The organism is Stenotrophomonas sp. Ste86 (assembly GCF_024519465.1).
Taxonomy (GTDB): domain Bacteria; phylum Pseudomonadota; class Gammaproteobacteria; order Xanthomonadales; family Xanthomonadaceae; genus Stenotrophomonas.
This window is the reverse complement of record NZ_JALJRW010000003.1, coordinates 111,425-226,767: the sequence shown is the minus strand read 5'-3', so window position 1 is coordinate 226,767 and position 115,343 is coordinate 111,425. Positions and strand designations below refer to the sequence as shown.

Annotated in this window: 94 protein-coding genes and 1 tRNA gene (2 of these 95 running past the window's edge); 62 read left to right on the top strand and 33 right to left on the bottom strand. The window is 67.1% G+C overall.

The genetic code is table 11. The features are described 5' to 3' along the window. On the bottom strand, nt 1-47 hold the start of the coding sequence (locus NR101_RS04865; RefSeq protein WP_256776066.1) for a flavin reductase family protein. The gene continues 511 nt to the left of window position 1, outside the view; the window shows 47 of its 558 coding nt (coding positions 1-47); the start codon lies at nt 45-47; its stop codon lies beyond the left edge, outside the window. A 118-nt stretch (nt 48-165) separates the two neighbouring features. Here NR101_RS04865 and NR101_RS04860 point away from each other — a divergent pair, with 118 nt between their 5' ends. Genes NR101_RS04860 through NR101_RS04850 form a run of 3 tightly spaced genes read left to right on the top strand, consistent with a single transcriptional unit; the run spans nt 166 to nt 2,322 of the window. Further along, entirely contained in the window at nt 166-531 is a 366-nt protein-coding gene (locus tag NR101_RS04860) for a BlaI/MecI/CopY family transcriptional regulator (RefSeq protein ID WP_256776067.1), read from the top strand. After that, nucleotides 524-1,759: a TonB family protein gene (locus tag NR101_RS04855; RefSeq protein ID WP_256776068.1), complete on the top strand. Its 1,236-nt coding sequence runs from the start codon at nt 524-526 to the stop codon at nt 1,757-1,759. The genes NR101_RS04860 and NR101_RS04855 overlap by 8 nt, the downstream gene beginning before the upstream one ends. A gap of 17 nt (nt 1,760-1,776) precedes the next feature. Continuing rightward, on the top strand, nt 1,777-2,322 hold the full coding sequence (locus NR101_RS04850) for a hypothetical protein (protein WP_256776069.1): 546 nt from the start codon (nt 1,777-1,779) through the stop codon (nt 2,320-2,322). Between the two features lie 73 nt (nt 2,323-2,395). On the opposite strand, the gene NR101_RS04845 is transcribed toward NR101_RS04850, so the two are convergent. After that, complete coding sequence (locus tag NR101_RS04845) at nt 2,396-3,205, bottom strand: MBL fold metallo-hydrolase (RefSeq protein ID WP_256776070.1); 810 nt, start codon at nt 3,203-3,205, stop codon at nt 2,396-2,398. Between the two features lie 10 nt (nt 3,206-3,215). Beyond that, nucleotides 3,216-4,031, bottom strand: coding sequence for a S1/P1 nuclease (locus NR101_RS04840; RefSeq protein WP_256776071.1), 816 nt, complete (start codon nt 4,029-4,031; stop codon nt 3,216-3,218). Between the two features lie 105 nt (nt 4,032-4,136). Between NR101_RS04840 and NR101_RS04835 the strand changes: the two genes are divergently transcribed. Next, nucleotides 4,137-4,838: an aspartate/glutamate racemase family protein gene (locus NR101_RS04835; RefSeq protein ID WP_256776072.1), complete on the top strand. Its 702-nt coding sequence runs from the start codon at nt 4,137-4,139 to the stop codon at nt 4,836-4,838. 400 nt (nt 4,839-5,238) lie between these two features. Here NR101_RS04835 and NR101_RS04830 read toward each other — a convergent pair whose 3' ends face one another. Then, on the bottom strand, nt 5,239-5,868 hold the full coding sequence (locus NR101_RS04830) for an OmpW family outer membrane protein (RefSeq protein WP_256777451.1): 630 nt from the start codon (nt 5,866-5,868) through the stop codon (nt 5,239-5,241). Between the two features lie 201 nt (nt 5,869-6,069). Here NR101_RS04830 and gap point away from each other — a divergent pair, with 201 nt between their 5' ends. From gap to NR101_RS04790, 8 genes are all read left to right on the top strand, one after another. Then, nucleotides 6,070-7,074, top strand: a complete 1,005-nt coding sequence (gene gap / locus NR101_RS04825) for a type I glyceraldehyde-3-phosphate dehydrogenase (RefSeq protein WP_256777450.1) — start codon at nt 6,070-6,072, stop codon at nt 7,072-7,074. Between the two features lie 196 nt (nt 7,075-7,270). Beyond that, nucleotides 7,271-9,937, top strand: a complete 2,667-nt coding sequence (locus tag NR101_RS04820; RefSeq protein WP_256777449.1) for a DUF2339 domain-containing protein — start codon at nt 7,271-7,273, stop codon at nt 9,935-9,937. A gap of 5 nt (nt 9,938-9,942) precedes the next feature. Beyond that, nucleotides 9,943-11,301 (top strand): DUF3999 domain-containing protein, encoded by a 1,359-nt coding sequence (locus NR101_RS04815; RefSeq protein ID WP_256777453.1) that lies wholly within the window; start codon nt 9,943-9,945, stop codon nt 11,299-11,301. A 454-nt stretch (nt 11,302-11,755) separates the two neighbouring features. Next, entirely contained in the window at nt 11,756-12,931 is a 1,176-nt protein-coding gene (locus NR101_RS04810) for a phosphoglycerate kinase (RefSeq protein WP_256777448.1), read from the top strand. Next, nucleotides 12,931-13,599: an HAD hydrolase-like protein gene (locus NR101_RS04805; RefSeq protein WP_256777447.1), complete on the top strand. Its 669-nt coding sequence runs from the start codon at nt 12,931-12,933 to the stop codon at nt 13,597-13,599. Before NR101_RS04810 ends, NR101_RS04805 begins: the two co-directional genes overlap by 1 nt. A gap of 213 nt (nt 13,600-13,812) precedes the next feature. After that, nucleotides 13,813-15,279: a pyruvate kinase gene (gene pyk / locus NR101_RS04800; RefSeq protein WP_256777446.1), complete on the top strand. Its 1,467-nt coding sequence runs from the start codon at nt 13,813-13,815 to the stop codon at nt 15,277-15,279. Between the two features lie 165 nt (nt 15,280-15,444). Continuing rightward, nucleotides 15,445-16,449 carry a class I fructose-bisphosphate aldolase gene (locus NR101_RS04795; protein WP_256777445.1) on the top strand — a complete coding sequence of 335 codons (1,005 nt, stop codon included), beginning with the start codon at nt 15,445-15,447 and terminating at the stop codon, nt 16,447-16,449. 316 nt (nt 16,450-16,765) lie between these two features. Further along, nucleotides 16,766-18,025, top strand: coding sequence for a M1 family metallopeptidase (locus NR101_RS04790; protein ID WP_256777444.1), 1,260 nt, complete (start codon nt 16,766-16,768; stop codon nt 18,023-18,025). Between the two features lie 303 nt (nt 18,026-18,328). On the opposite strand, the gene NR101_RS04785 is transcribed toward NR101_RS04790, so the two are convergent. Then, on the bottom strand, nt 18,329-18,928 hold the full coding sequence (locus NR101_RS04785) for an O-acetyl-ADP-ribose deacetylase (RefSeq protein ID WP_256777443.1): 600 nt from the start codon (nt 18,926-18,928) through the stop codon (nt 18,329-18,331). 246 nt (nt 18,929-19,174) lie between these two features. Further along, complete coding sequence (cysK, locus tag NR101_RS04780; protein ID WP_256777442.1) at nt 19,175-20,134, bottom strand: cysteine synthase A; 960 nt, start codon at nt 20,132-20,134, stop codon at nt 19,175-19,177. A 191-nt stretch (nt 20,135-20,325) separates the two neighbouring features. Between cysK and NR101_RS04775 the strand changes: the two genes are divergently transcribed. From NR101_RS04775 to NR101_RS04740, 8 genes are all read left to right on the top strand, one after another. Continuing rightward, nucleotides 20,326-21,309, top strand: coding sequence for a LysR family transcriptional regulator (locus tag NR101_RS04775; protein ID WP_256777441.1), 984 nt, complete (start codon nt 20,326-20,328; stop codon nt 21,307-21,309). Nucleotides 21,310-21,557: 248 nt separating this feature from the next. After that, nucleotides 21,558-21,992, top strand: a complete 435-nt coding sequence (locus tag NR101_RS04770; protein ID WP_256777452.1) for a DUF2946 family protein — start codon at nt 21,558-21,560, stop codon at nt 21,990-21,992. A gap of 71 nt (nt 21,993-22,063) precedes the next feature. Next, a complete protein-coding gene (locus tag NR101_RS04765; RefSeq protein ID WP_256777440.1) occupies nt 22,064-24,121 on the top strand; it encodes a TonB-dependent copper receptor in 2,058 nt (685 codons plus the stop codon). A gap of 429 nt (nt 24,122-24,550) precedes the next feature. Continuing rightward, nucleotides 24,551-25,624, top strand: coding sequence for an efflux RND transporter periplasmic adaptor subunit (locus tag NR101_RS04760; protein ID WP_256777439.1), 1,074 nt, complete (start codon nt 24,551-24,553; stop codon nt 25,622-25,624). Next, nucleotides 25,621-28,746, top strand: coding sequence for an efflux RND transporter permease subunit (locus NR101_RS04755; RefSeq protein ID WP_256777438.1), 3,126 nt, complete (start codon nt 25,621-25,623; stop codon nt 28,744-28,746). The genes NR101_RS04760 and NR101_RS04755 overlap by 4 nt, the downstream gene beginning before the upstream one ends. Next, nucleotides 28,739-28,867 carry a hypothetical protein gene (locus NR101_RS04750; protein ID WP_256777437.1) on the top strand — a complete coding sequence of 43 codons (129 nt, stop codon included), beginning with the start codon at nt 28,739-28,741 and terminating at the stop codon, nt 28,865-28,867. Before NR101_RS04755 ends, NR101_RS04750 begins: the two co-directional genes overlap by 8 nt. Nucleotides 28,868-29,316: 449 nt before the next feature. Then, complete coding sequence (locus NR101_RS04745) at nt 29,317-30,834, top strand: alanine/glycine:cation symporter family protein (protein ID WP_256775531.1); 1,518 nt, start codon at nt 29,317-29,319, stop codon at nt 30,832-30,834. Nucleotides 30,835-30,886: 52 nt separating this feature from the next. After that, the gene (locus NR101_RS04740; RefSeq protein ID WP_256775535.1) at nt 30,887-31,666 is read left to right on the top strand and encodes a TrmH family RNA methyltransferase; all 780 of its coding nucleotides are present in this window, start codon (nt 30,887-30,889) and stop codon (nt 31,664-31,666) included. A gap of 712 nt (nt 31,667-32,378) precedes the next feature. On the opposite strand, the gene NR101_RS04735 is transcribed toward NR101_RS04740, so the two are convergent. From NR101_RS04735 to NR101_RS04720, 4 genes are all read right to left on the bottom strand, one after another. Beyond that, the gene (locus tag NR101_RS04735; RefSeq protein ID WP_256775530.1) at nt 32,379-33,800 is read right to left on the bottom strand and encodes a M28 family peptidase; all 1,422 of its coding nucleotides are present in this window, start codon (nt 33,798-33,800) and stop codon (nt 32,379-32,381) included. A gap of 249 nt (nt 33,801-34,049) precedes the next feature. Further along, nucleotides 34,050-34,463 carry a large-conductance mechanosensitive channel protein MscL gene (mscL, locus tag NR101_RS04730; protein ID WP_121039325.1) on the bottom strand — a complete coding sequence of 138 codons (414 nt, stop codon included), beginning with the start codon at nt 34,461-34,463 and terminating at the stop codon, nt 34,050-34,052. A 58-nt stretch (nt 34,464-34,521) separates the two neighbouring features. Continuing rightward, a complete protein-coding gene (locus NR101_RS04725; RefSeq protein WP_256775529.1) occupies nt 34,522-35,229 on the bottom strand; it encodes a fumarylacetoacetate hydrolase family protein in 708 nt (235 codons plus the stop codon). Between the two features lie 132 nt (nt 35,230-35,361). Continuing rightward, complete coding sequence (locus NR101_RS04720; protein ID WP_256775528.1) at nt 35,362-35,640, bottom strand: hypothetical protein; 279 nt, start codon at nt 35,638-35,640, stop codon at nt 35,362-35,364. A gap of 177 nt (nt 35,641-35,817) precedes the next feature. Here NR101_RS04720 and NR101_RS04715 point away from each other — a divergent pair, with 177 nt between their 5' ends. Next, a complete protein-coding gene (locus NR101_RS04715) occupies nt 35,818-36,165 on the top strand; it encodes a Rieske 2Fe-2S domain-containing protein (RefSeq protein ID WP_256775527.1) in 348 nt (115 codons plus the stop codon). 111 nt (nt 36,166-36,276) lie between these two features. Here the strand turns inward: NR101_RS04715 and NR101_RS04710 are convergent, their stop codons facing one another. The 4 genes from NR101_RS04710 to thiS form a co-directional block, all read right to left on the bottom strand. After that, nucleotides 36,277-38,124, bottom strand: a complete 1,848-nt coding sequence (locus NR101_RS04710; RefSeq protein ID WP_256775526.1) for an SLC13 family permease — start codon at nt 38,122-38,124, stop codon at nt 36,277-36,279. Between the two features lie 27 nt (nt 38,125-38,151). Then, nucleotides 38,152-38,886, bottom strand: a complete 735-nt coding sequence (trmB, locus tag NR101_RS04705; protein ID WP_256775525.1) for a tRNA (guanosine(46)-N7)-methyltransferase TrmB — start codon at nt 38,884-38,886, stop codon at nt 38,152-38,154. Continuing rightward, complete coding sequence (locus tag NR101_RS04700) at nt 38,886-39,680, bottom strand: thiazole synthase (protein ID WP_256775524.1); 795 nt, start codon at nt 39,678-39,680, stop codon at nt 38,886-38,888. The genes trmB and NR101_RS04700 overlap by 1 nt, the downstream gene beginning before the upstream one ends. Before the next feature lie 83 nt (nt 39,681-39,763). Further along, nucleotides 39,764-39,964 (bottom strand): sulfur carrier protein ThiS, encoded by a 201-nt coding sequence (gene thiS / locus NR101_RS04695; RefSeq protein ID WP_256775523.1) that lies wholly within the window; start codon nt 39,962-39,964, stop codon nt 39,764-39,766. A 233-nt stretch (nt 39,965-40,197) separates the two neighbouring features. On the opposite strand from thiS, the gene NR101_RS04690 reads away from it, so the two are divergent. Continuing rightward, complete coding sequence (locus NR101_RS04690) at nt 40,198-41,997, top strand: autotransporter domain-containing protein (protein ID WP_256775534.1); 1,800 nt, start codon at nt 40,198-40,200, stop codon at nt 41,995-41,997. Between the two features lie 124 nt (nt 41,998-42,121). Beyond that, nucleotides 42,122-42,195, top strand: a tRNA-Gly gene (locus NR101_RS04685). 199 nt (nt 42,196-42,394) lie between these two features. Here NR101_RS04685 and NR101_RS04680 read toward each other — a convergent pair. Next, nucleotides 42,395-43,132 (bottom strand): hypothetical protein, encoded by a 738-nt coding sequence (locus NR101_RS04680; RefSeq protein WP_256775522.1) that lies wholly within the window; start codon nt 43,130-43,132, stop codon nt 42,395-42,397. A 285-nt stretch (nt 43,133-43,417) separates the two neighbouring features. On the opposite strand from NR101_RS04680, the gene rimK reads away from it, so the two are divergent. From rimK to NR101_RS04660, 4 genes are all read left to right on the top strand, one after another. Beyond that, entirely contained in the window at nt 43,418-44,311 is an 894-nt protein-coding gene (gene rimK, locus NR101_RS04675; protein WP_256775521.1) for a 30S ribosomal protein S6--L-glutamate ligase, read from the top strand. 244 nt (nt 44,312-44,555) lie between these two features. Further along, nucleotides 44,556-45,029, top strand: a complete 474-nt coding sequence (locus NR101_RS04670) for a hypothetical protein (RefSeq protein ID WP_256775520.1) — start codon at nt 44,556-44,558, stop codon at nt 45,027-45,029. A 229-nt stretch (nt 45,030-45,258) separates the two neighbouring features. Then, nucleotides 45,259-45,936 (top strand): response regulator transcription factor, encoded by a 678-nt coding sequence (locus NR101_RS04665; RefSeq protein WP_017356179.1) that lies wholly within the window; start codon nt 45,259-45,261, stop codon nt 45,934-45,936. Further along, nucleotides 45,899-47,266, top strand: coding sequence for a HAMP domain-containing sensor histidine kinase (locus NR101_RS04660; RefSeq protein WP_256775519.1), 1,368 nt, complete (start codon nt 45,899-45,901; stop codon nt 47,264-47,266). The genes NR101_RS04665 and NR101_RS04660 overlap by 38 nt, the downstream gene beginning before the upstream one ends. Before the next feature lie 109 nt (nt 47,267-47,375). Here NR101_RS04660 and coaE read toward each other — a convergent pair whose 3' ends face one another. From coaE to NR101_RS04645, 3 genes are read right to left on the bottom strand one after another with little or no spacing between them, the layout of a single operon-like run. After that, nucleotides 47,376-48,005, bottom strand: a complete 630-nt coding sequence (coaE, locus tag NR101_RS04655; RefSeq protein WP_256775518.1) for a dephospho-CoA kinase — start codon at nt 48,003-48,005, stop codon at nt 47,376-47,378. Between the two features lie 10 nt (nt 48,006-48,015). Beyond that, entirely contained in the window at nt 48,016-48,879 is an 864-nt protein-coding gene (locus NR101_RS04650; protein WP_256775517.1) for an A24 family peptidase, read from the bottom strand. Nucleotides 48,880-48,886: 7 nt separating this feature from the next. Next, nucleotides 48,887-50,146, bottom strand: a complete 1,260-nt coding sequence (locus tag NR101_RS04645; RefSeq protein ID WP_256775516.1) for a type II secretion system F family protein — start codon at nt 50,144-50,146, stop codon at nt 48,887-48,889. Between the two features lie 358 nt (nt 50,147-50,504). Here NR101_RS04645 and NR101_RS04640 point away from each other — a divergent pair, with 358 nt between their 5' ends. The 3 genes from NR101_RS04640 (at nt 50,505) to pilB (ending at nt 53,414) form a co-directional block, all read left to right on the top strand. Further along, the gene (locus tag NR101_RS04640; protein WP_256775515.1) at nt 50,505-50,939 is read left to right on the top strand and encodes a pilin; all 435 of its coding nucleotides are present in this window, start codon (nt 50,505-50,507) and stop codon (nt 50,937-50,939) included. A 122-nt stretch (nt 50,940-51,061) separates the two neighbouring features. Beyond that, a complete protein-coding gene (locus tag NR101_RS04630) occupies nt 51,062-51,472 on the top strand; it encodes a pilin (RefSeq protein ID WP_306175388.1) in 411 nt (136 codons plus the stop codon). Nucleotides 51,473-51,686: 214 nt separating this feature from the next. Next, a complete protein-coding gene (pilB, locus tag NR101_RS04625) occupies nt 51,687-53,414 on the top strand; it encodes a type IV-A pilus assembly ATPase PilB (RefSeq protein WP_256775514.1) in 1,728 nt (575 codons plus the stop codon). A gap of 289 nt (nt 53,415-53,703) precedes the next feature. On the opposite strand, the gene NR101_RS04620 is transcribed toward pilB, so the two are convergent. After that, a complete protein-coding gene (locus NR101_RS04620; protein WP_256775513.1) occupies nt 53,704-55,083 on the bottom strand; it encodes a sigma-54 dependent transcriptional regulator in 1,380 nt (459 codons plus the stop codon). Between the two features lie 88 nt (nt 55,084-55,171). Then, on the bottom strand, nt 55,172-56,785 hold the full coding sequence (locus NR101_RS04615) for an ATP-binding protein (protein WP_256775512.1): 1,614 nt from the start codon (nt 56,783-56,785) through the stop codon (nt 55,172-55,174). Nucleotides 56,786-57,121: 336 nt separating this feature from the next. Here NR101_RS04615 and sucC point away from each other — a divergent pair, with 336 nt between their 5' ends. The 3 genes from sucC to NR101_RS04600 all read left to right on the top strand — a co-directional run bounded on the left by sucC (nt 57,122) and on the right by NR101_RS04600 (nt 61,240). After that, nucleotides 57,122-58,291 carry an ADP-forming succinate--CoA ligase subunit beta gene (sucC, locus tag NR101_RS04610; RefSeq protein ID WP_256775511.1) on the top strand — a complete coding sequence of 390 codons (1,170 nt, stop codon included), beginning with the start codon at nt 57,122-57,124 and terminating at the stop codon, nt 58,289-58,291. A gap of 175 nt (nt 58,292-58,466) precedes the next feature. Further along, nucleotides 58,467-59,342, top strand: a complete 876-nt coding sequence (sucD, locus tag NR101_RS04605) for a succinate--CoA ligase subunit alpha (RefSeq protein ID WP_256775510.1) — start codon at nt 58,467-58,469, stop codon at nt 59,340-59,342. A 263-nt stretch (nt 59,343-59,605) separates the two neighbouring features. Then, nucleotides 59,606-61,240: an NAD+ synthase gene (locus NR101_RS04600; protein WP_256775533.1), complete on the top strand. Its 1,635-nt coding sequence runs from the start codon at nt 59,606-59,608 to the stop codon at nt 61,238-61,240. Between the two features lie 668 nt (nt 61,241-61,908). Here the strand turns inward: NR101_RS04600 and NR101_RS04595 are convergent. Further along, on the bottom strand, nt 61,909-62,793 hold the full coding sequence (locus tag NR101_RS04595) for an outer membrane protein assembly factor BamD (protein WP_256775509.1): 885 nt from the start codon (nt 62,791-62,793) through the stop codon (nt 61,909-61,911). Nucleotides 62,794-62,909: 116 nt separating this feature from the next. On the opposite strand from NR101_RS04595, the gene rluD reads away from it, so the two are divergent. From rluD to NR101_RS04580, 3 genes are read left to right on the top strand one after another with little or no spacing between them, the layout of a single operon-like run. After that, nucleotides 62,910-63,905: a 23S rRNA pseudouridine(1911/1915/1917) synthase RluD gene (gene rluD, locus NR101_RS04590; protein ID WP_256775508.1), complete on the top strand. Its 996-nt coding sequence runs from the start codon at nt 62,910-62,912 to the stop codon at nt 63,903-63,905. Next, nucleotides 63,905-64,684: a peptidoglycan editing factor PgeF gene (gene pgeF, locus NR101_RS04585; RefSeq protein ID WP_256775507.1), complete on the top strand. Its 780-nt coding sequence runs from the start codon at nt 63,905-63,907 to the stop codon at nt 64,682-64,684. The genes rluD and pgeF overlap by 1 nt, the downstream gene beginning before the upstream one ends. A gap of 4 nt (nt 64,685-64,688) precedes the next feature. Beyond that, entirely contained in the window at nt 64,689-65,108 is a 420-nt protein-coding gene (locus NR101_RS04580; protein WP_256775506.1) for a thiol-disulfide oxidoreductase DCC family protein, read from the top strand. Between the two features lie 8 nt (nt 65,109-65,116). On the opposite strand, the gene NR101_RS04575 is transcribed toward NR101_RS04580, so the two are convergent. The 5 genes from NR101_RS04575 to NR101_RS04555 form a co-directional block, all read right to left on the bottom strand. After that, a complete protein-coding gene (locus tag NR101_RS04575) occupies nt 65,117-66,460 on the bottom strand; it encodes an OmpA family protein (RefSeq protein WP_256775505.1) in 1,344 nt (447 codons plus the stop codon). A gap of 371 nt (nt 66,461-66,831) precedes the next feature. Then, nucleotides 66,832-68,196, bottom strand: a complete 1,365-nt coding sequence (otsA, locus tag NR101_RS04570; RefSeq protein WP_256775504.1) for an alpha,alpha-trehalose-phosphate synthase (UDP-forming) — start codon at nt 68,194-68,196, stop codon at nt 66,832-66,834. Then, complete coding sequence (locus NR101_RS04565; protein WP_256775503.1) at nt 68,193-69,974, bottom strand: glycoside hydrolase family 15 protein; 1,782 nt, start codon at nt 69,972-69,974, stop codon at nt 68,193-68,195. Before NR101_RS04565 ends, otsA begins: the two co-directional genes overlap by 4 nt. 76 nt (nt 69,975-70,050) lie before the next feature. Further along, nucleotides 70,051-70,809, bottom strand: coding sequence for a trehalose-phosphatase (gene otsB / locus NR101_RS04560; RefSeq protein ID WP_256775502.1), 759 nt, complete (start codon nt 70,807-70,809; stop codon nt 70,051-70,053). Nucleotides 70,810-71,060: 251 nt separating this feature from the next. Beyond that, nucleotides 71,061-73,511, bottom strand: coding sequence for a TonB-dependent receptor (locus NR101_RS04555; protein ID WP_256775501.1), 2,451 nt, complete (start codon nt 73,509-73,511; stop codon nt 71,061-71,063). 233 nt (nt 73,512-73,744) lie between these two features. Between NR101_RS04555 and NR101_RS04550 the strand changes: the two genes are divergently transcribed. The 4 genes from NR101_RS04550 to NR101_RS04535 all read left to right on the top strand — a co-directional run bounded on the left by NR101_RS04550 (nt 73,745) and on the right by NR101_RS04535 (nt 78,881). After that, a complete protein-coding gene (locus tag NR101_RS04550; RefSeq protein WP_256775500.1) occupies nt 73,745-74,227 on the top strand; it encodes a DUF3574 domain-containing protein in 483 nt (160 codons plus the stop codon). 35 nt (nt 74,228-74,262) lie between these two features. After that, nucleotides 74,263-75,129, top strand: coding sequence for an SH3 domain-containing protein (locus NR101_RS04545; protein ID WP_256775499.1), 867 nt, complete (start codon nt 74,263-74,265; stop codon nt 75,127-75,129). An 80-nt stretch (nt 75,130-75,209) separates the two neighbouring features. Further along, entirely contained in the window at nt 75,210-76,931 is a 1,722-nt protein-coding gene (locus NR101_RS04540; RefSeq protein ID WP_256775498.1) for a thiamine pyrophosphate-dependent enzyme, read from the top strand. 360 nt (nt 76,932-77,291) lie between these two features. Beyond that, a complete protein-coding gene (locus tag NR101_RS04535; protein ID WP_256775497.1) occupies nt 77,292-78,881 on the top strand; it encodes a hypothetical protein in 1,590 nt (529 codons plus the stop codon). A 104-nt stretch (nt 78,882-78,985) separates the two neighbouring features. Here the strand turns inward: NR101_RS04535 and NR101_RS04530 are convergent, their stop codons facing one another. Then, entirely contained in the window at nt 78,986-79,696 is a 711-nt protein-coding gene (locus NR101_RS04530; RefSeq protein ID WP_256775496.1) for a glutathione S-transferase, read from the bottom strand. Nucleotides 79,697-79,908: 212 nt separating this feature from the next. Between NR101_RS04530 and NR101_RS04525 the strand changes: the two genes are divergently transcribed. From NR101_RS04525 to NR101_RS04510, 4 genes are all read left to right on the top strand, one after another. Continuing rightward, complete coding sequence (locus NR101_RS04525; RefSeq protein WP_256775495.1) at nt 79,909-80,742, top strand: DUF3014 domain-containing protein; 834 nt, start codon at nt 79,909-79,911, stop codon at nt 80,740-80,742. 625 nt (nt 80,743-81,367) lie between these two features. After that, entirely contained in the window at nt 81,368-83,953 is a 2,586-nt protein-coding gene (gene clpB / locus NR101_RS04520) for an ATP-dependent chaperone ClpB (protein ID WP_256775494.1), read from the top strand. Nucleotides 83,954-84,075: 122 nt separating this feature from the next. Next, on the top strand, nt 84,076-85,377 hold the full coding sequence (locus NR101_RS04515) for an aminotransferase class I/II-fold pyridoxal phosphate-dependent enzyme (protein ID WP_256775493.1): 1,302 nt from the start codon (nt 84,076-84,078) through the stop codon (nt 85,375-85,377). A 239-nt stretch (nt 85,378-85,616) separates the two neighbouring features. Then, nucleotides 85,617-86,498 carry an AraC family transcriptional regulator gene (locus NR101_RS04510; protein WP_256775492.1) on the top strand — a complete coding sequence of 294 codons (882 nt, stop codon included), beginning with the start codon at nt 85,617-85,619 and terminating at the stop codon, nt 86,496-86,498. Between the two features lie 244 nt (nt 86,499-86,742). Here NR101_RS04510 and ybaL read toward each other — a convergent pair whose 3' ends face one another. After that, nucleotides 86,743-88,443 (bottom strand): YbaL family putative K(+) efflux transporter, encoded by a 1,701-nt coding sequence (ybaL, locus tag NR101_RS04505; RefSeq protein WP_256775491.1) that lies wholly within the window; start codon nt 88,441-88,443, stop codon nt 86,743-86,745. A gap of 284 nt (nt 88,444-88,727) precedes the next feature. Further along, nucleotides 88,728-91,121: a TonB-dependent receptor gene (locus NR101_RS04500; protein WP_256775490.1), complete on the bottom strand. Its 2,394-nt coding sequence runs from the start codon at nt 91,119-91,121 to the stop codon at nt 88,728-88,730. A 345-nt stretch (nt 91,122-91,466) separates the two neighbouring features. Between NR101_RS04500 and NR101_RS04495 the strand changes: the two genes are divergently transcribed. Next, nucleotides 91,467-93,323, top strand: coding sequence for an ABC-F family ATP-binding cassette domain-containing protein (locus tag NR101_RS04495; protein ID WP_256775489.1), 1,857 nt, complete (start codon nt 91,467-91,469; stop codon nt 93,321-93,323). A gap of 158 nt (nt 93,324-93,481) precedes the next feature. On the opposite strand, the gene NR101_RS04490 is transcribed toward NR101_RS04495, so the two are convergent. Then, entirely contained in the window at nt 93,482-94,354 is an 873-nt protein-coding gene (locus NR101_RS04490; RefSeq protein ID WP_256775488.1) for a LysR family transcriptional regulator, read from the bottom strand. A gap of 207 nt (nt 94,355-94,561) precedes the next feature. On the opposite strand from NR101_RS04490, the gene blaL2 reads away from it, so the two are divergent. Further along, a complete protein-coding gene (gene blaL2 / locus NR101_RS04485; protein ID WP_256775487.1) occupies nt 94,562-95,467 on the top strand; it encodes a L2 family extended-spectrum class A beta-lactamase in 906 nt (301 codons plus the stop codon). 111 nt (nt 95,468-95,578) lie between these two features. Here blaL2 and ggpS read toward each other — a convergent pair whose 3' ends face one another. Together ggpS and NR101_RS04475 are read right to left on the bottom strand one after the other, a co-directional pair. Next, a complete protein-coding gene (gene ggpS, locus NR101_RS04480) occupies nt 95,579-97,825 on the bottom strand; it encodes a glucosylglycerol-phosphate synthase (RefSeq protein WP_306175401.1) in 2,247 nt (748 codons plus the stop codon). A gap of 62 nt (nt 97,826-97,887) precedes the next feature. Further along, the gene (locus NR101_RS04475) at nt 97,888-99,153 is read right to left on the bottom strand and encodes an MFS transporter (protein ID WP_256775485.1); all 1,266 of its coding nucleotides are present in this window, start codon (nt 99,151-99,153) and stop codon (nt 97,888-97,890) included. Nucleotides 99,154-99,403: 250 nt separating this feature from the next. Here NR101_RS04475 and NR101_RS04470 point away from each other — a divergent pair, with 250 nt between their 5' ends. Both NR101_RS04470 and NR101_RS04465 read left to right on the top strand, forming a co-directional pair. Beyond that, on the top strand, nt 99,404-100,975 hold the full coding sequence (locus NR101_RS04470; protein ID WP_256775484.1) for a hypothetical protein: 1,572 nt from the start codon (nt 99,404-99,406) through the stop codon (nt 100,973-100,975). A gap of 85 nt (nt 100,976-101,060) precedes the next feature. Further along, nucleotides 101,061-101,696 carry a hypothetical protein gene (locus NR101_RS04465; protein WP_256775483.1) on the top strand — a complete coding sequence of 212 codons (636 nt, stop codon included), beginning with the start codon at nt 101,061-101,063 and terminating at the stop codon, nt 101,694-101,696. A 63-nt stretch (nt 101,697-101,759) separates the two neighbouring features. Here the strand turns inward: NR101_RS04465 and NR101_RS04460 are convergent, their stop codons facing one another. After that, complete coding sequence (locus NR101_RS04460) at nt 101,760-102,515, bottom strand: DUF3011 domain-containing protein (protein WP_256775482.1); 756 nt, start codon at nt 102,513-102,515, stop codon at nt 101,760-101,762. A gap of 203 nt (nt 102,516-102,718) precedes the next feature. Here NR101_RS04460 and aspS point away from each other — a divergent pair, with 203 nt between their 5' ends. The 14 genes from aspS to tolB all read left to right on the top strand — a co-directional run. Next, complete coding sequence (aspS, locus tag NR101_RS04455; RefSeq protein ID WP_256775481.1) at nt 102,719-104,470, top strand: aspartate--tRNA ligase; 1,752 nt, start codon at nt 102,719-102,721, stop codon at nt 104,468-104,470. A gap of 29 nt (nt 104,471-104,499) precedes the next feature. Beyond that, nucleotides 104,500-104,847, top strand: coding sequence for a DNA primase (locus NR101_RS04450; protein ID WP_256775480.1), 348 nt, complete (start codon nt 104,500-104,502; stop codon nt 104,845-104,847). Nucleotides 104,848-104,867: 20 nt separating this feature from the next. Further along, nucleotides 104,868-105,392 (top strand): GNAT family N-acetyltransferase, encoded by a 525-nt coding sequence (locus tag NR101_RS04445; RefSeq protein WP_256775479.1) that lies wholly within the window; start codon nt 104,868-104,870, stop codon nt 105,390-105,392. A 125-nt stretch (nt 105,393-105,517) separates the two neighbouring features. Further along, nucleotides 105,518-106,150, top strand: a complete 633-nt coding sequence (locus NR101_RS04440; RefSeq protein WP_256775478.1) for an alpha/beta fold hydrolase — start codon at nt 105,518-105,520, stop codon at nt 106,148-106,150. A gap of 94 nt (nt 106,151-106,244) precedes the next feature. Next, on the top strand, nt 106,245-106,976 hold the full coding sequence (locus NR101_RS04435; RefSeq protein ID WP_256775477.1) for a YebC/PmpR family DNA-binding transcriptional regulator: 732 nt from the start codon (nt 106,245-106,247) through the stop codon (nt 106,974-106,976). 129 nt (nt 106,977-107,105) lie between these two features. Further along, the gene (gene ruvC, locus NR101_RS04430; protein ID WP_256775476.1) at nt 107,106-107,627 is read left to right on the top strand and encodes a crossover junction endodeoxyribonuclease RuvC; all 522 of its coding nucleotides are present in this window, start codon (nt 107,106-107,108) and stop codon (nt 107,625-107,627) included. Between the two features lie 10 nt (nt 107,628-107,637). Beyond that, the gene (gene ruvA, locus NR101_RS04425) at nt 107,638-108,228 is read left to right on the top strand and encodes a Holliday junction branch migration protein RuvA (protein WP_256775475.1); all 591 of its coding nucleotides are present in this window, start codon (nt 107,638-107,640) and stop codon (nt 108,226-108,228) included. Between the two features lie 118 nt (nt 108,229-108,346). After that, nucleotides 108,347-110,197: a potassium transporter Kup gene (locus NR101_RS04420; RefSeq protein ID WP_256775532.1), complete on the top strand. Its 1,851-nt coding sequence runs from the start codon at nt 108,347-108,349 to the stop codon at nt 110,195-110,197. A 415-nt stretch (nt 110,198-110,612) separates the two neighbouring features. Beyond that, nucleotides 110,613-111,653 (top strand): Holliday junction branch migration DNA helicase RuvB, encoded by a 1,041-nt coding sequence (gene ruvB, locus NR101_RS04415; protein ID WP_256775474.1) that lies wholly within the window; start codon nt 110,613-110,615, stop codon nt 111,651-111,653. Beyond that, on the top strand, nt 111,643-112,074 hold the full coding sequence (gene ybgC / locus NR101_RS04410; protein ID WP_256775473.1) for a tol-pal system-associated acyl-CoA thioesterase: 432 nt from the start codon (nt 111,643-111,645) through the stop codon (nt 112,072-112,074). Before ruvB ends, ybgC begins: the two co-directional genes overlap by 11 nt. A 10-nt stretch (nt 112,075-112,084) precedes the next feature. After that, entirely contained in the window at nt 112,085-112,864 is a 780-nt protein-coding gene (gene tolQ, locus NR101_RS04405; protein ID WP_137190120.1) for a protein TolQ, read from the top strand. Nucleotides 112,865-112,888: 24 nt separating this feature from the next. Further along, nucleotides 112,889-113,317: a protein TolR gene (gene tolR, locus NR101_RS04400; protein ID WP_256775472.1), complete on the top strand. Its 429-nt coding sequence runs from the start codon at nt 112,889-112,891 to the stop codon at nt 113,315-113,317. Next, nucleotides 113,307-114,368, top strand: a complete 1,062-nt coding sequence (tolA, locus tag NR101_RS04395) for a cell envelope integrity protein TolA (RefSeq protein ID WP_256775471.1) — start codon at nt 113,307-113,309, stop codon at nt 114,366-114,368. Before tolR ends, tolA begins: the two co-directional genes overlap by 11 nt. 163 nt (nt 114,369-114,531) lie before the next feature. Further along, nucleotides 114,532-115,343, top strand: the 5' portion of a protein-coding gene (tolB, locus tag NR101_RS04390) for a Tol-Pal system beta propeller repeat protein TolB (RefSeq protein WP_256775470.1). 508 nt of this gene lie beyond the right edge of the window; only the first 812 of its 1,320 coding nucleotides appear in the window; the start codon lies at nt 114,532-114,534; its stop codon lies beyond the right edge, outside the window.

The following is a 115,343-nucleotide window of genomic DNA, read 5'->3' as shown; positions in this document are numbered from 1 at the left end:
CGACGCACGTCCTCCACCGGGTAGTCGAATTTTCGGTAGCGTCGCATCGAAGCCTCCGTGGGGCGTTTCCCGATGCTGGCAGCGGAGGGATGAACCGGTTGTCGAAGGGGTTGACAGTCTTTTCGATTACGTGCGTAATCGGCTCGTCGATTACGGATGTAAATGATGAGCCAGATCAGCGAAGCAGAAGCCGTGGTGATGGATGTGCTGTGGGGCGAGCACCCGTTGGGTGCCGATGAGGTGGTGGCCGCGCTGGCCGGCCGCGGCTGGGCCGAGCCCACCATCAAGACCCTGCTCAACCGGCTGCTCACCAAGGGCGCGATCAGCGCCAGCCGCGATGGGCGCCGCTACCTCTATTCGCCGGTGCTGCAGCGCCAGGCGTGGGTGGCCGAACAAAGCAGCGGTCTGCTCGACAAGCTGTTCGACGGCCGCGTGGCGCCGCTGGTGGCGCACTTCAGCCAGCGTGGGCAACTGAGCCCGCAGGACATTGCCGACCTGAAGGCGCTCATCGAGGGACTGGACCATGACTGAGCTGCTCAACGCGCTGCTGCAGGCCAGCGTATGGCTGGCGATCGCGGTGCTGCTGTTGGCGGGGGTGCGGCCGCTGCTGCTGCAGCTGGGCGGTGCGGCGCTGGTCTATCGCAGTTGGTGGTGCGTGCCGGTACTGCTGTTGACGCTGCACCTGCCGTTGCCGGTGGCGCCGCTGGCCGATGCGCTGCCGGTGCTTGTCGCCGCCGCTGCGTGGACTGCTCCCATTGTCGCCCCGGCAACGCCCACCTGGCCGTGGCTGCTGCTGGTGGCGTGGGCCGTGGGCGCGCTGGGCATGGGGATGGCCAGTTGGCGCGCGCAACGCCGCTTCGAGCGCGCGCTGGGCACGCTGCAGCCGCGCGCGGACGGCAGTTGGCAGGCCAGCGCCGATCCGGGCCTGCCGGCGCTGGTGGGGCTCTGGGCACCGCGCGTCGTGGTCGGCCCGACGTTCGAACAGGACTTCAGCACGGCCGAACAGGCGCTGATCCTGAAGCACGAGCGCAGCCATCGCCGCCACGGCGATCCATGGGCCAATGCCGTGCTGGTGCTGCTGCGCTGCATGTTCTGGTTCCATCCACTGCTGCCGTGGGCAGCGCGCCGCTTCCTGCGCGACCAGGAACTGGCCTGCGATGCACGCACCCTCGATCCACAACCGGCCCAGCGCCGGATCTACGCCAACGCGCTGCTGAAGGCGCAGTTGGTCCACCCGGTTGCGCCGATGGCCTGCCACTGGCGCAGCCAACCGATGTTGAAGGAGCGTATTGCCATGTTGAAGGAACACAAGCGGAAGCCGTTGCCGTGGTTGAGCGGCCAGGTATTGGTGGCGGGCATGAGCCTGGGTCTGGCGGCGGTGGCGTGGGCCAGCCAGGGCGGGACGACTTCCCCCTCGGCCGGTGCCGAGCCGGCTGACGCCGCAGCGCACGATGGCAAGGTTGCCGGTGTCGATGTGCAGGCCAAGGCCCGCAACATGACGCCACCGACGTATCCGCAGAGCGCGTTCGAACAGAACATTTCGGGGAAGGTGATGCTGCGTGTCGAGGTCGATGCCACCGGCAGGACCGGCGAGGTGCGCGTGCTCAGTTCCACGCCGGCCGGCGTGTTCGACGAGGCATCGATCGCCGCGGCCAGGCAATGGACCTTCGAGCCCGCGCTCAAGGACGGCAAGGCGGTGGCAACGGCGTTGAAGATCCCGATGACGTTCGAACTGAACGAGGCGGGCCCAGCGCAGTGAGGCAGGCGCTCACTGCGATGCTGCCGGTGTTGCTGATGGCCGGTTGCGCCGGCCATCAGCAGCTCAGCACGGTGGACACCCGTGCTGAGAATGTGGATCACCAGCGCCTGCGTACCGAGGGCAATGGTGGCTCCGGCCAGGTGCAGCCGTATCGGCTGCAGCCAAGTGAGGGCTACCGCATGCCGCAGTTGTACGCGGCGCAGGACCCGGTGGTCGGGACACGCGATCCACGCCGCGAGCTGGCGCCCACCGTGGTTTGCCTGCAGGTGGTGGTGGATGCCGAAGGCAGGGTAGAGCGCAGCGTGGCCCTGACCGATCGGCCCGAATGCGTGGCGGGCGCTGCGGCAGAGAATGCGCCGCTGCTGCAGGCGGCGCAGGAGGCGGTGGCGCACTGGCTGTTTTCACCGGCGGCGGTGTGTCACTACGCTGCCGGCGTGGTCCCGGGCAAACGCGGCGATTGCGAAGGCGCAGAGCGGATCGAGCCGGTGCCCGTGAGCCTGCTGTATGCCTTCACCTTTGAAATCGTGCACGGGCAGCACACGGTGCGTCGCCAGGGACGCTGACCACCGTGGTGGCGGCCGGTGACCGGCAACCGCATCAACCGATCATCGCCGGGTTGCCGGCCAGCGGCCGGCGCTACGATCGGTGGGGGCCACCCTGCAGGTTCGCCTTCACCGACGGATGCATCAGCGCCGGCTCGGCCAACGTGGCATCGCGCGCCTGCCGGGTGGCGACGAACTCGGCTTCGCTGACGCCGTCATGCAGGTGGATGTTGCGCGCGCGCTGTTCGCCGACCGTGGTTTCGTTGGCGACATCGCGACCGCCCGGGCCGTAGTCGTGACAGATGAACACGCGGGTGCCGTCGGGCAGGGCGAGCAGGCGCTGGATCGAACGGTACAACTGCGCCGCGTCGCCACCGGGGAAGTCGCAGCGGGCGGTGCCGCCATCGGGCATGAACAGCGAGTCGCCGGTGAACAGCGCATCGCCGATGCGGTAGGCGACGCTGTCACTGGTGTGGCCGGGGACGGCGATCACCTCGGCATCGATGTCGCCAAGCGCAAAACGCTCGCCATCGGCGAACAGATGGTCGAACTGTGAGCCATCGGTGGGCACGTCCAGCGCATAGCGTGGCGCGAACGTCTTTTGCACCTGCACGATACCGTCACCCATGGCCAGCGTTGCCTGCGGCCACTGCTGCCTGAGCCAGCGACCGGCACTGACGTGGTCGGCATGGGCGTGGGTTTCCAGCAGCCAGCGCACCTGCAGGCCGCGTTCGCGCACGTGCGCAAGCAGCGGTTGCAAAGGCCCGGCACCGAGCGCGTCGGTATCCGGGTCGTAGTCCAGCACCGGGTCGATCACCGCCGCCTGCAGGGTCGCCGGATCGTGCACCACGTAGCTGAAGGTATGGCTGTCGGGGTGGAAGAAACCGGCGACGTGCAGTGACATGGTGATGGCCTCAGCGTTTGCCCAGGGTGGCGTTGAGCAGCACCGCCAGGCGTTCACCGGCCAGGCGCAGCTCCTGCTCCGCGATCGGGCGATAGGTCGCGGTGTATTCCGCACCCAGCGTACGCTTGGTCGGGTAAACGCCAGGTGCAATGGCGATACGGCAGCTCGCTTCGGCCCACTGCACGGCATCGGTGGCAATGTGGGAGCGCTTGCCCAGCGTTGGCGCGGGCAGGGCCATCAATCGCTGCAGATACTGGTCATCGTCCAGCTTCTGCTCGCTGAGCATGCCGCTGTCCCACAGCGAGTGCAGGTTGGTGCCGCGGTTGTTGAACTGCACCTGGAAGTCGTTGCCGCCCTTGTCGTGGCCGTAACCGGCGTGCATCGGCTGGTGGATGTCGCCGGCGAAATGGACGACGAACTTCAGCGCCTGGGCGCGTTCAGCATCGGACTGGCTGCGATCACCGAGGATGGCGGTCTGTGCCTTTAGCGCTTCGACCACGCAGTTGCCATTCTTACAGTGCTTCTGCATCTGGTAATGGCAGTCATCCTCGCCGATGTTGACGTAATGCCAGCCAGCCGAGCGCTTGCCCAGGCCCGGGTCCTTGGCGCGCAGCTGGTCGGCCCATGGGGCGATGGCGTGCAGCGTGGGGTCCGGCTCGCTGGCGAGCAGGCGGTCGACCTCGGCCTGGGCCTGCGGGGTGAGGCGGGTTTCGGCGATGCGCGCGACCAGCCGATGGCCTTGGGCGCCCCAGGCCAGGGCATCGGTGGAGACGAAGGTGAGGGCCAGCGCGAGGGCGGTGGCAGGGATCAGGGAGGCGATTTTCATCGGCAGCATTCTAGCGGGCCGTCCGCCGGGCGGCTTGCCCGGATCTGGCTGGCGGCGGTGCGGCGGGAGTACGCTGGCGCCGGAGCGACAACGGGAGTGGCGACGGTGCAGAAGGTGCTGGGTCTGATCGGCGGGATGAGCTGGGAGAGTTCGGCGCACTACTACCGGATGATCAACGAACAGGTGCGCGATGCACTGGGCGGGATGCACTCGGCGCGGCTGCTGCTGTGGTCGTTCGACTTCGCCGACATCGAAGCGATGCAGCGCGCCGGGGATTGGGTGGCGGCGACGCGGGCGATGGTGGCGGTGGCACGGCAACTGGAAGGCGCAGGCGCGACGGCGGTGGTGATCTGCACCAATACGATGCATCTGATGGCCGAGGAGGTGCAGGCGGCAATCGGGGTACCGCTGCTGCACATCGCCGATCCGGTGGGCGAGGCGATCCAGTCCTTGGGGCTGGCGCGGGTGGGCCTGCTCGGGACGGCCTTCACGATGGAGCAGGATTTCTACCGGGTACGATTGGCGCAGCGGTATGGGCTGGAGGTGCTGGTGCCGGAGGCGGACGACCGCACACATGTGCATCGAATCATCTACGAGGAGCTGGTGCAGGGCCGCGTGCTGGACGCATCGCGCGTGGTGTACCAGGGCGTGATGCAGCGGCTGGTGGATCGCGGCGCCCAGGCGATCATCCTGGGCTGCACGGAGATCATGCTGCTGGTGGGCGATGACGATGCAGCCGTGCCGTTGTTCGACACCGCCGCGCTGCACGCGCAGGCCGCCGCACAGCACCTGCTCTCCCCCCGGTAGAGCCACCCCATGGGTGGCTGCTCGCAATGCCGGATCGAACAAGCGCCCGACCCACCGACCAAAGACCAAAAATGCCTGGCCTCCACCTGCATACCGCAAGCCGAGCCCCGTCGCGGCCGGTAGGCCCCTGGGCAAAATAAAGGAGGAGGCCGCCCCGCGGCCGGGGGACATTTGCGCCAGGGGCCTACCGGCCGCGACGGGGCCCTCACGCGCGCGAAGACCCGGTCGTAGACGCCATTCTGCAATCCCTGCCACGCGCATAGCGCAGCACACCATCTGCTACAGCCGGTGAAACAGAACGCTGTTTCCATGGGGAGAAGCGCAAAAAAAATCCCCGGCCGAAGCCGGGGAAAAACGCTTGCTGCGAGGGGTGTTGCGCTTGTCAGTTCTGATCCGCCGATCAGAACTTGAACACGTAGGACACGCCGTAGGCCAGCGGGTCGATGTTGACCGTGCCGATCTTTTCGCCGTTGAGCTTCACCTTGCTGTCGATGTCCATCCAGCGCACATCGACGCGCAGCGAGCCCTTGTCGTTGATCGCGAAGTCCAGGCCCGCATGCGCGGCCAGGCCCCAGGAGTCTTCCAGCGTCAGCTTGCTGCCGGCCAGCGCGCCGCCGGTCTTCTCGCTGAAGAACGTGGTGTAGTTGATGCCCGCGCCGACGAACGGAGACACCTTGCCCTTGCTGTTGAAGTGGTACTGCAGCGAGATCACCGGCGGCAGGTGCTTGGTGCTGCCCACGTTGCCCAGACCGGCAATGTTGATGTCGTGCTTGAACGGCAGCGCCGCCAGCAGCTCGATGCCCAGGTTGTCGGCAATGAAGTATTCACCGGTGATGGTCGGCTTGATGTCGTTGTCGACATCGACCTTCAGCGTGCCGCCGGCCAGCGAACCATTATTGGACTTCGGGGCCACCTGGTGCACGCCGGCACCGATCGTCCAGTCGCCCTTGGACTGGGCCATGGCGGGCGCGGCGGCCAGGGCAAGCGCGGCGGCCAGGCTGGACAGCAGGAGGGGGGAGGTCTTGCGCATGACGGTGTCTCGTTGCGGGGTGGAATGGGGCCAGTTTTCCCGTCCCGGCCCCGCTGCGCCTTGATCCGGATCAATCCGCGGATTTTGACCCTGTAACCGGTTCCCATTCGCCATCGGGGCCTTGGCCCCGGTTCGGCCCTGCTAGAATGAACGCCCCTTTCCATCGGCGCCGCACCGTCGCGGCTGCAGGAGCTTGTGAACATGGCAATCAAGGTTGGCATCAACGGTTTCGGTCGCATCGGTCGCAATGTGCTGCGCTCGGCCGTGCTGAATTTCGGCAATGACATCGAAATCGTCGCCATCAACGATCTGCTGGAACCGGACTATCTGGCGTACATGCTGAAGTACGACTCCGTGCATGGCCGCTTCAAGGCCGACGTGGAAGTGTCCGGCAGCGACCTGCTGGTCAACGGCAAGAAAATCCGCCTGACCCAGGAACGCGACCCGGCCAACCTGAAGTGGGACGAAGTCGGCGTGGACGTCGTCATCGAATCCACCGGCCTGTTCCTGACCAAGGACACCGCCCAGAAGCACATCGATGCCGGCGCCAAGAAGGTGATCCTGTCGGCGCCGTCGAAGGACGACACCCCGATGTTCGTGTTCGGTGTGAACGACAAGACCTACGCCGGCCAGGCGATCATCTCCAACGCCTCGTGCACCACCAACTGCCTGGCCCCGCTGGCCAAGGTCATCAACGACAAGTGGGGCATCAAACGCGGCCTGATGACCACCGTGCATGCGGCCACCGCCACCCAGAAGACCGTCGATGGCCCGTCCAACAAGGACTGGCGCGGCGGCCGCGGTATCCTGGAAAACATCATTCCGTCCTCCACCGGTGCAGCCAAGGCCGTCGGCGTGGTGATCCCGGAGCTGAACAAGAAGCTCACCGGCATGAGCTTCCGCGTGCCGACCTCGGACGTGTCGGTGGTCGACCTGACCGTCGAACTGGAAAAGGAAGCCACCTACGCCGAGATCTGCGCCGAAGTGAAGGCACAGAGCGAAGGCGCGCTGAAGGGCATCCTGGGCTACACCGAAGACAAGGTCGTGGCCACCGACTTCCGCGGCGAGACCCACACCTCGGTGTTCGATGCCGACGCCGGCATCGCCCTGGACAGCACCTTCGTCAAGCTGGTGTCCTGGTACGACAACGAGTGGGGCTACTCCAACAAGTGCCTGGAAATGGCCAAGGTCGTCGCCGCCAAGTAAGCGCGGCGCAGCCTCGGTGATTCCTGCGAACCCCGGCCCTGTGCCGGGGTTCGTCGTTTGTGGCTCGGCACAGGGGCGGGCAGGGGGGCGGGCAAGGGGGGGCCCGCAGTTGCCGCCGATCCATTAGCATGGCCGCGTGCCACCGGCATGGCGTCGGCAGGATGCCGCCGGGGCTCCCCTTTGAGGATGGCGTGGAATGGAAGCTCTGATTGTCCTGCTGGCGGTAGTGGTACTGCTGATCCCGGTGTTGCTGGTGGTGGCGTTGGTGATGATCGCCGGCCTGCGTCGGCGCGTGTCCGCGCTGGAGAGCCAGCAGTTCCCTGCCAGCGCGCGACCGTCGGCCGAGGTGCCGATCAGCACGCCGCTGAGCTGGGCTGAGACCGCCTACCGTGCGCCGACGCCGGCCGCTGCCGAACCGCCTCCCGAACCGGCGGTGGTTGCCGCGCCGTTGGCCGCCACCCCGGAGCCGCCGCGCCGTCCACCGCCACTGCCGTCGTCGGCTCCTGCACCGGTGGCGGCCAACGCGCCATTCCCGCCCGCACCGCCGCAGGGCCCGGGCATCGGCGAGCGGATCATCGGCACGATCAAGCAGTGGTTCACCGAGGGCAACGTACCGGTCAAGATCGGCATGCTGGTGCTGCTGGCCGGTGTCGCTGCGCTGCTCAAGTACGCCAGCGACCAGGGCTGGTTGAACGCACCGATCGAACTGCGCCTGGCCGCGATTGCCGCGGCGGCGCTGGGCGGGCTGGTGTTCGGCTGGATCCAGCGCGATCGCCGGCGCCTGTTTGCGCTGGCCCTGCAGGGCGGCACCATCGGCGTGCTGCTGCTGACCTTGTTCGCCGCGTTCAAGCGCTATGACCTGATCGATGCATTGCCGGCATTTGCGATGAGCGTGCTGCTGATCGCCGGCATGGGCGTGCTGGCGGTCGTGCAGAATTCGCGCACGCTGGCCGTGCTGGGCATCCTGGCCGGGTTCATGGCGCCGATCTGGCTGTCCACCGGCAGCGGCAACCACGTGGCGCTGTTCGCCTACTACGCCGTGCTGAACGCAGCCATCCTGGCCATTGCCTGGTGGCGTCCGTGGCGGGTGCTCAACCTGCTCGGGTTCGCCTTTACCTTCGGCATCGGTACGGCCTGGGGCGTGTTGCAGTACAACGCCGACAAGTTCAGCAGCACCGAGCCGTTCCTGCTGCTGTTCTTCGTCTTCTACCTGCTCATCCCGATCCTCTATGCGCGCCGCCAGCCGGCGGAGAAGCGCGATCTGGTCGACGGCAGCCTGGTGTTCGGCACGCCGCTGGTCGCCTTCTCGCTGCAGGCCGGCATGCTGCACGACGACCGCCTGCTGCTGGCGTTGTGTGCGCTGGCGCTGGCCGCGTTGTATGCAGTGCTGGGCTGGGCGCTGATCCGGCGCGCGCGCTATGCCGTGCTGGGCCAGTCGCACGCGGTGCTGGCGGTGGGGTTTGCCACCCTGGCGGTGCCGCTGGCACTGTCCGCCCGCGCCACCGCCAGTGTGTTCGCGCTGGAAGGCGCCGGGCTGGTCTGGCTGGGCCTGCGCCAGAAGCGCTGGCTGCCGCAGATCGCCGGTGCGCTGTTGCAGCTGGGCGCGGCGTTCGGCTTTGTGGTCGGGGCCGATTACTGGCACCAGGACGCCACCGCGATCGCCAATGCGACCTTCATGAGCGGCGTGCTGCTGGCCCTGGCCGGCTTCGCGTCCGCCCATAGCTATCGACGCGCGCAGCAGGATGCGCCGGCGATCGTCTATTACCTGTGGGGCCTGCTGTGGTGGCTGGGCGGGGTGGCACATGAGATCGGCCGCTTCGTCGCGCGCGACAGCCGCCCCGATGCGCTGCTGATCGCGGTGGCGTTCACTGCCTGGGCCGCCGCCGAAGTGCACCGCCGTGCACCGGCCCGCGCGCTGGCGCTGACCACGCTGGCGATGCTGCTGAGCGCGTTCCCGTTGGCGTTGTGGCAGGCCGATGTGCATCAGCAGCCGTTCGCCGGCTATGGCGCAGTGGCCTGGGCGGTATTTGCAGTGTTGGGCGTGCGCAGCCTGTGGTGCCTGCGCGGCGGACAGGACCGCGCGGCACTGGCGGCGCAGTTCAGCTGGTGGCTGCTGTGGCCCACGGTGGTCACCCTGGCCTGCACGTGGCTGGCCGACCACTTCGTGCTGGCGCAGGGCTGGTCGATCGCGCTGGGGGTGCTGCCGTGGCTGCTGGTCACCGCTACCGCGCTGCTGCGCTGGTCGTGGCTGGCCGTGCCGCTGGGCGCGCGCTTCAATGTGCTGCACACGGCGCTGACCTCCACGTTGTTCGTGGTACTTGGGGTCACCTGGCTGGGCCTGCTGATGCTGCCGGCCGGATCGGCACCGCTGCCGTGGCTGCCGCTGCTCAATCCAATGGAACTGGTGCAGTTGGCCGTGCTGGCGCTGGCGGCGCGCTGGTTGTGGTCGGCGCAGGCGCCGGACGGGCCGCGTGGCATGCGCGTGCCGTTGCTGGCCATCGCCGGCTTCATCCTGCTTACCAGTACCACGCTGCATACCGTGCACCACTGGGGCGGCGTGGCCTGGAACGACGCGCTGTGGTCCTCGACCCTGGCCCAGACCAGCCTGACCGTGGTCTGGAGCGTGCTCGGCGTGATCAGCTGGGTGTGGGGCTCGCGTCGCGGCCAGCGCACGTTGTGGCTGGTCGGCGCGGTGCTGATGGGCGTGGTGCTGGCCAAGCTGGTGCTGATCGACCGCCAGCACCTGGGTAACCTGCTGGGTATTTCCTCCTTCATCGCCTACGGCCTGCTGTGCACGGTCGTGGGTTACCTCGCGCCGGCGCCGCCGCGCGCCCCGGAACCCGCCGTGGAGCCACACCCGTGAACCGAATGCGCACCCTGATCGCGGCACTGTCGCTCGCCGCCCTGCCGTCCCTGGCACTGGCCGCCGATGCGCGCCAGGACTATCGCCAGCAATGGCCGTTGCAGCTGTCGCAGCCGCAGGCCGGTGCCTACCGGGTGCTGCTGGACGAAGCGGTCTACCGCAGCGCGGTGTCGGCCCAGTTGGCCGACGTGCAGGTGTTCAATGCGCAGGGCCAGGCGCTGCCGACGACCCTGCTGGCGGCCGACCAGCCGCTGGCACGCGAGGCGCAATGGCAGGCGTTGACGTGGTTCCCGTTGCCGGCGCTGGCCGGCGCGGCCGCCGATGACCTGCAGCTGCTGACAGAGCGCAACACCGACGGCAGCGTGCGCCGGGTGGAAGCGCGACTGGGGCGCAGCGGCGCGGCCAGCACGCAGGCCGCCGGTTGGCTGGTCGATGCCAGTGCGCTGCACGTGGGCGTGCAGGCGCTGCGGCTGGATTGGCAGACGCAGACAGCGTTGCAGGCGCGGGTGTGGGTGGAAGCCAGCGACGACCTGCGGCAGTGGCAGCGCATCACCGACGATGTGCCGCTGGTGGACCTGCAGCACGATGGGCAGCGCCTGCAGCAGCGGCGCATTGAAATCGGGCACCAGGCGAAGTACTTCCGGATTCTGCCGATGGACGCCGACGCGCTGCCGGCGTTGTCGGCGGTGCAGGCCGAGCTGGTGCCGGCGGCGCAGTCGATCGACTGGCGCTGGCAGTCGCTGACGGGCACAGCGGGCAAACCGGGTGAGTTCGAGTACCGCCTGGAGGGGCGCTTTCCGATTGCGCAGGTGGACATCGCCACGGCCGACAACAGCGTGGTGCAGTGGACGTTGCTGAGTCGCGATGATGCGAACCAGCCGTGGCAGGTGCGCGCCGGTCCGTGGGTGGCCTATCAGGTGCAGGATGCGGCGCAGCGGCGTCGGTCGCAGACGCAGTCGTTGCCGGTGCCCAGTCGTGATCGTTACTGGAAGCTGGTGGCGGGGCAGGCGCAGCCGAGCGCGGCGCCGACGTTGAAGCTGGGCTATCAGCCCGAAGCGCTGGTGTTCCTGAGCCAGGGCGAGGGGCCCTACAGCGTGGCGGCGGGCAGTGTGCGTATGGCGCGCAGCGATGCGCCGGTGGGGACGGTGATCGCGCAGTTGCGGGAGCAGCAGGGGGCGCAGTGGCAACCGGCGCTGGCCACGTTGCAGGGCCCGGCGCAGGTGCTGGCCGGCGATGCGGCGGTGGCGCCGCAGCGCGACTGGAAGCGTTGGCTGCTGTGGGGGTTGCTGGTGCTGGGCGTGCTGGTGGTGGGTGGGTTTGCGGTGAGCGTGCTGCGGCAGAAGCCAGGCGGTGCTGCGGAGTGATGGATTGGCTGGTTTCTGCGGGAAGAACTGCCTTGCGAGAAACTGCTTTCGGAGCAGCGGGTTGCAGCGGCGCCTTTGGTAGCAGCGCCTTGATGTTCTTGGCCTGAGGTGGGTCGCGTTGGCGGTGGGGGGAAGAGCTGCCGGGCAGCGCCCGGCACGACCGGTGGGTTTTTCCATGCGCACCGACCCACTGTCGAGTGTGGGGGCCTGTAGGTTCACGGGACCCTGAGCCGCATGGATGCGGCGACGGAGCTTACATGGACGTACTTGCAGCGTGTCCCGTGAACCTACAGGCCCCCGCACAGCGCAGGAGCATCGGCCGCAGGGCTTTGGCTTTGGCTCCTGCTCCTGCCTTCGCTTCTGCCCGAAAATTTGCGATGCGCCCGCGCAGCCGGGACAATGGGCGTCTGCGCCGTGCGCGGCGCCCTTTCCTTTTTCAGCCAAAGAGTTGCCCATGTCCATCGTTCGCATGACCGACCTCGATCTCTCCGGCAAGCGCGTGCTGATCCGCCAGGACCTCAACGTGCCGATCGAGAATGGCAACATCACCTCCGAGCAGCGCATCACCGCATCGTTGCCGACGTTGAAGATGGCGCTGGAGAAGGGCGCGGCGGTCATGGTCATGTCGCACCTGGGACGGCCGAAGGAAGGCGTGTGGAGCGACGCGGATTCGCTGGCGCCGGTGGCGCTGCGGCTCTCGCATCTGCTCGGTGTGAACGTACCGCTGGTGCGCGACTGGGTCGACGGTGTCGAGGTCGCGCCCGGCGAGATCGTGCTGCTGGAAAATTGCCGCATGAACGTCGGCGAAGCCAAGGACGATGAAGCGCTGGCGAAGAAGTATGCGGCGCTGTGCGACGTGTTCGTCATGGATGCCTTCGGCACCGCGCACCGTGCGCAGGCCTCCACCCACGGCGTGATCCGCTTCGCCCCCGTCGCCGCTGGCGGTCCGCTGCTGATGGCCGAGCTGGACGCGCTGGCCAAGGCCCTGCACGCCCCGGCAACGCCGCTGCTGGCGATCGTGGCCGGCAGCAAGGTCAGCACCAAGCTTGAGCTGCTCTCCAGCCTGGTCGGCAAGGTCGACCAGCTGATCGTCGGCGGCGGCATCGCCAACACCTTCATCGCCGCGGCCGGTTACCCGGTCGGCAAGTCGCTGTACGAGCCGGACCTGCTGGACACGGCGAAGCAGATCGTCGCCGACGCCAAGGCGCGCGGCGCCGAGATCCCGCTGCCGACCGACGTGGTGGTGGCCAAGCAGTTCCTTCCCGATGCCGAAGCCACGGTGAAGGCGCTGGCCGATGTGGCCGAGGACGACCTGATCCTGGACATCGGCCCGGACACCGCCCGGCACTACGCCGGGTTGATCGCCAAGGCCGGCACCGTGGTCTGGAACGGCCCGGTCGGCGTGTTCGAGTTCGAGGCCTTCAGCCACGGCACCCAGGCGCTGGCGCAGGCGATTGCCGCCTCGTCGGCGTTCTCCATCGCCGGCGGCGGGGACACCCTGGCGGCGGTGGACAAGTACGACATCGCCGATCAGATCAGCTACATCTCCACCGGCGGCGGCGCGTTCCTGGAGTTCCTGGAAGGCAAGACCCTGCCGGCCGTGGCCGCGCTCGACGCACGGGGCGCGTGATGGCGACCGTGGGGCGTCACGCCGATGCCGGGCGGGATGTCCTGTTCTTCGATCTGGATGGCACGCTGATCGACTCGGCGGTCGGCATCACCCAGTGCGTGGCGCATGCGCTCACGCAGATGGGCAAGCCGGTGCCGCCGCAGGAAGAACTGCGGCGCTGGATCGGCCCGTCGCTGCGCACCAGTTTCGCGCCGCTGTTCGCCGATCCGGCCGATGTCGAGCAGGCGGTGACGTATTACCGCGAGCGTTTCGACGTGGTCGGCTGGCGCGAACACGAGGTCTACCCGCGCATCGGCCAGGTGGTGCAGGCATTGCATGACCGCGGCCATCGGCTGGCGATCGTCACCGCCAAGAACGAGCCGCATGCGCGGCGCATCGTCGAGCACCTGCCGTTTGGCAGCTGCTTCGAGGATGTGATCGGGGCGACCATCGACGGCAGCCGCAGCGAGAAGCCGCAGCTGGTGGCCGAGGCGCTCCAGCGGCTGTCGCTGGTCCCGCAGCAGTGCTGGATGATCGGCGACCGGCGCATGGATATCGCCGGTGCGCGCCATCACAACATGCGCAATATCGGCGTGTTGTGGGGTTTTGGCGGGGCCCAAGAGCTGCAGGAAGCCGGCGCGCAGCATCTGGCCAACGCGCCGGATGACCTGCTGACCGTGCTCGCCTGACCGCTGCGGCGGCGTCCCGTACGCCGCCGCATGTCCTGCGCAAAGCCAATCGTGTCGGGGCTTGTCGCCATTCGCGCGTCAGCCGATGTCCGTGCGGCGGTCCGACGCTGTCTGCGGGACATCGGACAAACCCAGACACCGCAAGGCTGTAAACGTATTCATGGGACGTGAAGGGTGTGCTAATTTCGATCCTTTCCCGGGAGCCCATTTACCATGATTGAGCGTCAGCGCCGTACCAAGATCCTTGCCACCCTCGGACCGGCAACCGACCCGCCGGGCGTGCTGGAGGATCTCTTCCGCGCCGGCGTGAACGTGGTTCGCCTCAACTTCAGCCACGGCGATCCGTCCGGTCAGGCCAAGCGTGCCGCCGACGTGCGCGCCGCCGCGCAGCGGGTGGGCGTGGAAGTGGGCATCCTGGCCGATCTGCCGGGCCCGAAGATCCGTATCGAGCGCTTCGCCGAAGGCAAGATCCACCTCAAGGCGGGCGACCGCTTCGACCTGGTGGCCTCGGCCACGCCGCCCCCGGGTGACACCACCCAGGTGGGCGTGAGCTACCTCGGCCTGCCGCAGGACGTGGCCGCCGGTGACGTGCTGCTGCTCGACGATGGCCTGATGCAGCTGCAGGTGCTCGAAGTGCAGGGTGAGCGCATCATCAACACCGTGCTCAACGACGGCGTGCTGTCCGACCGCAAGGGCCTGAACAAGCAGGGCGGTGGGCTGTCGCTGGGCGCGCTGACCGAGCGCGACAAGGAACTGATTGGCATCGTGGCCAAGATCGGCGTGGACTTCATCGCCGTCTCGTTCTGCCGCAATGCGCAGGATATGAACGATGCGCGCGAGATCGCCGAATCGCACGGCTGCTATGCCGCGCTGGTCTCCAAGATCGAGCGCACCGAGGCGATCGAGAACCTGGAAGAGATCATCGACGCCAGCGACGTGGTCATGGTCGCGCGTGGTGACCTGGGCGTGGAAATCGGCGATGCCGAGCTGCCGGGCCTGCAGAAGAAGATCATCAAGGCCTCGCTGGCGCAGAACAAGGTGGTGATCACCGCTACTCAGATGCTGCAGTCGATGGTCGAAAGCCCGATCCCGACCCGCGCCGAAGTGCTGGACGTGGCCAACTCGGTCATCGACGGCACCGATGCGGTGATGCTGTCGGCTGAAACCGCCGCCGGTGCCTACCCGGTCAAGGCCGTCGAAGCGATGGCACGTATCTGCCTCGGTGCCGAGCGTCAGTTCCAGACCGAGACCGACTTCGGTGCCTCGCCGCGTGGGCTGGAGCGTGCCGACCAGGCCATCGCCATGGCCACCATGTTCCTGTCCCAGCACGTGGGCGTGCGCGCGATCGTGGCAATGACCGAATCCGGTGGCACCGCGCGCTACCTGTCGCGTTTCCGTGCCTCGGCACCGGTGTTCGCGGTGACCCGCCATGACGGCGCGCGCCGCCAGATGGCGCTGATGCGCGATGTGTTCCCGATCAACTTCGACAGCCGCGGCTTCACCCCGCGCGAAGCGGCCCGCGGCAGCATCCGCCTGCTGGTGGAAGCCAACCAGCTGCAGGCCGGCGACCGCGTGGTGTTCACCAGCGGTGAGCACATGGAAACCCACGGCGCCACCAACACCCTGCGCCTGCTGGAAGTGGGCGAAGACGGTCGCGCCAGCGGTCTGGGCGACCTGTAAGGGGAGGCCGGGCGACGCCCGGCAGTGCAGCACACGGCGGCGCGGCGGAAACGTCGCGCCGTCACACGTTGGCCATCTGAAAGCGTTTCCAGATTCCGTGGACGGTCAGTTCACGGAAGGCGGGAGCTATAATTGCGGTTTTCCCGCACCCGCCACAGGAAATACATGAGCATCGAACAGCTGGCTGAAACCGCCCAGGCCATGGTCGCCCCGGGCAAGGGCATCATCGCGATCGACGAATCCACCGGCACCATCGGCAAGCGCTTCGCCAGCGTCGGCCTGGAGAACACCGAAGAGAACCGTCGCGCCTACCGCGAAATGCTGCTGACCACGCCGAAGCTGAACGAGCATATCTCCGGCGCGATCCTGTACGACGAGACCATCCGTCAGTCCACCAAGGACGGCGTGCCGTTCGCCAAGTACATGGCCGACCACGGCATCATCCCGGGCATCAAGGTCGACAAGGGTGCCCACCCGCTCGCCGGCTGCCCCGGTGAGATGGTGACCGAAGGCCTGGACGGCCTGCGCGAGCGCCTGCAGGAGTACTACAAGCTGGGTGCGCGCTTTGCCAAGTGGCGTGCGGTGATCAACATCGGCGAAAGCATCCCGTCGGGTACCTGCATCGAGTCCAACGCCCACGCGCTGGCCCGTTATGCGGCGCTGTGCCAGGAATGCGGCCTGGTGCCGATGGTCGAGCCGGAAGTGATCATGGACGGCGACCACGACATCGAGACCTGCTACGAAGTCACCGAAGCCACCCTGCGTTCGCTGTTCGACGCGCTTTACCAGCAGAACGTGCTGCTGGAAGGCACCATCCTGAAGGCCTCGATGGTCATCTCCGGCAAGGGCTGCGAAGAGCAGGCCGACGTCGAGGAAGTGGCCGAGTCGACCGTGATGTGCCTCAAGAGCACCGTGCCGGCGATCCTGCCGGGCGTGGTGTTCCTGTCCGGCGGCCAGAGCGATGAGCAGTCCACCGCACACCTGGATGCCATGAACCAGATGGGCAACCTGCCGTGGCCGCTGAGCTTCTCCTACGGCCGCGCCATGCAGCAGGCCGCGCTGAAGCTGTGGGCCAAGGACACCAAGGCCAACATCGCCAAGGCACAGCAGACCGTGTACGACCGCGCCAAGGAAAACGGCCAGGCGGCACTGGGCAAGTGGAACGGCTGATACCGGCCTGACCGCACATGAAGAAACGCCGGCCTCGCGCCGGCGTTTTTTTCGGTGGGGTAGAGCCACCCCATGGGTGGCTGCGCGCGGTGCTTGGGTGGCTGTGCGCGGTGCCTGCGGGGGGCTGTGCGCGATGCCCGGATGGCTGCGCGCGGTGCCTGATCGCAAGCAGGCAGCAGCCACGCATGGCGTGGCTCTACCCGTCGCGGTCTGGCACGATGCGATCCACATTGCCCGGATGGATGCCATGATCGTGCGACGCTGCGTTGGGGTGTTGGTGTTACCGCTGCTGTTTGGTTGCTGCGTGGTACACGCTATGCCGCCACGCGGTTTCGACGTGCTGCACTACAGCGTGGCGCTGGTGCCCGATATCGCCGCCAAGCGCGTGCAGGGGCAGCAGACCGTTCGTTTCAGGGCGGCGCAGACGCTGTCCACGCTCACGCTCGATGCGGGCACACTCGAGGTGACGTCGGTGAAGCAGGGCGGTCGCGCGCTGGCCTTCGCGCAGGCCGACCAGCAGTTGCACATCACACTGGCCACGCCGCTGAAGCCCGGTGCGTCGGCCGAGCTGCAGATTCTCTACCACGGTGCGCCGGCGTTCGGCCTGGTGTTCGCCCCCGAGCGCGAGGAGGTCTACACGATCTTCTCCACCAGCCAGTGGATGCCATCGGTGGATGCGCCCGATGAGCGCGCCACGCTGGATCTGTCGGTAACGTTGCCGTCGGCGCTGCTGGCCATCGGTACCGGCCGCGCGCTGCCCACGCGCACGTTGGCCGATGGACGCCGGGAACATCGTTGGCGGCTGGACACGCCGATGCCCGGTTACGTGTATGGCTTCGCGGCCGGCCGCTACCAGCAGGCCACGCAGCAGCAGGGTCCGGTGCAGCTGCGTTTCCTGTCGGTGGACCGCACGCCGGCGCAGCTGCGGACGGTGTTCGTGCGTACCGGCGACATGCTCGGCTTCTTCGCGGCACGCGCCGGGCTGCCATATCGCGGTGACTATCAGCAGGCGCTGGTGGCAAGCACCATCGGGCAGGAAATGGCGGGTGTGTCGTTGATGTCCGAGGCGTACGGCCAGGAGGTACTCGACGATGCCGACCAGACCGCGTTGATGGCACATGAGGCCGCGCACCAATGGTGGGGCAACCGGGTCACCTGCGCCGGCTGGGAGCATTTCTGGCTCAACGAGGGCATGGCCAACTTCATGACCGCCGCTTACCTGCAGCAGGCGCAGGGCGAGGTCGCCTACCAGGCGCAGGTGGAAGGCTGGCGCAAGCGCTTGGATGCGCTACGGGCCAAGGGCGCGGACCACGCGCTGGTGTATGCCGATTGGAACGCCCCTACCGCCGATGACCGCGCGGTGGTCTACCGCAAGGGCGCCTACGTGCTGCACCTGCTGCGCGGCGAACTCGGCGAAGCGGTGTTCTGGCGCGGCCTGCGCGATTACACCGTCACCAACGACGGACGCTCGGTGGTCACCGCCGATTTCCAGCGGGCCATGGAGAAGGCCGCTGGGCATTCGCTGCAACCGTTCTTCGACGAATGGGTCTATACCGCTGGATCAGCGGCGCGTTGACCGGTCTGCGACGCTGGCAAGTCCCTCAGGCGGCAGAGTGCGGCCAGGCGAAGATTCACAAAGCGGGCGGGCGCAGCGTCCACGCTAGGGTCGCCGCGCGGTCGACTGTACGTGCGCTGCGTTATCGCGATCGTGGGCTGTATGCCGGCCGGACACAGCGGGTCGCGAAAAGCCCGCTACGTTCCATCGCCATGCCGACATTGAACAGTGTCCGGGGGTCGGCAGTCGGCAGGGGGTAACCCTACCTTGGCAACGGCAACGTCGATCGCTCCAGCTCTGGCAAGATGACCGGCGTTCGCTCCCTCAGTGCGCCGCAGCCGGCGGCAGCCCAAGCTCCAGCGACGGCAGCAGCGTTGACGGTGGCGCCTCGAACGGTTGGCCCAGCGTGGCCAACGCGGACTGGTACGCCTTGAACGTCGCTGCGTTGTAGGCCACCAGGATGATGCGCTGCGGTTCGCGGTGCGAGCGCTGCCAGGCCACCGTTTCAGTGGCGGCGATCAGCGCGGCCTGGTGCAGCGGGTACCCGAACACCCCGCAACTGATGGCCGGGAAGGCGATCGAATGCAGGTCCATCTTTTCAGCCAGCTGCAGCGACTTCCAGTAACAGTTGGCCAGCAGCGCCGGTTCGTCGCGCTGGCCGTCCTGCCAGACCGGGCCGACGGTGTGGAAGATATGCCTCGCCGGCAGGTCATGACCGGCGGTGGCACGCACCTCGCCCGTCGGGCAGCGCACGCCCGGCCGGATCTGCGCCATGGCTTCGCATTCGGCCAGCAAGCCTGGGCCGGCCGCACGATGGATCGCGCCGTCCACGCCGCCCCCGCCGAGCAGGGATTCGTTGGCCGCATTGACGATCGCATCCACCGCCAGGGTCGTGATGTCGCCCTGCCACACTTCGATCTTCATGCGTACCACTCCTGACTGAAACCGGGTCCATGCAACGGGATGTCGCCTTGTTACTGCACCGTACCGGGCAGCAGGTCGAGGTTGCGTCATCATCGTCTCAGACAGTGCGACCCGGTGTGCACTGCCTTGCAAATACACGATGCGGGGTGTCGGCTTCACCCCAGATGAAGCAAACCCCGACACCTGAATGCGACAACGCCCACCGAAGGGTGGGCGTCGCGGGGTGCCATCATGACAACGCGGCGATCAGGGCAGACCGGCCAGCCAATCGTCGTCGGAGCCTTCGATGATGTCGGCAAACAGCGGGGTGGAGAAGTAGCGCTCGCCGGTGTCCGGCAGCATCGCCAGGATCACGCTGCCCTTCTCGGCACGCGCGGCGATGTCCAGCGCGCTGGCCATGGTGGCACCGGCGGAGATGCCGACGAAGATGCCTTCCTCGACGGCGAGCCGGCGCGCGGTTTCGATCGCGCGGGTGTCCTCGATGGTCAGCAGCTCGTCATACACGCTGCGGTTGAGCACCTCGGGCACGAAGTCCGGGGTCCAGCCCTGGATCTTGTGCGGCTTCCATTCGTCGCCCTTGAGCAGGGCGGCGCCGGCCGGTTCGGTCGCCACGATGCGGGTTTCCGGACGGGCCACCTTGAGCACTTCGCCCACGCCGGTCAGGGTGCCGCCGGTGCCCCAGCCGGTGACGAAGTAGTCCAGGCGCTTGCCGGCAAAATCGCGCAGGATTTCCGGCGCGGTGGTATTGCGGTGATACGCCGGGTTGGCCGGGTTGGCGAACTGGCTGGCCAGGAACCAGCCGTGTTCGTCGGCCAGTTCCTTCGCGCGGCGGACCATGCCCGAGCCGCGTTCGGCGGCCGGGGTCAGGATCACCTTGGCCCCGTACGCGCGCATCAGCTTGCGACGCTCGATCGAGAAGGTTTCCACCATGGTGGCCACGAACTTGTAACCGCGTGCGGCCGCCACCATCGCCAGCGCCACGCCGGTGTTGCCCGACGTCGCTTCGACAATCGTGTCGCCGGGCTTGAGCACGCCACGTGCCTCGGCATCGAGAATGATCGCCAGCGCCAGGCGGTCCTTGACCGAGCCACCGGGATTGAACGATTCCACTTTGGCGTAGACGGTGACGTGGTCGGGGGCGATGCGGTTCAGACGTACCACCGGGGTATTGCCGATGGTGTCCAGGATGGAGTTGTACAGGGCCATGGGATGCTCCGAAGAAGTCCGTTCACCGCGCCCGGCGCGGCAGGGGGAGAGGGCAGGGCAGACCGTAGACCCGGCATATGCCCCCGGGAAATGACCTGATACCCTTCTTAAACAACATTTGGTTATAAGCTGGTGACGGCAATTGCCCTACAGTCGGATTGCCCTCCCTTTGCCAGCCGTGCCGCACGCCCATGACGCTGACCCAACTCCGTTATCTGGTGGCCATCGCCGACGCCGAGCTCAACATCACGCTGGCGGCCTCGCGCGTGCATGCCACCCAACCCGGCCTGTCCAAGCAGCTCAAGCAGCTGGAGGATGAACTGGGCTTCCTGTTGTTCGTGCGCAAGGGTCGCAGCCTCGAAGCGGTGACCCCGGCCGGGGTGGAAGTGATCGGCCGCGCCCGCGCCGTGCTGTCTGAAGCCAACAACATCCGCACCTACGCGGCCAACCAGCGCCGCGAAAGCCAGGGCCAGCTGATCCTCACCACCACCCATACCCAGGCGCGCTTCGTGCTGCCGCCGGCGGTGGCGAAGATCAAGCAGGCCTATCCGCAGGTGAGCGTGCACCTGCAGCAGGCCGCTGAAAGCGATGCGCTGGACCTGCTCAGCCAGGGTGATGCGGACATCGCGATCATCAGCACCGCGGGCGGTGAGCCTAACGCCGGCCTGGCCATTCCGCTGTACCGCTGGCGCCGACTGGTGCTGGTGCCGCGCGGGCATGCGCTGGACCGCCCGGGCGCGGCACCGGACCTGCAGGCGCTGGCCAACCACCCGCTGATCAGCTACGAATCCTCTACCCGCGGCAGCTCCTCGCTGCAGCGGGCCTTCGCCAGTGCCGGGCTGACGCCGGACATCGCGCTGACCGCGTTGGACGCGGACCTGATCAAGACCTACGTGCGCACCGGCCTGGGCGTGGGGCTGCTGGCGGAAATGGCGGTCAATGCCAGCGACGACGACCTGCGTGCGTGGCCGGCCCCGGCCCCGATCGACGAGTGCATCGCCTGGGCGGTGCTGCCGCGTGATCGCGTCCTGCGCGACTACGCGCTGGAGCTGGTGCACGTGCTTGCCCCACAGATCGATACCCGCGACCTGCGCCGGGTAATCGACGGCAACCAGGAGGCCAACTGGCCGCTGCCGCCCACCTGGGAATCGCTGACGCAGACCATCACCGTCTGAGAAGCGACGGTGACGGCCGCGCATGCTTCCTCTACCCCCGCGCCGTTGGCGCGCCCGCTTCAACAGAAGGGGGCTTTTCTCCAGAGGGGTTGAGGCGTTCGGTGGGCGCTTCGAACGGGCCGCTGCGACGGTTGGTCGCAGGGCTCCGGGCTGCCCTGCCCAAGGTCGGGCGCTACCATGAGGGGGTGAACGTCCGCCGTCGCCCGTATGCCGTCTTTCTTCAGCTTGCCTTCGTGGCGACGCTGCTGATGGCGCTGGCGCCGCTGGTCAGCCGCTGGCAGCAGGCGCACGCCGAGGCACCGGTGATGCTCATGCCGACCGGGATGGCCCACGCGATGTCGGGGCCGTTGGATGCCCACGCCGGACACGTCATGGCGCATCAGGACATGCAGCACGACGGCACGCAGCACCATCACATGCCGACGCAGCCGATGCCGGTGCACACCATGCAGGGCGCTCACGAGCAAGCGGCACCGTCGCCGCCGATGAGCGAGCACGCCGGGCATGGCGACGCCTGCGAGTACTGCATGATGGCCTCGCGGCTGATGCCGTGGCTGGCGGTGCTGATCCTGCTGTTGCCGGCGATGCCGGTCATCGCGCCGCGCGTGCGTCGCGCGGTGCCCACGCCACGCAGCCTGCGCTGGCCTGCCCACGCCGCGCGCGGCCCGCCCGCGCGCTCCTGAAAACCACCGCTCTTCCTGCCCGTGTCGCCGTGATGGCGGCGCATGCCTGCGTGCTTTTCTGGAGTTTCACCATGACTGTTGCTTCCCGCAGCGCGGGCGCACTGACGCGCCTGTCTGTTTCCCTGTCGCTGGCCCTGGCGGCGCTGCCGCTGCATGCCGCCAATGACGACGCCCGCACCCTCGACACCCTGGTGGTGACCGCCAGCGCGCCATCCTCGCCGCTGCACTGGGTCACCGACCCGCGCCTGCCGCGCCAGCCGGTCCCAGCCAGCGACGGCGCCGATTACCTCAAGACGGTTCCTGGCTTTGCCGCCATCCGCAACGGCGGTACCAACGGTGATCCGGTCCTGCGCGGCATGTTCGGCTCACGCCTGAACATCGTCAGCAACGAAGGCAACCTGATCGGCGCGTGTCCGTCGCGTATGGACAACCCGCTGTCCTACATCGCCCCGGAAACCTTCGACCGGTTGACCATCATCAAGGGGCCGCAGAGCGTGCGCTGGGGTGCCGGTGCGTCGGCTGGCACGGTGCGCTTCGAGCGCGATACCCCGCGCTTCGATGCCCCGGGCATCGACCTCAACGCCAGTGCGCTGGTTGGCTCGCGCAACCGCAACGACCAGGTGCTCGACCTCACCGCCGGTGCCTCGCAGGGCTACGTGCGGGTCAACGGCAACCGCTCCGAAGCGGACGATTACAAGGACGGTAACGGCGACGTCGTGCCATCCAAGTGGCGCAAGTGGAACAGCGACGTCGCCGTCGGCTGGACGCCCGATGCGGACACCGTGCTGGAGCTGTCGGCCGGCACCGGCGACGCCATCGCCCGCTATGCCGGCCGTGGCATGGATGGCGCCGCGTTCAAGCGCACCAGCTATGCGGGCCGCTTGGAGAAGGACAACCTGCCCGGCGCCTGGGACAAGCTGCTGGCCAATGTCTATTACAACGACGCCGACCACGTGATGGACAACTACACCCTGCGCACGCCCAACCCGGACAGCAGCATGCCGATGCCGATGGCGGCCAATGTCGATCGCCGCACGACGGGCGCCCGCATCGCCTCCGAATGGCGCTGGCAGGACATCGCCCTGGTGGCCGGCGTCGATGCGCAGGACAGCCGCCACCGCAGCCGCAGCGGCATGGGTCGCAACACCTATCGCCAGCAGTCCTGGAACACCGACGCGCGCTTCGAAAACCTGGGTGCCTTCACCGAAATCACCCTTGGCGAAGGCACGGCGCAGCGCTGGGTCGGCGGCCTGCGCATTGACCGCGCCGAGGTCACCGACGAACGCCGTCGCGCCGGGATGATGGCCATGCCCAATCCAACCGCCGGCCAGCAGCGCCGCGAAGACCTGGGCAGCGGCTTCCTGCGCATCGAACGCGATCTCGCCCCATCGCTGACCTGGTATGCGGGCATCGGCCACAGCGAGCGCATGCCCGACTACTGGGAGCTGTTCTCGCCCGACATGGGCCCGATGGGCGCGGCGAACGCGTTCGCCGGTATCCAGCCGGAAAAAACCACCCAGCTCGACCTTGGCCTGCAATACCGCAGTGACCGCCTCAATGCCTGGGTATCGGCCTACGCCGGCCGGCTGCAGGACTACATCCTGTTCGCCTACCGGGAGGGCGGCATGATGGGCAGCATGACTCAGGCCGACAACGTGGACGCGCGCATCGCCGGCGCCGAAGCCGGCGCGGAATTGGTCCTCACCGAACAGTGGAAACTCGGCGGTACGCTCGCCTACGCATGGGGCGAAAACCGCAGCGACGGCACGCCGCTGCCGCAGATGCCGCCGCTGGAGGCGCGCGTGAGCGCCAACTGGCAGGGCCAGCGCTGGAGCATGGGCGCACTCGCCCGCGCCGTCGCCCACCAGCACCGCGTCGCCGCCAACCAGGGCAATGTCGTGGCACGCGACCTCGGCCCCAGCGCCGGCTTCGCCACTCTCGCACTCAACGCCGGCTACCGCCTCAGCGATGCGCTGCAGCTCAGCGCGGGTATCGACAACCTGTTCGACCGCGCCTACCGCGAACACCTCAACCTGGCCGGCAGCGCCGATTTCGGCTTCCCCGCTGATCCGATCCGGATCAACGAGCCGGGCAGGACGGTGTGGATGAAGGTGAATTACCGCTATTGAGCACGCGGCAGAATCCGCCGTTCGCCAGCAAGGCGCGGGTATCGACCGTTGGAATTCAAGGGCAGCCGGCCAACGGTCGGTTCAAGGGCAGCCGACCAACGGTCGGTTCAAGGTCAGCCGACCGACGGTCGGTTCAAGGGAAGCCGACCAACGGTCGGCTCAAGGGCAGCCGACCAACGGTCGGTTCAAGGGCAGCCGACCAACGGTCGGCTCTACGGGGCTTCGGCGCACGACATTGGCCTCCCGCGGGGCGTTGACGTCATCCGACACGCTCTGACACACACCGATACACCCCTCGACCACCCCAGCACGAAAGGCGTTACCCCCGTCACCGGTCGCCCTGCCGGCCCCGGTAAACGCTTGGCACATATGCCCGGTCAGCCCCGACCCGTACACTCGGCGGTCGTGGAATTAACGGGATTTTTTCAAATGTCGGGACGCATCACCGCGCGCATCGCCGCTGGCCTCACCCTGGCCTTCCTGGTCGGGTGCAGCAGCAAGGACGACGCCGCGCGCCGGCCGGCAGACGCCGTACCGGTCACTACCCAGGTGGTGCAGCCCTCGGCGTGGAATGACACCCTCCAGGCGCTGGGCACGGCCAAGGCCCGTGAATCGGTGACCATCACCGCCAAGGTCAGCGAAATCATCGAAACCGTGCACTTCGACAGCGGCCAGCAGGTCAGAGCCGGTACGCCGCTGGTGACCTTGCGGGGGCAGGCACAGGAAGCGGCCCTGCTGCAGGCCCAGGCCACCTTCGCCGAAGCGGACCAGCTGTACAAGCGCCAGCGGGAACTGGCCGCCCAGCAACTCGTCGCCAGCGCCACCCTGGACACCCAGCGCGCCATCCGCGATGCGGCCGAAGCCCGGGTGCGCGAAATGCAGTCGGACATCGGCGACCGCCGGGTCCGCGCGCCCTTCGCCGGCGTGCTCGGCATCCGTCAGGTGAGCGCCGGCTCGCTGGTCACCCCCAGCACCACCATCGCCACGCTGGATGACATCGAGCGCATGCACGTCGACTTCCAGGTGCCCGAAGCCGAACTGGCCAGCCTCACCACCGGTGACAAGGTCACTGCCAGCAGCGTCGCCTATCCGGGCCGCAGCTTTGAAGGCACGGTGGCCACCATCGATACCCGCGTCGATCCCGGCACCCGCGCGGTCACCGTCCGCGCCGACTTCATCAATGCCGACCATGCCCTGCGTCCCGGCATGTTGCTGGACATCCGCATGTTCCGCCCGGAACGCCAGGCGCTGGTCATCCCCGAAATCGCCGTGGTCCAGGTCGGTCGCGATTCCTTCGTCTACCGGGTCAAGGCCGACCACAGCGTCGAGCGCAGCGACGTCAGCAGCGGCGCCCGCCGCGCCGGCGTGGTGGAAATTCTCAGCGGGCTCAAGCCCGGCGACCGCATCGTGGTGGACGGCACCGGCAAACTGCGGCCGGGCCTTAAGGTCGACGACCGCCCCGACACCGCGCCCGCCGCCAAGCCCGCGGACCCGGCAGGATGAAGCTGTCCGACGTCTCCATCCAGCGCCCGGTCTTTGCCGTGGTGATGAGCCTGCTGCTGGTCGTGCTGGGCATCATGTCCTTCACCCGGCTGACCCTGCGCGAGCTGCCGGCCATCGATCCGCCGATCGTGTCGGTGTCGGTCGATTACACCGGCGCCTCGGCGGCGGTCATCGAAAGCCGGGTCACCCAGGTGCTGGAAGACGCGCTGGCCGGCATCGAAGGCATCGATACCATCAACGCGCGCAGCTCCAACGGCCGCGCCCAGGTGAGCATCGAGTTCAACGCCAGCCGCGATATCGAAGCGGCTGCCAACGATGTGCGCGATGCGGTCAGCCGCGTCGCCGACCGCATGCCCGAAGAGGCGCGTCCGCCGGAAATCGCCAAGGTCGAATCCGATGCCGACCCGATCATCTGGTTCAACATGGCGTCCTCGAGCATGGACACCCTGGAGCTGAGCGACTACGCCGACCGCTACGTGGTGGATCGCTTCTCCAGCCTGGACGGCGTAGCCCAGGTCCGCATCGGCGGCCGCCAGCGCTACGCCATGCGCATCTGGCTGGACCGCGACCAGATCGCTGCGCGCGGCCTCACCGTGGGGGATGTGGAAACCGCGCTGCGCAATGAAAACGTGGAACTGCCCGCCGGCCGCATCGAATCGACCGACCGTGATTTCACCCTGCGCGTGGAGCGCAACTACAGCAAGCCCGAGGACTTTGCGACCATCCCGCTGGGCAAGGGCAATGACGGCTACGTGGTACGCCTGGGCGACGTGGCGAAGATTGAACTGGCGTCCTCCGAACGCCGCGCCTACTACCGCAGCAACGGCGAGCCGGGCATCGGCCTGGGCATCGTCAAAACCTCCACCGCCAACGCACTGGACGTGGCCCGTACCGCGCGCGCCGAGGCCGAGCGCGTCGCACTGACCCTGCCCGAAGGCACCCGCATCTTCGTCGCCTTCGACAACACCACCTTCATCGAAGCAGCCGTGGATCGCGTCTACGCCACCCTGGTGGAGGCGATGCTGTTGGTGCTGGCGGTGATCTGGCTGTTCCTGGGCAGCTTCCGCGCCGCGCTGATTCCTGCGGTGACTGTACCGGTGTGCCTGGTCGCCGCGTTCATCGCGCTGTACGCCTTCGGCTTCTCGATCAACCTGCTGACCCTGCTTGCCTTGGTGCTGTGCATCGGGTTGGTCGTCGATGATGCGATCGTGGTGGTGGAGAACGTGCAGCGGCGTATCGACCTGGGCGAGCCGCCGCTGGTGGCCTCCAAGCGCGGTACCGCGCAGGTCGCCTTCGCGGTGATCGCCACGACCGCCGTGCTGGTAGCGGTGTTCCTGCCGGTGGGCTTCCTGGAAGGCAATACCGGCCGCCTGTTCCGCGAACTGGCCGTCGCCCTGGCCGCCGCGGTGGCGCTGTCGGCGTTCGTCTCGCTCACGCTTACCCCGATGATGGCGTCCAAGCTGCTCAAGCCGCATACCGGGCGCGCCCCGCGCGGCCTGCACGGCGTCATCGATCGCAGCCTGGCACGTGTGTCCGGCGCCTATGGCCGCGTGCTGGAAAAGCACGTCGGTCGCACCTGGATCTACGTAGTGGTGATGTTGCTGTCGCTGCTGGCCAGCGCGCTGCTGCTCAAGCTGCTGCCCTCCGAGCTGGCCCCGGCCGAAGACCGCGGCTCGTTCCAGATCATGATCGACGGCCCCGAAGGCGCCGGCTACGACTACACCGTCGGCCAGGTGCAGCAGGTGGAGAAGATCGTGTCCGGCTTCGTCGGCGACGACAAGCCGATCGTGCGCGCCAACCCGCGCGTGCCCGGCGGTTTCGGGGCCAGCGAGGAAATGCACACCGGCCGCATCAGCGTGTTCCTGCAACCGTGGAAACAGCGCGAGGTGGCCACCCCGGACGTCGCCGCCGACCTGCAGAAGCACCTGGATGGCCTGCGCGGCGTGCGCGTGCGCACCCAGGTGGGCGGCGGGCTGGTCCGCAGCCAGGGCCAGCCGTTCCAGATCGTGCTCGGCGGGCCCGAGTACGCCGAGATCGCGCAGTGGCGCGACCGCATGCTGCTGCGCATGGCCGACAACCCCGGCCTGGTCGGCGTGGACTCGGACTACAAGGAAACCCGGCCGCAGATGCGGGTCAACATCGATCGCCAGCGCGCCGCCGACATGGGCGTATCGGTCACCGCGATCGGCAGCGCGCTGGAAACCATGATGGGCTCGCGCCGCGTCACCACCTTCGTCGACAACGGCGAGGAGTACGACGTGCTGGTCCAGGCCGGTCGCGATGGCCGTGCCTCGCCGGCCGACCTGGCCGCCATCCGTGTCCGTGCCAGTAACGGCGAACTGGTGCCGCTGTCCAATCTGGTCACCCTCAGCGAAGTGGCCGAAGCGGGCAACCTCAACCGCTTCAACCGGCTGCGCTCGATCACCATCAGCGCCGGCCTGGCCCCGGGCTATCCGCTCGGCGAGGCGATTGCCTGGGCGCACCAGACGGCCAGCGAAGAACTGCCGCAGCACGCGCAGCTGGATTGGAAGGGCGAATCGCGCGAATACCAGAACGCCGGCAGCGCGGTGCTGCTCACCTTCGCCATGGCGCTGCTGGTGGTCTACCTGGTGCTGGCCGCGCAGTTCGAGAGCTTCATCCATCCGCTGGTGATCATGCTGACCGTGCCGTTGGGCGTGCTCGGCGCACTGCTCGGCCTGTATGTCAGTGGCGGCAGCATCAACCTCTTCAGCCAGATCGGCATCGTGATGCTGGTCGGGTTGGCGGCCAAGAACGGCATCCTGATCGTGGAATTCGCCAACCAGCTGCGCGACGAAGGCCGCAACGTCCACGCGGCCATCGTCGAATCGGCGGTGGTGCGCCTGCGTCCGATCCTGATGACCTCCATCGCCACGGTGGTCGGCGCGATCCCGCTGGTGGTGGCCGGGGGGCCGGGGTCGGCCAGCCGAGGCACCATCGGCATCGTGGTGATCTTCGGCGTCACCGTGTCCACCTTCCTGTCGCTGTTCGTGGTGCCGGCGTTCTACTCGCTGCTGGCCCCGTATACGCGTTCGCCCGAAGCCGTGGCGCGTGAGCTGGAGCGGCAGGAGGCGGAGACGCCTTCGGTGGGCGGTCATGCCTGATCCGGCGATCCCCCGCTTCGTCGGTGAGGGTTTCGTGCTGCGCCAAGCCTACGGCGAGCCGGTCGGGCGCGGGCTGCGCGACTGCTTCTCCTATCTGTTTTTGCGGCTGCGCAGCCTGTAGCCCAGCGTTGCCGTAGAGGCAGCCGGGCATGGCCCGGCTCTACCGGGGCTCGGGTCGCTCCGGGGTAGAGGCAGCCGGGCATGGCCCGGCTCTACCGGGCTGGGGTCGCTCCGGGGCAGAGGCAGCCGGGCATGGCCCGGCTCTACCGGGCTGGGGTCGCTCCGGGGCAGAGGCAGCCGGGCATGGCCCGGCTCTACCGGGCTGGGGTCGCTCCGGGGCAGAGGCAGCCGGGCATGGCCCGGCTCTACCGGGCTGGGGTCGCTCCGGGACGGAGGCAGCCGGGCATGGCCCGGCTCTACCGGGGCGCGGGTTTCTCCGGGGAGAACCGGGCATCCTGCCGGGCCGATGAAGCGCTGCCGCTACCGTAGCGGCCCCCGATCGTGGAGAATCGAGCCGGTCCCCTCCAGCCGACGGGACGTCCTTTATTTTCCGCCGACTGGAGAGAGCGCGTGGAAGCAGCCGTACATTTCGTCAACAGCATCATCTGGAGCAAGGCACTGATCGCGGTGTGCCTGGGCGCCGGCCTGTTCTTCAGCATCCGTACCCGCTTCATGCAGATCCGCGGCTTCTTCGAGATGTGCCGCCTGACCGTGCAGGGCGAGAAGTCCGACGCGGGCGTGTCCTCGTTCCAAGCACTGGCCATGTCGATGGCCGGGCGCATGGGCATCGGCAACATCGCCGGCGTGGCCACCGCCATCGCCTTTGGTGGCCCCGGCGCGATCTTCTGGATGTGGGTGATGGGCTTCCTCGGCGCCTCAACCTCCTATGTCGAGTGCACGCTGGCGCAGATCTACAAGACCAAGGATGCCGAAGGCCGTTACCGCGGCGGCCCGGCGTACTACATCGAAAAGGCCATGGGCCTGAAGTGGTACGCGCTGGCCTTCGCCGTGGCCACGATTATCGCGGCCGGCTTCCTGATGCCGGGCGTACAGGCCAACGCGATTGCCGACAGCATCATCAACGCCTGCCGGGGCGGCGCGCTGTGCGGCCCGCTGGATGGCCAGTTCATGGGCATGGAATCGGTGCAGGCGCTGAAGCTGGGCATCGGCATCGTGGTGGCGCTGCTGCTGGGCGTGGTCATCTTCGGCGGGGTCAAGCGCATCGCCAACTTCGCCGAGGTGGTGGTGCCGTTCATGGCGGCCGCCTTCATCCTGATGGCCATCGTCATCATGATCATCAACTACGACCGCGTGCCGGAAATGTTCGGCATCATCTTCGACAGCGCCTTCGGCACCCACGCCGCATTTGGCGCGATGATGGGCCTGGCGGTGGAGTGGGGCATCAAGCGCGGCATCTATGCCAACGAGGCCGGCCAAGGCTCGGGCCCGCATGCTGCGGCCGCTTCGGAGGTCTCGCATCCGGCCAAGCAGGGCTACGTGCAGGCCTTTGCGATCTACTTCGACACCATGATGGTGTGCACCGCCACCGCCTTCCTGATCCTGGCCAGCGGCACGTACAACGTGTACTCGCCGGTGGCCGGTGCCGAACCAATCTTCCAGGGCCTGGCGGGCATCCCCGAAGGTGCCGGCTATGCGCAGGCCGGCGTGGAAGCGGTACTGCCCGGCTGGGGTGCCTCGTTCGTGTCGGTGGCGATCTTCTTCTTCGCCTTCACCACGATCATGGCCTATTACTACATGGCCGAGACCAACCTCAGTTACATCAACCAGAACCGCAAGCGGCCGCTGACCGTGCTGGTGCTGCGCCTGGGCATCATCGGCATGGTGGTGTTCGGCGCGTTCCACAACGCCACCCTGGCCTGGGCGCTGGGCGACATCGGCGTGGGCCTGATGGCCTGGTTGAACATCATCGCCATCCTGATCGTGCAGCGGCCGGCGATGCTGGCCCTGCGCGATTACGAACGACAGAAGAAGCTGGGCCTCGACCCGACCTTCGACCCCGATGCCCTGGGCATCAAGAACGCCGATTTCTGGCGTCAACGCAAGCTGGAGTTGTCCCGTAGTGAATGATCCCTGGAAGAATGCCCGCCGCCCGTCCTCGCGACCGCCGCGGGCAACCCCGTTGCCCCCGCGCGAGGGCGGCACGCCGCCACCGCCGGGGCGTGGCAACGACGAACTGCGCCTGTACGGGTGGAACGCGGTGCAGGCGCTGTTCGAGAAGCGCCCGCAGGCGCTGCGCAAGCTGTACCTGGCCGAATCGCTGATCCCGCGCATGCAGCCGGTACTGAAATGGTGCGTGGCCAACCGCGTCGGCTATCGCGTGGTGGAGGAGGGCGACCTCAACAAGCTCGCCGCCACCACCCACCACGAGGGCGTGGTCGCCGACGTGCTGCGCGCGCCGATGCTCGACCTGGATGCGTGGCTGGACACACTGCCTGCCGGCAAGCCTGCGCTGGCGCTGTGGCTGGATGGCGTAGGCAACCCGCACAACTTCGGCGCGATCCTGCGCTCGGCGGCGCATTTCGGCGTGACCGGGCTGCTGCTGCCTCCCGGTTCCACCCTGGCGCTGTCCGGCGCTGCCGCGCGCGTGGCCGAGGGGGGCGCCGAATCGGTGCCGCTGGTGCGTTTGCCGGAACTGCCGGAGGCGATGGCGCAGCTGCGCCAGGCCGGTTTCGGGCTGGCCGCGACGCTGGTTGACGGCGGCAACGACCTGTTCGCCAGCGATGTGCCGGCGCGCCTGGTCTATGTGATGGGCGCCGAAGGTGAGGGCATGGATCGTGAGCTGGCGCAGGACTGCGATCAGCAGCTGTCCATTCCCGGCACCGGTGCGGTGGAGAGTCTCAACGTGGCATCGGCGACAGCGGTGTTGCTGTCGCACTGGTACGCACGCCAGGCACGCTGAGCAGGACGCGGTTTTCGGGTAGCGCACGTGCGCGCTTCTCCAACCCGGTGTGATCGGTGTCACCGATAGCGTCGTGACTACACGGGATTCGGATTATTCGCATAGTGAGCGGCCCATGCGCTGCGTCACAGTGCAAGGCGGTGCTGTGTTGGGTGGGTGAGGAGAGACACCCGCCCAGCGCGGCGCCGTTGTCCGGACCGCAGTACGTCTGTGGCGCTCACCGCGTGGGGTGTGACGAGTCCCGGAAGCCCGGTCGTTTTTCGACCGGGCTTTTTTTTGTTCTTCTGCCTTCCGTGGGCAAGCAGAAGCGCGCCCTGAGGCTCTTTCCGCGCCTTGGTCGGTGGGTTGGGCGCTGGGCCCCCATGCCCTTTCCGGCGAATGTCCTCCGGCGTCGGCCTACGGCCGCCACCTCCCCCTTTATTTCGCCTCCAAGGGCATGGGGGCCCAGCGCCCAACCCACCGACCAAGGCCAGAAAAGCCTGGCGTGCCCCTGCTACCGGCTGCTACGGGGCCCTCCCGCTCGCGACAGGCCCGAGCGGAGACACCACCGATCCAGAGACGGCGCCTGGATCCCGTCCGCATGCATATCGCCCTGCGCCATTTCCATGTCCCTTGGAACAAGACGCTCCCTGCCACTGCAGGAAGCACCTTTTTCTAGAGCACCGCGATCAACAAGCGCAAGGCGACGACGCCACGCCGTCGCGCGCTGCGATCATTCGTTCGGCGGCGTGGTCGGCTTGGCCTCGCTGCCGAAGCTGCCCTCGGCCTCGGCCGCCAGGTAGGCAAACACCGTGTACGCCGCCACGTTCTGTGCCAACGCGGCCGGGTCGATCTTGTCCAGGGTGTCGTCGGCGGTGTGGTGCAGGTTGAAGTAATCGCTGCCGTCCTGCGCAAGCCAGGCCCACGCACCGCCCTTGGCCGCCAGCGGACCCACGTCCGGGCCCGGGCCACCCTTGTCAGCGGCGTACTCGATGCCCAGCGGCTTGAGTACTTCGGCGATCTGGCGGGTTGCCTCGCGCGAGCCCTCCGGGTTCGGCGAGCCAGTGTTGAACGCATAGATGCGGCCCGCACCGAAGTCGCTCTCGGCGGCCAGCTGGTGCAGCACCACGTCCTTGGCATGCGCTTCGGCATAGGCCTTGCCGCCGTACAGACCCTGTTCCTCGTTGGCGAACGCAACCACGCGGATGGTGCGCTTGGGCGCCTGCTTCAGCTGGCCGATCAGATGGCCGGCGGCCATGGTGATGCCCACGCCGGCGCCATCATCGATCGCCCCGGTGCCCAGGTCCCACGAATCCAGATGGCCGCCGATCACCACCACTTCCTTGGGCAGGCTGCGCCCTGTGATCTCGCCGATCACATTGTAGGAGGTGGCCTTGCCGTCCCAGCCGCAGTCCAGGGTGAGCTTGAGCGTGGTGCTGCCCAGCGCCACCAGGCGCGCCAGCTGGTTGGCATCGGGCACCGACAACGCCGCCGACGGCACCGGGGTGAGGCCGTCGTCGAAGCGGGTGATACCGGTGTGCGGCACGCGGTGCGAATCGGTACCGGCCGAGCGCATCACAAAGCCCACCGCGCCTTTGCGGATCGCCTCGGACGGCCCCTTGCTGCGCACCGCGCCGCCATTGCCGTAGTCGCGGCCATCGCGGTAGGCGGTCATCTGGTAATCGACGAAGGCGATCTTGCCCGCCAGCGAGCCGGCCGGCGCGGCCTGCAGCGCGGCCAGGTCGGCAAAGCGCACCACCTCGGCTTCGACCGTGCCACCCGGGCTGCCGCCCAGCGCGGTGATGGTCAGCGGCTGGGCATGCTTGCCGGTGACCTGCGCATGCTCACTGCGGCGCTCCCACTTGGGGAAGGTGACCGGCTCGGTCCACACTTTGTCAAAGCCCAGCGATTTGAACTTGGCCACCGCCCAGGCCACGGCGCGCGGATCGGCTTCACCGCCGGCGATGCGCGGGCCGATCTCGGTGGTGAGCGATTCGACCACCTTCCAGCCGGTGTCGTCCTTGAGGGCCTGCTCACGCAGCTCGGCGGCGGTGGCCAGCGACTTCGGCGGCAGCGTGGTGGTGCCCGTCGCCGCGAAGGCCGGCGCGGCCAGCAGGGCGAGGGAGGATGCGATGGCAAGGACGCGGCGACGCATGGACAGCTCCGGGAAACGGGACGGAAGCCCCCGAGCTTAGCAGCCTGCCAGCGCCGCACATGGGCGGTAGGTCATGCTCCGGCGAATGCTGTTTTCCAAAAGCGAAAACCCCGCCGGAGCGGGGCTTTCGATGGGTAGTGCCGGCCGCTGGCCGGTTCCGCGCGATGCACGATATCCGTGGAGCCGGCCAGCGGCCGGCACTACCGTTTCCGTGCTGCCGGCCAGCGGCGGGCCGCCGACAGTGCTGCCTCAGTGCTTCAGGTTGTCGCGGATTTCGCGCAGCAGCAGCACTTCTTCGCTCGGCGCCGCCGGGGCGGCCGGCTCGGCCTGCTTCTTGCGGGCCAGGCGGTTGATGAACTTCACGACCATGAAGATCGCAAAGGCCACGATCACGAACTGCACCACGGTGTTGAGGAAGTCGCCGTAGCCGATCACCACCGCCGGAATCTCCTTGCCATCTGCGGCAATCCGCGCCGGGGCCAGCGTCCAGGCCAGTTCGGAGAAATCCACCCGCCCGATCATCCAGCCGAGCGGCGGCATGATGATTTTGTCCACCAGCGCGGTGACGATCTTGCCGAACGCCGCACCGATGACCACACCGACCGCCAGGTCGATGACGTTGCCACGCATGGCGAACTCTTTGAACTCAGTCAGTACACCCATCGGGCTCTCCTGTCGTATCGGGGGAATCAAAGGACGCCGCAGCGTAGCGCAGCGCGTGTCATCCGGCGATGATGCCGTGGCGCTCGGCCACGTTCTCCAGCCGCGCGCTGAAACGGTCGCCCGGCTTCAACGCGGCCACGCCCGATGGGGTGCCCATGAAGACCAGGTCGCCGGCCTTCAGCGCCCACAGCTTGGACAACTCGTGCAGGATCTCCGGCACGTTCCAGATCATCTGGTCCAGCAGCGACTGCTGGCGTACTTCACCGTTGATCTCCAGCGACAGGTTGAGCGCGGCCAGATCGCCCACTTCCGCCGCCGGCACCAGCTCGCTGACCGGGGCGGACTGGTCGAAGCCCTTGGCCGGATCCCACGGATGGCCCTTGGCCTTGGCCTGGGCCTGCAGGTCGCGCCGCGTCAGGTCCAGGCCGACGCCGTAGCCGAACACCAGTGCTTCGGCCTGGTCGACCGGCAGCTCACCGGCGGGCGCATCGCGGCCGATCGCCACCACCAGCTCCACTTCGTGGTGCAGGTCCGAGGTCGCCGACGGGTAGGGGATCACATCGTCATGCCCGACCACGATCGCATCGGCGGGCTTGCTGAAGAACATCGGGCGGCCCCGATCCTCGGCGGCCGGCACGGCCGCGCCCATCTCGCGCGCATGGTCGGCGAAGTTGCGCCCGACACAGTAGATGCGGCGCACCGGGAAGGTGCCGCCACCGGCAACCGGAATGCGCGGTGGCTCGGGCGTGGGGATTACATCGGTCATGCTCGCGTCCTGTCACGTAAGGTCACGGGCAGTCTAGAACGCGCGCGCGCGACATGCCACGCCGAGGCGTGGCCGTTGGCGTTCAATGCAGCGGAGTTCAGAACACGCCGCGCGGGCGCGCGCGGCGGAACCTCAGCGCGACAGCGGCAAGGCTTGCTTGCGGACCACGTGGTACTCGGCGTCGACCACGTGCGGGTCGCTCGGGCGCGCGTTCTGCTTGCGCTGGGCGAGCAGCTTCCATGCCAGACCGGCGATGATCATCGCCGCACCCACGAAAACCCCGACAAACACCAGCGCGGCCAGGATCGCCAGGCCCAGCAGACCCACCGCAACGCGCACCAGCGGATGGCGCGGCTTCCGCGGCGCGAACAGGGTGCGGAACGAGTTGAACTGGAAGAAGCGGTTGTACATGGCGTTTCTTTGGCTGAAGTCAGCGAACTCCGAGTATCCGGGCTGGCCACTGTCATTGAGTGAAAAACTCGTTAAATGGCGACGCTGTTCATTTCAAATCAATGACTTGTGTTCATCGCGCAGCCAGCCAGATGAGGGCGTGAGAGAATGTGATCCCGTTGTCCGACTGCCTCCGCCATGTCTGCACCTGATACCGCCGTAGCCCCGCTGATCGCGCTGGATGCCGTTGCCGAGGCCGGATTTGCCGAGGTGGACGTGACGCTCGAGGGGGACAGCGAGTCTGTCGTGCTGTATCGGGAAGGCGATGACGTGCGTGGCTGGCTGAACATCTGTCCCCATGCCGGGCGCCGCCTGGACTGGGCGCCCGGCCAGTTCCTCAAAAGCCGCGAAGGCCATCTGGTGTGCGCTGCCCACGGGGCATCGTTCTCGCTGGACGATGGCACCTGCGTGGCCGGCCCCTGCAAGGGCGACCGCCTGCGTTCGGTAGCGCTGCAGGTGCGCGATGGTCAGGTGTGGCTGCGATGAAGCGCAGTGCCGGCCGCTGGCCGGCTGTGTCTGGTGTCGGTTGCACGACGAGCCGGCCAGCGGCCGGCACTCCCGGTCATTGCACGTACGTTGCCAACGGTCCGATGGCCGTCAGAACATCAGGTTGATCATCAACACCACTACGGCGGTGTAGATCAGCGACAGCGGCGCGCCCACCCGCCACAGTTCGCGCGGTGTGTAATTGGCCGGGCCGGTGATCATCGAAATCACCGGGTTGGAGGCGGTCATCAGGTTGTTGGACGCCGACAACGCCACGATCAACGCGAATGCGGTCGGATTGCCACCGGCCGCCAACGCCAGGTTGACCGCGATCGGCACCATGACGATGGTCGCCCCCACATGGCTGATCACCAGCGAGAACATCGTGGTCAGCAGCGCCAGTGCGATTTCCAGCACCCACACCGGGATGCCGGTGGGCAGGCGGTCGATGGTGTGGCCGGCGATCCAGGCCGCCGCGCCGCTGCTGTCCATCGCCCAGCCCAGCGGGATCAGCCCGGCCATCATGAAGATGGTCTTCCAGTTGATCGAGGCGTAGGCCTCGTCCATGCGCAGCACGCCGGTGAGCAGCATGCCGGCCACGCCGGTCATCAGGGTCAGCGCCACCGGCAGCTTGGAGGTCAGCGCGATCAGGATGGTGATGGCGAAGATGCTCATCGCGATCTTGAACTTGTGCGGGCGCTGCTCACCCTTGGGGTAGTCGGTGACCACCACGAAGTCGCGGCTCTTGGCGGCCTGCGCCAGATCGGTCCAGATGCTGTGGAACACCAGCATGTCGCCGGCGCGCAGCGCCACGTTGCGCACGTCCTCGCGGATCACCTGCTTGTCGCGGTTGATCGCCAGCAGGCTGATGCCGCGCTGCTTGCGCAGGCGCAGCTCCGAAGCGGTCTTGCCGATCACGTCCGAGGTCGGCGGGATCACCGCTTCGGAAATACCCGCGCGGCTGGGATTGAACAGGTCGCCCAGGTGCTTCAGGCGCGAGGACATGCGCAGGAACTGGTTCTGCGCGAAATCGCCTACCTGCTGGCGCGCCCCCATCACCCCGAGCACGCTGCCGACCCAGATGCGCATTTCCGCCGGCGGTGCCAGGCGGGTGTCGTTGCCGGTCTTGAGCGCCAGCAGCAGCGGTGCGTCGTGCACGTTCTCGGCCTCGCCCAGGGTCATGCCGACCAACGGGCTTTCGGCGGTGACCACCAGCTCGAACACGTCGCCTTCGATGCCGTAGGTCTTGGCAAAATAGCTTTCGGTACGGGCCGGAGTGACGCCATCGTTGGCGAGGGTTTCTTCCTCGACCAGCTTGCGGTCGCCGAAGTAGCGGAAGTACAGCAGCGAGGCGATCAACAGCGCCACGCCGATCGGCAGCGGCGCGAACATGCGCAGCGGCTCGATGGTGGCCAGGCCCGAGGGCAGGTTGTTGTTGGCCGAAGCCAGCAGATCGTTCAACAGGATCAGCGGCGAGTTGCCGACCATGGTCAGCGCACCGCCCATCACGATCGCCGCGGCGATCGGCAGCAGCAGCCGCTGCAGGGTCAGCCCGGTGCGGGCGGCCAGCCGCGAGGCGACCGGCAGGTACAGCGCCATCACCGAGGGGTTCTGCATGAAGGACGAGTTCAAGCCGGCGATCGCGGTGGTCATCATCAGCAGGCGGGTTTCAACGCCATGCCCGCGCCGCAGCAGCCAGGCCGCCAGCCGGTTCAACGCCCCGGTGCGGTCCAGGCCCGCACCGAGGATGGTGGTGGCGATGATGCTCATCACCGCGTTGCCGGAGAAGCCGCCGAAGATTTCCTCCGGCGCGATCAGCCCGGTGACGCCCAGCACCACCAGCACCACCAGCGCCACCACGTCGGCGCGGATGCGCTCGAACAGGAACATCGCCATCGTGAAGCCAACCAGCCCGAGGACGAGCTTCATATCGGTGGTCAGCGTCAGCGCGGTGTCCATGGGGTGGCGCGGTTCCTTGGGGTGGGATCAGGTACGGTCGTACAACAGGTCCCACACGCCATGGCCGAGCTTCTGGCCACGGGTCTCGAAGTGGGTCTGCGGGCGCCACGCGGGACGTTCCACCTGGCCACGCGGCCCGGCGCGGTTGCTCAGCCCGGCGGTGGCGTCGAGCACGTCCCACATCTGCTCGGCATAGTCTTGCCAGTCGGTGGCGCAATGCAGGCGGCCGCCGACGCGCAGCTTGCGCACCAGCAGGTCGGCAAAGCCGGGCTGGATCAGGCGGCGCTTGTTGTGACGCTTCTTGTGCCACGGATCGGGGAAATAGATGCGCACTTCATCCAGCGCGCCATCGGCGATCTCCTTCTCCAGTACTTCCACCGCATCGTGGTGGTACAGACGCACGTGATCGGCGTTGTCGTCGGCCAGTGCGTTGAGCAGGCGGCCCACGCCGGGGGCGTGCACTTCCAGGCCGATGTAGTCGCGGCTGGGGTCCTGCTGGGCGGCAAAGCGCAGCGCGGCCCCGTTGCCAAAGCCGATCTCCAGCACCTTGGGCGCATCGCGCCCGAAGGTTGCCTCCAGGTCGCGCGGCTCGCCGGTGAAGTCCAGGCCGAAGCGCGGCCAGCGGTCGTCGAACGCGCGCTGCTGGGCCGGGGTGAAGCGGCCCTGGCGCAGCACGAAACTGCGCACCTCGCGGCGGCCTTCGGTGATGGTGAAGGGCTTGGGCGGTGCCTTGGCACCGGCGCTGTCGAAGGGATTGGTCATCAGCCGATCAACCCGTCGATCGGCGAGGAGGCACTGGCGTAGCGCTTGCGCGGAATGCGCCCGGCCAGGAAGGCCTCACGCCCCGCTTCGACCGCCTTGCGCATCGCGCTGGCCATCAGCACCGGGTTGCGTGCACCGGCGATGGCGGTGTTCATCAGCACGCCATCGCAGCCCAGCTCCATCGCGATCGCCGCGTCCGATGCCGTGCCCACGCCGGCGTCGACGATGATCGGCACGTTGGCGTCTTCGATGATCTGCAGCAGGTTGTACTTGTTCTGGATGCCCAGCCCCGAGCCGATCGGCGCGGCCAGCGGCATCACCGCAACGCAGCCGATCTCCTCCAGGCGCTTGGCCAGGATCGGATCATCGGAGGTGTAGACCATCACCTCGAAGCCATCCTTGACCAGCACCTCGGCGGCCTTGAGGGTCTGCACCACGTCCGGGTACAGGGTCTTCTGGTCGCCCAGCACTTCCAGCTTGGTCAGGTTGTGCCCGTCCAGCAGCTCGCGCGCCAGGCGGCAGGTGCGCACCGCGTCGTCGGCGGTGTAGCAGCCGGCGGTGTTGGGCAGGATCGTGTAACGGTCCGGCGGCAGCACGTCCAGCAGGTTGGGCTCGCCCGGGTTCTGCCCGATGTTGGTGCGGCGGATCGCCACGGTGACGATCTGGGCCCCGGCGGCATCGGTGGCGATGCGGGTTTCTTTCAGATCCTTGAACTTGCCGGTGCCGGTCAGCAGCCGGGAACTGTAGGTCTTGCCGGCGATCACCAGCGAATCAGTGGGGGCATGTGCATTCATGGGTCGAATTATCGCCTATCGCGCGTCACGATGCTGCGGCTGCAGCGACCGTCGAGTGCCGGTGGTGGCGGCGCTGACGCTGTTCAACCGCCGCCCAGCGCATGCACGATTTCCACCTCGTCGCCGTCCTGCAGCAGGTGGTCGGCGTGGCGGCTGCGGGTGATGATTTCGCCATTGACCTCCACCGCGACACGGCGTTCGAGCAGGTTTTCGATCTGCAGCAGGTCCAGGACGGTGGCGCTTTGCGGAAGCTGGCGGGTGTCGCCGTTGAGCACGATGTTCATGACGCCATTGTCCCTAATTGTGGCCGGTGTGCGTACCCTTGCCGGCCCGCTGCCGGGGCGGCGGAGGCCGCCGTGCGGGGTTTCCAGAGGCCCGGGGCGATTTCATGCGGCGACGCAGCGTGAATTGCCCGGGGCGCAGTGAAACCATTGCCACCGTGCGCCGGCGTACGTCGGCTGTTCCCCACCCCAAGGAGCTTTACATGCTGCTCAGCAAGCGCCCCCTGCGTTCCCTGATGGCCGTGGCCATCGCCATGGCCGCCCTGCCGGCCATGGCCCAGCAGTCCCCCTATACCAAAACCGTGTTCATCGGCGACAGCCTCACCGATGCCGGTTACTTCCGCCCGCTGCTGCCGGCCGCAGTGCGACCTGTCACCGGCCAGTCCACCACCAACCCGGGCTGGACGTATGCGCAGTTCGTCGCCGACTACTACGGCACCAATGCCTCGGCGCACGGCAACGGCCAGAACGGCGACAACTACGCCATCGGTGGCGCCCGCGTGGGCGTGGATAGCAGTCTGACCCTGGCCCCGGGCACCCCGGCGGTGCCGGTGTACTCGCTCAAGACCCAGACTGCGCAGTACCTGGCTGCCAACGGCGGCAAGGCTGACGCGAACGCGCTGTACACCGTGTTCGGCGGCGCCAACGATCTGTTTGCCATCCAGGCCGGCGCGCCGCTGGTGTCCACGCTGACCAACGCGGTGACCGACCAGGTCGGCATCGTCGCTACCTTGAAGGGTGCCGGCGCCCAGTACGTCGTGGTCCCGACCATTCCCGACGTCGGCCTGACCCCGGGCGCACGCGCGGGCGGCGCGGCCGGCATGGCCGCCGGCACCGCGCTGGCCAAGGCCTACAACGATGCCCTGTTCGCCGGCCTGAAGGCTGCTGGCCTGCAGGTGATTCCGGTCGACACCTTCCACGTCCTGCAGGAAATCGTGGCCAACCCGGGCCAGTACGGCTTCGTCAACGTCACCAGCCCGGCCTGCACCACGGCCTCGTCGCTGACCTGCAGTCCGCTGGCCTACGTCACCCCGAGTGCCGCGACCACCTACGTGTTCGCCGATGGCGTGCATCCGACCGCTGCCACCCATGAAATGCTGGGCCAGTACACCCTGTCGATCCTGGAAGCGCCGCGCAACCAGCAGATCCTGACCCACTCGGCGCAGACCGTGGGTCGTTCGCGCGCCGACCAGGTCAGCTGGCACCTGGGCGGCCGTCCGGCCGATGGCCTGAGCTGGTGGGGCAACCTGCGTGGCGACATGCAGCGCTACGCCCACGCCGACCTGTACGACGGCATGGCTCCGGCTGGCCTGTTCGGCGTGGACTGGGCGCGTGACGGCATGGTGCTCGGCGGCTTCGCCGGCTACGGCCGCATGGACGCGGACTTCGGCAAGAACAAGGGCGATTTCACCCAGTCCGACACCTCGCTGGGCCTGTTCGCCGGCTGGTACGGCGAGCGCGCCTGGGTCAACGCCCAGCTCAGCTACAGCTGGCTGGACTATGACGTGACCCGCAAGCTCCAGCTGGGGCCGGCCACCCGCATCCACGAAGGCTCCCCGGAAGGCAGCAACCTGACCGCAGCCCTGAACGCCGGCTACGAGTTCGGCACCGAGGGCGGCTTCCGCCACGGTCCGGTGGCCGCAGTGATCTGGCAGAAGGTCAAGCTGGACGGGTACACGGAGAGCAACCCGAGCGCTACCGCGCTGGGCTACGCCGACCAGGATGCCGACTCCACCGTGGGCCGCATCGGCTGGCAGGCGCGCTTCGACGGCGGCAGCGTCAAGCCGTACGTGCAGGTGACCTACGACCACGAGTTCGAGGACAGCAGGCAGGCCAGCGCATGGCTGCAGTCGATGCCGGAAGTGGGCATGTACAAGGTGCCGGGCCTGGAATTCGACAAAAACTACGCCACCGCCGTACTGGGCGCTCGCGTCAGCATGTGGGGCCTGAACAGCAACGTGGGCATCAGCACCACCACGCTGCAGAAGCGCGCCCGCGACGCAACGCTGTTTGCCAGCTTCAGCGGCAGCTTCTGATCCACTTCGCGCAGCGCTCCTGACCGGGCGCTGCGCGGAGCGGGTAAAAGGCACAAACGACGGGCGGCCCAGTGCCGCCCGTTGCCTTTTTACCGTCCCGCCGCATAGACTTGTCCGGCACCGCGCGGGTGTAGCTCAATGGTAGAGCTGTAGCTTCCCAAGCTACTGACGAGGGTTCGATTCCCTTCACCCGCTCCATGTTCCCGACACATGGACAGGAATGCAGCGCTCCGAAGCCGCCGGACCCCGCCGCGATTGCGCCGATCAGGCGCCTGCTATCTCATTCCGCTTCATACCGTACCCGCTGGAATCGACAGCAACGCGCGTCGCTTGCCCGATAGCCGTGCCCGACGATGCACAGGATGCTTCTGAGCGGGTTGCTGCCACGGGCGGCGCCTTATTCGCCGATGACCTCGAAGGCAAACGGATCCTCCTGATCGGGAAAACGCAACAGATAGCGCGCAATGCGCGTCTTGCCATCTGGCAGCAGATAGTCCACCTGCAAGCCGCGCGGGCTGTCTTCCCTCCCGGGCCCCACATAGGTATTGCTCGGATAGCTGAAACGGTGCTCCGGCGCGGTACGAATGGCAGCACACGTGCCAAACAGGGGAGGCAGGATGTACAGGCGCTCCCCATGCAGCAACAGCACGGTGGTGTACCGATCACCCTTGCCACTGCCGACGTAGCGCATGTCCAGGCACACCGAGGTGCCGTGCTGCCACGCCGTGACGTCCTCCAGGTTTTCCGGGCGAATGGGCGAGCCGGTACGCCATTCCCGCGGTGCGAGGTCGATGGCGCTGCTCAGTGGCCAGCGCCGCGCGCCCACAGACAACGCCTTGCCATCGAAGACAACGTCGGGAAGCCCATCCGTTGGCGTCTCCGCCAGGCTGCTTGGTACGGTCCACAGCGCATCTTCATGACGCTGCAGCGCCCCGATCATCGAGGTGGACCACAGGCAGTGTCGCGGCGATTCCGTGCAGGGCATACCCAGTGCGGTTCCCGGTCCCTGGAACAGGTTGCCACCCAACGATCGATAGAAATCGCCGTAGTCGGTGAACTGCACGGGCGCGGCACGGGGCGTGCCCGACAGGAGAACACTCAGCAGGGCCACGACAGCGAGCGGTCCGGATTTCATGGGCATGCCTTTGCGGAGGTCGCGGTGATGTCGCGGCGCGGCCGTCGTTGGCCGGGCGTCGAGGGTATCGGTTCACCCGGTGCAGCGAAACATCGTTGCGCCCAGGCAGTGATCAATACACCGCGCGGCGGGCTCCGGCATCCGGGTGGCGGTACTCGCCTGCGGGGCTGGCAGCGTGACCTGTGCGCCTCAAACCACCGCTGAGCTGCGCGTCGCGCGATCCTCATCGCAGCGTACCCGGCGCAGGCTATGCTTCGCGTTTTCCGGCCCCGTGCGCCCACCGCGATGAAACTCGCCATCCTGTCCCGCAACAGCAAGCTGTACTCCACGCGCCGGCTGGTAGAAGCCGCGCGCGCGCGCGGCCACACCGTGCGCGTGCTCGATCCGCTGCGCTGTTACATGCGCATCGCCGCCGATGGTTTCACCATGCATTACAAGGGCCGTCCGATCACCGGCGTGGATGCGGTGATCCCGCGTATCGGTGCCTCGGTGACGCGGTATGGCACGGCCGTGCTGCGCCAGTTCGAAATGATGGGCGCCCGCACGCCCAATCCCTCCGATGCGATCCTGCGCGCCCGCGACAAGCTGCGCGCGCACCAGATCCTGGCCTCCAAGGGCATCGACATGCCGGTGACGGTGTTCGGCGACAACCCCGACGACACGGTCGACCTGCTGTCGATGCTGGGGCCGCCGCCGCACGTGGTGAAGCTCAACGAGGGCACGCAGGGACGCGGTGTGATCCTGACCGAGAAGGCCAGTGCCTCCCGGGGTATCGTCGAAGCCCTGCGCGGTCTGTACGCCAACTTCCTGATGCAGGAGTTCATCGGCGAGGCGCAAGGCGCCGACTTGCGTTGTCTGGTCGTTGGCGACCAGGTGGTGGGGGCGATGCAGCGCCAGGCTCCGGACGGCGACTTTCGCTCCAACCTTCATGCCGGTGGCAGCGCCCGGGCCGCCAAAGCCAGCCGGGCCGAGCAACTGGTGGCGGTGCGCTCGGCCAAGGCGCTGGGCCTGAGCGTGGCCGGGGTCGACCTGATCCGCTCCAGCCGTGGTCCGCTGGTGTTGGAGGTGAACTCCACGCCGGGCCTGGAGGGCATCGAGGCGATCTGTCAGGCGGACTTGGCAGGGCGGATCATTGAGCACGTTGCGTCGATGAAAAAGCCTGTTAATTCAAAGGCTTGAAATTTTCCGGAAAGTTTCTGCGGTTTTAACGAGGCTTTAATCGGCCCCAGCGTAGCCTTCATCGAACCGCAGCTCTGCCCTCCTCAGCAGGATCGGTAATCGGGAAACACTTTCAGGCCCAGGCGGGTTCCGCCTGGGCCTTTTTCTCGATCGGCCGCCTGTCCCGGGAGGGTGATAAATCTCACTTGTCCGCCGCCCGCAGGCTGGTTACATTTGGCGCTCGTTCATGGATGGAGCACTGCGTATGTACCGTTTGGTCTGCACGATGTTGTTGTTCACCGTCGCCGGCGTCAGCGAGGCGAAAATGTCGCAGGGCAAGGACCACGAGGTCTCGCTCAACGTCGAGGTCCCGATCAGCGAGCAGATCCAGAAGGTGGAGGGCGCGCTGCGCAGTGAGACCTACAGCGAGATCACGCCGGAGGACCGCAGCCAGGTCCAGGCCGCGTTGGACCGCATCAAGTCGGCCTTGCAGGGCCATGAGTCCGCAAAGGAACTGAGCCCGGTCGCCCGTACCCAGCTGCTCAACGACCAGTCGACGGTCAACACCATCCTGACCCGTGCGAAGGAAGACAGCCGCCTGGTCTGCCGCCGCGAAAAGGCCACCGGCAGCAATTTCCATGAGAGTGTGTGCATGACCGTGGCGCAGCGCCGCAAGGCGCGCGAGGATGGCAAGGACTACCTCAACAATCGTCGATCCCCGAACGCCTCCAGCAATTGATGCCGGGTCCCGCCTCCCTTTCCGGGCGAGGCGGGATGTCGCCAGGCAGGTGCCTTGAGGGGAGAAGGTGGCTTTTGACGCGGAATGAGCGACATCCACTGTCTAATGTTAACAATGGGATGTGTATCTTCCCCAAGGTGCGAGGAACGGGGCTACCGGCTGTAACAGGGTCGTCCGCGCGATCCGATGCTCCTGATCCGAAAGGATCACCTGCCAACCAGAGGTCACAGTGCGAATTCTTGTAATTGAAGACAACAGCGACATCGCCGCCAACCTGGGCGATTACCTTGAAGACCGCGGGCATACCGTGGACTTCGCCGCCGACGGCGTGACTGGCTTGCACCTTGCCGTGGTGCACGAATTCGATGCGATTGTTCTGGATCTCAACCTGCCCGGCATGGACGGCATCGAAGTCTGCCGCAAGCTGCGCAATGAAGCGCGCAAGCAGACCCCGGTGCTGATGCTCACCGCACGCGATTCGCTGGACAACAAGCTGGCCGGGTTCGACTCCGGCGCCGACGATTACCTGATCAAGCCGTTCGCGCTGCAGGAAGTGGAGGTGCGGTTGAACGCGCTGTCGCGTCGCGGCAAGGGGGTGCAGACCCGCGTGCTGGAAACCGGTGATCTGGAATACAACCTGGATACGCTTGAAGTGCGCCGCCAGGGCAAGCTGCTGCAGCTCAACCCGACGGCGCTGAAAATCCTGCAGGCCCTGATGGAAGCCGCGCCCGCGGTGGTGACCCGCCAGGAACTGGAAACCCGCGTCTGGGGTGAAGAGTTGCCCGATTCGGACTCGCTGCGCGTGCACATCCACGGCCTGCGCGCAGTGGTGGACAAGCCGTTCGAGGTGCCGTTGATCCAGACCCGCCATGGCATCGGATACCGCATCGCCGCGCCGGAAGCCTGATCCGGTGACGGGCAAGGGGGAGCGTCGCCGCGCGCCATATCGGCGCCGGCTGCGCAGCCGCATCATCGTCTCGTTCGTGCTGTTGGGCTTCTGCCTGACGGCACTGTTCGCTTTTGCCACCAACTGGGCGCGTGCGCGCGTGGAAAACCAGTTGGTCGAAGACGTGATGAACCGCAATATCGACGAGTACGCGCATCGCTATTCCGCCGATCCCTCTCGCAATCCCGACCTGCCGGTGCAGCAGATGCGCGCGCGGATTGTCCGACCAGACAAGTTCGACGCCCTGCGTACCGAAGAGCCGGACTGGTATGACTTCCGCGATGGCATCCACAGCCTGGGTGGGGTGGATGAACGCGGCAATGCGTTCTCCTACAAACTGGCCGTACGCAAGACGCCGGAAGCTTGGTTCTTCCTCGCTTACGACATGACCGAGAGCATCCGCGGCGAGGCGCAGCTCAAGCGCGCCTTGCTGGTGTCGGTGCTGGTGTTCAGCCTGCTGTCGCTGGTATTGGGCTGGTGGTCGGCCTCCAAGGTGATGAAGCCCGTGTCCGATCTTGCCGCGCGTCTGCGGGCTTACCGGGGTGGCACCAGCGAGCCGGAGCCACTGGCCCCGCGCTTTCCCGACGACGAGGTGGGCCAGCTGGCCCAGGCGCTCGACGACTATTCCTCGCGATTGACCGAAGTGGTCCAGCGCGACCGTGAGTTCAACGCCGACGTCAGCCACGAGCTGCGTACGCCGCTGGCGGTCATTCGCGGCGCGACCGAGCTGTTGCTGGCGCGCCCCGGCCTGGATGAAAAGGTGCTGCAGCGGCTGCAGCGCATCCAGCGTGCCGAACAGCAATGTACCGATCTGATCGGCTCCCTGCTGCTGCTGTCGCGCAACGAGCGCGGGCAGGGCAACAGCAACGTGGCGCGGGTGGCAGAGCAATTGCTTGATGCGCACCGCGCCCAGCTTGGCGGCAAGCCGCTGGAGCTGGTGCTGGAGGGCGACCGCGAGCTGGTCATCGACGCGCCCGAGTCGGCACTGTCGGTGGCCCTGGGCAACCTGATCGGCAACGCGGTGAAGTACTCGCAGGAAGGCTCGGTGCGCGTGGTCGTCACCGGCAACCACGTGGATGTGATCGACAGCGGCCCGGGGTTGAGCGCGGAGGATGCGGCCAAGCTGTTCCAGCGTGGTTACCGCGGTACCCATGCCGGGCACTCGCAGGGGGGCGGGATCGGCTTGTCGATCGTCAGCCGCCTATGCGATCTGTACGGCTGGCAGGTCAGTGTGCGCCCGGGCGTGGATCGGGGTGTGGTGGCGACGTTGACGTTCTCGCCGGCGGTTTGATCGTCGCATCCGCTCGCCGGCGGTGTAATCACCACGTCCGGTAGAGCCACCCCATGGGTGGCTGTGCGGTGTGTCGGTATACCCAAAGGCAGCCACCCATGGGGTGGCTCTACCGGTGGTCGGCAACCGTTTTGGCGGACAGCAGCCGGTACAGCTGATCCAGCGCCTCCACCTTGGCCTGCAGGTGCTCCGGCTGCCCGTCATTGACCACCACGTCATCGGCCAGGGCCAGGCGCGCCTCGCGGCTGGCCTGGGCGGCGATCATCCGGTCGGCCAGTTCGGTGGTGATGCCATCGCGCTGCAGCAGGCGTGCGTGCTGCACGGCCACGGGCACATCGATCACCAGGATGCGGTCCAGCCAGGGGTATTGCTGGCGGCCGCCGGCTTCGGTCAGCAGGGGGATGGCAGCGATTGCATAGGGGCCGCCCGCCTGCTCGCAGGTGTCGCGCAGCAACTGGCGGATGGCCGGGTGGGTGATCGCTTCCAGTGCCTGACGGTCCTGCGCGGAGGCGAAGATGCGCTCGCGCAGGGTGGCCCGGTTCAGGTTTCCATCGGCCAGCAGGATGCTATCGCCGAAGTGCGCCGCGATACGCTTCAGGCCGTCGCTGCCGGGGGCAACCACGGCGCGTGCTGCGACGTCGGCGTCCGCCACGGTAATGCCCAGATCTTCGAAGCGGCGACTCAGCTCGCTTTTGCCGGCGGCGATACCGCCGGTCAAGCCGATGACGTAATCAGACATCGGCCGGCCCTCAGCGTAGGCCGGCGAAGCCCATATAGGCGTTGATCAGCGGCTCGCCCCACATGAACACGATCCAGCCGGCAATCGCCAGGTAGGGGCCGAACGGGATCGGGGTGGCACGATCGCGACCGCGCGAATACAGCCAGACCGAGCCGATGATCGCGCCCACGATCGAGGACAGCAGGATGATCGGCAGGATGCCTTTCAGCCCGCACCAGGCGCCGAGCGCGGCCAGCAGTTTGAAATCGCCATGCCCCATGCCTTCCTTGCCGGTGATCTGCTTGAACAGCCACCACACCGACCAGAGCGACAGATAGCCGGCCAGCGCGCCCAGCAGGGCGGGTTTGGCGGGCATGTACAGGTTGTCGCTGGCCGCGATCAGGCCCAACCACATCAGTGGCAGGGTCAACTGGTCCGGGAGCAGTTGGGTCCGTAGATCGATCCCGGACAGGGCGACCAGGAAGCAGCTCAGCACGATCGCGCCGAAGCCCTGCCAACCGAAGCCGAACTGCCACACGCTGGCCAGCACCAGCAGGGCGGTGACCAGCTCCACTAGCGGGTACTGGATGGAGATCGGGGCGTGGCAATGTCGGCACTTGCCGCGCAGGACCAGCCAGCTGAACAGCGGGATGTTCTCGAACCAGGCCAACTTGTGCTTGCAGTGCGGGCAGTGCGACGGCTCCACCACGATCCCCGGCGGCGGCGGCTCGTAGATGTCCGGCTCTTCGAGCACTTCGCGGGCGTCGCGCTTCCACTGCCAGTCCAGCCGCTTGGGCAGACGCAGGATGACTACGTTGAGGAAGCTGCCCAGGAGCAGTCCCAGACCGGCCGCGGCGGGATAGCCGAGACCGGGATGCTGGTCGAGAAATGCCATTGTTACCTTAGCCGACGACGGCGCCGAGTTTGAAGATGGGCAGGTACATGCCGATGACCATGCCGCCGACGATGGTACCAATGAACACCATGATCATCGGCTCCAGCAGGCTGCTGAGGGCATCAACGGCGTTGTTGACCTCCTGCTCGTAGTACTCGGCCACCTTGAACAACATGGTGTCCAGGGCGCCGGCTTCTTCACCGATGGCGGTCATCTGCACCACCATGTGCGGGAACAGGTTCACCTGTTTCATGGCCATGTTGACTGGATAACCAACCGACACGTCATCACGCATGCGTAGCACTGCCTCTTCATACACCTTGTTGCCGGTGGCGCCTGCGACAATCCCGAGGGCTTCTACCAGTGGCACGCCGGCTTTGAAAGTAACGGCAGTGGTGCGGGCGAAGCGGGCAATCGCGCTGTTGTTCATGATCTGCCCCATGACCGGCACCTTCAAAATCAGGCGATCCATGGTGTGCTGCATAGAGGGCGAGCGTTTATACGAAAAGATGAAGCCCGCGGCGCTGCCGCCAACAATCAAAAGTATCAGCCACCAATACGCAACCATGAATCGCGACATGTTGACGATCAATTGCGTGAACGCCGGCAGTTCCGCGCCGAAACTCTTGAACACATCCTCGAACTGTGGCACTACGAAGATGAGCAGGATGGCGCTGACGACAAGAGCGACTACGACGACCATGGCCGGGTAAAACATCGCTTTCTTGATTTTCCCCTTCAGGGCTTCCAAGTTTTCCTTGTAGGTTGCCACCGTGTCGAGGACTGTCTCCAGCACACCTGCGCCTTCACCAGCGCGGACCAGATTGCGGTACAGCGAGTCGAACTGCACTGGATGCTGACTGATGGCTTCGTACATGGACGAGCCGCCTTCGATATCTGTGCGGATGGTTTCCACCATCTTCTTCATGCGCGGGTTCTTGTGTCCGCTTCCGATGATCTCCAGCGCGCTAACGATCGGCACACCGGACTTCATCATCGTCGCCATCTGGCGACTGAAGAAGGAGACGTCCTTAGCGCTGACCGCACTGCCGGCGGCGCCAAACAATGGCTTGGGTTTGGGTTTGACCACTTTGGGCGTTATGCCCTGGCGGCGCAGTTCGGCCCGGAGCAGATTCGCGCTCTTGGACGTCTGCTCCCCCTTCATCTTGATTCCGCGCTTGTCGGTCCCCTCCCAGACAAACGGTTGCAGCTCCATGGTATTTCGCGCCACGGGCTCTTTCTTGACTGCAGTACGGCTAACGGACATACGAGGCTCCCCAGCCACACCATCCCCAGGCGGGCTATCTGGGCGCATGGTAGCCGGTTCCGGCCCCGGGTGGCATCCCCGCCTGACAAGAAAGCGTGACCTTCATCCAAGACCCTGTTGGTCAGAACGTGACGCAGTACGTCACATTGCAGGGTTGGTCGCAAATTACTGTGCGGGGGGTTCCAATCCGCAGGATTGCTGCCATCATTGCGCCGGGGAATGCTGGGGAGCATTGCTAAGAAGTTGGCACGCAACCTGCTTTGATCCACCCGCACAGGCGCTTGCCTTAGCTCAGCCGGTCTGCCGGCCAGGCCGCGACCCAGTGTTCATTTTTTACCTATCTCTAGGGGATGTACTCATGAAGAAGCAGCAGGGCTTTACCCTCATCGAACTGATGATCGTCGTGGCGATCATCGCCATCCTGGCCGCCATCGCACTGCCGGCCTACCAGGACTACACCGTCCGCGCCCGCGTATCGGAAGGTTTGACCCTCGCATCGGCCGCCAAGACCATCGTGGCTGAGAACGCCAGCAACGGTTCCCAGGACCTCGGTCAGGGTTACGCGTTCACGGCGGCCACCACGAACGTGAACACCATCGCCGTCGATGACGGCACCGGCGTGATTTCGGTGACGATGAATGACAACGCCAAGGGCGTCCAGTTGACCCTGACGCCGGAAAGTGGCGGCGCAGCGCTGGCTGGCGGTGCTGTTCCTGAAGATGTGATCACTTGGAAGTGCGCCGTTTCCGCAGCGGCCAACAACAAGTACGTGCCGGCTGAATGCCGCGTCTAATCTCACTGGCCTTTGTCGGCTGAGGTGGATTGAAGAGAGCTCCTTTCGAAACGAAGGGAGCTTTTTTTTTGCAGAGCCACTTAGGAGGGGCATTGCATTAATCACTAAATTCAGGGGGAGTGATGAAAAGCGCGGGTTTTACGTTGATTGAACTGATGATTGTCGTTGCAATTATCGCCATTCTGGCATCTTTGGCGCTGCCTGCGTATCAGGACTACACGGTCCGCGCACGTGTCGCTGAGGCGCTCGTAGGTATGAGTGCGTATAAGGCTCTCGTGGTCGAAAACGTGAGTACAGCAGCAGTTCTGGATAGCACTGCTTGCAATAACGTGAATTCGCTGGGTGGCGTCACCACCAACGTAGCTTCGGTCCATTGCGAGCAGAACGGACGTTTGGAGGTGACCACCACCGAAGTGGCCGGCGCCGTGACGCTCGCGCTTGCCCCGCAACTTGTTAACGACAGTGCTATAGCGTGGACATGTTCGCTGTTGGTAGGCGAGCTCAAACATGTCCCGGCAGAGTGCCGAGGCTAAGTGTGCAGTCATTTTGATGAGCGTCGGTATTCAGAAACTGGCGTAGGCGCATCGGTGTCAGGGCTGCCGACGACCCGGCACAACCGCTATGATGGTGTTGTGTCGCACGAGGCAGTCTGGGTGTTGTTGACCGCCAAGGCTCATGCGTGAATCCAGATTCGGTGGGTGTGTATTGCATGTGCGGCACACGAATTGAAATGTCTAGGGGAACCAGATGAACGCAGTAGTGACCGCCAATCTTGTAGGCATCACCGGCATCGCCCGCCGTCTGGTCCAAGACGGTGCGCTGGACGAGGCAGGCGCTCGCGATGCGATGGCCAAGGCTGCCGCTGCCAAGCAGCCCTTGCCTCAGTGGTTCGCCGAAAAGAGGTTGGTCACCGCATCCCAGCTGGCCGCCGCCAACGCCCTCGAGTTCGGCATGCCCCTGCTCGACGTCTCGGTGTTCGACGGCACCCAGAGCGCCATCAGTCTGGTCAGCGAAGAACTCCTGCGCAAGCACCGCGTGCTGCCGCTGTTCAAGCGCGGCGGCAAGCTGTTCATCGGTACCAGCGACCCGACCCATTCGCTGGATGAGATCAAGTTCCACACCAACCTGGTGGTCGAGCCGATCCTGGTCGATGAGGACCAGATCAAGCGCACCCTGGAGCAGTGGCAGTCCAAGCACGACACGCTCGGTGGCAGCCTGGGCGGCGACGATGACGGCATGGGCGACCTGGATGTGTCGGCCGGCGACGAGGAAGGTGGTTCGACCGACTCCGGCGTGGATGCCAAGGGCGATGACACGCCCGTGGTGAAGTTCGTCAACAAGGTGTTGATCGATGCGATCCGCAAGGGCGCCTCGGACATCCACTTCGAGCCGTATGAAGACGACTACCGCGTGCGGTTCCGCATTGATGGCCTGCTCAAGAACGTGGCCAAGGCCCCGGTCAAGCTCAACCAGCGCATCGCCGCGCGCCTGAAGGTGATGTCGCAGCTGGACATCGCCGAAAAGCGCGTGCCGCAGGATGGTCGCATCAAGCTCAACCTGTCCAAGACCCGGCAGATCGACTTCCGCGTCAGTACGCTGCCGACTCTGTTTGGCGAAAAGATCGTGTTGCGTATCCTGGACGGCAGCGCAGCCAAGCTGGGTATCGACAAGCTGGGTTACGAGGCCGCGCAGCAGAAGCTGTTCCTGGACGCCATCCACAAGCCCTACGGTATGGTGCTGGTGACCGGCCCGACCGGTTCGGGCAAGACGGTGTCGCTGTATACGGCACTGGGCATCCTCAACGATGAAACGCGCAACATCTCCACGGCCGAAGATCCGGTGGAAATTCGCCTGCCCGGCGTCAACCAGGTGCAGCAGAACGTCAAGCGCGGCATGACCTTTGCCGCCGCACTGCGCTCGTTCCTGCGCCAGGATCCGGACATCATCATGGTCGGCGAAATCCGCGACCTTGAAACGGCCGAGATCGCAATCAAGGCCGCGCAGACCGGCCACATGGTGCTGTCCACGCTGCATACCAACGATGCGCCGCAGACCATCGCGCGTCTGATGAACATGGGCATCGCCCCGTTCAACATCACCAGTTCGGTGACGTTGGTGATTGCCCAGCGCCTGGCGCGGCGGCTGTGCAACAACTGCAAGCGGCCGATCACCTTGCCGGCGAACGCGTTGCTGGCCGAAGGCTTCACCCAGGCCCAGGTCGATGCCGGCATCACCCTGTACGAGGCGGTCGGCTGCGAAGAGTGCACCGAGGGCTACAAGGGCCGTACCGGTATCTACCAGGTGATGCCGATGAGTGAGGAAATTTCGGTGATCGTGCTGGCCGGCGGCAATGCGATCCAGATTGCCGAGGCCGCGCAACGGGCCGGGGTGAATGATCTGCGGCAGTCGGCGCTGGTGAAGGCGGCGGCGGGTACGACCAGCTTGGCTGAGATCAATCGCGTCACCAAGGATTGATCGATCGGTTCGGTCGAACGGAAAAGGCCCGCGGATGCGGGCCTTTTCATGTGCGGGGAACGCCGACAAAAGGGTAGCGCCAAGCCATGCCTGGCTGTCGCGGCGCCCGCCGCGCGCGGTGAGTTGGGGGTGTCCGGATCGAAGAGCAGCCACCCATGGGGCGGCTCTACCGCGGTTGTCGCGCGGCGTCAGATGGCGCAGCAGCGTAGTGGGTTGTCGCGCGAGGTCAGATAGCGCGGCACCCATCGGGGCAGTCGCGCGTGGCGGAATGGATCAGCCCCCATGAAGCTCAATCCATCCCCAGCTTCTTCAACTTGTAGCGCAGCGCCCGGAACGTAATCCCCAACTGCGCCGCCGTCCGGGTCTTGTTCCAGCGGTTCTCCTCCAGCGCCTTCTGGATCGCGGTGCGCTCCATCTGTTCGATATAGGAGGGCAGGGCACCGTTGCCGGCCGGCAGGTCGACCACGGCTTCTTCCACCGCGGCATTACTGCCGGGGCGCAGGCCGCCGTGCTGGGGCAGGCGCAGGTCGCTGGCGCCGATGCTGTCGGTTTCGGCCAGCGCGAGGGCGCGCTCCAGGATGTTCTCCAGTTCGCGGACGTTGCCGGGGAAATGGTATTGGGCCAGCGCATCCAGGGCGGACGGCGCCAGCAGCGGCGTGGGCCGTTCATGGGTGCGGGCCAGGCGCGCCAGGATCGAGGCGGCCAGCTGCGGCAGGTCGCTGCGGCGCTCGCGCAGCGGCGGCACGCGCAGTTCGATCACATTGATGCGGTAGTAGAGGTCGTGGCGGAAGCGCCCGTCTTCGACCAGTTCGCCCAGGTCCTTGTGGGTGGCCGAGAGGATGCGCACATCCACCGGTACCTCGGTGGCCGAGCCGACCGGGCGGATCGATTTTTCCTGGATGGCGCGCAGCAGTTTTACCTGCATCTGCAGCGGCAGTTCGGCCACTTCATCCAGGAACAGGGTGCCGCCGTGCGCGGCCTGGAACAGGCCCGGCTTGTCGGCGTGGGCGCCGCTGAAGCTGCCCTTCTTGTGACCGAAAAATTCGCTTTCCATCAGTTCGGACGGAATCGCGCCGCAGTTGACCGGGACGAAGGTGCCGGCGGCGCGGGCGCTCTGGGCGTGGATGGTGCGTGCCACCAGCTCCTTGCCGACGCCGGACTCGCCGAGGATGTAGACCGGCGCCTGGCTGCGCGCGACCTTGGCGATGGTGCCGCGCAGGGCGTCCATGGCCGGAGACTCGCCGAGCAGGCGCGCGGCCTGGTCGCTGGCCAGTGCGGCCGGCACGACGCGTTCACTGTTGTTGAGTTCCAGGGCGTGCTTGACCAGCCCGCGCAGGACCGAGATGTCCACCGGCTTGCTGACGAAGTCGAAGGCACCGGCCTTCAGCGCTTCCACGGCCAGGTCCATGCTGCCGAAGGCGGTGATCATCGCCACCGGCGTGCGCGGGTAGTGCTGGGCGATCTCGGTGACCAGCTCGATGCCGTTGCCGTCGGGCAGGCGCATGTCGGTGATGCACAGGTCGTAGGGATTGCTGGCCAGCAGCTCGCGGGCTTCAGCGAGGTTGGCTGCGGTACTGATACGCAGGCCCATGCGGCCCAGGGTCAGTACCAGCAGTTCGCGGATGTCACGTTCGTCGTCGACGACGAGGGCGCTGCGGGTTTCGTTCATATGGGGGGAAGATAGCCGAGGGCGGTTGGATCCGACAAATGTTTGACGCATGCGGCGACCCGCAGCGACGGTGCCTGCCGTGAACGGTTCATTGCGGCAGCAGAGTGTGCGGGCCGGCCAGGACCAGCCGGAAGCACGCGCCACCGGCCGGCACCGATACGTATTCCAGGTTGGCCTGGTTGGCCTTGCACAGCTCCCGGGCGATATACAGGCCCAGCCCGGTGCCGTGCTCGGAGGTGGTGAAGAACGGGCGGAACAGCTGGCTGGCCACCGTTTCGGGGATGCCCGGGCCGCGGTCCATCACGTCGATGACGGCGGCGCGCTCCTGGCGCGCCACGCGCAGCCGCACCCGTGCCGGCTCCTGGCCGACGCGTCCGTACTTGAGGGCGTTGTGGACCAGCACGGTGAGGATCTGATGCAGGTGGCGCGGGTCGACCAGGGCGTGCACCGAGGTTTCGGTGATGATCGGCTCGATGCTGTCCGTCTCCAGGGTGATGCCCTGCTTGTACTCCAGCACGAAGCGGCGCACGAACGCGGCCAGGTCCAGGTTTTCCGGGTTGGCGCGCTCGCGCCGGGCCAGGCCCAGCACGCTTTCGACGATGCCGTTGGTGCGCTGGCACTGCTGGTGGATGATCTGCAGCAGGCGCCGGTCGGTGTCGCCGATGGCGGTGGATTCCTCCAGCAGCTGGGCGGCGTAGTTGATCGCCGCCAGCGGGTTGCGGATCTCATGGGCCAGGCTGGCCGAGAAGCGGCCCATCGCCGACAACGTCAGCGATTCGGCGCGCCGGGAGACCACGGTGGAATCGTCCAGGAACACCAGGGTCAGGTCGCTGCCGGCCAGCAGGCGGGCGAAGCGCGGCTGCACTTCCGGCTGGTCGGGCGAGAGCTGCAGCGGGGTTTCCTCATTTTTCCATCCGTTGCGCCAGCGCTGCAGGCGCCGGCTCAGGTCGGGCGAGGCGCTGCCCAGTTCCAGCCGGCCGCTGCCGCCGTCGCCGTCGGCGTCGCCGATCAGGGTCGAGGCGGCTTCGTTGGCCAGGGTGATGCGGTTGGCCCCGTCCACCACCAGTACGCCGGTGCGCATGCGGCGGATGATCAGCTCGTTGATTTCGAACAGGTTGGCGACCTCGTCGCCGCGCTGGTTGGCCAGCTGCTGGTTGCGGCGAGCGCGGTTGCCGACCTGGTAGCTGACGTAGGCCAAGGCCAGGTAGCTGGTGACGAACATCGCCAGCTCGGCCAGGGTCCGGGTGGGGTCGCCGCCTTCCAGAAGCTTCCACAGGTACTCGCCGGCGGTGGCGGCGCTGGCGGTCAGCGCAATGCCCATGCCCAGCGGCAAGGGCAGCAGCGTGGCAGCGGCGGCGATGCTGAACAGCAAGGACATCGACAGGCCGGCGCTGGCCCCGGGCAGGGCATGGGCCAGCAGGGTGGCGGCGATGATGTCCACGATCACGCTGCCGATCACGATCGGGCGCAGCCAGCGCTCGTTGCGGCCGATCACCAGGATCAGCAGCGCCAGCGCCAGGTAGGCGCCGCTGACCACGCCGGCCAGGCGCGGGTGGTCGGCCGCACCGACCAGCGTGCTCAGCGGGCTGAACAGCAGGGCCGCGATCACGGCGGCGATCAGCAGGCGGTAGAGGGCAAAAAAGTACAGCTCGCGCTTCGGTATGGATTCGATGCGGTCGATCAATGAAGCACTGGGTGACACGCCGGAACTCCCCTTCAGGCATGTGGCCAGTGTAGAGGGTGTGGCCGTACATGGGGTGCCGGTGGCGCTGATTGACGCCCGCGTCCATGGCACGTACCCCTTCCAGCGCCGGCCCCGTTGCGCACTGCCGCAGGGCAGGCGCTCGGGGCTGGGCAGGGCCGATGCCGCAACTGTCTGAAAAATCGCCGGAATCGGCCGCCCCGGGGGGCGGCCGACGCGCGTCTTTGCGCCTGCGCGCCAGCTCGTCCACAATAGTGGGCCCGCCGCGGTCCTTACCGGCGCCCCGTGAGGGAGCCTTGGAGATGCGTGCGGTCGTTCCTATACCCACGGTGACGCATGAATTTCCACGAATACCAGTCAAAACAACTGCTTGCCGAGTACGGCATTCCCGTCCCGGCCGGCAAGGTCGCGGCGACCCCGGATGAAGCAGTTGCAGCGGCCAATTCCCTGGGCCAGGGCCCCTGGATGGTCAAGGCGCAGATCCACGCGGGCGGCCGCGGCAAGGCTGGCGGCGTCAAGTTCTGCAAGACCACCGACGATGTGAAGGCCGCTGCGGCCAAGATGCTCGGCACCAAGATGGCCACCTACCAGACCGCCGGCGTCGAGCTGCCGGTGAACCTGGTGCTGGTGACCACCGCCGGCGAGATCGTCAAGGAACTGTACCTGTCGGTACTGGTCGACCGTGGCACCAAGACCATCACCTACATCGCCTCGTCCGAAGGCGGCGTGGAGATCGAGCAGGTCGCCGCTGAAACCCCGGAGCTGATCCACTCGCTCAACGTCGACTTCGTCGAAGGCGTGCAGGGTTACCACGGCCGTGATTTCGGCTTCAAGCTGGGCCTCACCGCCAAGCAGGCCGGCCAGTTCGCCAACATCATGGTGAACCTGTACCGCCTGTTCAACGAAAAGGACCTGGCGCTGGTTGAAATCAACCCGCTGGCGATCCTGGACGACGGCAACCTGTACGCGCTGGACGGCAAGTTCGACAGCGACGACAACGCCGCGTTCCGTCAGAAGGCCCTGGTCGCCATGCGCGACAAGACCCAGGAAGACGAAACCGAAGTGACCGCTTCGGAGCTGGACATCAACTACGTCACCATGGACGGCAACATCGGCTGCATGGTCAACGGCGCCGGCCTGGCCATGGCCACCATGGACGTCATCAAGCTCAACGGCGGCGAGCCGGCGAACTTCCTGGACGTGGGCGGCGGTGCCAACAAGCAGCGCGTCATCGAGGCGTTCAAGCTGATCCTGTCCTCGGACAAGGTCGAAGGCATCTTCGTCAACATCTTCGGCGGCATCGTCCGCTGCGACATGATCGCCGAAGGCATCATCGCCGCGGTCAAGGAAGTGGGCGTCAAGGTTCCGGTCGTGGTGCGCCTGGAAGGCACCAACGTGGAAGAAGGCAAGCAGCTGCTGCGTGACAGCGGCATGGCCATCATCCCGGCCGACAACATCAACGACGGCGCCAAGAAGGTCGTCGACGCTGTCAAAGCCGCCGCCTAATTTTCCACGGCATCGGATCGCCGGCAGCATCCTGACGTGCCCCCTTGAGTCAAGGGGGCTGGCACGCCGCAACGTGGCGTGACGGGGGTTCTGGTGGCATGCGGAACGGACATCGACCTGGTCGATGGCTCCTCCTCCGAAGCCGGCCCAAATAATTTACGAAGGACTTCAAGACATGTCCGTTTTGATCAACAAGAACACCAAGGTGATCGTGCAGGGCTTCACCGGCCAGCAGGGCACCTTCCACGCCACTCAGATGATCGAGTACGGCACCCAGGTTGTTGGCGGCGTGACCCCCGGCAAGGGCGGCACCACCCATATCGACCTGCCGGTGTTCAACACCGTTGCCGACGCCGTGTCGGCCACCGGTGCCAACGCCTCGGTCATCTACGTGCCGCCGCCGTACGCGGCCGACGCGATCCTGGAAGCGGCTGCTGCCGGCATCCAGGTCATCGTGTGCATCACCGAAGGCATCCCGGTGCTGGACATGCTGCGCGTCAAGAACGTGCTGACCCGTTCGCATCCGGACACCGTGCTGGTCGGGCCGAACTGCCCCGGCGTGATCACCCCGGGCGAGTGCAAGATCGGCATCATGCCGGGCCACATCCACATGCCGGGCAAGATCGGCATCGTGTCGCGTTCGGGCACCCTGACCTATGAAGCGGTCAAGCAGACCACCGAAGTCGGCCTGGGCCAGTCCACCTGCATTGGCATCGGTGGTGACCCGATCAACGGCCTGAACTTCGTCGACTGCCTGAAGCTGTTCAACGAAGATCCGCAGACCCTGGGCATCATCATGGTCGGCGAAATCGGCGGCGATGCTGAAGAAGCCGGCGCCGAGTACATCAAGCAGTTCGTGAAGAAGCCGGTCGTCGGCTTCATCGCCGGTGCCTCGGCTCCGGCCGGCAAGCGCATGGGCCACGCCGGTGCGATCGCATCGGGCGGCAAGGGCACTGCCGAAGGCAAGTTTGCCGCGATGGAAGCTGCTGGCGTTGTGACCGTCCGTTCGCCGGGCGACCTGGGCGCTGCCATCGCCAAGCTGGTGAAATAAGCCGCCCGCCGCGCGGTAGAGCCGAGCCATGCTCGGCTGCTCCAAACAGAAAGGCCGCCTCCGGGCGGCCTTTCTGCGTTTTCGCCGCCCTCAACCCGCGCCCTCGGGTAGTGCCGGCCGCTGGCCGGCACCGCACGATGCCGCCAACGATCGCGTGGTTGCCGGCCAGCGGCCGGCACCGCACGATGCCGCCGACGATCGCGTGGTTGTCGGCCAGCGGCCGGCACTACAATGAGCGCATTGCAACCACTGGCTGGACCTTCATGGCTTCGATCCGCATCGCGATGGCGCAGTTTGATTTCCCGGTGGGCGCGGTGGCGCAGAACACCGACAACATCATCGCGATGATCGCCGAGGCGCGTGATGAGTACGGCGCCGAGCTGGTGGTGTTCCCGGAACTGGCCATCAGCGGCTACCCGCCGGAAGACCTGCTGCTGCGTCCGGGCTTCCTGTACGACTGCGAGCAGGCGCTCACGCGCATCGCCGCCGCCGCGACCGGCATCGCCGTCGTGGTCGGCTGGCCGCAGGCGGCCGGTGCGGTGGTCTACAACGCCGCCAGCGTGCTGCGCGATGGCAAGGTGGAGCACACCTACCGCAAGCGCGAGTTGCCCAATTACGCGGTGTTCGACGAGCGCCGCTACTTCGACGTGGACCCGGACGGTGGCAGCTGCGTGTTCGAGCTGAAGGGCGTGCCGGTCGGCGTGCTGATCTGCGAGGACCTGTGGTTCGCCGAGCCGCTCGCCGACACCGTGCGCGACGGTGCGCAGCTGGTGCTGGTGCCCAACGCCTCGCCCTACGAGCGCGGCAAGCATGCTCAGCGCGATGCGTTGCTGGCCGAACGCACGCGTGAGAGCGGGGCGGCGATCGCCTACCTCAACGTGGTCGGTGGCCAGGACGCACTGGTGTTCGATGGCGCCTCGGTCGTGGCCGACGGCGACGGCACCGTGCACCCGGCCGCGGCGGCATTCACCGACCAGTGGCTGGTGGTGGATTACGACGCGCAGACGCGCCGTTTCCTGCCGCGCGAGTGGATCGACGACGGCGATGAGAGCATGGACGCGCTGGCCTGGCGCGCGGTGACCCGTGGCATCCAGGATTACTGCCGCAAGAACGGCTTCAAGAAGGTGTGGCTGGGCCTGTCCGGCGGCATCGATTCGGCGCTGGTGCTGGCCATGGCGGTGGACGCGCTTGGCGCGGACAACGTCACTGCGGTGCGGCTGCCGTCGCGCTATACCGCCGGCATGTCCAACGACCTGGCTGCCGAGCAGTGCCGCGCGCTGGGCGTGAAACTGGAAGCGGTGTCGATCGAGCCGGTGTTCGAGGGGCTGATGGCTGCGCTCGGCCCGATGTTCGAAGGCCACGCCGCCGACGTCACCGAAGAGAACCTGCAGTCGCGCAGCCGCGGCGTGATCCTGATGGCGCTGTCGAACAAGTTCGGCGGGCTGCTGCTGACCACCGGCAACAAGAGCGAGTATGCGGTGGGTTACGCGACCATCTACGGCGACATGTGCGGTGGCTATGCGCCGCTCAAGGACCTGTACAAGACCGAGGTGTTCGGCCTGTCCAAGTGGCGCAACACCGTGGGCGGCGCGCCGGTGATTCCGCCGGCGGTGATCAGCCGCCCGCCCTCGGCCGAGCTGCGCGACAACCAGACCGACCAGGACTCGTTGCCGGCCTACGACGTGCTCGATGGCATCCTGTACCGCTACGTGGACCAGGAGCAGTCGCGCGAGGAGATCGTGGCGGCCGGGTACGCTGCCGACGTGGTGGACCGGGTGCTGCGCCTGGTGCGCACCAGCGAGTGGAAGCGCCACCAGGCCGCCCCGGGTCCGAAGGTGTCGCGGCGCGCGTTCGGGCGTGAACGCCGGTATCCGATCAGCAACGGCTACAAGGGCTGACCGGCAAGACCGATAGGTGCAGGGGCGCAGTTGGGGGATATCCCCGTGCGGGCCGGTGCCCGCCCTGGCATCCGGGAGGCGCAAGGCACGGTAGAGCCGGCTGCTGGCCCGCTCCCATACCCTATGCAGCACGCGGAGGAGCCGACCGGCGGTCGGCACTACCGTAAAGAAAAGGTGCTTCGCCCCATGCGGGACAGGCAGACGTGTGCTTTGGCCCGTTCCAGGCGCGGTGGTCGGTGGGCCGGGCGCTGGGCCCCATGCCCTTGGAGGCGAAACAACAGAGGACGGGGCGGCCGCAGGCCGACGCCGAGGGCGTCGCCGGAAAGGGCATGGGGGCCCAGCGCCCGACCCACCGACCAGCGCCAAAACGCCTGGCTTTTATCTGATTACCGCTAGCCGAGCCCCTTAGCGACCGGTAGGCGCCTGGGCAAAATAAAGGAGGAGGCCGCTACGCGGCCGGGGGACATTTGCGCCAGGGGCCTACCGGCCGCTAAGGGGCCCTCACGCGCGCGACAGACCCGAGCGGAGAAGCAACCAGATCTACTCGCCGCCGGCACTGCCCGTCCACACGGGTAAGCCTCGCGCCCACGCTGCGAAGGCCCTTGCAACAAGACGCCCCCCTCAAATGGGAGAAGAACCAAAGAAAAGGCCCCTTGCGGGGCCTTGTCTTACTTGCGGTTCATCGTCGCATTGCGCTGGCCGGTGCTGGCGGATTTCTCGCCGGCAAACGGATTCAGCTTGCGGATCATCCACGGATACTTCGGCCACTTGCCCTGCAGCCACGGATGCTCGGGCTGGTTCAGCTCCAGCACGCGGCGCGCGTCATCGGCCAGGGTCTTGTTGCCCAGGTGAGTGTAGGCCTCGCCCAAGGCGGCAACCGCGTCGTACTGGAAGGCGCTCTGGGGGTAGGTTTCCAGCAGGTAGTTGGCACGGCCGGCGGCCGACACCCAGGCCTGGCGGCGCAGGTAGTACAGGGCGTTGTCCAGCTCGTGCTGGGCGAACACGTCGCGCAGCTCGATCATGCGCTGGCGCGCATCGGCGGCGTAACGGCTGTTCGGGTAGCGGTCGACGACGATGTTGAAATCGGCGTAGGCCTGGCGCGGGGTGGACAGGTCGCGGCGGCTCGGGTCCAGCGACCACACCCGGCGCAGGAACACCGTGTTGCGGTTGCCGTTGGCCAAGCCACGCAGGTAGTACATGTAGGCGATGTTGCGGTGGGTCGGGTAGGTACGGATGAAGCGGTCCACGCTGGACACCGCGTCATCGTGCTTGCCGGCCTTGTACTGGGCGTAGGCGGTCTCGATCATCGCCTGCTCGGTGTACGGACCATACGGGTACTGGGCGATCAGGCGCCGGAAGCTGGTCTCGGCCCCGCTCCAGTTGCCGCCTTCCATCAGGCGGTGGCTTTTCTCGTAGATCTTCTCGACCGGCTGGCCTTCGTCCGGGTTATCGCCCTTGGTGCCGCGATGGCAGCCAGTGGCAACGAGGGCCAGGACCAGCAGCAGGGCGGCGGTGCGGACATGCGCGAACAGCGAAAAAGAGCGTCGGATCATGGGGTCAGGGCGGGACGCGGCTGGAATACGAGGGGTCGATGATAGCCTAGTGGCCTGTCCTGCGACTGAAAGTGGTCGCCCGGACCCCAAATTTGTCTCCCTGCGGTGCTTTCCCCATGTCCGATAACGCTTCTGAATCCGAATCCTCCCGCCAGGCCGTGGTGCCCGACACCGCCGCCGGGCGCCGTTTCGACGCCGTGCTGGCCGAGCTGTTCCCCGAATTCTCCCGGTCCAAGCTGACCGAGTGGATCAAGTCCGGCGACGTCCTGCTGGACGGCGAGCAGGTCCGCGGGCGCGACCCGGTGCGCGGCGGTGAGGTGGCCAGCCTGCATGTCGTGCTTGACACCCAGACCCACGCCGAGCCGGAGGACATCCCGCTGGAGGTGCTGTACGAGGACGAGCATGTGTTCGTCATCAACAAGCCGGTCGGCCTGGTGGTGCATCCCGGTGCCGGCAATCCCACCGGTACGCTGGTCAACGCGTTGCTGTTCCGCGACCCGTCGCTGTCGGTGCTGCCGCGCGCGGGCATCGTGCACCGGCTGGACAAGGACACCAGCGGCGTCATGGTGATCGCACGGACCATCCAGGCGCAGACAGCGCTGGTGGAACAGCTGTCGGCGCGCCAGGTGCACCGCCAGTACCTGGCCATCGTGGTGGGGGCGCTGGTCTCTGGTGGCACCGCCGATGCGGCGATCGACCGTCATCCGCGCGACCGCGTGCGCATGGCCGTGCGCGAAGACGGCAAGGATGCCATCACCCATTACCGCCTGCGCGAGCGCTTCCGTGCACACACCGCGCTGGAATGCCGCTTGGAAACCGGCCGCACCCACCAGATCCGCGTGCACATGGCGCACCTGCGGCACCCGATCATCGGCGACCAGCTGTACGGCGGCGCGCTGAAACTGCCCAAGGGCGCCAGCGATGAACTGGTCGCGCAGCTGCGCGGCTTCAAGCGCCAGGCGCTGCACGCCGAAACGCTGGAGTTCGTGCACCCGATCACCGGTGAGACGATCACCAACAGCGCACCGCCGCCGGCGGACATGCAGGCGCTGATGCAGGCGCTGCGCGAAGACAGCAAGCGCTTTGCCGAGCTGGAGCGCGGGCGCCGCTGATGCAGACACCGGTTCCGCTGCTGGCGGCCGACTGGCCGGCCCCGCCCGGGGTCACCGCCGTGAGCACCCTGCGTTTTGGCGCAGGGGGATCGCGGCCGCCGTTCGACCAGTTCAACATGGGCAACCGTTACGCCGCCGACGGCGACGACCCGGCGCAGGTGCAGCGCAACCGCGACCTGCTGCAGGCCGGGTTGGCACTGCCGTCGGCGCCGCATTGGCTGCGCCAGGTCCACAGCACCACGGTGCTGCGGTTCGATGCGCCGCCGACTGCGGTCGGCGTGGACGTGGAGCCGACCGCCGATGCGGCGGTGACCTCGGTGCCGGGCGTGGTGCTGGCCATCCTCACCGCCGACTGTCTGCCGGTAGTGTTTGCCGCCCGCGACGGTAGCGAGATCGGCGCGGCCCATGCCGGTTGGCGTGGTCTGGCCGACGGCATGCTGGAGGCGACGGTGGCTGCCCTGCATACCCCGGCCGCGCAGCTGCAGGCATGGTTGGGTCCGGCCGCTGGGCCGGCGCATTACGAGGTCGGCGAGGACGTGTTCGCCGCCTTTGTCGACCGCGACGCGGGGGCGCAGGAAGCCTTTGTCGCTACCCGAGCCGGGCATTGGAAGGTCGACCTGTTCGCGCTGGCGCGGCGACGCCTGCACCGCGTCGGGATCGACCCGGCGGACGTCAGTGGCGGTCAGCTGTGCAGCATCGCCGAGCCGCAGCGTTTTTATTCGCACCGTCGCGACCGGCGTACCGGGCGCATGGCGACGCTGGCATGGATTGCACCCTGAGCGCATGAACGGTAATGACGCGCGCGCCGAGGGTGCGGTGATCGTGTTCGACGGCGTGTGCGCCTTGTGCAGCCGCTGGGTGCGTTTCCTGCTGCGTTTCGACCGGCGCGGACGCTATCGCTTCGCCGCGATGCAGGGCGCGCATGGACGCGCCTTGCTGCTGCAGCACGGCCTGGATCCCGACGATCCGCTGTCGTTCCTGCTGCTGGATCGGGGCAGGGCCTGGACCGATACCGATGCGATCCTGCAGGTGGTGGGCGGACTGGGCGGGCCGTGGCGGATCGTCACCGTGCTGCGGGTGCTGCCACGCGCATGGCGCGACGGTGCTTATCGCGTACTGGCACGCAACCGCTACCGCTGGTTCGGGCGGCATCACCGCTGCTACCTGCCGGCTCCGGAGCAGGCGGCGCGCTTCCTGGATTGATCCGGGGTTCACCGCGTTTGCCAGGCCAGCACGTCGGCGCTGCCCACGACGGGATCGGGACTGAGCAGCGTGTAGCGGATGCGCCGGTTGCGCGCGCGGCCTTCGTCGCTGCGGTTGTCGGCCACCGGGTGCTGCTGCCCGTAACCGACGGGGACCAGCATCGCTGCAGGTACGCCGTGCGCCTGCAGCGTATGGGTCAGGGTGTCGGCACGTTGCTGGCTCAACCGCAGATCGGCCGCCGCGTCACCGGCGCTGTCGGTATGGGCGCCCACTTCGATCCGTGTGCCAGCGGGCGCGGTCGAGAGTGCGGCGGCCACGGCCTGCACGGTGTCGGCGCAATCGCCGGTCAGCGCCGTCGAGCCGGGATGGAACTTCAATGTGGTCCGGTTGAGTGCATCGACCACCTGCGCAGCATCGGCCTGCGCCGGAAGGTGGGCCAGCGCGGCCAACCCGGGGCCCCACAGACCGCTGGTATGCAGATCGGCGAAGTCGCGGCGCAACAGTCGTGACACGTCCAGCCGCCGGGTGGGATCCATGGAGGCGGTATCGAGCTGCAGCCGGTCGCCGTCGAAGACGAGCGACAGGCCATCGCCGGACAGGTGCGGCAGCCGGGTGATCAGCCGGTCCAGCCAGCGCGGACGGCGCGTGCCCGGATCCAGCGCGATCTCGGCGCGCACGTTGGCCGTGCCGTGCAGTGCGACCAGGGCGTTCCAGACCTGGCGCCGCGCCGCCTCGGTGGGCAGGCGGCCCTGCACGTGGATGCGGTCCCCGTGTTGCTGCAGCGACAGCTGTGCATCGCGCTGCGCGCCGACCTGCGGCGCCACCCAATGCGCTGCGTGCATTTTCAAATGTACCCAGGCGGTGAGGCTGACGACGGCCATGCCCACCAGTAGCCATAGCGATCCGCGCAGGGCCAGCCCGCGCATTGCATGCGAGGGCGCCGCGCCCGTGATGCGCCGACGCTGCAGATGCGGCCTGGTGGCGCCTGCCGTCACGCGTGCATGGCCCTCGGGCGGCGTCACCAGCCCGATCAGCTCCGGCAGCAGCTCACAGGCGAGCACCCGGAAGGTGCCCGGCGGGAAGCCAGCCCGACGCGCCATCGTGGCGAGCGCGTGGGTGCCGACGGCGTGTTCGAGTTCACTGGCAAGGATCGGGCGGGAGAGCTCGCGCGGGCTCTGCCAGGAGCGGAACTGCACGCCGAGCCCGGCCTGGTCGAACTGCTGCTCCAGCCCGTCCAGTCCCAGCGGGTGCGAGGCGATCCAGCCGACCAGGACGCCGACCACGCTGCGTGCGCGGTAGCCCAGGTCGAATCGTACGGCGGCATCTTCGATGAAACGGTCGAGCGCTGACATGCAGAAAAATCCCCCGGAAAGAGCGTGCACGTAGGCGTACACGAACCGGCCCATGCGATATGGATGGGCTCTTGGGGGCGTCACTTTGGTCAGCAACCGTCAATACGAAATGAAATTTCGTGGGAGGTTTCGTTTTCGAGGTCACCGGAGGTGGGGCAATCAATGCGATCTATCGCGGCGACGGCTTGCAGCAGCGGGCGTTGCGCCGTCCGGCGCGTTGATCGCGACACGCCAAGGCGTCTGTGCAGGGCGATGACACAATCGTTTCATCCGCAATCAATGTGGGTCGAAAGCGTCAGTGCCCGCGCGGCATCCGCAGCATCGCCCATGCCGCGCAACGTCCGCTGCGGGCAGCGGGGCAATCGCCCGCGTCAGCCCTCCAGGGCCTGCAGATAGGTCTGCCGCCAGTGGTTGATGTCGTGCGCGCGCAGGTGTTCCATCATCGCCTGCCAACGCTCCACGCGTTTGCGCAACGGCATGGTGGCGGCGGTGGCGATCGCATCGGCCACGCCATCCAGGTCGTGCGGATTGACCAGCAGCGCCTGTTTGAGTTCATCGGCCGCGCCCGCCAACAGCGACAGCACCAGCACACCGGGATTTTCCGGGTCCTGCGAGGCCACGTATTCTTTGGCCACCAGGTTCATGCCATCGCGCAGCGGCGTGACCAGGCCGACCGCGGCGGCGCGGTAGAAGCCGGTCAAGGTGGCATGGGTGAAGTTCTGGTTGACGTAACGCAGGGGCGTCCAGTCGGGCGCGGCGTGGCCGCCGTTGATGTGCCCGGCGATCTGTTCCAGCTGACTGCGCAGCTGGCGGTACTCGGTGACATCGCCGCGCGAGACCGGCGCGATCTGCAGGTAGGTGAGGCTGCCATGCTGGTCCGGATGGCGTTCCAGGTAGCGCTCAAAGCCCAGGAAACGCTCGGGCAGGCCCTTGGAGTAATCCAGCCGGTCCACGCCGATCGCCAGCTGGCGGTCGCGCAGGCTGTTGCGCAGGTCGCGCACGGCCGGTTTGTTGGCGCCGGCCTTGGCCTGCCGCGCGATGTGCTCGGTATCGATGCCAATCGGGAAGGCGGCGGCACGGAAGCGGCGACCGCCCGGGGCCTCCAGTTCGCCATCGGCCAGCACCCGACCGCCACCGAACAGGCGCACGTAGGATTGGAAACGGTCGGCGTCGCGTTGGGTCTGGAAGCCGACCAGATCATAGGCGTACAGGCTGGAAAACAGCCGCAGGTGGTCGGGCATGGCCTGCAGCAGGTCGGCCGAGGGCATCGGCACGTGCAGGAAGAAGCCGATCCGGCAGCCGATGCCGCGCTCGCGCAACAGCGAGGCCAGTGGTATCAGGTGGTAATCGTGGATCCACACGATGTCGTCCTCGCGCAGCAGTGGCGCGAGTTTTTCGGCGAACAGCGCGTTGACCCGGCGATAGGTTTCGCGGGTGGCGCGGTCGTAGTCGACCAGGTCCAGGCGGAAGTGCAGCAGCGGCCACAGCGTGCGGTTGGCAAAGCCGTTGTAGTAGCCATCCACGTCGCGCTTGTTGAGGTCCATGGTCACATAGCGGATATCGCCTTCGACCTGCTCATGCACCGCACCGCTGTTGTCGCGCACCGATTTGCCACTCCAGCCGAACCAGACCCCGCCGCGCTCCTTGAGCGCGGCGAGCAGGCCGACTGCCAGCCCGCCGGCGCGGGTTTCCCCGGGCACCGCGACCCGGTTGGACACCACCACCAGCCGGCTCATGAGGCCTCCTGCCAGCTGCGCGACAGGCGCATGGCGGCGGTGATCAGGCCGACGTGCGAATAGGTCTGCGGGAAGTTGCCCCAGGCCTCGCCGCTGTCGAAGGCCAGGTCTTCGGAGAGCAGGCCCAGGTGATTGCGGCGCTCGAGCAGGGTTTCGAACATCTCGCGTGCTTCGTCCAGGCGGCCGATCGCCGCCAGCGCATCGATATACCAGAAGGTGCAGATGGTGAAGCTGGTTTCCGGCTCGCCGAAGTCATCGGGCGCCACATACCGGTACAGCGCGTTGCCATGCTTGAGGTCGCGGCCGATGGCTTCGACCGTGGCGACGAAGCGCGGGTCATTGGCCTCGATGAAGCCGATATCGGCCAGCAGCAGCAAGGACGCGTCCAGGCGGTGGCCGTCGAAGGTGTCGGTGAAGCGCCCCAGCTGCTCGCTCCACGCTTTTTCCAGGATGCGCGCGTGGATGATGTCGGCGCGCCCGCGCCAGTAATCGGCACGGTCGTCCAGCTTCAGGCGCACGGCGATCTTGCACAACCGGTCGCAGGCGGCCCAGCACATCGCGCTGGTGTAGGTGTGCACTTCGGTGCGGCCGCGGAATTCCCACAGACCGGCGTCGGGCACGTCGTGCAGGGCGAAGGCCTGCTCGCCGAGCGGCTCCAGCCGCGCGAAGGTGTGCGCATCGCCCGGGTCCTGCAGGCGCTGGTCGAAGAACAGCTGGGTGGACGCAAGCACCACGCTGCCGTAGACATCATGCTGGCGCTGCACCCAGGCCAGGTTGCCGCGACGCACCGGGCCCATGCCGCGGTAGCCGTCCAGCGAGGCCACTTCGGTTTCCTCCAGCTTCGCCTCGAAGCCGATTCCGTACAGCGGCTGCAGGCTGCCGTCGGCGGTGGCCAGGTTGAAGATGTAGCCCAGGAACTGCTCCATGGTACGGGTGGCGCCGAGCCGGTTGAGCGTGCGCACCACGAAGGCGGCATCGCGCAGCCAGCAGTAGCGGTAATCCCAGTTGCGGATGCTGCCGGGCGCTTCTGGGATGGAGGTGGTCATCGCAGCGATGATCGCGCCGCTGTCTTCGTACTGGCACAGCTTGAGGGTGATCGCACTGCGGATCACCGCGTCCTGCCATTCCAACGGGATGGACAGGTAACGCACCCACTCGCGCCAGTAGTCACGGGTACGTTGGAAGGACTCCTGCACGTAACCGCTGAGCGAGCGGTTCAGCGATTCGTCCACGCCGAGCACCAGGTTGACCGGGTGGTTGAGCACGAAGGGCAGGCCGTCGCGGACGAACCGCAGCGGCACGTCGGTGGTCAGGCGCAGCACGTGATCGGGCAGGACCCAGCGGATGTGGTTGCTGCCCCAGGTGGCATCGGGGACGCGCGCGCCCCAGTCGGCCAGCGGTCGCGCGCGCACGATGATGCGCGGGTTGCCGGCCAGCGGACGGACCTGGCGGATCAGGCTGACTGGCCGGTAGAAGCGGTCGTTCTGGCGCCAGCGCGGGGCGAAATCAATGATTTCCAGCGCGCCGCCGTGCTTGTCGTGCAGCACGGTCCGCAGGATGGCCGTGTTGGTGAGGTAGCTCTGTTCGCTGCTGACCAGGTCCTCCAGTTCGATGGCGAAATCACCGCCTTCGTTCTGGTTGGGGCTGAGCAGGGCACAGAAGGTGGGGTCGCCATCGAAGGTGGGCAGGCAGCTCCACACCACGCGTGCGTGTTGGTCGATCAATGCGCCGAAGCTGCCGTTGCCGACTACACCAAGATTAAGATCGGGTTGTGTCATGGGTACTGCATCTCGTTCGGGCCGTGCCACCGCAGCGGATGCAGCGGGGCGGCATCGGTGGGGTAAAGGGCCAGGGTCAGTACGCGTTTTCCCGCAGCCACGCATGCACGCTGCGGATGTCCGGCAGGGCGAAAACGGCGGCGCTGGGGCTGCGCGCGCCGACCAGTACGCTCCAGCCATGCTGGGCGTTGGCGGCGTCGAAGCCGAATTCGTCGGTGAGGTCGTCGCCGAGGAACACCGGCAGGCGGCCACGGAAGGGGTATTCCTGCATCAGCTGTTGCAGGGCGCGGCCTTTGTCGCTGCCCTGCGGGACGAATTCGACGACGTGGTCGCCCGGTTGCAGGCGGTAGCCGGCGTGTCCGCGGATATGGCGTTCGGCGAACGCGCGCACCTCGTCGGCGGCATGCGGGGCACCGCGCCAGTGCAGGGCCAGGCTGCGGCCCTTGTCTTCGACCAGCACACCGGGGTTGCCATGCGCGAAACGCATGGCCTGCTGGTGTACGGCGTGCAGCCATTCGCTGGTATCGGCGCTGTTGGCCTGGCTGTCGATGTGGCCATCGGCGCGACGCAGTTCATGACCGTGCAGTCCGGCGGCGGGGAGGTGAAGGGGCGCGAAGAGGTCGTCGAGCTGGTTGAGCGGGCGGCCGCTGATGAGGGCGACGGCGCCTTCGAGGCGATCGCTGATGCGGCCGATGGCTTCGCGGACTTCGGGCAGCAGCGTGACCGCTTCGGGGTCGCGCTCGAATTCGATGAGGGTGCCATCCACGTCGAGGAACAACGCACAGGCATCGTCCAGCAGTGGCGGCGACGGACGCGGGGGGAGGTCGTTGGCCATGCGTGCCAACATGCCATTCACGGTGTGATTGTCAGGTCATGGGCGTGCGTTGCGTGCCATGTTCACGTGCGGGAAGGGCAATGCCCAGCCTTCTCGAATATGGGGTGCGCCGAGGGAAGAGCAGCCGACCATGGGTCGGCTCTACCGTACCACCTCACCAGTAGAGCCGACCGTTGGTCGGCTGCACCAACGATCAGAACGTGTACCGCACACGCCCGGTAGAGCCGGGCCATGCCCGGCTGCACCAATGATCAGAACGTGTACCGCACACGCCCGTAGTAATACGCACCATTGCTACCAATCGGCGACAACACGTCATACGGCAGGTTGCCGTAGTAGTAGATATCGTCGTTGGACAGATCCGAATAATTGTCGGTCAGGTTCTGCCCGCCAAGGGCCACGCTCCACTGCGGGGTGATCTTGAACTCCACTTCCGCATCCAGCTGCCATTCCGCCCCATACGTCTGGCGCGGGACGAAGCCATCGCCGAAGTTGAACACGCGGGTGACACTGCCATAGCGGCTGACCCGGCTGCTCAGCGACCAGCGGTCGTCACTCCAGCTGGCGGCGAGCGCGGCGCGGGTGCGCGGGGTGGCATCGGTGAGGGTGTTGGTTTCTTCCACGCCGAACAGCACGTACTCCGGATCCAGCGCGAGCAGGCTGGCCGGGGTGGCCAGTACGTTCTTCAACGTGGTCTTGGTATAGGCGTAGGTACCGGTCAACAGCAGTTCGCCATCGCTCAGCGATTGCCGCCAGTTGCTCACCAGCTCGGCACCGCGGGTGCGGGTGTCGGCGGCATTGACGAAGAAGCTCGCGCTCTGCAGGCCGGCCACGCCGAACTGCTGCTGCACGTAGTCGGTGAGTGCATCGCCGGTGATGCTCTCCGACAGCGCGATGCGGTCATCGATGTCGATCTGGAAGAAGTCCAGCGACACATCGAAGTGGTCGCCGATGCGGCTGGTGAAGCCCAGGCTGGTGTTGAGCGACTTCTCCGGCTTCAGGTCCGATGCGCCCAGGCCCCGCGCGATGGGATTGTTGACCGACAGCACGCGGCCCCGCACCAGCTGGCCGGCGGCGTTGTAACCGGTGGAGGTGGATTCGTAACCGATCTGCGCCAGCGACGGCGCGCGGAAGTTGTTGGAAATCGCGCCGCGCAGCGCGAAGGCCGGGGTGAATTCATAGCGCAGGCCCAGCTTGCCGGTCAGCTTGCCACCGTAGTCATCGCTGTGTTCGTAGCGCGCGGCCAGGTCGCTGGAGAAATGCTCGCCGAACTGGCTGGACAGGCTGGCATAGGCGCTGGCCACATCACGCGACAGCGAGGTGGCATCCTGCGGAGTCAGCCCGCCGCCGGCCTGCGAGCCGGTCGGGCGATCGGTGAACGGGCCGGCGGCATAGCTGCTCGGGTCGCCCGGGCGGGTCTGGTAGTGGTCACGCCGCGCTTCCACGCCCAGGCCGAGGCTGTGGGTGATGTTCTCGCCCTGGTTGAACACGCGGCCCAGGTCGAGGTTGGCCACGGTCAGTTCGTTCTGGTAATCGCCGGTTTTGAAGCGGGTCGGGCTGGTCGGACCGAGCGAGGCGTTGAGCGAGTTGCGCAGGCGGTAGGTGAAGCGGTTGGTGCCGTAATCCAGGCTGGCGTCGTAGTTCCACTCGCCCCATTGGCCCTTCGCACCGGCCACGGCCTGCACGTCGCGGTTCTCGCCTTCGGAGATCGGGCGGTAGCCGTTGGGGTAGACCTGCGCCCAGTTGGCGTCGCTGTCGGGGTAGCGGAAGTAGTTGGCGCCTTCGCTGTCGCGCTGGTTGAACGTGCTGAAGAAATAGAACTTGGAGGTCTCACCGAACGGCAGCTCGGTATTGATCCAGGCGTTGAGGTCACGGGTCTTGCCATCGCCAAGCACGTAATTGCGCTTGCCCTGCAGCGCCAGGTTGGTATCGCTCTGGTCCCACGGCGGGATCTGGTCGAAGCCGGCGCGGTTGGTGCCTTCGTGGTTCTTCAGCTCCAGGCCCACGCGCAGGAAGCCGCCGTCTTCGCCCAGCCGGGTGCCGACCTTGGCACTGGCATAGCTGGTCTGGCCGTCGGTGACGGTGCGGTCGATCGGCTTGAGGTCGGTGTGGTTGGCGCCGAAGCTGGCCTCGAACGCGCCGCCTTCCGGGGCATCGTCGAGGATCACGTTGATCACCCCGGCCACCGCATCGGAGCCGTACAGCGCGCCGGCGCCGTCGCGCAGCACTTCGATGCGCTTGATCGCGCTGATCGGAATGGCGTTGAAGTCTACCGGCGTGGTGCCCTTGCCGATCTTGCTGTCGGTGTTGACCAGCGCGCTGGTGTGGCGGCGCTTGCCGTTGACCAGCACCAGGACTTGGTCCGGCGAGAGCCCGCGCAGCTGCGCGGCGCGGATGTGGTCGGCACCGCCGGAGTTGGATTGGCGCGGGAAGTTGAACGAGGGCAGCAGCGCCTGCAGCGCGCTGCCCAGTTCACCGTTGACCACGCCAGCCTTGCGGATGTCTTCGGCGGTGAGCACGTCCACCGGCGAGGTGGATTCCAGCACGGTGCGGTCCACCGCGCGGGTGCCGGTGACGATCACGGTGTCCAGCGTGGTGGCCGAGCCGGGCGCGTCCTGCGCAGTTGCATCCTGGGCGAGCAGGGGGGAGGAGAGGACGAGCGCGATGGCAAGGCCAAGGCGCGACGCGGACGGACGGGACATGCGGACTCCAGCAGGACGACGGGGGAGGGAGGACGGGGAGTGGCGTCGCCGACCAATGGTTGGCGCTACCAATCCATCCGGATGAAGCGATATATTATCTTCGCGTGATGTCCCTGTGTGACGCAAGCCCCATCGGGGTGGTTATAAGCAGATAGCCGTTGGCGATCTGCACCGGACCTGGATGTCCGGCACGCTCCTTCCCTGCCTGTCCCTGTGTTTCCGGAGAGTTGTCCATGAAGTTCCGCACCATTCTGATCGCCCTGGTTATGGCCACCAGCGGCTGTGCCACTGCCGCCCCGGCCGCCAAGCCGACCCCGCCCGCCACCGCCACGGCGACCCTGCAGGGCGACGCCGCGCGCCCCGACGCTGCGGCCGGCTGGGTGCGCAGCGAGCTCTATTTCGGTGTGGGGGAAGAAACCGGCGTGGCCGACCGACCGCAGACCGAAGGCATCACCGACGCGCAGTGGCGTGCCTTTCTCGACAAGGAAGTCACCCCGCGCTTTCCGGACGGTCTGACCGTGTTCGACGCCTACGGCCAGTGGCTGTTCCGCGGCGCGGCCGAGCCCAACCGCCTGCGCACCAAGGTGCTGGTGGTGCTGCACGAGAACACCCCGCAGCGTCGCGCGGACATTGAAGCGATCCGGCTGGCGTGGAAGCAGGCCACCGGTCATCAGTCCGTGTTGTGGGCGCAGCAGGCGGTTGAAGTATCGTTCTGAGCACGCGCGCCACCTTGGCGCGGCAGGAGGCCGGCATGAACGAGATCACCCGTGGGCGTTGCGTGCTGCTGTTCGGGCTGGCGTTGGCCGACTGCGCGCCCGTGGCGCAGGCGGCGGCAGCCGATGCGGAGCTGCGCATTGTGCTTGGACCGGGCACGGCCGCTACCGCCCGCGTGGAAACGCAGGGCACCATTGCGCTGCTGCTGCCCTCGGGTCGGCAGCAGCGTCTGGACGGCGTAGCCGATGCCGATGGCAACGCGCGCTTGAGCCAGCTGGACGTCGACTTCGACGGTCGCCCCGAACTGGTGGCACGCGCTTCGGTAGGGCAGGTCAACGAAGCGGTGGCGGTGTACCGCTTCGACCCAAAGCAGGGACGCTTCGTGCCGCTGACGCTGCCGACCGGTTCGCATGCGCAGTGTGGCGAGCTGATGGGGCTGGACGTGGATGCCGCCAACCGCACCCTGAGCAGCAGCTGCCGCAGTGGCCCGATGTGGTACGCGGACCTGTACCGCTATCACGCGGGGCGGCTGTATCTGTATCGCGCCGAACGCGTGCTGATGCTTGGCGATGCGCTGGAGGCGACGATCTTCGTCAAGCAGACCGCCGACACTGGCCCGATGGCGGTCTGGAGTACCTACGACCCGGCTGGCAAGGTACTGGAGACCGCCATCTCCGATGGTCTGGTCGCACCGCGCAATGACCGCCCATTGCTGCCCTTCAGCGGCGAGGTGGTGCCTGCGCGGGTGCCGCTGCATGCCCGGCCCGGCGACACCAGCACCCGGCGCTACCTGGTGCGCGGTGACCGCGTTGAACTGCTGGACGAGCAGGACGGTTGGGTGAAGGTGCGCTATGCCAACCCGACGCGGGGCGACATCGTGGGGTGGGTAAACGCCAATCCATGATCTGATTGCCCGGGTTCGCACATGGGGATCACTTTCGCAGGTCTACCCTGACGCTTCCCCCAGGTAGTGGACGTTCCCTCATGAGCAAGCGCGTTGCCGAGATCGTGGTTGAAACCCTGCAGGCCGCCGGTGTCCGTCACTGTTACGGCATCGTCGGCGATACCCTCAACTACGTCACCGATGCCATCCACCACAGCGAGATCGAGTGGGTGCACATGCGCCATGAGGAAGTGGCTGCGTTCGCTGCCGGCGCCGAGTCCTTGATCAGCGGGCAGCTCACCGCCTGCGCCGGTTCCTGCGGCCCGGGCGGCCTGCACTTCATCAACGGCGTGTTCGAGACCAACCGCAACCGCGCGCCGATGGTGCTGATCGCCAGCCAGGTGGTCACTGCCGAGCTGGGCATGGAGTTCCCGCAGGAGGTTGATTTCAAGGCGGTATATGCCAGCTGCAGCGTGTTCTGCGAGCAGGTGCACAGCCCGCAGCAGGCGCGCCGCGTGGTCGCGCTGGCCTGCCAGGCGGCGATCAGCCGGCGTGGCGTGGCGGTGGTGATCCTGCCGGCCGATATCAGCGAGGCCGAGGTCAAGCACGATGTGCCGTTTTCGGTGCATTACACCCAGCCGGTGCTGCGCCCCAGCGATGACGAACTGCAGCGCATCGCCGCGCTGATCGCCGATGGCAAGCGCATCGGCATCTATGCGGGTGCCGGCTGCGAGCATGCCCATGACGCACTGGTGGCGCTGGGCGAACGGCTTAAGGCGCCGATCGCGCACACCTCGCGGGCCAAGGATTTCGTGGAGTACGACAACCCGTACAACATGGGCATGACCGGCATCTTCGGCATCGAATCGGGCTACCACACGCTGATGGCCTGCGACACGCTGTTGCTGCTCGGCGCCGACTTTGCGTGGGGCCAGTACTACCCGGACAAGGCCACGCTGATCCAGGTCGATCGCGATGGCAGCCATCTCGGCCGCCGCCATCCGGTCAACCTGGGCGTGGTTGGCGACATCGGGCCCACGCTGGAGGCGCTGTTGCCCCTTCTGCCGCCGCGCGAGGACCGCAGCTTCCTGGACGAGTGCATCAGCCACCGCGACAAGGCGCTGGCAACGCGTGCCAAGGAAGAGGAGCCGGGCGAGGGCGAGCTGATCCACCCGCAGCACCTGACCGCGCTGATCAACCGCTACGCCAGCGACGATGCCTTGTTCACCGCCGACGGTGGCTCGCCGATGGTATGGATCCTGCGCCACATCCGCGCCAATGGCCGTCGCCGCACCCTGACCAGCCTGCTGCACGGCACGATGGCCAATGCCATGCCACAGGCACTGGGCCTGCAGAAGGCGTATCCGGGCCGGCAGGTGATCTCGCTGTCCGGCGATGGCGGCATCGCGATGCTGCTGGGCGACCTGCTCACGGCGGTGCAGGAAAACCTGCCGATCAAGGTGGTGGTCTACAACAACAGTTCGCTCAACTTCGTTGAGCTGGAGCAGAAGGTCGAGGGTCTGCTGGACAACTACACCGACCTGAAGAACCCCGATTTCGGCCGGCTGGCCGAGGTGATCGGCTTCTACGGGCGCACCGTGACCCGCTCGGAGGACCTGGAGCAGGCGGTGCAGGACTTCCTGGCCCACCCTGGCCCGGCGCTGCTGGACGTGCACACCAGCCCGACCGAGCTGGTGATGCCGCCGCAGGTAGAGGCCAAGCAGGTAGCCGGCACCGCGCTGTATGCGGCCAAGGCCCTGCTCAGCGGACGGGTGGGCGACGTGCGCGACCTGCTCGCGAACAACTTCCTCAACAAGCCCTGAGGCAGCGCCGGCGCCGCAGGGATGCCGAAGCGACCAGGTAGTGCCGGCCGCTGGCCGGCTCCCCCAGGATGTCGAAGGACCAGGCTGGCCGGCTCCCCGAGATGTCGAAGAACCAGGCTGGCCGGCTCCCTGAGATGTCGAAGGACCAGGTAGTGCCGGCCGCTGGCCGGCTCCTCCGAATCCTGCAGGGGATATCGGAAGCCGATCACCGGCCGGCACCACCGGGACAGGTCAGCGCGCAGCGGCGTCCGCCCCCTGCGCAGGCGCACCGATGTCCCCCGGCGTTCCATCCATGTGCCTGTTACTACGAGCGGTGAGGCCCTACCATCGGCTACCCCCTCCCCACGGTCGTCCTTGCGCATGTCCGCCTCCGCTCCCGTCCGCTCCGGACCTCCCCGCTGGTTCGTCGCCGGCGATTTCAACGGTTTTTTCGGTCTGGTGGTCGACAACCTGTCGATCCTGGGCTTCATCGCGATGGCGCTGGTCAGCATCTTCCAGTTCCCTGCCGACGTGGTGTTCGGCCGCATGTTCCCCGGCACCGCCTTTGGCGTGCTGGTTGGCAACGTGCTCTACACCTGGATGGCGCGACGCCTGGCCACGCGCACCGGGCGTGATGATGTCACCGCGATGCCGCTTGGCCTGGATGCGCCCACCAGCATCGGCATGGCCCTGTTGGTACTCGGCCCGGCGTTCCTCGCCTTCAAAGCGCAGGGTCTGGCGCCGCATGACGCGGCCATCGCCACCTGGCAGCTGGGCATGGCCTCGCTGGTGATCATGGGCGTGCTGAAAGTCATCCTGTCCTTCTTCGGCGAAGCGGTTACCCGCGCACTGCCGCGTGCATCGCTGCTGGGCTCCATCGCCGGCATCGCGATCGTGCTGATGGGCTTCCTGCCGCTGCTGGAAACCCTGCGTTCGCCGATCGTCGGCTTCGTCACCCTGGGCCTGCTGCTGTACGTGCTGCTCGCCAAGCGCAAGCTGCCGATCCGCGCGCCGGGCGTGCTGGTCGCGTTCGTGTTCGGCACGATCCTGTATTACGGCCTGGGCCTGGCCGGCCTGGGCGCACCGGGCTTCCACGTGCCCGACTGGACGCCGCCGCAGGTGGTGCTGCCGTGGCCGACGTTGGGCTTCATTGAGGGCCTGCCGACGGCAATCACCTACCTGCCGCTGCTGCTGCCGTTCGGCCTGCTGATGGTGGTGGGCGGTATCAACGTTTCCGAAAGCGCGCGCGCGGCCGGCGACGACTACCGCACCCGCGACATCCTGCTGGTCGAAGCGGTGGCGACGCTGGTCGCCGGGCTATGCGGCGGTGTTGCGCAGACCACGCCGTACATCGGCCAGCCGGCCTACAAGCACATGGGCGCGCGCAGCGGCTACACGCTGCTGACCGGCCTGTTCGTGGGCATCGGCGGCATGCTCGGGGTGATCTCCGGGCTGGTGCAGTGGCTGCCGTTGGCGGTGCTGGCACCGATCATCGTATACGTGGCCATCGACATCACCACGCAGGCCTTCCAGGCCACCCCGCGTGAACACGCCGGCGCGATGGTGCTGGGCTTCCTGCCCTCGGTGGCTTACCTGCTGGCGATCAAGGCGCCTGGCTGGATCGCACCGGCGCAGCTGGCGGCGATGACCGCCACGCTCGACGGCCACGGCCTGCCCGAGCTGGCGGTGGTCTTCACCCTGGGCAATGGCTTCATCATCACCTCTATGCTGTGGATCGCCGCGGTGGTGGCGATGATCGACGGCAGGCTGCTGCGCTCTTCCGGTCTCCTGCTGGTGGCAGCGGCGCTCACCCTGTTCGGGTTGATCCACTCGGTGGACCCGCGTGGCGGCATCTATCTGCCGTGGCAGCTGGTGGGCTTGCCGAAGATCATCATGTGGCAGTTTGCCGGTGCCTACGTGGCGCTGGCCGGATTGCTGGCGCTGCTGTCGCTGCAGAAGCAGGAACGCTGACGACGGCGAGGGAGTGCCGGCCGTTGGCCGGCGCCAGGTGGACCGCGCTACCGCCCGGTGGCCGGCCAGCGGCCGGCACTACCAACCGGGGCGGTGTGCGGCAATCAGGTGTCGCCATCCAGCTCCGGGTAGTGGCGGAAAATGCCGTTGGTGTTGAATGCAAGGCGGCGGTCGGACGCCAGGTAGGCAGCGATGTTCGGCCGCCGTTCCACCCGCTCCTTGAGCGCGTGCAGCAACGGCGACGCGGGCCACAGCGCCTGCATGCGCCGCGGGAACATGTACTCCAGCCCGCTCAGCAGCTGGAACAGCGACAGGTCCACGTAAGAGTGCTCGCGCAGCGGATGGCGCTCGCCGTTGTCCTTCAGCACGCCTTCGAAGTAGCCCAGGAATTTCGGCAGCCGCTCGGTCCGCATCGCCGCGGCGCGTGCCTTGGCTTCGTGCTTCTGGTCCTCGTAGTACGTCGATGCGGAGATCGGGTGGTGGGTGTCGTGCACTTCGGCGACCAGGTCGGCGATGGTCAACTGCAACTGCAGCGCCTGCTGACGGCGTGAGGCCGCCTCGGGCACCAGGCCGAGCTCCGGCGCAAGGTAGTCCAGGATCGCGCCCACCTGGGCGATCACCTGCCTGCCACTCTTCAGAAAAGGCGGGGCGAACGGGCGCAGGCCGTCTTCCTTGCCCTGCAGGAACGGCTGCATCACCGCGTCGCCATGCACGCGCGCCATGTCGGTGTAGGCCGCGCCAGCATCTTCCAGCGCCAGCCGGATGAACTCGCCACGGCCCTGGATGCCGGTCCAGTAGTAAAGCTCGTACTGCATCACGGTGCTCCACAAGAACAGTGCACAGCATCGGCGTGCCCATGCTACGCGGGCGTGAGCGTGTGTGGCGGCGGGCGTGGCAGCGGTTCATCGCGCCTGCGGGATGATGCGGTGTCAACGCGCATCCTGCGGTCGTGCAGGTGCGCAGGGAACCCCGCCCGATGGCGGGGGTCACACGGTGTCCAGGCACGTGCAACGCGAGGTACGGCAACATGCAGAAGAGTGGAAAGGCGATCTGGCCGTGGGTGTTGGGTGTGGTGGTGATCGGCGGTGCGGGAACGTGGTTGTTCAGCGACACCCTGCGCGGTCTTGTCGATGACATACAGGTGCCCGTGCAGGCGCCGGCAGCACAACCGGGTACGGGTACGAAGATATCGCCCGCTCCTGCATCACCTGCGGCGCCAGCGCCGCCTCCCATCCAGCATCCGGTCGATCCCCGGGATGCGGCCGATCCGGCACTGCCCCCCCTGGCCGACAGCGATGGGCCGGTGTTCGACGCACTGTCGTCGCTGTTCAACGGCGACGGCGCACTGGTACTGCTGTTGCGCGATCATCTGATCCAGCGCGTGGTCACCCATATCGACAACCTCGACAAGCCCAGCGTGCCAACGCCCGCGATGGCGGTGCGTGCGTTGCCCGGCAGCCTGCAGGTCCAGACGGTGGATGGCACGATGCACATCGCGGCGACCAACGCCGCGCGCTACGCCCCCTACGTCAAGGCCTTTACCGCGCTGGATGCGGTGGCGGCGGGCAAGGCCTATGTGCGCGTCTACCCGTTGCTTCAGCAGGCGTATGCAGAACTGGGGCAGCCCAACGCGTACTTCAACGACCGGTTGGTGGCGGTGATCGACCACCTGCTGCAGACACCGGAGCCGCCGCGCCCGTTGTCGGTAACGCGCGATGAGCGCGGCCGCTATCGCTTTGTCGATCCCGCGCTGCAGGCACGCTCGGTGGGACAGAAGCTGCTGCTGCGCATGGACGCCGCGCAGGCACACGCAGTGAAACAGCAGCTGCGGGCGATCCGCGCGGCAATCAGCCGCGGCTGATGGCGGGCGCTGCCGCCGGTCCGGAGGTGGGAAGGGCGGCGCGTTGGCGGCAGGCAGCGAAGCAGGGCGCGTTTCGTGCGGCGCTTGACGGGCGACAAGGACGGTCGCTGAGGGCGTCGTAACGCAGGCCGTCGAACTGGCCGGAACGAGCATGCGGCGCGCCAGGGACGGCAGGCCGTCGCGCATTGCATCCAGCTGCTGAAGCACGTCAGGCACCAGGCCCTGGCGCCAGAACCCGTTGGCCGCCAGCCCGCGCGCTACCGTGGCCAGCAACGCCCGCGGCGCGTGCAGGGCCGACAGGTCACGGTCGTGCAGCAGGCGGGCGACGGTGTCCTGGTGACGTCGGCAGCGGTTTCCCGGCAGGCCACGCGACCCCCCAGCCAGCCCTGCGGCGGCGAGGGTAACGGGACAGCGTGCCGACGACCTCGTGTCGTGGCTGCATGGGAATCACTCTAAAAGCCACACCAGCCAACGCCGAATGCTGAATAGTAATGATACGTATTCGCATATATTGAGATGCGAGCGCTGTATTGCCAGCCCGGATTGTCTTGAATCACTGCGCGACAACCGCATATCCGTTACATCTGCCAGCCAGGCTGGCCATTACACGAAAGAGGAACTCCCCATGCGGATGGACAAGCTCACCTCGCGTTTCCAGCAGGCGCTGGCTGACGCGCAGTCGCTGGCCGTGGGCCGCGACCACAACATCATCGAACCGGTGCACGTATTCACGGCGCTGCTGGACCAGCAGGGCGGCAGCACGCGCCCGCTGCTTTCCCAGGCCGGGGTCAACGTGCCGGTGCTGCGTGAACGCCTCAACGAGGCGCTCGACGCCTTGCCGAAGGTCTCCGGGCAGGAAGGCAACCTGTCCATCGGCAACGACCTCAACCGGCTGCTCAACAACACCGACAAGCTGGCCCAGCAGCACGGCGATGCCTTCATCGCCAGCGAGTGGTTCGTGCTGGCCGCGCTGGACGACAGCGGCACGCTGGGCATGGCGCTGCGCGCCGCCGGTGCCGACAAGACCCGCATCGACGCGGCGATCGACAAGATCCGCGGCGGCGAGAGCGTGCAGTCGGAGAACGCCGAAGAACAGCGCCAGGCGCTGGAAAAGTACACCATCGACCTGACCGCGCGCGCCGAGAGCGGCAAGCTGGACCCGGTGATCGGCCGTGACGAAGAGATCCGCCGCACCATCCAGGTGCTGCAGCGCCGGACCAAAAACAACCCGGTGCTGATCGGTGAACCCGGCGTGGGCAAGACGGCCATTGTCGAGGGCCTGGCCCAGCGCATCATCAACGACGAAGTGCCCGAAGGCCTGCGCGGCAAGCGCGTGCTGTCGCTGGACATGGGCGCGCTGATTGCCGGTGCCAAGTTCCGTGGTGAATTCGAAGAACGCCTCAAGGCCGTGCTCAACGACCTGGCCAAGAGCGAAGGGCAGGTGATCCTGTTCATCGATGAGCTGCACACCATGGTCGGCGCGGGCAAGGCCGATGGCGCGATGGATGCCGGCAACATGCTCAAGCCGGCGCTGGCGCGTGGCGAGCTGCATTGCGTGGGCGCCACCACCCTGGATGAGTACCGCAAGTACATCGAGAAGGATGCCGCGCTGGAGCGCCGCTTCCAGAAGGTGCTGGTGGGCGAGCCCAGCGTGGAGGACACCATCGCGATCCTGCGTGGGTTGAAGGAAAAGTATGCCGTGCACCATGGCGTGGAGATCACCGACCCGGCGATCGTCGCCGCCGCCACGTTGTCGCACCGCTACATCGCCGACCGTCAGCTGCCGGACAAGGCCATCGACCTGATGGACGAGGCGGCCTCGCGCATCCGCATGGAGATCGACTCCAAGCCGGAGGAACTGGATCGCCTGGAGCGTCGCGTGATCCAGTTGAAGATCCAGCGCGAAATGCTCAAGAAGGAAAAGGACGAGGCCTCGCGGCAGCGCCTGGCCGATCTGGAAAGCGATATCGATGCGCTGGAGCGCGAGTTCTCCGACCTCAATGAAATCTGGAAGTCGGAAAAGGCAACGCTGCAGGGCGCCACCAAGATCAAGGAGCAGATCGAGCACGCCAAGCTGGAGCTGGAATCGGCCCAGCGCCGGCAGGATTTCGGCCGCATGAGCGAAATCCAGTACGGGCAGTTGCCGCAGCTGGAAAAGCAGCTGGCCGCCGCGCAGGAAGTGGAAACCACCGAGTTCAAGCTGGTCCAGGACCGGGTCACCGCCGAGGAGATCGCCGAGGTGGTCTCGCGCTGGACCGGTATCCCGGTCAACCGCATGCTCGAAGGCGAGCGCGACAAGCTGCTGCGCATGGAAGACATGCTGCATGACCGCGTGGTCGGCCAGGAAGAGGCGATCAAGGTGGTGTCCGATGCCGTGCGTCGCTCGCGTGCCGGCTTGTCCGATCCGGATCGCCCGAGCGGCTCGTTCCTGTTCCTGGGCCCCACCGGCGTCGGCAAGACCGAGCTGTGCAAGGCGCTGGCCGAGTTCCTGTTCGACAGCACCGACGCGATGATCCGCATCGACATGAGCGAGTTCATGGAGAAGCACAGCGTGGCCCGCCTGATCGGTGCGCCCCCGGGGTATGTCGGCTACGAAGAGGGCGGCTACCTCACCGAGGCGGTGCGTCGTCGTCCGTACTCGCTGATCCTGCTGGACGAAGTGGAGAAGGCGCATCCGGATGTGTTCAACATCCTGCTGCAGGTGCTCGACGATGGCCGCCTCACCGACGGCCAGGGCCGCACCGTGGACTTCCGCAACACCGTCATCGTGATGACCTCCAACCTGGGCTCGCACCAGATCCAGGACATGAGCAGCGATGACAGCCCGGAGGCCTACACGCAGATGAAGGCCGCGGTGATGGGGGTGGTGCAGGCGCACTTCCGCCCGGAGTTCATCAACCGCCTGGACGACATCGTGGTGTTCCACCCGCTGGACAAGGTGCAGATCAAGCAGATCGCGCGCATCCAGATGCAGGGCCTGGAAAAGCGCCTGGCCGAACGTGGCCTGCGCATCGAGGTCAGCGACGCCGCCTTCCAACTGCTGGGCAATGTCGGCTTCGATCCGGTCTACGGCGCGCGGCCGCTCAAGCGCGCGATCCAGTCGCAGATGGAGAACCCGCTGGCGCAGAAGATCCTGTCCGGCGAGTTCCTCAGCGGCGATGTGATCCGCGTCGACGCAGCCGAAGGCAAGCTGGTGTTCGTGAAGGGCTGATCCTGTCCCGTGCCTGCGGCCTGATAGCCGTTTGGCCTCACGCCATGCGGCATTGGCATGAACCCCCGCCCCGGCGGGGGTTTTTTGTTCGGTATCGTCAGCGTTCAACCGGAGGAGACGAGATGTCCGAGCACGGCAGTCCCCCATCACCGTGGCGCACGGAGACCATCGCCGTCCACGGCGGCTACACGCCCGATCCAACCACCCGCGCGGTGGCGGTGCCGATCTACCAGACCGTGGCCTACGCCTTCGATGACACCCAGCACGGTGCGGACCTGTTCGACCTGAAGGTGCCGGGCAACATCTACACCCGCATCATGAACCCCACCACCGACGTGCTGGAGCAGCGCATCGCCGCGCTCGAAGGCGGCATCGGCGCGCTGGCGCTGGCCTCCGGGCAGGCCGCCATCACCTACGCGATCCAGACCATCGCCGAAGCCGGCGACAACATCGTTTCCTCCAGTGCGCTGTATGGCGGCACCTACAACCTGTTCGCGCATACCCTGCCGCAGTTCGGCATCCAGACCCGGTTTGCCGACTACAACGATCCCGAGGCGTTCGCGGCCCTGATCGACAACCGCACCAAGGCCGTCTTCGTCGAGTCGATCGGCAACCCACGCGGCAACATCACCGATATCGAAGCGGTGGCGAAGATCGCCCACGCGCACGGTGTGCCGGTAATCGTGGACAACACCGTGGCCACCCCTTACCTGCAGCGCTCGTTCGATTTCGGCGCGGACATCGTGGTGCACTCGCTGACCAAGTATCTCGGCGGCCATGGCACCAGCCTGGGCGGCGCCATCGTCGATTCGGGCCGCTTCCCCTGGGCCGAGCACAAGCAGCGCTTCCGCCGGCTCAACGAGCCGGACGTGAGCTACCACGGCGTGGTCTATACCGAGGCGCTCGGCCCGGCGGCCTACATCGGCCGCGCGCGGGTGGTGCCACTGCGCAACACCGGCGCGGCGATCTCCCCGTTCAATTCGTTCCTGATCCTGCAGGGCATCGAAACCCTGGCGCTGCGCATGGACCGGATCAACGCCAACGCGCTGGCGGTGGCGCAGTTCCTGCGCGACCACGCCAAGGTGGACTGGGTGAACTATGCCGCGCTGCCGGACCACCCTGAGCATGCGCTGGTGCAGAAGTACCTGCGCGGCCACGGCTCGGGCGTGCTCACCTTCGGCCTGCCCGGTGGCCGCGCCGCCGGCGCACGCTTCCTGGATGCGCTGCAGTTGTTCACCCGCCTGGTGAATCTGGGCGACGCCAAATCGCTGGCCACCCATCCGGCCTCGACCACGCACCGCCAGCTGGACGCGGCCGAGCTGGAGAAAGCCGGTGTAAGCGAAGACACCGTTCGGCTGTCGATCGGCATCGAACATATCGACGACCTGCTGGCCGACCTGCAGCAGGCGTTGGCGAAGGCGTAGAGGTGGGGCCCACGGCGGCCGGTGCGGGCCGTCCGCCGTGGGGTTTTTGACGCCGCCGAGGCTGCGCTATCGGCTTGGGGCATGTGCTGGCCACGCAGGGCGGCGGCGCGGGCTAGACTCGTTGCGCGTGCCGATCAACGGTCGACACCGACGATGACGGGCCTGCAACTGCGCAAGATCGGCCACGCGCCGTGGCGGGCACCGACGCATGCTGGACGTCACCCGACACGGAGCCCGTCATGAGCCGCATTGCTCAGTTACGCCAACGCCACGGCATCGACCGTGTGATCGCCCACCTGCAGCAGTGCCTGCGGAGCGGCGAGCCCTTGCCCGATCTGGATGCGCTGGCGGCCATCGCGCACCAGTCGCCGTTCCATTTCCATCGCCTGTACCGCGCGCTGACCGGCGAAACGCCGGGGCGCACCGTGGCCCGCCTTCGCCTGCTGCGCGGTCTTCAGTTGCTGGCCCGCGCCGACAGCCGGGTGACCGAGGTAGCGCTGGAGGTGGGTTTTGAAAGCCCGCAGGCGTTGGCCCGCGCTTGCCGGCAGGCCGTGGACGCCACGCCCAGCGCCCTGCGCGAGGATGCGGCGCTGCGCGCGCACTGGCAGCAACGACTTGCGCTGCCGGCCGGTGACGGCAACGACGACATGACCCCGCTGCAGGTGCAGGTGACTGCGCTGGAGCCGTTCGACGTGGTGGTGTTGCGCACGCGCGGCGCCTTCGACGACCTCGACCAGGCGTTCGGGCAGGTGTATGCCTGGGCTGCGGAACAGGGCCTGGCCGACCACTTGCAGGCGCTGGTGGGCATCGCGCTGAACGACCATCGCGATGTCCCGGCCGACGCGTGCGAGTTCGAGTGCGGCATGGGCTTTGGCCGCGCCTTTGACGGCATCCCCGCGCCATTGCGTGCGCTGACCCTGGGCGGTGGCGAGTATGCCGTGCTGCGCCATGTGGGCAGCTACGCCGGATTGGACGCGGCCACCGACGCACTGCTGCGCCAGTGGCTGCCCGACAGCGGGCACGCACTGCGCGACGCGCCGCTGTACTACCACTACCTGGACGATCCCGAAGACGTGCCCGAGGCGATCCTGCGGGCGGACATCTGCGTGCCGGTGCGCTGACCGGGCACACGGCCGGTACGCGCGGCTGGAATGAACAGCAGCCACCCATGGGGTGGCTCTACCGGGGGGGTGTTGACGTGGTGATACGTGGCGCATCGGTGCGGCGGTACGTGGCGCATCGGTGCGGCGGTATGTGGCGCATCGGTGCGGCGGTATGTGGCGCATCGGTGCGCCAGGGGTAGAGCCACCCCATGGGTGGCTGCGCGCGGTGCCCGAACGCTACGCGGACACGCGATCCGCGCCGCTACACCACCGGGATGCTGTGCTTGCCCAAGGTGCGGTACGGCGGGGTCGCCATCACCATCTCGGCCAGCGAATAGGCCAGCTCGCGCTCGGCCATGACCGTGCCGTCGGCGCCATGCTCGAGCAGGTGCTTTACTTCGGCATCGCTGTGCGCGCGGGCCAGCAGGGTCAGGCCCGGGTTCAACGCGCGCAGCTTGGCCAGGGTCTCACCAGCTTCCAGCGGCTGCGGGATCGCCAGTACGGCGATCTTGGCGCGCTCGGGATGGGCCTCGGCCAGCACCTTGTCCGAGGCCGCACTGCCGCGGATGCCGGGCAGCCCGGCCGCGTGCGCTTCGGCCACGTGTTCGCGGTTGTCGTCGATCACCAGCACCGGCACGCCACGATCACGCAGCACCTGGGCCAGCGCGCTGCCGACGCGGCCGTAGCCGATCACGATGGCATGGTCGTGCAGGTCCAGCGACGGGCCGGGCGGCAGCTCGGTTTCCACCGCGGTCGGCGTGGTTTCCTGGTGCTTGAGCAGCCAGCGGTCGAGCAGGCCGAACACCAGCGGGTTGAGCATGATCGAGATCAGCGCACCGGCCAGCACCAGCGCCTGCCCGGTGGGCGGCAGGATTTTCAGCGTCACGCCGAGGCCGGCGATGATGAAGGCGAACTCGCCGATCTGCGCCAGGCTGGCCGAGATGGTCAGCGCGGTGCCGGTCGGGTGGCCGAACGCGCGCACGATCACGAACGCGGCGGCGGATTTGCCGAACATGATGATCGCCGCGGTGGCCAGCACCTGCCACGGATGTTCGATCAGGATCGCCGGGTTGAACAGCATGCCCACCGAGACGAAGAACAGCACCGCGAACGCATCGCGCAGCGGCAGTGAATCGTTGGCGGCCTTGTGGCTCAGCTCCGATTCGTTGAGCAGCATGCCGGCGAAGAACGCACCGAGCGCGAACGACACACCGAACAGCATCGCCGAACCGAACGCCACGCCAAGTGCAATGGCCAGCACCGCCAGGGTGAACAGCTCGCGCGAACCGGTACCGGCGATGCGCTCGAGGATCCACGGGATCACCCGCCGCCCCACCACCAGCATCACCGCCACGAACAGGCCCAGCTGCACGAAGGTCCAGCCGATGCTGGCCAGCACGCTGCCGACGGTATGGGTTTCATTGGCCGCATCCGGACCGAACACGCCGGCCAACACCGGCATCATCACCAAGGCCAGCACGCAGGCCAGGTCTTCCACGATCAGCCAGCCGATCGCGATCTTGCCACGCTGGGTTTCCAGCAGGCGCCGTTCTTCCATCGCGCGCAACAACACCACGGTACTGGCGGTGGCCAACGCGAAGCCGAACACGATGCCGTGGATCACCGGCCAGCCCATCAGCGCCGCCAGGCCCCAGCCGAGCAGGGTGGCCACCAGAATCTGGCCGATGGCGCCGGGGATGGCGATGGCTTTGACCGCCATCAGGTCCTTCAGCGAGAAATGCAGGCCGACACCGAACATCAGCAGCATCACGCCGATCTCGGCCAGCTGGTTGGCCAGCGCCTGGTCGGCGACGAAGCCGGGAGTGAAGGGTCCTACGCAGATGCCCGCAACCAGGTAACCGACCAGCGGAGACAAACGCAGCTTGTTGGCCAGCGCGCCGAAGATGAAGGCGAGCCCCAGGCCAACGGCAACGATGTTGATCAGGTCGGTGTCATGGTGCATCGGGGCTCGCAGAACAGGGGGATGCCCCGATTTTCACCGATGCGGTGGTATCGAGCAAACATCGACGACCGCAAGGCTGTCATGTCCCCGTGGTCAGGTGATGTGCTGTCCGGGACAGGCGCGCGCGACAGGCAGGAATGCGCTAAATGAGGGTTTGCCAGGCTGAAAATGCCCACGCCCCGGCGGACCGGGGCGTGGGATTCAACGGTAGTGCCGGCCGCTGGCCGGCAACCACGCGATGCCAGGGGGCTTCGTGTTGCCGGCCAACGGCCGGCACCACCCGATCACCACTTGTACGTGATCCGCCCGTACACGTACGCACCATTGAACCCATACGGCGAGTAGTTGCTGTACGGCAGCATGCCCCACGTGGAGTTCTGCAGATCCACGGTGCGGTCGGGGTACTCGTCCAGCAGGTTGTCCGCGCCCAGGGTGAGTGCCCAGTTCTCGCTCGGCTTGTAGCTGACCGACGCATCCAGCACCCACGAGGCGTCGTACGTCTGGTCACGCAGCGCGGTGGCCGAGTTGCGCACGGTGAAGCTGCCGTAGCGGGTGGCCGCCAGGTTCAGGTCCCAGTGGTCGCTGCGCCAGGTGCCGCTGAGGATGGTCTTGTCGCGCGGGTAGCTGTCTTCGATGCGACCGATCTCGTCGCGGCCGATCAGCGACTGGGTGATGCCCAGCGTGCCGAACACCGGCGGGGAGGCGATGAACTTCTTCACCTCGGTCTCGTTGTAGCTGTAGGCGGCGGTCAGTTCCAGCGTGCTGGCGCTGAAGGGGATGCTGTAGCTGGATACCGCGTCCACGCCACGGGTGCGGGTATCCACGCCGTTGGTGAAGTAGGAGAACGCGGTAACGCCCGGCAGCCCCAGTCCGCTCAGCAGCGAGTTGGCCGCCGCGTTGGTGGTGATGTTGGTGGACAGCACGATACGGTCATCGATATCGATCTGGTACGCATCCACCGTCAGGTACAGGCGCTCGACCGGCTGCAGCACCAGGCCCACGCTGTAGGAGGTGGAGCTTTCAGCCTTCAGCGGGCTGGCACCCAGCGCCTGTGCGGCCAGGCTGGTGGTGGGGAAGGTGCCGCGTTCGACGAAGGTACCGTTGACGATCGTGCTGGTCACCGCCTGGTAGCTCTGCTGGGCCAGCGACGGCGCACGGAAGCCGGAAGAGGCGGTGGCGCGCAGGGCGACCTTCTCGGTGAACGCATAGCGCGCCGAGAGCTTCCCGGAGAACTTGTCGCCGAAGTCCGAATAGTCTTCGTAGCGGCCGGTCACGCCGGCGGAGAACTTGTCGGTGAGGTCCGCTTCCAGCCCGCCGTACACCGCGTAGTTGTGGCGGTCGTTGTCCACCGCGTTGACCGGGGTGAACCCACCGAAACCCTGCGCGCCGCTGCCGAAGTACGCATTGGCTTCGCCCGCGGACTGCTCCCAGTTCTCGCGGCGGTACTCACCGCCGAAGGACAGCGTCACCGGGTAGGCCAGGCCCCAGTCCAGCGACTTGGTCAGGTCGGCGTTGAAGATATCCTGGGTGTACTTGAGCGCACCGTCGTAGAACGAGCGCGGGCTGGTCAGGCCGAGGCTGTAGTTGATGCTGTTGCGGGTGTGGAAGTCGATCGTGTTCTCGCCGTGGTTGGCGCTCACATCCCAGGTCCAGCCGTTGTCGGTGTCGCCCTTGACCCCGGCCACCAGCGAGCGGTCCTTGGAGTACTGGTTGATCTGCGGCACGAAGCCGTCCGGGTAGGTCTGCGCCAGCAGTGCGCCCTGGCCGCTGTTGGTGCGCGAGCGGTAGAACGCGAACGAGGTGATGTCGCGGTTGCTGGCCATCGCCGTTGCGTAGGCCGACACATGGTCGGTGAACTGGAAGCTGGCGTTGACCGAGGCGGCGGTGGCATCCACCTGCGGATCGCCGACCACAAAGGTGGTCTGGCCGATGTTGGGGAAATTGCCGGTGTTGGGCGTGGTTCCCTGGTACGGGCCGGCGCGATTGCTTTCATCCTGCTGCAGGATCTGCCCGGCCACGTGCACGCTGCCGCGGCCGTCGGCGAAGCCGATCCCGGCATCGCCGGAGATCTGGTACTTGTTGCCGTCGCCGGCCGAGTACTGGCCCGCATCCACGGCCAGGCTGCCGCCGGAGGACGCGCCCTTGAGCACGATGTTGACCACGCCGGCGATGGCGTCCGAGCCGTACTGCGCCGAGGCGCCGTCGCGCAGTACTTCCACGCGTTCGATGGCCGCGATCGGGATCGCGTTGATGTCCACCGCCGACGAGCCGCGGCCGATGCTGCCGTTGACGTTGATCTGCGCCGAGGTATGCCGGCGCTTGCCGTTGACCAGCACCAGCACCTGGTCCGGCGACAGCCCGCGCAGCTGCGCCGGACGGATGCCGCTGGTGCCGTCGGTCAGCGCCGGGCGCGGGAAGTTCAGCGAGGGCAGGGCGCGCGCCAGCGCGGTGGCCAGCTCGGTGGTGCCGGTGGACTGCAGCGCTTCGGGGGTGATGATGTCGATCGGGGACTGCGACTCGGCCACGGTGCGGTCGGCGACCCGGGTGCCGGTGACGATGATGGTGTCCAGCGTATTGGCAGCGGTGCGCGCCGGGGCATCCTGGGCGCTGGCGGCAATGCTGGAGGCACCGAGCACGACAGCTACGGCGGCGGCGAGCGTACTGGTCTTGCGGTTCATCAGGGTGGGGCTCCGGTAGGAATGGCGCGGCACCGGAACGACAACTCGACGGCGTGAAGCAGGTCGGCGAAGGCGGGGTGTTGCGGTGCGCAATAAATCAATTAACGGGATATTCATCGCTTGTCAAATGTCCGCAATCTTCACAAAAAACGTTGCAGCAGCAACCATTTACGTGAATCGGCACGCTCGACATCAGGGTCCCGGGGAAGCGCAGGCGGGGGCGTGGGAGAGAGGAACGCGACCCGCCGCGCATCCCGGGGCGCGTCAAGTATTCGTTAACGTTAGAATTACGTCGCAGGAAAGGTGCTCACCAGCACATTCCATTCCGTTATATGGACCCCCAAGATGATTTCCCTTCGTAACTTCGCCTTGCGCCGTGGCGAGCGGCTGCTGTTGTCCAACGTCGACCTGACCCTGCACGCGGGGTACCGCGTCGGCGTGGTCGGCCGCAACGGTGCCGGCAAGTCCAGCCTGTTTGCTGCCGTGAAGGGCGAGCTGGAGGCGGACAAGGGCGATCTCGACCTGCCCGGCAAGGTCCGCATCGCCAGCGTGGCCCAGGAAACCCCGTCGCTGCCCGACCCGGCGCTGCAGTTCGTGCTCGAAGGCGACACCGAGGTGGCTGCGGTCATGCGCGAAGAAGCCGCCGCAGCCGCACGTGAAGACTGGGAAGCGGTGGCTACCGCGCACCAGAAGATGGCCGAGATCGGCGCCTATGACGCCGAAGCGCGCGCCGGCAAGCTGCTGCACGGCCTGGGCTTCCCGGCCGAGACCCACTCGCGGGCAGTGTCCTCGTTCTCCGGTGGCTGGCGCGTGCGCCTGAACCTGGCCCGCGCGCTGATGATGCCCAGCGACCTGCTGCTGCTCGATGAGCCGACCAACCATCTGGATCTGGATGCGGTGTTCTGGCTGGAACAGTGGCTGCTCAAGTACCCCGGCACCCTGCTGCTGATCTCCCATGACCGCGAGTTCCTCGACAACGTGGCCACCCACACCCTGCACCTGCATGGGGGCGGCGCCAAGTTGTACCCGGGCGGTTACACCGATTTCGAGCGCCAGCGCGCCGAGCAGCTGCGCCAGCAGCAGATCGCGCACGACAAGGAACAGGCCGAGCGCGCCCACCTGCAGAGCTTCATCGACCGCTTCAAGGCGCAGGCCAGCAAGGCCGCGCAGGCGCAGAGCCGCATGAAGCGCCTGGCCAAGCTGGCCGGCACCGAGGCGGTACGCGCCGAGCGCGAGTTCCGCATCGAGTTTTCGCCGCCGGCCAAGCTGCCGTTCTCGCTGATCCGGCTCAACCACGTCGAGGCCGGTTACGGCGCCGATTCGGTAATCCTGCACAACGTGGGCTTCGGCCTGGAAGCCGGCCAGCGCATCGGCCTGCTGGGCCCGAACGGCGCGGGTAAAACGACCTTGGTGAAGACCCTGGTGGGTGAACTGGCGCCGCTCAGTGGCGAGCGCGCCGCGCACCCGGACCTGCGCATCGGCTACTTCGCCCAGCACACGGTGGAGTCCCTGCACGAAGGGCAGTCGCCGATGGAGCACTTCCGCGACCTGGACCGGGATGCGCCGAACCAGGTCTTCCGCGATTTCCTCGGCAAGTGGAATTTCGCTGGTGACCGTGCGTTCGAACCGGTGGATGGTTTCTCCGGTGGCGAGCGTGCGCGCCTGGCGCTGTCGCTGATCGCCTACCAGCAGCCCAACGTGCTGCTGCTCGACGAACCGACCAACCACCTTGACCTGGAAATGCGTGAAGCCCTGGCCGAAGCCCTTGCCGACTTCGAAGGGGCGATCGTGATGGTCTCCCATGACCGCCATCTGATCGGGCTGGTCTGCGATACCTTCTGGCGCGTGGCCGATGGCGTGGTCGAGCCGTTCGATGGCGACCTGGATGCATATGCGGCGTGGCTGCGTTCGCGTCCGGCCGCGCAGGGCACCAAGCAGAAGATGGCCGCCGCCGCACCGGAGCCGGTGGCCCCGACCCCGCCGCTGCCGCCGAAGAAGCCGGTTAATCCGCATAAGTTGGCGGCCGCCGAAGCGAAGGTCAGCGAGCTGGAAGGCGTGCTGGCCGAGCTGGATCGCCAGCTGGCCGACCCGGGCAACTACGCCGATGCCACCCGCATGGCCGTGCTCGGCCGCGACCGCGAAGCCACTGCCACGCTGCTCGGCAAGGCCGAGCAAACCTGGATGGAGCTGCTGGAAGGGTAAGCTCGTTCAATGGCGCGGCGCGGTGGGTTATCCGCGCTTGCGTCAGGCAAGCCACGCATGGCGTGGCTCTACCGGTGGGGCACGCATTGCATCACCCCCGGTGCGTGCGATGTTGCAACCCTGACGGTAGAGCCGGGCCATGCCCGGCTGCTCTCGGCTCAGCGCGCAGGGTCCTGCATTTCCAGCCATTCCCGGAAACGCCGCGCCGCCTCGCTCTCGGCGCGCGAGCGCAATCGCGTCAACCAGTACCGCCCCAGGTCCAGGGTCTGCGCGAACGGTTGGACCAGCCGTCCCTGCGCCAGGTCCTGCTCGAACATCTTCAACGGCAACAGCGCCACGCCGGCGCCGGAGGCTGCGGCACTGGCCAGGGTCAGTGACGAGTCGAACACCGGTCCGCGCGCTTCCAGCTCCGGCGCGCCCGCCGCCTGCAGCCAGCGCGGCCATTCGTCGCTGCGATACGAGCGCAACATCGCCACATTGGCCAGGTCGCGCGGCTGCCGCAGCATCCGTGCCAACGCCGGCGCGCACAGCGGGGCGAACGGCGCCTCCAGCACCGCATCGCTGACCTGTCCCTGCCAGTCGCCATCGCCGAAGCGGATCGCCAGGTCCAGGCCTTCGCCGGCCAGATCGATGCGGTTGTTGTGGGTCTGCACGCGCAGTTCGATATCCGGATGCAGCGCGTTGAAGTCCGCCAGCCGGGGTAGCAGCCAGCCGGTGGCGAAGGTGCCGACCACGCCCACGCTCAGTACCTGGCGGAAATGCCCGCCGACGAAGCGGTCCAGACTGACGGCGATACGGTCGAAGGCCTCGTTGAGCACCGGATACAGGCGCGCGCCCTCGTCGGTCAGCGCCACGCCACGCGGCAACCGGTTGAACAACGACACCCCCAGCCGTTCCTCCAGCGCGCGGATCTGATGGCTCAGCGCCGCCTGGCTGACGCACAACTCCAGCGCGGCGCGGGTGAAGTTCTGGTGGCGGGCGGCGGCCTCGAAGGCGCGCAGCGCATTGAGCGGCAACTGGGGGCGGATCATCCGTCGAGCCGTGAGCAGGGGTGATGCATAATGGCATCTGCAGACACCCGCTGTGTCAGTGATGGCGGAAATGAACCTAATTGCAGGCCCCTTCGCCAGGCGCGCCCGGCAAAGCCATTAGTTTGAATCATGTGTCTCACTGGAAATGATCGCTTTTCACCCGTGCCAGCGCTGGCAATACTCCCTCCTCCAACAAGGAGAACCTGCATGCTTGCTCGACGACAGTTCCTGCAATGGACCGGGGCGGCCGCCGCCTCGGCGCTGGCCGCCACCGCGCTGGCGAAGATGCCGCCGACGGCATCGACCGCAGCGCCGATCGCCGCCGCCGGGGACTTTGCGGCATTGGAAGCGGCCAGCGGCGGTCGGCTCGGGGTGACCGTGCTGGATACCGCTACCGGACAGCGCATCGGCCACCGCCAGGACGAGCGCTTCCCGATGTGCAGCACCTTCAAGTTCGTGTTGTGTGCGGCCGTCCTGCGCCAGGTCGATGCCGGGCGGCTCACCCTGGATCAGCGCGTGCCGGTGCGCCAGCAGGACATGCTCTCGCATGCGCCGGTCACCACGCGCCACGTCGGCAAGGACCTCAGCGTGCGCGACCTGTGCCGGGCGACGATGATCACCAGCGACAACCCGGCGGCCAACCTGCTGCTGGGCTTGGCCGGTGGACCCTCCGCCGTTACCCGTTTCCTGCGCGACAACGGCGATGCGGTGACCCGCAACGATCGCCTGGAGCCGGACATGAACCGCTTCGCGCCGGGCGATCCGCGCGATACCACCAGCCCGGCCGCGATGGCCGCCAGCCTGCAGCGCTTCGTGCTGGGCACGGTGCTGCAACCGGCGTCACGCCAGCAGCTGGCCGACTGGCTGATCGACAACGAAACCGGCGATGCACGCCTGCGTGCAGGTCTGTCCAAGGCGTGGCGGGTGGGCGACAAGACCGGCAGCAATGGCGAAGACACCACCAACGACATCGCGATCCTGTGGCCGATGGCCGGCGGCGCCGCGTGGGTGCTGACCAGCTACCTGCAGGGCGCGACCGTGGACGACGCCGGCCGCAATGACGTACTGCGCCAGGTCGCGGTGATCGCCGAGCAACGCATGCGCGCCGGGTGAATCCAGCGGAGGGCAGAGCAGCCGCCCCACCGTAGTGCCGGCCGCTGGCCGGCTCCAAGCGACCCGGAGGTCATGCGGAGCCGGCCGTTGGCCGGCCCCGCCGCCGCAGCGTTACGTTCCGGGGTGGCTGTCGCGCACCGCCGCCAGGAAATCCCGGCCCCAGCGGTCCACGTCGTAGTACTCCACGCTGCCAAACAACTGGCGCATGCGTCCGGTCGCCTCATCCTCGGGCATCGACAAGGCCTGCAGCAGCCCGGCGGTGAGGTCGGCCGGATCATGCGGGTTGGTCAGCACCGCGCCCTTCAGCTCGGCCGCGGCCCCGGCAAACTCGCTGAGCACCAGCACGCCGCTGCTGCCCTCGATACCGTGCGTGGCGACGAACTCCTTGGCCACCAGGTTCAAGCCATCGCGCAGCGGGGTGATCCACATCACCTGCGCGGCGGCGTAATGCGCCACCACTTCCTCGAACGGCAACGCTTGTGCAAAGAAGCGCACCGGCGTCCAGTCCAGCCGCGAGAAGCGGCCGTTGATACGTCCCACCGCCTGCTCGATCTGGTTCTGCAGGGTGCGGTAGACGGTCATCTCGCTTGCCGCCGGCACGCACACCATCAGCAGGGTGACCTTGCCCTGGCGCTCGGGATGCTGCTCCAGCAGCCGCTCGAACGCCTCCAGCTTGGCCAGCGTGCCCTTGGTGTAGTCCAGTCGCTCCACCGACAGCACCAGCTTGCGCGCACCGATCTCCCGGCGCAGCTTGAAGATGTCGTTGCGTACGTCGCTACGCGCCAGCACGCTGTGGATGCGGCGCAGGTCGGTACCCACCGGATGCGCGCCCAGCGCCACCTCGCGGTCGCCCACGCGCAGGCGCGTGGTCATGGTGTCCAGCCCCACCGCGCAGCCGTAGGTGAGGAAGCGCGGCGCGCAGCTTTCCCAGGCCAGGCGCTCGGCGGGCATCGCCCCGCGCACGACATCCACGAAGTTCTCCACCTGGCGCGGAATGTGGAAGCCGATGTAATCGCACGACAGCAGGCTGCCGATGATCTCGCGGCGCCACGGCACCACGTTGAACACGTCGGCGGACGGGAAATAGGTGTGATGGAAGAAGGCGATCTTCAGGTCCGGGCGCAGTTCGCGCAGCGTGGCCGGCACCATCCACAGGTTGTAATCGTGGATCCACACCGTAGCGCCATGCGCGGCTTCGGCGGCGGTGGCGTGCGCGAATTTACGGTTGACCTTCAGGAACACCTGCCAGTCGTCGTCGCGGAACTTCGCACGTTCCCAGAACACGTGCAGCATCGGCCAGAACGCTTCCTTGGAGAAGCGCTTGTAGAAAATGTCCACTTCTTGTCGGCTCAATGGCACGCGCGCGGCGGTGAGGGTGGGGTAGCGTCCGGCATCGACGGCCAGGTGGGTCTGGAACGGACCACGCTTGGGGTCATCGATGCCCCACGCTACCCACGAGCCTTTCTGACCGCCCTCGAAGAAACTCAGCAACGAGGGAATGATGCCGTTGGGCGAACGCGGGGGACGCTGCACCAGCACGCCGTCTTCCATGACCTCATCGAAGGGCAGCCGGTGGTAGACCATCACCAGGTCGGCGCCGTCGGCACGCGCCTGCTTGGGGGCGTGCAGGAAAGGATCGTCGGTGGCGAGCAGGCCGAAGTGCTCTATCGCCTCGAGGATGCCACCGCAGCCGGGTGCCTGCGCGTGGAAGGTATGCGTCAGCGTGGCGGTCGCCGCGGTCAGCGCCGGCTCCGAATCGCCCACGCACACCCCGCGGAAGCCGGCGGTGTACATCGACAGGTCATTGAGGGTGTCGCCGGCCACCAGGATGCGATCGCGCGGCAGGTCCAGCAGGCGCGCCAGCGCGGCCAGGGTCCGGCCCTTGTCGGTGTCCGGCGGCAGGATGTCCAGGTAGCGGTCGGCCGAATACAGCACATCGCAGCCCAGCGCCTGCGCGGCGGCCTGGATCTGCGCGCGCAGCGGCGCCAGCGTCTGCGGATCGCAGAAGTAGGAGCAGCGCCGTTCCTGCGGCACGTCCTGGCGCTGCAGGGCGGCGAACGGGCGCATCGCCTCGGCCACCACGTGCTCACCGGGCCAGTGCGCGTCGATCATCGATTGCAGGGGTTGCAGCGGCTGCAGGGTGTGGCCATCGACGACGGTCGCGCCAACATCGCAGACCACATAGTCCGGGCGCGGGATGGCCGGGTCGGAGAGCAGCGGCATCACCGCTTCGAGGCCGCGGCCGGTGATGAAGATCAGCGCGATGCCGGGGTGCTGGTCCACCAGCCGGTACAGGCGGTGGCGCGCGGCGGCATCGCCGGCGAGGAAGGTGCCATCCAGATCGGTGGCCAGGATCAGCTGCGGTGCCGGCGGGGCCGGCGGTGTACGGGTTGAGGTGGGCGTGGCGGGTGTCGATACAGTCAATGCACTTCCTTATCGGAGGAGAGGGGAGAGGGGGGGTCGGGCGGGATCTCGGCGTCGGTCTCGGGCATCATTTCCAGCGCCGACGGCGTGGTGCGCAGCATCAGCCGGAACCCGACCGGATGCGTGCGCAGGCGCTGGAAGCGCAGCAGCCGCGCGGTGGTGAACACCGCCAGCAGCATCAGCACCACGGCGAAATACAGCGGCAGCGCCGCCGGACCAAAGCGCTGCATCGCCGCGCCCGCCAGCGCCGGGCCGATGGCGGCACCCACGCCATGCACCAGCAACAGGCTGGAACAGCCGGACAACAGATGCGCACGTGGCAGGTAATCGAGCATGTGCGCTACCGCGAACGGATACAGCGAGAACGCCAGCCCGCCGTAGACGAAGAACAGCCCAAACAGCAGGTGGGTCTGCAGCTGGATCATCGGCAGGGAGGCGACCACCGCGATGCCGGCGGCGGCCAGGCTGAGCGCCACCAGACCACTGCGCCGATCGTGCCCATCGCTGATGTGGCCCAGGGGCCACTGCAGCAGCGCGCCGCCAAGAATCGCAGTAAGCATGAACAGTGCAACGCCGTTGCCATCCAGGCCCACGTCGCCCGCATATACCGGCAGCAGGCCCCAGAAGCCGCCCATCGCCAGCCCGGACAAGCCGGCGGCAACGGTGGCCACCGGTGCCATCGCATACAGGCGGGCCAGCTTCAGGCGCGTCACCACGGGCACGTCCGGCTGGCGCAGGCGCGTGGCCGTCACCGGCAGCACTGCCGCGCAGACCAGGATCGCGGTCAGCATGAACATCCCCACCGCGCTGGCATCGCCCAGCATCAGCAGCACCTGGCCCAGCGCCAGGGCCGACAGATTGACCACCATGTACAGCGAGAACGCGCGGCTGCGTCGGGCCGGATCGGGCTCGGCGTTGAGCCAGCTTTCGATCACCGTGTACAGGCCGACCAGCGCGATGCCGGTGGCGATGCGCAGCACGCCCCATCCGACCGGGTTGATCCACAGCGGATGCAGCAGCACCGCGATCGCGGCGAGTGCGGCGAAGAAGGCGAACGCGCGGATGTGCCCGATCCGGCCGATCAACGACGGAGCGAAAAAGGTGCCGATGAAAAAGCCGGCGAAATACCCCGACATCACCAGCCCCAGCGTGCCGGCGCCGAAGCCGGCCTGGCCGCCACGCACTGCCAGCAGGGTGCCCAGCAACCCGCTGCCCGTCAGGAGCAGCGCTACACCGGTGAGCAGGGCAGTCAACCGCCACATGCGGGCGGTCTCGGTGGAAATGAAAAAGCGGACACCTGATCTACCCTAACACAGCCTTTTTGAAGGCCAGGTCGATAGCGCTGCCGTGCAGTGCCGTCATGCGCGGTGTCGCTTGCACTGCCGCAACGAACGCCTGAAACTCCGCGGGCCGCGCGCGCGGCGGGTCTGCGCATGCGGATTCCCCTTCATTCAAATCCCGTCGGCAGGCCGTGCAGCCTGGCGACCGGGTGTTCCAGCAGGAGTAGCAGGTGTGATCCAGGACGTCGATGTGAAACGCAGTCTGCTGCCGGGAAAGATCCTGCTGTACTTCTCCGCAGTGATGCTGCTGGCGCTGCTCTGCTACAGCTGGTCGATGCCGCCGGTGGATGCTTCCGGCTTCCGGCAGACCCAGACGGCGCTGTCGATCGTGTGGATTGCCCGTGGCTTCCCGGTGTTCAGTTACCTCACCCCGGTGCTCGGCGCGCCCTGGTCGATTCCGTTCGAGTTCCCGCTGTACCAGTGGCTGGCGGCGATGCTGGCCAATGCGACCGAGATGGGCATCGACAACAGTGCCCGGCTGGTATCGGCGCTGTTCCATGTCGGCTGCGTGGGGATGGTCTACCGCGTCGTGCTGGCGATCCGGCCCGATCGCGCGCTGGCACTGTGCATCGCCGGTGCCTTCGCGGTGTCGCCGTATGCGCTGTTCTGGGGGCGCTCGGTGATGATGGAATCCACCGCGGTGTTCTTCGGCCTGGTGTTCGTATGGGCGATGGCGCGGCTGCGCGGCTCGTCGGCCGGGCCGGCGCGGATGATCGCGCTTGGCGTGACCGCGGTGATCGCGGCGGTGCTGTCGGCGCTGGTCAAGGTCACCACCTTCTTCGGGTTTGCCGCCTTCGTTGCCCTGGCCTTCGCGTGGCTGGCCGTGCGTGAACATGGCTGGCGCCCACAGTGGATGGCGCAGCACTGGACGTTGATCGTCTGGGGCGTGGTGTCGGCACTGGCCGTACTGGCGGTGATCAACCAATGGCTCTCGCACGCCGATGCGCTCAAGGCGCAGTCGCCGCTGGGGCGCGAGGTGACGTCCAGCGCGTTGTCGACCTGGAATTACGGCACGCTGCAGCAGAAGCTGGACCCGGCCACCTGGTGGGGCACGGTCTTCAAAAAGCGCTTTGCCGCCGCCGTCGGTTCCAACTGGGTGTTCCTGATCCTCCTGGTAGCGGGCCTGTGTGCACGCCAGATCCGCGGCGCCGTGCTGCTGTTGCTGGTGGTCTACCTGCTGCCGGTAGCGGTATTCACCAACCTGCATATCGCCCACCCGTATTACCAGGCCGCCAACATCGTGTTCGCCACCTCGATCGTCGGCCTGGTGATCTGGTGGACCGTCCAGCGGGCCGAGGCCAGCGGCAAGGTGCGACGCCCGCTGTGGCTGGTCGGCCTGCTGTGCCTGCTGTCGTTTGGCGCCATCGCCGGCAATTACGTCAAGCGCATGAAGGAAGCACGCGAGCCCAATCGGGTGTCGCAGATCGCCGCGTTGATCAAGGCCGGCACCCCCGGGCAGGGCGTCATCGTCGCCTTCGGCCTGGACTGGTCCTCCGAGCTGCCGTATCTCGCCGACCGTCGCGCGGTGATGGTGCCCGACTGGGCCCCGACCAGCGCGCTGGAGACACTGGCCAGCGCCGATACCGCACTCGGCGACGGTCCGCTTGGTGCGCTGGTGAACTGCCCCAACACCCTCGGCAGCGACCCGGCACGCAGCGGCTTCCAGCAACAGATCCTGGCCCGCTACAGCGCCGGTGCCACGGTGCGGATGATCGGGGATTGCCAGGTCTGGCTGCACCCATGACGGTGTGCGATCGCCGTTGCCTCACCGGGTCGCGGCGATCGCCTGCGCATTTGCGCGCACCGTGCCGGGCCGTTAGGGTGGGGGCATGAATGTTTCCACCGTTGTACCCGCTGTCCTTCTGCTGGCCCTGGCCGGCTGCGCCCGGCAACCCGATGCGGTGTCGCATGACATCGCCAACGCTCCGGCCGATGCCTTCCTTGCGGCGGTTGCCGCGCATTGCGGCAAGGCCTACGAGGGCAAGGTGATCGTCAACGAGCCGCGCAGCGACGCGCCGGACCCCTTCGAGGGCAAGCGGCTGGTGATGCATGTACGTGGGTGCGAAGACCCCGCGCACCAGCTGCGCATCCCGTTCCACGTCGGTGATGACCACTCGCGCACCTGGGTGATCAGCCGCACCGACAGCGGCCTTCGCCTCAAGCACGACCACCGTCACCGCGACGGCAGCCCCGATGCGGTCACCCTGTACGGCGGCGACAGCAAGCCGCCGGGCACCGCGCAACGCCAGGTATTCCCGGTGGATGCCGATTCGGTGGCGATGTTCCGCAAGGCGGACATGTTGCCCTCGGTCGAAAATACCTGGGCGATGGACATCGAGCCGGACCAGCGCTTCGTCTACGAACTCACCCGGCCTGGCGGGCGCCACTTCCAGGTGCAGTTCGACCTGAGCAAGCCGGTGGCGCTGCCGCCAGCGCCGTGGGGCAGCGACGCCGCCCCACGCTGAGACCGGCTCATGCCGGCTGGATGAGGGACACGGTTGCCGGCCATTGCCGGCAACCGGTCGGCATCAGCGGACGCCGAACCGCGCCCGGCAGCCGTTGCTGACCCACAACGTGCCGTTGCGGTAGCCCCAGCTGCGGCCTTCCACGCAGGCGCTGCCGGACAGCTGCTGGACCAGCACCGGACGGCCCTGGCGGGCTTCCCAGGCGCAGGTCTGCTCGCGCTTGCTGTTGCTGCTGCAGGTCACGCTGTAATTGCTGTTGCCGCCGCCGCCACCGCCGCCCCAGTTGCCGCGGGCCTCGGCGAACTCGCCGCGGCAGCCGCGGTTGACCCAGATCGCGCCATTGCGCACGCCCCAGGTCTGGCCCTGCACGCAGGCCGTGCCGGAAATCTGCCGGACCAGGGTGGCATTGCGCCAGCGCGTGGGGCAGGCCCGTTCGCGGTTGTTCTGGCTTTCGCAGCGGATCGTGCCGCCGTTGCCGTTGTTCCCGCCGCCGCCGTTCCAGTTGCCGCCGCCGTTGCCGCCGCCATTCCAGCCGCCGCCGCCATTGCCGCGCAGCGACGTGGCGATGTCCTGCTTGATCTTCGAGAAGCTCCAGCCGGAGTTGACCTGGGCCAGGTAGAAGCGCAGCTGGTCGTCGGGGATGCGGCGGCCGTTGGCCTGCTCGGCGTATTCCTGGGAAATTACCCGCGAGCGGTCGCTGGAGGACAGCTGCGACAGGTTGTCCGGTGCATAGGCGCGGGTGCTCATCTGGGCCTGGGCGGCCGGGGCGCTGCAGCCCAGTGCCAGGGCCAGGCAGACAATGGTAAGGCGACGGTTCATGGCGACATCCCCTTGCGGTCGTTGGTGCGCGGACTATAGGAATGGGACAGGTTCAGGGCGCGTGATGCCCGCCGGGCGGGCCGCCCGGCAAGGCCGGGGTGGGGCCGACGACAGCCGATTTGCCCCGGCGCAGCCTACGCCGCAGAATAAAGGGCTGTCCGGCGCAACGTGGTGCCGGCATTCTCCTGCGGAGCTTTACCCCCATGCGTACCCACTTCTGCGGCCTGGTCGATGAGACCATGATTGGCCAAACCGTTACCCTCGCCGGCTGGACCGACGTTGCCCGCAACCAGGGCGGCGTGTGCTTCATCGATCTGCGTGATCATGAAGGCATCGTGCAGGTGACGGTGGAAGTGGATAACGCGGCCGTGTTCGCCGTGGCCGCCAGCCTGGGCTACGAGGACGTGCTGCAGGTGGAAGGCGTGGTGCGCGCGCGCCATTCGGTCAACGACAAGATCCGCACCGGCAAGGTAGAAGTGATCGCCACGGCCATCACTGTCCTCAACAAGGCCGAGCCGCTGCCGTTCCACGCCCACGAGAACCCGGGCGAGGAAACCCGCCTGAAGTACCGCTACCTGGACCTGCGCCGTCCGGAAATGCAGCGCATGCAGCGCACCCGCATCAAGCTGGTGCAGGCGCTGCGCCGCCACCTGGACGCCACCGGCTTCCAGGACATCGAAACCCCGATCCTGACCAAGGCCACCCCGGAAGGCGCGCGCGACTTCCTGGTGCCCGCGCGCATGCACCCGGGCGAGTTCTACGCCCTGCCGCAGAGCCCGCAGCTGTTCAAGCAGATCCTGATGGTGGCCGGCTTCGACCGCTACTACCAGATCGCGCGCTGCTTCCGCGACGAAGCCCTGCGTGCCGACCGCCAGCTGGAATTCACCCAGCTGGACATGGAGTTCGCCTTCGTCCGCGAACAGGACGTGCAGGACTTCGTGGAAAGCATGATCCGCGCCATCTTCAAGGAAGTGGTCGACGTGGAGCTGGCCGCCAGCTTCCCGCGCATGACCTGGGCCGAGGCGATGCGTCGCTATGGGTCGGACAAGCCGGACCTGCGCATCGCGCTGGAGCTGGTCGACGTGGCCGAGCTGGTCAAGACCAGTGAATTCCCGGTGTTCACCGCTGCGGCCAACGATGCCGACGGCCGTGTCGCCGCGCTGCGCATTCCCGGCGGTGCCACGCTGAGCCGCAAGCAGATCGACGAGTACGCCGCGCATGCCGCCAAGTACGGCGCCAAGGGCCTGGCCTACATCAAGATCGCCGACAACGGCGAAGTCAGCTCGCCGATCGCCAAGTTCTTCAGCGAAGACGCCTTCGCCGCACTGGTCGCCCAGGTCGGGGCTGGCAACGGCGACATCGTGTTCTTCGGTGCCGGCGGCTACAACAAGGTGTCCGATTTCATGGGCGCGCTGCGCCTGAAGGCCGGCAAGGACTTCAACCTGGTCGCCGCCGGCTGGGCGCCGCTGTGGGTCACCGACTTCCCGATGTTCGAATACGACGACGAAGCCCAGCGCTACGTCGCCCTGCATCACCCCTTCACCGCCCCGGCGGTGGACGACATTGCCGACCTGCGCGCCAATGCCAAGACCGCCGTGTCGCGCGGCTATGACATGGTGCTCAACGGCAACGAGATCGGGGGCGGTTCGATCCGTATCCACCGCTCGGACATGCAGAGCGCGGTGTTTGAGCTGCTGGGCATCGGCGCCGAGGAGGCCGAGGGCAAGTTCGGCTTCCTGCTGGACGCCCTGCGTTTCGGCGCGCCGCCGCACGGTGGCATCGCCTTCGGCATCGACCGCATCGCCGCGCTGATGGCCGGCACCGAGTCGATCCGCGACGTCATCCCGTTCCCCAAGACCACCGGCGCGCAGTGCCTGATGACCGGCGCCCCGTCGCCGATCCCGGACGAGCAGCTGGCCGAAGTGCACGTCCAGGTCCGCCCGCGCAAGAACTGATCCGTACCTTTCACCAGGAGAGCCAGGCAATGAGCGAGTTCGCGTTTTCGCTGGAGTGGGAAAAGCTGGGCAATGAAGGCGCCGACGCCAACCTGGTGACCGAGCGCGCCCGCGTATTCGGTGGGTGGCTGGTGCGCGTGGGAACCAACCCGGCGGCCATGGCGCTGACCTTCGTCCAGGACGGCGAAGGTCGCTGGGATGGCGAAGACTTTGGCGTGGAAGACTACGAGGAAGACGAGGAAGACGACCTGGACGAGGACGAAGAGGACGAAGAGGACGAGGAAGAAGGCGACGAGGACGACGAGGAAGCGTACGAGGACGAAGAAGAAGAGGAGGGCGACGAGGAAGAAGACGCCCCCCACGGGAGCCAGGCCTGAGGCCTGCCCCGGAGCCCGCCATGTACACCATCCGTCGTGCCACCGTCGAAGACGCACCGACCCTGTCGGTGCTGGCCACGCGTACCTTCGTGGAAACCTTCGGCCATCTCTACCCGGCCCAAGACCTGCAGGGCTTCCTCGAGGAAGCCTATGCGGTGGATCGCCAGCGCATCATCCTGGACCACCCGGACTATGCGGTGTGGTTGCTGGAACGGGACGGGGTGGCTGTCGGCCATGCCGCCGCCGGCCCCTGCGGCCTGCCGCATCCGGAGGTGCAGCCCGGCGACGGCGAGCTCAAGCGGCTGTACCTGATCAAGGATGAACAGAGCTGCGGCTGGGGCAGCCGGTTGCTGGAAACGGCGCTGGAATGGCTCGAGCACAACGGCCCGCGCACGCTGTGGCTGGGCGTGTGGTCGGAGAACTTCGGCGCGCAACGCTTCTACGCGCGCTACGGGTTCAGCAAGGTCGGCACCTATGAGTTCCCGGTCGGCAGCGTGCGCGACCTGGAATTCATCCTGAAGCGTAGTCCGACCCCGGCGCTCTGAGTTTCATCCTTTCCTGCCTCGATCCGCATGGGGCGCAACGGCTTCACCCGCCGTTGCGCGGTCCATTCGTCTAATGGTCTTGTTTCCTCCCGCAGGTCCCACGCCGGAACGGCTAGGCTGAGTGCATGAATCCCCCTGTTTTACTGCTGCACGGCATCTGGAATGCGCGCGCCTGGGTAGGCCCGCTGGCCTGGCGGCTGCGTGCCCGCGGCTTCTCCGTGGATACCTTCGGCTATTCCAGTGTGTTCGGCGGCCCGGATGTGGCCGTTCCACAGTTGTTGGAGCGGCTGAGGAACAGCGGTCCGGTCTCGCTGGTCGGGCATAGCCTGGGCGGCCTGGTTGCGCTGGAAGCGCTGCGCCAGCAACCGGACCTGCCGGTTTCGCGCGTGGTCTGCCTAGGCTCGCCCCTGCGCGGCAGCGGCACCGCCCGCTCGCTGGCCGAGCACGGCTGGTCGCTGGCGCTGGGCCGCAGCAGCGAGTTGCTGCTCGATGGCCTGCCGGCCTGGGAGGGCAGGGCCCGGGTCGGCCTGATCGCAGGTTCGGTCCCGCACGGGCTGGGCAGCCTGCTGGGCGCGATCGGCGAGGCGTCCGACGGCACCGTAGCCTTGGATGAGACCCAACTGCCCGGCCTGGCCGATCACTGCGTGGTCCCGGCCAGCCACAGCGGGCTGGTGTTTTCCCCGGAGGCGGCGCGCCAGACCGCCGCGTTCCTGCGCGATGGCCACTTCTGCCCCGACCGCGCCGCCCACGCCGCCTGAGCCCTGGCGGCGGTCGGGACCGCGACTAACACGGTCGCGGGGGGCGATCAGGTAGAATCCGCGCCCTGTTCCTCACGCAAGCACGGAAATACCCATGGGTAGAGGCCCCTCGATCGAGAACCGCAAAAACGCGTCTGACGCGAAGCGCGGCAAGATTTTCACCAAGATCATCCGCGAGATCGGCGTTGCCGCGCGCGGCGGTGGAGGCGACCCCAACAACAACCCGCGGCTGCGCGTGGCGATGGACAAGGGCCTGGCCTCGAACATGTCCAAGGACGTGATCGAACGGGCCATCAAGAAAGCCACCGGTGAACTGGAAGGCGTGGAATACGAAGAGATCCGCTACGAGGGCTATGCCCCCGGTGGCGTGGCCGTGATCGTGGACTGCCTGACCGACAACCGTGTCCGCACCGTGGCCGATGTCCGCCATGCGTTCAGCAAGTGCGGCGGCAACATGGGTACCGAAGGCTCGGTCTCCTTCATGTTCAAGCGGGTGGGCGTGCTGCATTTCGCCGCCGGCGCCAATGAAGAGGCCGTCACCGAGGCGGCCATCGAGGCCGGCGCGGATGACATCGTGGTCTACCCCGAAGACGGGGCGATCGACGTGCTGACCGCCGCCGACGCCTATCACGCCGTGAAGGATGCGATGGAAGCCGGTGGTCTGAAACCCGACCACGCCGAGCTCACCTTCCGTGCCGACAACGACATCGCGGTCGAGGGCGACACCGCCCTGCAGGTCAAGAAGCTGCTGGACATGCTCGAAGACCTGGACGACGTGCAGGACGTATTCTCCAACGCCGATCTCGGCGCGGACGCCTACGCCTGAGCGTGCGCGTCACCGGTCGCTTTGCGCGACCGGTGAGCGGACAATGCGGACCATGATGACTTTCGCCGTTCCCTGTTATCGCCGCCGCAGCTGTCCGTTCCGGGCCGCGGGCGGCCGTGTGCGTGCCGCATGACCCGCATCCTCGGCATCGACCCCGGTTCGCAACGTACCGGGGTGGGCATCATTGATGTGGACGCCGCCGGCAAGGTCGTGCATGTGCACCACCTGCCGCTGGTGCTGCTGGGCGCGGACGACTTCCCCCAGCGGATGAAGCTGCTGGTGGTGGGGCTGACCGCCCTGGTGGAGGAATACCGCCCGGACGAGGTCGCCATCGAAAAGGTGTTCATGGCCCGCAACCCGGACTCGGCGTTGAAGCTGGGCCAGGCGCGCGGCGCGGCGATTTCCGCCGTGGTCATGCGCGACCTGCCGGTCAGCGAGTATGCGGCCACCGAAATCAAGCTGGCCGTGGTCGGCCGGGGCGGTGCGGAAAAGCAACAGGTCCAACACATGGTCGGGCTTATGCTCAACCTGAAAACCAAGCTGCAGGCCGACGCCGCCGATGCGTTGGCCGTGGCCATCACCCACGCCCACGTACGGGCCACGGCGCAGCGCCTGGGCGTCAACGCCCGCATGGCCTGGAGCCGGAAATGAGGAAAACTGCATGATTGGTCGTCTGCGCGGGATCGTGGCCTACAAGGCGCCGCCGTGGCTGCTCATCGACGTCAATGGCGTCGGCTACGAGCTGGAGGCGCCCATGAGCACCTTCTACGACCTGCCCGAACTGGGCCGCGAGGTCACCCTGTTCACCCACTACACGCAGAAGGAAGACAGCGTTGCGCTGTACGGCTTCCTGCGCGAAGGCGAGCGCCGCCTGTTCCGCGATGTGCAGAAGGTCAGCGGGATCGGCGCCAAGATCGCGCTGGCCGTGCTGTCCGGGGTAAGCGTGGACGAATTCGCCCGCATGCTGCAGGCCGGTGACATCACCGCGCTGACCCGCATCCCCGGCATCGGCAAGAAGACCGCCGAGCGCATGGTGCTGGAACTGCGCGACCGCGCGGCCAACTTCGGCGGCGGCGGGGCGCCGATCGCCGGTGCCGCGCCGGCCACCGACCCGGTGTCCGAGGCGACCGTGGCGCTGCAGCAGCTGGGCTACAAGCCGGCCGAGGCCGCGCGCATGGCGCGCGATGCCAACGTCGACGGCGACGATGTCGCCACCGTCATCCGCAAGGCCCTGCAGGCCGCGCTGCGCTGACGCGCGCGCTGCCTGCTTCCTGATACCGACCGCGTCCGCCCGGAGCCTCATGTCCACCTCTCCCACCCAGCACGACAGCGGCCATGCCGCGCACGGCCACGCGCCCGCGGCCGGCGGCATGGCGCTGATCATCGGCGCCATCGGCGTGGTGTTCGGCGACATCGGCACCAGCCCGCTGTACACGCTGAAGGAGGCCTTCTCCCCGCATTACGGCCTCAGCAGCGACCACGACACCGTGCTGGGCGTGCTGTCGCTGGCGTTCTGGGCGCTGAACATCGTGGTCACGCTCAAGTACGTCACCATCATCATGCGCGCCGACAACGAGGGCGAAGGCGGCATCATGGCCTTGATGGCGCTCACCCAGCGCACCCTGCGCAACGGCTCGCGCTCGGCCTACGTGGTGGGCATCCTGGGCATCTTCGGCGCCTCGCTGTTCTTCGGCGACGGGGTGATCACCCCGGCCATTTCGGTGCTGGGTGCGGTCGAGGGCCTGGAGGTAGCCGCGCCGGGCCTGCATGCGTTCATCGTGCCGATCACCGTGGTGGTGCTGTTGGCGGTGTTTGCCGTACAGCGCTTTGGCACCGAGAAGATCGGCAAGCTGTTTGGGCCGATCACCTCGATCTGGTTCATTTCGCTGGCCGCCATCGGCATCTGGAACATCGTCGATGCGCCCGAGGTGCTCAAGGCGTTCAACCCGATGTGGGCGCTGCGCTTCTTCATGGAACATGGCTGGCACGGCATTTTCATCCTCGGTGCGGTGGTGCTGGCCGTGACCGGTGGCGAGGCGCTGTACGCGGACATGGGCCACTTCGGGGCCAAGCCGATCCGCCACGCCTGGTACTTCTTCGTGCTGCCGTGCCTGGTGCTGAATTACCTGGGGCAGGGCGCGCTGGTGCTCAACAATCCCGAAGCGGTGAAGAACCCGTTCTTCGAGGCGGTGCCGGACTGGGCGCTGTACCCGATGATCATCCTGGCGACCATGGCCGCGGTGATCGCCTCGCAGTCGGTGATCACCGGGGCGTTCTCGGTGTCGCGCCAGGCCATGCAGCTGGGCTACATCCCGCGCATGCGCATTACCCACACCTCCCACGACACCATCGGCCAGATCTACATCCCGGGCATCAACTGGGGCATCGCGGTGATGGTGATCGGGCTGGTGCTGGCCTTCCGCAGCTCGTCCAACCTGGCGGTGGCCTACGGCATCTCGGTGTCGGCGACCATGCTCATCGATACCCTGCTGCTGGAGCTGGTGGCGCGCGCGCTGTGGCCGACCTCGCGGTACTGGATCATTCCGCTGTGCGTGATCTTCTTCATCATCGACCTGGGCTTTGTGATCGCCAACGGCGCCAAGCTGCTGCAGGGCGCGTGGTTCCCGGTGGTGCTGGGCATCGTGCTGTTCACGATGATGCGCACCTGGCGGCGGGGCCGCGAACTGCTGCGCGATGAGATCCGCAAGGACGGTATCCGCATCGATACCTTCCTGCCCGGGCTGATGCTGGCCCCGCCGGTACGCGTGCCGGGCACGGCGGTGTTCCTGACCGCCGACCCGACCGTGGCCCCGCATGCGCTGATGCACAACCTCAAGCACAACAAGGTGCTGCACGAGCGCAATGTGTTCCTGCACGTGGTGACCCTGCCGGTGCCGTATGCGCCGGAGGGCCAGCGCCTGAAGATCGAGTCGGTGGGCGATGAGTTCTACCGGATCTACGTGCGCTTCGGCTTCATGGAGACCCCGGACGTGCCGCTGGCGCTGATGCGCTCGTGCGACCACGGCGGGATCTACTTCGACCCGATGGACACGACCTTCTTCGCCAGCCGCGAGACGATCGTGGCCACGGCCAATCGCGGCATGCCGATCTGGCGCGACAAGCTGTTCGCGCTGATGCACCGGAACGCGGCCCCGGCGACCGGGTTCTTCCGGATTCCGGGCAACCGGCTGGTAGAGCTGGGGGCGCAGGTGGAGATCTGACTCCGTCAGATCGCCACCTGCGGCCCAAGGTTTGCTTCGCAAACCTTGGGACCCGGGCGCATTCCACCTGATCCCCGCGCCTTCGGCGCGCCCCCTTGAACACCAAGGGGGCTCTCCTCCAGACGGTTGGCGCGAGCGGTGGAGAAAGATGTCACGGCTTTGCTTGCCTGGCGGCGCACGGCGTGTTGGCGAAGGCGGGGTGGGTCCGGTTGCGGGGGCGTGAGCCGCATGGATGCGGCGACCGAGCTTACAGGGACGTACTTGCAGCGTCCCCCGGAACCGGACCCATCCCGCCGTCCCTCAGTACAGCGGCTGTTGCTTGTGCCTGTGCCTGTGCCGTAGCCGTAGCCGTTGCCCAAGCCTCTGCCGGGCGCAGCCCAACCGAATCCTCCTCCTTTTGCCGCATAATTGCCGAATGACAGACGACCGCATCATCGGTGCCGGCGCCACCCGGGAAGACGAGGGCACCGACGCCAGCATCCGCCCCAAGCGCATGGCCGATTACCTGGGCCAGGCGCCGGTGCGCGAGCAGCTGTCGATCTATATCGAGGCGACCAAGGCCCGGGGCGACGCGCTCGACCACGTGCTGATCTTCGGGCCGCCGGGGCTGGGCAAGACCACCTTGAGCCATGTGATCGCCAACGAGCTGGGCGTGGCCCTGCGTGTGACGTCCGGGCCGGTGATCGAAAAGGCCGGCGACCTGGCCGCGCTGCTGACCAACCTGCAGCCGCACGATGTGCTGTTCATCGACGAAATCCACCGCCTGTCGCCGGTGGTGGAAGAAGTGCTGTACCCGGCGATGGAGGACTTCCAGATCGACATCATGATCGGCGACGGCCCTGCAGCCCGCTCGATCAAGATCGACCTGCCGCCGTTCACCCTGATCGGGGCCACCACCCGTGCCGGACTGCTGACCGCGCCCCTGCGCGACCGTTTCGGTATCGTGCATCGGCTGGAGTTCTACACCCCCGAAGAGCTGACCAAGATCGTGCGGCGCTCGGCGGCGATCCTCAACATCGACTGCACCGCCGACGGCGCGGCCGAGATCGCGCGGCGCTCACGCGGCACCCCGCGTATCGCCAACCGGCTGCTGCGCCGGGTCCGCGACTATGCCCAGGTCAAGGCGGCCGGGCATATCGACCAGGACGTGGCGCAGGCGGCCATGCAGATGCTCAAGGTGGACCCGGAAGGCTTCGACGAGCTGGACCGGCGCATGCTGCGGACCATGGTCGACTATTTTGATGGTGGTCCGGTGGGGATCGAATCGCTGGCCGCGGCGCTGTCCGAAGAGCGCGGCACGCTGGAAGACGTGGTCGAGCCGTACCTGATCCAGCAGGGCTTCCTGATCCGTACCGCGCGTGGCCGCATGTGCACGCACAAGGCGTACCGGCACATGGGGCTCAAGCCGAAGAACCCGCCGGCGGACCTGTTCGCGGAGAGCATCGATGGCGGTTGATCCCCGGTTCAGTTGGCCGACACGCATCTACTGGGAAGATACCGACGCTGGCGGCGTGGTCTACCACGCGCGCTATGTGGCCTTCATGGAACGCGCACGGACCGAATGGATGCGGGCGCTGGGCTTTGGCCAGGAGCGTACGCGCACCGACCACGGCATGGTGTTCGCGGTCCGCGCGATGACCCTGGATTTTCTCAAGCCGGCGCGGCTGGACGATGCGCTGGACGTGACCGCCACGCTGGTGCAGTGCAAGCGCGCCAGCATGGTGTTCGACCAGCGCGTGTGTCGCGGCGATGAAACGCTGCTGACTGCCCAGGTCAGGATCGCGGCATTGGATGCCTCCACTTTCAAACCACGTGGCATGGACGATGCTCTCCTCGCCGCGTTGAAACCCTACGAACTTCAAGTATCCGCACAGTGAGGAACAACGGATGATCGCAATGCTCCTGGCCCTGCAGGCCACGGTGACCGAAGCGCTGCCGCAGGAAGTCACCAGCGCCGCGGCGCAGACTGTCGCGCAGGCCGCGCATGGCGGTGGCATCAATTACCTGGACCTGATGATCAAGGCCAGCCTGCCGGTGAAGATCATCGTGCTGTTGCTGCTGGCCGGGTCGTTCATCAGCTGGGTGATCATCTTCCGCAAGGCGCGCGTGTTCAACGCCGCCAACCGCGAGGCCGACGAGTTCGAAAGCCGCTTCTGGTCCGGTGCGGACCTGGGCAAGCTGTACAGCTCGGCCACCGACCGCAACCGCAAGGTGGGCGGCCTGGAGGCGATCTTCGAAGCCGGCTTCCGCGAATTCACCCGCCTGCGCGACAAGCGCCGGCTGGACGGTCGTGCCCAGCTTGAAGGCGCCCAGCGCGCCATGCGCACCACTTACACCCGTGAAGTGGACCAGATGGAGCGCAGCCTGGAACTGCTGGCCAACATCGGTTCCACCGCGCCCTACGTGGGTCTGGTCGGCACCGTGTTCGGCATCATGGTAACCATGCACGACATGATCAACAGCGGTGAACAGGCTGGCATCGCCTCGGTCGCGCCGGGCATCTCCGAAGCCCTGTTCGCCACCGCCATCGGCCTGTTCGTGGCGATCCCGGCCGTGTGGGCCTACAACCGCTTCACCACCCGCGTGGAGCGCATGTCGGTCCGTTTCGAAACCTTCGCAGAAGAGTTCAGCTCGATCCTGCAGCGCCAGAGCGCGGGCGACGAGTAAGCGCCCCAGCACAAGGACCCTGCCATGACTGCTGCCCTCGGCCGCCGCAAGCGCCGCAAGCTCAAATCCGAAATCAACGTCGTGCCGTACATCGACGTCATGCTGGTGCTGCTGATCATCTTCATGGTCACCGCGCCGCTGCTCACGCTGAGCTTCGATGTCGACCTGCCCAACTCCCAGGCCAAGGCCCTGGAAAGCAAGCAGGACCCGGTCATCGTGTCGGTGCGCCTGGACGGGCAGCTCAGCCTGAAGGTGCCCGAGGCCAAGGAACCGGCCTTGATGGACGCCGGCCAGCTGCAGGCGCAGCTGGGCGCGCTGGCCGCGCAGGACAAGAACCTGCGCGTGATCGTCGCTGCCGACAAGGTTGTGTCGTATGAAAAGGTGATCGCGGCAATGGACGTGATCAAGCGCGCCAACGTCGAAAAGGTGGGCCTGGCGACCGATGCACGCTGAAGCCCTGCCACCGCAGCGCCAAGCGCAGAACGAGTGGGGGCTGCCGATCGTCCTCGCGCTGCTGGTGCACCTGCTGCTCGCGCTGGTGTTCATCGGCGCGTGGCTGTGGTCGCCGCAGCGCACCACCGAGGCCGCCGCCGGCGACCCGGCGATCGAAGCCAGCATGCAGTTGTCCGCCTCCGAGGCGGCCGCTGCGCGCCAGGCGCTGCGTGCCTCGGAAAAGCTGCCGGACCTGCCCGAGCCCGTCCCGCCGCCCGAGCCGATTCCCGAAGACACCGTGCCGCCGCCGCAGCCGATCGAGGAGCCGCGTCCGCAGGATGCGCCCACGCCGCAGCAGCAACAGGCCCAGGAGCGCGTGGCCCAGCCCGATACGGTCGACCAGGACGCGGTGAGTGCGTTGTCGATCGCCGCCGAAAAGGCCAAGCAGGAACAGGAAGCCAAGCGCCGCCAGGAACAGATCGACCTGACCGAGCGCAAGCGCCAGGAACAGGCCGAGCAGAAGCTGCGCCTGGCCAAGCAGCAGGAAGAGGCCGACCAGAAGAAGAAGCTGGCCGAGCAGGAACAGAAGGCCAATGACGCCAAGGCCGAAGCCGAGAAGGACAAGAAGCTGGCCGAGATCCGCCGCAAGCGCGCCCAGGCTGAAAACGAAGCCAAGCTGGCCGAGCAGAAGCTGCGCCAGGTGACCGCCGCGCGTGCCGCCAGCGGTACGGCCGCCACTACTGGCGCCACCGGCACCGCCAAGCCGGCCTCCGGTGCCGGCGGAACCAGTGACGATCTGTCGGCCAAGTACGCCGCGGCGATCCAGCAGAAGGTGAAGGGGCAGTGGACCCGTCCCGATTCGGTCCCGCTGGGCCAGAAGTGCCAGGTCTCGATCACCCAGATTCCGGGCGGGCAGGTCATCCAGGCCAAGGTCGTGGGTAACTGCGCGTTTGACGAGGCCGGCAAGCGCTCGATCGAAGCGGCCGTGCTCAACGCCCAGCCGCTGCCGTACCGCGGGTTCGAGACCGTCTTCCAGCGCACGATCAACTTCAACTTCACCGCCCAGGACTGATCGCCCGTGCGGTGGAGTGGGCGGTTTTCCGTCCCGCTCGTTAACGGGCTGTGAGTTTTGCCGCGCGGTGACTCCGCTTTCACGTACCCTTGGTTCATGATTGCGAAACGGTTCACCGCCGCCCTGTTATCCCTCGTTCCGGTTTCCCTCTCTTGAGTGCTCCATGAAGAAGATGCCTCGTTGGCTTGCCGTTGTTGCGGCCCTGTTGTTGCCCTTTGCTGCCCTGGCGCAGCAGAAGGGGCTGGATATCGACATCATCGGCGGCAACGCCTCCGCTACCCCCATTACCGTCGTGCCCATGCCGTACCAGGGCTCGGCCGGTGCACCACAGACCGACGTGGCGTCCGTGGTCCGGGCCGACCTGGAACGTTCGGGCCAGTTCCGCACCCTGCCCGAAGCGCAGATCGTGGAAAAGCCCACCCGTGGCAGCGAGATCCAGTTCGCCACTTGGCGCGCGCTGAAGCAGAACTACATCGTGGTTGGCCGCGTCATGGACGCCGGTGCCGGCGCCTACCGGGTCGAGTACGAGCTGTACGACGTGCCCAAGGGTGAGCGCCTGCTCGGCCTGGCGATGACCGCCCGTGGCAATGCCATGCGCGACGTCGCCCACCAGATGGCCGACGCCATCTACGAGAAGATCACCGGGGTGCGCGGCGCGTTCTGGACCCGCATCGCCTATGTCACCGCCAGCGGCAAGGGCGATGCCATGCGCTATGCGCTGATGGTGGCCGATTCGGACGGCTTCAACCCGCAGACCATCGTGCGCTCGGCCGAACCGCTGCTGTCCCCGTCGTGGAGCCCGGATGGCAACCGCCTGGCCTACGTCAGCTTCGAGCGTGGCAATTCGGCGATCTACATCCAGAACATCTCCACCGGCGCCCGTGAACTGGTCACCAGCTTCCGTGGCATCAACAGCGCCCCGTCGTTCTCCCCGGACGGGCGTCGCCTGGCCCTGTCGCTGTCGCGCAGCGGCAA

Bases quoted from the DNA above. Each gene is read 5' to 3' on its own strand.
- NR101_RS04650 (WP_256775517.1), bottom strand. From the start codon at position 48,879: ATGGCATTTCTCGACCAGCATCCCGGTCTCGGCTATCCCGCCGCGGCC.
- aspS (WP_256775481.1), top strand. From the start codon at position 102,719: ATGCGTACCCACTTCTGCGGCCTGGTCGATGAGACCATGATTGGCCAA.
- NR101_RS04510 (WP_256775492.1), top strand. From the start codon at position 85,617: ATGAGCCGCATTGCTCAGTTACGCCAACGCCACGGCATCGACCGTGTG.
- tolA (WP_256775471.1), top strand. From the start codon at position 113,307: ATGCACGCTGAAGCCCTGCCACCGCAGCGCCAAGCGCAGAACGAGTGG.
- NR101_RS04490 (WP_256775488.1), bottom strand. From the start codon at position 94,354: ATGATCCGCCCCCAGTTGCCGCTCAATGCGCTGCGCGCCTTCGAGGCC.
- pilB (WP_256775514.1), top strand. From the start codon at position 51,687: ATGAACGCAGTAGTGACCGCCAATCTTGTAGGCATCACCGGCATCGCC.
- NR101_RS04860 (WP_256776067.1), top strand. From the start codon at position 166: ATGAGCCAGATCAGCGAAGCAGAAGCCGTGGTGATGGATGTGCTGTGG.
- NR101_RS04555 (WP_256775501.1), bottom strand. From the start codon at position 73,511: ATGTCCCGTCCGTCCGCGTCGCGCCTTGGCCTTGCCATCGCGCTCGTC.
- NR101_RS04735 (WP_256775530.1), bottom strand. From the start codon at position 33,800: ATGCGTCGCCGCGTCCTTGCCATCGCATCCTCCCTCGCCCTGCTGGCC.
- NR101_RS04495 (WP_256775489.1), top strand. From the start codon at position 91,467: ATGATTTCCCTTCGTAACTTCGCCTTGCGCCGTGGCGAGCGGCTGCTG.
- ybgC (WP_256775473.1), top strand. From the start codon at position 111,643: ATGGCGGTTGATCCCCGGTTCAGTTGGCCGACACGCATCTACTGGGAA.
- NR101_RS04565 (WP_256775503.1), bottom strand. From the start codon at position 69,974: ATGACACAACCCGATCTTAATCTTGGTGTAGTCGGCAACGGCAGCTTC.
- NR101_RS04440 (WP_256775478.1), top strand. From the start codon at position 105,518: ATGAATCCCCCTGTTTTACTGCTGCACGGCATCTGGAATGCGCGCGCC.
- NR101_RS04810 (WP_256777448.1), top strand. From the start codon at position 11,756: ATGTCCATCGTTCGCATGACCGACCTCGATCTCTCCGGCAAGCGCGTG.
- NR101_RS04580 (WP_256775506.1), top strand. From the start codon at position 64,689: ATGAACGGTAATGACGCGCGCGCCGAGGGTGCGGTGATCGTGTTCGAC.
- NR101_RS04575 (WP_256775505.1), bottom strand. From the start codon at position 66,460: ATGTCAGCGCTCGACCGTTTCATCGAAGATGCCGCCGTACGATTCGAC.
- NR101_RS04460 (WP_256775482.1), bottom strand. From the start codon at position 102,515: ATGAACCGTCGCCTTACCATTGTCTGCCTGGCCCTGGCACTGGGCTGC.
- NR101_RS04720 (WP_256775528.1), bottom strand. From the start codon at position 35,640: ATGTACAACCGCTTCTTCCAGTTCAACTCGTTCCGCACCCTGTTCGCG.
- tolQ (WP_137190120.1), top strand. From the start codon at position 112,085: ATGATCGCAATGCTCCTGGCCCTGCAGGCCACGGTGACCGAAGCGCTG.
- NR101_RS04775 (WP_256777441.1), top strand. From the start codon at position 20,326: ATGACGCTGACCCAACTCCGTTATCTGGTGGCCATCGCCGACGCCGAG.
- NR101_RS04850 (WP_256776069.1), top strand. From the start codon at position 1,777: ATGCTGCCGGTGTTGCTGATGGCCGGTTGCGCCGGCCATCAGCAGCTC.
- NR101_RS04660 (WP_256775519.1), top strand. From the start codon at position 45,899: ATGGCATCGGATACCGCATCGCCGCGCCGGAAGCCTGATCCGGTGACG.
- trmB (WP_256775525.1), bottom strand. From the start codon at position 38,886: ATGACCAATCCCTTCGACAGCGCCGGTGCCAAGGCACCGCCCAAGCCC.
- rimK (WP_256775521.1), top strand. From the start codon at position 43,418: ATGAAACTCGCCATCCTGTCCCGCAACAGCAAGCTGTACTCCACGCGC.
- NR101_RS04600 (WP_256775533.1), top strand. From the start codon at position 59,606: ATGGCTTCGATCCGCATCGCGATGGCGCAGTTTGATTTCCCGGTGGGC.
- coaE (WP_256775518.1), bottom strand. From the start codon at position 48,005: ATGTCTGATTACGTCATCGGCTTGACCGGCGGTATCGCCGCCGGCAAA.
- NR101_RS04500 (WP_256775490.1), bottom strand. From the start codon at position 91,121: ATGAACCGCAAGACCAGTACGCTCGCCGCCGCCGTAGCTGTCGTGCTC.
- NR101_RS04815 (WP_256777453.1), top strand. From the start codon at position 9,943: ATGCGCACCCTGATCGCGGCACTGTCGCTCGCCGCCCTGCCGTCCCTG.
- NR101_RS04805 (WP_256777447.1), top strand. From the start codon at position 12,931: ATGGCGACCGTGGGGCGTCACGCCGATGCCGGGCGGGATGTCCTGTTC.
- ruvA (WP_256775475.1), top strand. From the start codon at position 107,638: ATGATTGGTCGTCTGCGCGGGATCGTGGCCTACAAGGCGCCGCCGTGG.
- NR101_RS04450 (WP_256775480.1), top strand. From the start codon at position 104,500: ATGAGCGAGTTCGCGTTTTCGCTGGAGTGGGAAAAGCTGGGCAATGAA.
- NR101_RS04540 (WP_256775498.1), top strand. From the start codon at position 75,210: ATGAGCAAGCGCGTTGCCGAGATCGTGGTTGAAACCCTGCAGGCCGCC.
- sucC (WP_256775511.1), top strand. From the start codon at position 57,122: ATGAATTTCCACGAATACCAGTCAAAACAACTGCTTGCCGAGTACGGC.
- NR101_RS04545 (WP_256775499.1), top strand. From the start codon at position 74,263: ATGAACGAGATCACCCGTGGGCGTTGCGTGCTGCTGTTCGGGCTGGCG.
- NR101_RS04830 (WP_256777451.1), bottom strand. From the start codon at position 5,868: ATGCGCAAGACCTCCCCCCTCCTGCTGTCCAGCCTGGCCGCCGCGCTT.
- NR101_RS04750 (WP_256777437.1), top strand. From the start codon at position 28,739: ATGCCTGATCCGGCGATCCCCCGCTTCGTCGGTGAGGGTTTCGTGCTG.
- NR101_RS04620 (WP_256775513.1), bottom strand. From the start codon at position 55,083: ATGAACGAAACCCGCAGCGCCCTCGTCGTCGACGACGAACGTGACATC.
- ruvB (WP_256775474.1), top strand. From the start codon at position 110,613: ATGACAGACGACCGCATCATCGGTGCCGGCGCCACCCGGGAAGACGAG.
- NR101_RS04755 (WP_256777438.1), top strand. From the start codon at position 25,621: ATGAAGCTGTCCGACGTCTCCATCCAGCGCCCGGTCTTTGCCGTGGTG.
- NR101_RS04680 (WP_256775522.1), bottom strand. From the start codon at position 43,132: ATGAAATCCGGACCGCTCGCTGTCGTGGCCCTGCTGAGTGTTCTCCTG.
- NR101_RS04475 (WP_256775485.1), bottom strand. From the start codon at position 99,153: ATGTGGCGGTTGACTGCCCTGCTCACCGGTGTAGCGCTGCTCCTGACG.
- NR101_RS04820 (WP_256777449.1), top strand. From the start codon at position 7,271: ATGGAAGCTCTGATTGTCCTGCTGGCGGTAGTGGTACTGCTGATCCCG.
- thiS (WP_256775523.1), bottom strand. From the start codon at position 39,964: ATGAACATCGTGCTCAACGGCGACACCCGCCAGCTTCCGCAAAGCGCC.
- blaL2 (WP_256775487.1), top strand. From the start codon at position 94,562: ATGCTTGCTCGACGACAGTTCCTGCAATGGACCGGGGCGGCCGCCGCC.
- ruvC (WP_256775476.1), top strand. From the start codon at position 107,106: ATGACCCGCATCCTCGGCATCGACCCCGGTTCGCAACGTACCGGGGTG.
- NR101_RS04840 (WP_256776071.1), bottom strand. From the start codon at position 4,031: ATGAAAATCGCCTCCCTGATCCCTGCCACCGCCCTCGCGCTGGCCCTC.
- NR101_RS04855 (WP_256776068.1), top strand. From the start codon at position 524: ATGACTGAGCTGCTCAACGCGCTGCTGCAGGCCAGCGTATGGCTGGCG.
- clpB (WP_256775494.1), top strand. From the start codon at position 81,368: ATGCGGATGGACAAGCTCACCTCGCGTTTCCAGCAGGCGCTGGCTGAC.
- NR101_RS04845 (WP_256776070.1), bottom strand. From the start codon at position 3,205: ATGTCACTGCACGTCGCCGGTTTCTTCCACCCCGACAGCCATACCTTC.
- NR101_RS04515 (WP_256775493.1), top strand. From the start codon at position 84,076: ATGTCCGAGCACGGCAGTCCCCCATCACCGTGGCGCACGGAGACCATC.
- NR101_RS04595 (WP_256775509.1), bottom strand. From the start codon at position 62,793: ATGATCCGACGCTCTTTTTCGCTGTTCGCGCATGTCCGCACCGCCGCC.
- NR101_RS04710 (WP_256775526.1), bottom strand. From the start codon at position 38,124: ATGGACACCGCGCTGACGCTGACCACCGATATGAAGCTCGTCCTCGGG.
- NR101_RS04525 (WP_256775495.1), top strand. From the start codon at position 79,909: ATGCAGAAGAGTGGAAAGGCGATCTGGCCGTGGGTGTTGGGTGTGGTG.
- pgeF (WP_256775507.1), top strand. From the start codon at position 63,905: ATGCAGACACCGGTTCCGCTGCTGGCGGCCGACTGGCCGGCCCCGCCC.
- NR101_RS04645 (WP_256775516.1), bottom strand. From the start codon at position 50,146: ATGTCCGTTAGCCGTACTGCAGTCAAGAAAGAGCCCGTGGCGCGAAAT.
- NR101_RS04420 (WP_256775532.1), top strand. From the start codon at position 108,347: ATGGCGCTGATCATCGGCGCCATCGGCGTGGTGTTCGGCGACATCGGC.
- sucD (WP_256775510.1), top strand. From the start codon at position 58,467: ATGTCCGTTTTGATCAACAAGAACACCAAGGTGATCGTGCAGGGCTTC.
- NR101_RS04535 (WP_256775497.1), top strand. From the start codon at position 77,292: ATGTCCGCCTCCGCTCCCGTCCGCTCCGGACCTCCCCGCTGGTTCGTC.
- NR101_RS04435 (WP_256775477.1), top strand. From the start codon at position 106,245: ATGGGTAGAGGCCCCTCGATCGAGAACCGCAAAAACGCGTCTGACGCG.
- NR101_RS04550 (WP_256775500.1), top strand. From the start codon at position 73,745: ATGAAGTTCCGCACCATTCTGATCGCCCTGGTTATGGCCACCAGCGGC.
- NR101_RS04725 (WP_256775529.1), bottom strand. From the start codon at position 35,229: ATGACCGATGTAATCCCCACGCCCGAGCCACCGCGCATTCCGGTTGCC.
- NR101_RS04715 (WP_256775527.1), top strand. From the start codon at position 35,818: ATGTCTGCACCTGATACCGCCGTAGCCCCGCTGATCGCGCTGGATGCC.
- NR101_RS04670 (WP_256775520.1), top strand. From the start codon at position 44,556: ATGTACCGTTTGGTCTGCACGATGTTGTTGTTCACCGTCGCCGGCGTC.
- NR101_RS04790 (WP_256777444.1), top strand. From the start codon at position 16,766: ATGCCGCCACGCGGTTTCGACGTGCTGCACTACAGCGTGGCGCTGGTG.
- rluD (WP_256775508.1), top strand. From the start codon at position 62,910: ATGTCCGATAACGCTTCTGAATCCGAATCCTCCCGCCAGGCCGTGGTG.
- NR101_RS04630 (WP_306175388.1), top strand. From the start codon at position 51,062: ATGAAAAGCGCGGGTTTTACGTTGATTGAACTGATGATTGTCGTTGCA.
- tolR (WP_256775472.1), top strand. From the start codon at position 112,889: ATGACTGCTGCCCTCGGCCGCCGCAAGCGCCGCAAGCTCAAATCCGAA.
- NR101_RS04690 (WP_256775534.1), top strand. From the start codon at position 40,198: ATGGCCGTGGCCATCGCCATGGCCGCCCTGCCGGCCATGGCCCAGCAG.
- pyk (WP_256777446.1), top strand. From the start codon at position 13,813: ATGATTGAGCGTCAGCGCCGTACCAAGATCCTTGCCACCCTCGGACCG.
- NR101_RS04760 (WP_256777439.1), top strand. From the start codon at position 24,551: ATGTCGGGACGCATCACCGCGCGCATCGCCGCTGGCCTCACCCTGGCC.
- cysK (WP_256777442.1), bottom strand. From the start codon at position 20,134: ATGGCCCTGTACAACTCCATCCTGGACACCATCGGCAATACCCCGGTG.
- NR101_RS04765 (WP_256777440.1), top strand. From the start codon at position 22,064: ATGACTGTTGCTTCCCGCAGCGCGGGCGCACTGACGCGCCTGTCTGTT.
- NR101_RS04770 (WP_256777452.1), top strand. From the start codon at position 21,558: ATGGCGCTGGCGCCGCTGGTCAGCCGCTGGCAGCAGGCGCACGCCGAG.
- otsB (WP_256775502.1), bottom strand. From the start codon at position 70,809: ATGGCCAACGACCTCCCCCCGCGTCCGTCGCCGCCACTGCTGGACGAT.
- mscL (WP_121039325.1), bottom strand. From the start codon at position 34,463: ATGGGTGTACTGACTGAGTTCAAAGAGTTCGCCATGCGTGGCAACGTC.
- NR101_RS04700 (WP_256775524.1), bottom strand. From the start codon at position 39,680: ATGAATGCACATGCCCCCACTGATTCGCTGGTGATCGCCGGCAAGACC.
- gap (WP_256777450.1), top strand. From the start codon at position 6,070: ATGGCAATCAAGGTTGGCATCAACGGTTTCGGTCGCATCGGTCGCAAT.
- NR101_RS04640 (WP_256775515.1), top strand. From the start codon at position 50,505: ATGAAGAAGCAGCAGGGCTTTACCCTCATCGAACTGATGATCGTCGTG.
- ybaL (WP_256775491.1), bottom strand. From the start codon at position 88,443: ATGCACCATGACACCGACCTGATCAACATCGTTGCCGTTGGCCTGGGG.
- NR101_RS04530 (WP_256775496.1), bottom strand. From the start codon at position 79,696: ATGCAGTACGAGCTTTACTACTGGACCGGCATCCAGGGCCGTGGCGAG.
- NR101_RS04465 (WP_256775483.1), top strand. From the start codon at position 101,061: ATGAATGTTTCCACCGTTGTACCCGCTGTCCTTCTGCTGGCCCTGGCC.
- NR101_RS04795 (WP_256777445.1), top strand. From the start codon at position 15,445: ATGAGCATCGAACAGCTGGCTGAAACCGCCCAGGCCATGGTCGCCCCG.
- NR101_RS04445 (WP_256775479.1), top strand. From the start codon at position 104,868: ATGTACACCATCCGTCGTGCCACCGTCGAAGACGCACCGACCCTGTCG.
- NR101_RS04785 (WP_256777443.1), bottom strand. From the start codon at position 18,928: ATGAAGATCGAAGTGTGGCAGGGCGACATCACGACCCTGGCGGTGGAT.
- otsA (WP_256775504.1), bottom strand. From the start codon at position 68,196: ATGAGCCGGCTGGTGGTGGTGTCCAACCGGGTCGCGGTGCCCGGGGAA.